Source organism: bacterium, assembly GCA_030704665.1.
Lineage (GTDB): Bacteria > Patescibacteriota > Microgenomatia > Woykebacterales > RBG-16-39-9b > JAUYID01.
Map to the genome: position 1 here is coordinate 1 of JAUYID010000009.1, position 111,390 is coordinate 111,390.

The following is a 111,390-nucleotide window of genomic DNA, read 5'->3' on the forward strand; positions in this document are numbered from 1 at the left end:
AAGAAAGATTATTAAGCCAAGTACGGCGTAGACAATCAAAGAGGCGTTTAGAACTGAAGAGGCAAGATCCCAGGCTTCATCATTTTTTTCCTTAGTCAGGTAAGTAGTGAAAATTGGAATAAATGAAACCGAAAGAGCCCCAGCGATCAGAACGTTGGCAAGCAAGTCTGGTGCAACCAAGGCAACGTTAAAAGCGTCAACTGAAACCCCGGCTCCAAAATAACGAGCTAGAAACCAGTTGCGAGCTAGTCCCAAAATTCGACTAGCCAGCATCAAAACCATCATGATCCCTGCTGCAGAGAGTATTGTAGTTTGGCGTCTGAATAGTAGGGAGGTTCCGTTTCGTAATATACTTTTGACCATTTGATCTTAGGGTAGTAACAAGTATATCAGGCTCACTTGCTAGTCTCAATAGCTCTCACACTTGCATCAACCTCTTCCAATCTGCTATAGTGCCTTTTTTGAAAAATGCCATTAATCAAGGGTGCGATAAAAAAACTACGTCAAGATCAAGCCAGGACCGAAAAAAATCGGGCCTCTCGTGCTGGTCTGCGCACCACTTTGAAGCGGACTGAGGCCAACCTGACTTCAGAAGCTCTTTCTGAGGCTTTTTCAGTTTTGGACAAGGCTGTAAAACGAGGTTTGATAAAAAAGGGCAAAGCCGATCGTGTCAAGTCACGCCTCAGCAAAAAGGTGAAACCAACAGCTACAAAAGCCAAAACTGTTAAACCGTCGAGTAAAAAATCCCCATCTAAAACAAAATAATCAGGAACCTCGTTGCCAGCTAGTTTTCTCTTCTGTTATACTCTAACTGATGGCTAAAGCTGCCCAAAAACCTCAAGAGTTAAATATCAATTTGTTACAAAAAGAAGAAGTAGGTGGTGTCACTGGCGATTTGATCAAGTGGGTTCTTACTATTGGTCGCTATCTAATCATCGTCACTGAAATCATCGCCCTTGCCACCTTCCTCTTTGGTATCAAACTTGCTGCTGACAAAAATGATTTAAAAGGTAAGGTGGCGGCAGCTAAAATCGATGTTGATACCAAAGCAAAATGTAACGAAGCCGACCCAACTGCTTTTTGTGAAGACAATTTTTTGGCTCTTCAAGACAGAATTAACCAAGTAGGTTCGGGCAAAAATACCCAAATTCAAACTAGCGCAGTAGTCAAAGAGTTTCTCAGCTTGCTTCCCAACGAACTAAATTTAACTACTCTTTCCCTAGAAAGTGGGAAGATTTCTTTCAACGGCTATTTTCCTGACTCTGTCACCCTACAAACTTTGATCATCTCCCTGGGAAGTTCAAAAAGTATAACTGATTTGGACATTCAGGAATTAAACAGCCCTTCCAGCAAAAACACGAATTTTACTTTTAAGGCTGAAGCTGTCATAGATACGCAGCAGTTCACAGCAATTAATACACGAGACTAATTTTATGCGCTTAACTGATCAAGTTTACGAAAAATACAATAGCTACAGCCAAAATCAGAAGCACTATCTGAACCTAGCTTTGACTTTGGGATTGTTGATTCTTCTCATCGCCCTGATTTACCCTGCTATCAACCACATTCTGCAGCTACGACGGGAGTTAAAGGACGGTCGAGAGGTTCTCACCAAACTTCAAGAAAAATCAGTCCAACTTGATCAGGCCAAGGTTGAATACGACAGTGTCCAGGACAAACTCGCGGTACTAGATGAGGCTTTACCGAAGGAAAGTGGTTTAAAGAATTATCTAAAACGACCTTTGGAGCTTTTGGCGAATAAATATAGTCTGACAATCTCAGGCTTGCAGTTTAATGAAGTTCCTTTGTCCAAACCCCAATTCACTGAAACCCTGACTATCAAAAAGCTTCCTTACTCACTTGTAGTAGCGGGGAATTTCGCCGATTTCTCCAAATTCCTTTCTGATATCGAGCACTTCATTCGTACTACTCAAGTTGGTTCGGTCAGCATTGTTTCCACCAAAGGTGGTCATGTTACTGCTACCCTAAGAGCGCAAACGACCTTTCTTGGCTCGATGACTAGTCTTGAAATACCGCAAACTGGCCAAAGCGCAGGAGGTAACAAATGATATCGAAAAATCTCACCAATATTCTCGGTCTTACTCTGATCACTTTGTTGGTTTGGGTTGGTTTTCAAGTTTTTCAGATCTTTACCACAAGCAGTATTCCGCCGGCAACCCAAAAACAACTTCAGCCACTAAACCCGAATTTGGATACAGCTTTGCTTGAAGAATTGAACGACCCAGAAAAAACTTTGAAATAATTTAGTTAAAAAAGGAAAAACCTGCCCAATGTTGATTCAAGGTCGAATCGAAAAATCGACAACTACTGGCCTTCCCCAGATACAAAAAAGGACGGTAGAAAAATTTCTCTTTCTGACTTCGGTTGGACTAGTTGGTTTCCTTTTGGTGATAGTTCTTCTTCAACTGTTCGGCTCTATAACTGGCTTTGGAGCGACCACTCGGCCCCATAGTTTGGTTGTCCAAAGTGTGACTGATGTCTCTTTCACCGTAACTTGGCAAACCAAGACTAAAAGTAGTGGTTATGTTTTGTACGGCGATCGTCCTGATCAGCTCACGAAAAAGGCTTTTGACAATCAAGCTAGCGGAAACATGTCTACTTTTCTTGCCAACGACCATAGAGTAACGCTAACCAATTTAGATCCAAATACCTATTACTATTACCAAATTGTCTCGGATGGGAAAGATGTAGATAGTGTTGATAGCTCTCTTCTCAAACCAGTAAAAACTGCTCTTGAGTCTTATCTGACCAACCCTAGCTTGGGAGGAAATCCTCCCTAAATTTGGGTCTTGGCAAGTGCCAAGCTGATAGAAAACTTTGGCTCAAGTCCTGATTTGATCGCCAAATCTGCCTCGAGCAAACTACGAAAAGCCCTTTTTATCCCCTTTTCACTCCAAAGTTTGGCTTGATCTGTTATTTTTTGCTGAACAAAAGAAGAGTGGCTGACTTTCTTGGCTTCCCCACTTAAAGCCAAACTGATTTGTTTCAGTTGACGTGAAAGTAAGCTCAGGATTACCTCCGGAGGGTTTTTCTCTGACAAGGCCAGCTCGAGATACTCCTGGGAAAGCTTTGCTTGTCGCAGACCGAAAGCATCGGTTAATTTAAAGACACCAACACTTTTGATCGGGAAGAAGCTTGTTTTTCCCGCCCAAGAAGTATTAGTCAGCGTGGAAGAGGACCAAAAAACAATTTCCTGTTGCAGAGATTTAAAACCTTCAACAAAATGTTTTTCCTCAAACCAATCGACAATCAAAAAATTTCCAAAAAGATTTTCTTGCTCCAAGGTTTCTAAGAATTTATGCTTGGGGATACTTCTTGCATCCAAAACCACCACCTGCGGATTTTGCTCTCGCAAACGAAGAAGAAAGGTTCGTGAAGAAACTACATCAGGTCCATGGATGAGGCGGATCATTGCTTTTGTTTTTTCCCTGCCTCAGTTGTAGCTTTAGCTTCTTCTTGGAAGATATTTTTGACTGCTTGCTGAATATTTGTCCAACTTCCACCTTTCGGTATTACAACATAGGCTCCCCCGTACTGGGAAGACGGTGGGTGGATCATGTAATTTGTCGTATCAAGCACTAAATTCTTTATGGTGGCAGCATTAATTTCTCGACTGTATTTGTAAAGTTTTGGTAGGGCAGCGAGATCAACATCAGTTGAAACCGTCTCTCCAAAGGCAGAAAAGAGTTTGTTTATTTTTAAGGGGTCAAAAATTGTAAAGAGTGACAAAGCTTTGTCTCGGGCGGCCAAAATCACTTTTTGTTGTCTCTTGGCACGGGCAAAGTCACTTCCTTCGCCATTCGTTCCTTTACGGCTGCGGACAAATTCCAATGCTCGACTCCCACTCATATGTTGTAAACCAGCGTTGAAATGAATGTGCTTGTAGCCACTGGCAGTTTTGGTCGAATCTGGGTAGCTCCAATCATCAAAAGCTTTGTCCACTTTTACATCTACTCCACCCAAACTATCAATTCCTTTTTTAAAGCCGGCAAAATCAATTCTGGTCACATAATGAATTGGAATTCCCAGGCTTTGGCTGATAACAGTTTTCGCCATTGCCGCACCCCCACCCGGATAGCCAAGACTTTCCCCATACGAATAGGAGGCGTTAATTTTTGTATACGCTGAGCCGTGACCCTCCCAAGAAGGAAGTTGGACCCAAGTATCCCGGGGAATTGAAATCATCGCCACCTTTTTGGTGTTTTGGTCAAGGGAAATTATCAGCATAGTATCGGAGAGAAAACCGTTGCGTTTAACTTCTCCGTTACCAAGATTGTAAGAGTAAGGAACGTTGTCTCTTTTATCAATTCCTAAAAGTAAGAAGTTTGTTCGGCCGTTGTCAGATTTTAATGTTCCCTCTGGATTTTTTACCAAAGAAAGGGCTGCTGAAGGGTTTTTGAGGATTTCCCGAAGCAAAGCTGCCGCCGGAAAATACAAAACATAGCCAGCGTAAAGAACAATGGTTGTCAAAAACACCAGGGCTGACCATTTAACAATTTTTTTGGTTCTAGATCTCTCTTTCTTTTTCTGGGAGAGAACACCCAAATCTACGTATTGCATAATTGCCGTGGAAAAAAACGAAGCCTGCCAGGCCTCTAAGTTTTCATTTTACCACAGATTACCTAGACGCGGTACTGACCAGGGCCGCAAAACCATCTACCGAGAGAGAGGCTTGGCCGACAAGAAAACCGTTGATTTGTCCTTGTTCAAGAAAACCCGTAATATTTTCAGAGTTGACACTTCCTCCGTACAGGACAACCACGTCCTGGCCGATTTTTTCTTTGATAGTCTTTACTTCCTCGTTAGCTCTCTCTGGCTCCTGAGGATGGTAATCTTTCCCCCCACTGATCGCTCCCGGTGGTTCATGAACAAAAATAATCTTTTCAACTGACTTTGCGATTGCTTCTGAAGATAGATAAGTTTCTAGTTGCCTTTGATCGCTAACACAAAGAATCGGAGTGATTCCATTGCTCAAGAGCTTTTCTACCTTTTGGGCCACCGTTTGAGCATTTTCTCCAAAAAACTTCCATCTTTCCGAGTGCCCTACAATACAGTGGCTCGCTATACCCTGCAGCATTTGAGCAGTTACCTCACCAGTGTAAGCTCCATTGTCATAGCGGGAAACGTTTTGTGCCCCCACTTTGAAATTGTACTCATCGGTCAATTCAAATAAAGTGTAGAGATAGGGAAAAGGAACACACAGGATGGCGGCAGAAGAAGAATTGGCTATTTCCTGACCAAACTTCTGCGCAAAATCAACCGCTTCCTTGACAGTTTTATTTGCCTTCCAATTCGCAACAAACAAAGGTTTCATAGTTTAATCGTAGTAACCAATTGCTTCCAGTCCAGCTAGCTTCTTTCCAGCCAGAAAATCAAGCATGGCGCCCCCACCCATTGAAACATAGGCAATTTTTGAAAGCAAGCCAATCTTGCTCAAAGCAGCGGCCGTATCCCCACCACCGACAACACTGTAACAACCTGAAGCAACTACTGCTTGGGCAATTGCCTTCGTTCCGTTGAGATAGCGCTCGTCTTCATATTTGCCCATGGTTCCATTCCAAACTACAGTAGCTGCTTTGGCGATTTCGTCTTGAAAAGATTGAATTGAAACTGGCCCAATGTCGGCACCATCAACATCGTCACTGGCAACAATGACGTTGGAAATTTTTTCTTTAAACTCAAACATAAGTTTACCAGCTACCAAAACTTTGTCTGCAATCTTACTCATGTTGGTAATTGCCGGCAGTTTTGTTTCCAGCTTTGCTCCTGCCAAAATTGCTACTAATGGTCGTTTCGGGTTTCTCATGACCGAAGCGAGTTCATGAACTTCTTCTTCTAAGGCTATTCCAATAAAGGGTGGTAAAAATTTAGGTAAAAAAAGCATGGTTGCACCGGCGTGGTGAGAAGTTGCAAAGCAATCATTAACGTAACACTCACCCAAAAGAGCAACTTGTTTTGCAAAATTTTCTTCCCTAGCTTCTTCTTCAGGCCAAAAACGAATGTTTTCCAAACACGCTAGATCAGAAGTTGGTTTTTGAACTTCTGAAAGTAATTCGATTGGTTTGCCCACGAGCTGGGAAAGACTTGCAACTACCGGTTTTAAGGAAAAATTTGGGTCTCGACCCTCCGGGCGCCCGAGATGGCCGAGAAGAATGACTTTTGCTTTTTGCTCGAGAAGAAATTTAATGGTTTTGCTCGAAGAGAGCAAACGAGCCTTCTCGACAACTTGCCCATTCTCGAGAGGAACATCAAGATCAGTCCAAACTATGACTGTCTTGTCGATTAGATCGGCGTCGCGGACAGAATGCATACTTTCATATTAGCAGTAAAAAGGGGCTTAGGCGAGATGAGCTTCAATTTTTGTTTTTAGGATGTCCTTGCTGGTTGCTCCAACAAACCTCTCAACCTCCTGACCATCTTTAAGAACAATGTAGGTGGGAATACTCATGACACCGTACTTCATTGAAGCTTCGCTTTCGGAATCGACGTCGATTTTAGTAATTTTTACCTTGTCCCCAAGCTCTTTTTCCAAGGCTTCTAGTGTCGGTTCCATCACCTTACAAGGCCCACACCAATCAGCATAAAAATCTAAAAATTCAACTTCCACAAAAACCTCCTCTTTGTTGATGAGAGTGTCGGAAATAATTCTTCTATCTTAAGAATACCACTTTTGTAAAATAGAAAAAATGACACTCTTATCTTTTTTGACTGTAGCCAACAACCTGAAATCCTTGTTAAGATATTCGGGTGAAATCTCTTGAAGGTCTCAATCCAACTCAAAAACAGGCGGTTACCTACGAGGGCTCGGCGGCTTTAGTGCTTTCCGGACCTGGCAGCGGCAAAACTCGTGTTATCACCCACCGCATTGCTTATTTGATCAATGAACTTGGCGTTTCCCCCGATGAGATACTGGCGGTAACTTTTACCAACAAAGCCGCCAATGAAATGAAGGAGAGGCTCAAAAAACTGGTTGCTAACTCTCCAACCTGGATGGGTACTTTTCACAGTTTATCAAGTCGTATTCTTCGGAAAGACGGTTTTGCAATCGGAATCAACCCCAATTTTGTTATTTATGATGAAGGTGATAGTTTGGATTTGATCAAGGATTGCATGAAAGAACTGAATATTAACCCCAAAAATTTTTCGCCGGGTTCAATCAAAGCTAGCATTGAGAGTGCCAAAAACGAGCTGATTGGCCCAAACGAATACAAAACTTTAGCACGAGGTTATTTTCAAGAGGTAGTGGAGAAAGTTTATTCCGCTTACCAAAAAGCTTTAAAGAAAAGCCAGGCTTTGGATTTTAATGATTTGCTCATGCAAGTGGTCGTTCTTTTCGAAAAAGATCAGACGACTTTAGAAAAATATCAAAAACGTTTTAAATATGTTCTAGTAGATGAATACCAAGATACGAACCGGGCTCAATATCTTTTTTCCAAAATGATTGCGGCTGCCTCGCGCTCTCTTTTTGTAGTTGGCGATGCTTCTCAGGCGATTTACGGCTGGCGCGGAGCTGACTACCGCAATATTCTTAACTTTGAAAAGGATTTCCCAGAGTCAAAAGTTTTTAACCTTGAGCAGAACTACCGTTCCACCAAAAGAATTCTTGACGCCGCCAAAGCTGTCATCGGTCAAAACCGTTCCCACCCAATTCTTGATCTTTGGACTGAAAATGATGAAGGCATACCTTTGGTGACCTATGAAGCGAAGAATGAGATTGAAGAGGCTGCCTTTGTGACAAGAACAATTAACAAGTTGTTGGCTAGCAATCAAGGCTTTAATTTAAACAGTTTTGCTGTTCTCTACCGAACCAATGCTCAAAGCCGGGTCCTAGAGGAAGCTTTTTTGGCGGATGGGACACCTTACCTTTTGATCGGCGGGACACGTTTTTACGAGCGGAGGGAAATCAAAGACGTTCTCGCCTATCTAAAATTGGTTTACAACCCTGCTGATACGGTTAGTTTTAAAAGAGCGGTCAACACCCCACCCCGAGGTATTGGCCCTGCTAGTCTGGGGGATCCAAAAAATCCTAAACTAAACAAATTTCACGATTTGCTTGAGGAAATCAGAAACAAAGCCAAAAACCTAGAAACTATTGATCTTGTTGATTTGGTTCTTGCCCAAAGCGCCTATTTATCTTACCTTGATGATGGAACTCTGGAAGGTGTTTCTAGAATCGAAAACGTCAAAGAACTGCGTAGTGTGGCTACCCAATTTCCCGTTCTCGAAGATTTTCTAGAAAATGTTGCCTTGGTCGAGCAAGAATATTTTCCTGACAAGAAAAACCCCGGCACTAAAGATAATGCCGTGACTTTGATGACCTTGCACTCAGCTAAAGGGCTCGAGTTTCCGGTTGTTTTCATGGTTGGTATGGAGGAAGGTATTTTTCCTCACTCCCGAGCCATGGAAGAGCACTCCGAGCTTGAAGAGGAGAGGCGCCTCTGCTACGTCGGTATTACTCGAGCCCAAAAGCAGCTCTATTTAACTTTCACTCAATCACGGCTCTATTTTGGGGCTCGAACTGCGGGAATAGTCTCCCGCTTCATTCTCGATATTCCCAGCGAACTCGTTATTCCGATCCGGGTTTAGAGGATCTAACACCCCTGTCAACTTTACATATGAGCAACTTTCCTGAGAAAATTTAGAATAATGTCTACCGTGAAAGCCCTGGCAGGAGCTGGTCGGTCCTTTTTTGCAGTCCTAAAAAACTTCTTTCTTCTTTTCTTTGCCCGCTTGTCCTATAAACTAATCGGAGTTTTTCTTTTTATTTTTTTGTCCCTCCTTGTTTTTGCCGAGGGTATTTTCCTAGAAAAAACGTCAGTTGAAGCGGCGAGTTTTGGTTTGCGGCTCAGCCCAATTGAAGAAAGGTTCTCCGTGGTCAGCAAAGAACTTGGCTTTGAAGAAAAGGAAGTTCCAGACAACAAACTAGCAGTTGGGGAAAGGAAGGTGGTTCAGAGCGGCAAAAAAGGTCTTCTCAAGACTAAAACTCGTTTGCTGCTTTTTGCCGGTAAGGCTTTTACCAAAGATGTAGTGGAAACAAAAATCATTCCCCCAACTGACCGAGTTGTTGCCTTCGGGACGAAAAAAATTTACCAACAAGGTAGGGTTGACGATCAGAATTTACACTATTGGGCCAAACTAACTATGTTTTCCACCTCTTACGACAGTAATTGCCCTGGCTGCAACGAGAGCACGGCCTTGGGTCTGAAAACTGGCTTTGGGGTCGTCGCGGTGGATCCAAAAGTGATTCCTCTTGGTACCAAGGTCTTCATCCCCAACTACGGCTTTGCTGTTGCTGGCGATACCGGTGGCTCGATCAAGGGCAACAAAATTGACCTCGGTTTTGACGATGTCAAAAAAGGCTGGTGGTCAGCTCGCTACACTGATGTTTATTTACTAACTGAGCCTTAGAATTCCCCTTTTCTCCAAAGCAGTTTAGAATAAAAAGTGATGGACATTCACCAAAGTAGTCTTTGGGCCAAGTACATGGAGGCGCTGGGTTGGCAAACAGTCGATCTCAAACCGGGCTATGCTTACATCAGAAAACTTCCTCTCCTCGGCTCGATAGTAAAAATTCCCAAGGCCAGTTCAGAAATAGATTTGGTTCTAGTTAACGAGGTTTCGGAAAAGAACAAAGCAATTTTTACCAAAATCGAACCGGTTGGTGAAGTTGGTGATCAAAAGCTTTCGAACTCTTTAGTTAAAGCTGGTTTTGAAGCTGACAACTGGAGCCTGCAACCAACCAAAACTTTGGTTGTGGATTTAAAGGCCCCCGAAGAAGAAATCCTTACTCGTATGGAAAAGGATACACGCTACAGTATCCGTAGTGCTGAAAAGAAAGGGGTAAGGGTAGAGAAAGCAGACGACTTTGAAACCTTCTGGTCACTACACTCCCAAACGGCGAAGCGAGGTAAATTCTGGACGATTCGAGCCGACGTCGAAAAGCTCTGGAAAGTTTTTTCTGAGGCAAAACAAGGGCTGATATTAGTTGCTAGTTTTAATGAGCAACCACTCGCAACCTCAATGGTTCTTTTTCAAAATAAAAAAGCTTACTACTATCATGCCGGTTCCAGTACGCAGCGTAGAGACCTTTTTGCCCCTTATTTGGTAGTTTGGGAAAGTATCAAAGAGGCTAAGAAAAAAGGTTGTACGAGCTTGGACTTGATGGGAATAGTTGACCCAAGAATAAAAGCAACCCGGTCTTGGGCTGGTTTTTCTCATTTCAAAAAAGGCTTTGGAGGCGAAGAAAAAACTTATCTAGGCTCTTACGCCAAATTCTACAACCCAATCTTCAAACTCATTTTTAAGTTAAACAAATTTTTCTAAAAGAAATGAAAAACGCCAGGGCATTTGTGGTGCTCTGGCGTTTTCGGTAGTGTCGGTTCGACGCGGGTGTGCTTTAGGCGACCGCTGCGGCCTCTACACAGTGATTCGCACAGCGCGAGGTCTGCTCGTCGATGGGGCCGCCGTGGTTGCCGGGGTCGACGATGACGCACTGGCGTACCTTCTTCGAGAGCACAGGGCTGGTCCGGGACCTGGGTGGTGTCTGGCGCCGGTCGCGGTGCGACTGGCAGATCACCTTGTCGGGGTTCTCGGGATCCTGGAACATCTGACCCTTGTGGTCATACTTGTCCTTGATCCAGCAGTCATTCAGGTTGGCCTCCACGTTGATCCTCCTGTGAATTTCCCTTTGGGTAAAGGGAATCCTACCGATTTTTGGCCTTGAAAGCCAAAGATCTGGTTTCTCATCAAGGTGTTAGCCCTTTTTTGAGACGAAAAACCAGATCTCTGACTGCCAAAATATTTACTTTTTCCTAACAATCACAAATTTGGCCCTTAAGAACCGGGGGAGTTTTGTATTCACCACCTTTCCTTTAAGTTCTGCCCCGTAATTGCTTACGGGCCAAGTTTGTGATTACTAGTGCGAGAGGGGAGGAACGGTGTAGACGCTTGCGTCCCATTCGTCCTCCCCTGCGCGCCGGCTCGCTATTCAGTTGTCGCTTCTGAGTGTCACGTCCAGGTCATGGTCGTAACTGCTCCTTTCGTGAACTGAGACTTCGTGACCTTGCGGTCGCGTCGTCGCCGGTCGGTTGGGTCTAGTCGTTGGTGTCGTACTCCCTGTCGCCGCTGCCTTCAGTGGCGAAGAGGACACCACGGAGAACCCGGGAGGAAGGCACGGACCTGACGTTTTCCGTCGGCCCCATGAACTTCCACTGTGTGCGAACGATGCCATCCGCACCACGCTCCGCTTTCATCTGCTGCATCATTTGGCGGGTTTAACCTCCTGAACTAAGATCCTAACCGCGTTTGTCTCAAATTGCTCTGGGGCAAACGCCATAAAATCTAGTCCTATAGTTCTATATTTTCAAAGAACAAAAAGATCTCGCTCTTCTTCCCTGTATTCAACTTTTCTTGAATTATGTGTCTGTTTTCGCAAAGCTCAACATCCACGTAATTACTTTGTAATTATAGCACAAGACAGACCTATAGTCAAGTTGTGGGCTTTTGTTTTGTTTTGGTTACTTAGCAAGTGAAAAAGGACAAATGGCGTTGTACGGACAATAAAAACAAGCTGGCTTTTGTCCAAAGTATTTGGGGTTAGCAGGAAAGTCATCTTTTTGTAAATTGGCACGAATTTCTTTAGCAACTTCAACTACCCTTTTCTCTGTTTGCTCGATGTCTTCCTCTTTCGGTGAGTAACCACCGACTAGTCCAGTTTCCAAATCGTAGATACCGACAAAATCTGGGACTTTTTTGTAATTTTTATAGTAGCCCAAAGTGTAAACCCTCAGCTGAATGCTTTCCTTGGCGTCTTTTTCCAGTTGCTCCTCACTACGATTTTCAGTGGATTTAAAATCGATGATTTTTACCTTGCCGTCTTTCTCGTCAACACGGTCGAAGCGGCCAGAGACCAAAACTTGTGTCTCCCCGTTTGTTAAGTTAAAACGGAACTCTTTCTCGACGAAACTTGGGGTGTCTTTTGTAGTCTTCTCTCGGGAGTAAAAACTAGTCAGTACGCGGCGGGCTTGCAAAAGACGTTTTTCCTCGTGCTCGGCAGTTAGAAAGCCCTCCGTCACCCAAGTGTTTTCTAAAACCTGCAAGCAAGAATCTAACTCAAGAAGTTTCCCGTTCATCTTCGAGCGGTAAAACTCCGCCACGGCGGCGTGGAGCGCAAAACCATAAACAATGGCGTGGTGGCGGAGTATCGGTAGACGCAGCACATGAGCGTAGCGGTATTTGTAGGCGCAAGTTTCATAGTCATCAATTGACCCCTGCGAAAGACGAATGATTTTGTTCTCCGCTGAGGGTAGTTTGTAGTTTTTCGGTTCGGAAAAAGCAAACTGCTCAATCTTTTCTTTTGGGTTTAGTTTCACAGCAACCGAGCCAGCACCAGGCAAGTCTAAGGCTTCAAGAATAAAGGGTGAAATTTTCTTGGCCCTGACTCCTCCAGTATCTTTCGACCAGGTGTAGTAGAGAAATCTTTTGGCGCGAGTGCTGCCAACATAAAAGAGCCGTCTTTCTTCTTGCAGGTGAAAATCTCCAGAAGGTAAAAGTTCCTTAATTAGCTCTTCTGGAATTGGAATGGCTTCTTTTCTTTCCCGGCTGGGAAAGCGGTCGGCAACCAAACCAACCATAAAAACCGCCTCAAACTCCAAACCTTTAGCCGAGTGCACCGTCATGACGTTGACTGCATCTTGATCGGGATCAAAGTCAGCAGTAGCCGGATCATCCCCGGCCAGGCGCATTGCTTCGAGATAGTCCACGAAAACCCGGACTGATTCGTTTTGGGCCAGATCGATAAACTCAGCGATTTTGTCAAAAAACCTCGCAATATTCTGAATCTTTATTTCAGCTTCAACCCCACCTTCTCTTTCGAGACGCGTCAGGTAAGCAGTTTTCTGTAAATAAATATAGAGGACGCGGCCGACGTTTTCTTTTTGGGAAAGCTCGGCTGCCTCAGAGAGGTCTTTAATAAGTTTTTTGATGATTTCCCTTCCCTCAGCACTTATCTCAAGACCTTCCTCAGAATTGGCAACTACTATCTCGAAGACACTGCGCAGCGTTTTGTTTTTTCTCCTGGCCGTGTCCATACAGGCAATCGCATCCGGAACTGGAAGTTGATAAAGCTCACTGCTGACCAAATTGTAAAGGTTAATACTGTCATCAAAGTTGGATATTGCTGTTAAAAACGAGATTAGCAGACGAATTTCTGGCTGGGTGTAAAGTCCAGAAGAACCAACGAATTTGTGAGGGATTGCTTTTAAATTTAGGGCTCTCAAGAAAGAGTCTGCCTGGGAGTTAGCACGGACTAATATCGCAATGTCTTTGTAGTGAATTTTTTCCTTTTTAACCAGTTTTTGAATTTCTTTCACTACCTCTTCTGTTTCTTCAGTCAGAGTCGTACCACAAATTTCCTTCGGGCCTTCTCCTTTCTTCTCGGCAACCGTTAAAAGTTTCTTGTCAATTTTGTTTTGCACTTCAAGCCGATCGGGATCGTTGTTTTTTATCAGCCGGTAGGAGGTGTCAAGAATTTCTTGGCTAGAACGGTAGTTCTTGGTTAAAACCACTTGCTCTGCTTTTGCAAAATCCTCTTTAAACTTCATGATATTGGAAATTGCCGCTCCCCGAAATTTGTAAATACTCTGATCGTCATCACCAACAACACAAAGATTTTTGTGGGAGTTTGCTAGAAGCTTAACTAACTCGTTTTGTGAGTAGTTGGTGTCCTGATACTCATCAACAAGAATATATTTAAACTTTTCTTGATACTTTTGGAGAATTCTCGGCTTGGCTCTAAAAAGGTTGAGAGTCAGGCTGACTTGGTCACCGAAATCAAGCTTTCCCGCTTCCTTTTTAAACTGTTCGTACTTTTGATAAACTCGGACAAGCTCTTCCTGTCTTTTTATTTCTTGCAACCAGTCATCTTTTTCAAACTCCTCTGGTTGTTTCTTTTTCTTCAATTTCTCTACATAGACAGCAAAATCCTCAGCGCCGATGTCCTCATCTTTGCAACGACTGACGAATGTGAGAATTGCCTCAATAAATTTCGTCGGATTCGAGAGTGGTCGGTAATAATCAAGATCAAAAGCGAAAAGATTCTGCTGGAAAAAAAGAACCTGTTGGGCTCGACTCAACACTTGGAAGTCGGGGGGTAAACCAAGATCCAAAGCATTTTCTCGCAAAACCCGGTCGCCGAAGGCGTGAAAAGTGCTGATCCAAGTATCCACATATCCATAAGGAACCAAGAGGTCGACTCTTTCTTCCATTTCGGAAGCAGCTTTTTCAGTAAAGGTAAGGGCGATAATTTCTGAAGGTTTAGCTAGTTTTTTTTCGATCAGGTAGGCGATGCGGCGGGTAATAACTGTGGTCTTGCCAGTACCAGCTCCGGCGATGATAAGCAGTGGGCCTTCTGTTGTTTCAACTGCTTGCTTCTGTTCTTTGTTTAATCCTTCGAGAATTGAGCTCATCGCTCAACCATTTTAGCACAGGACTACTCGTCTGTTGTTTTGGTCAAAGGGTAAGTTTAGTTAGCTTAAAAGCTTCAGGGTAGCGTGGTAGCTTTCTTTAATCACTTTTTCAGTTTTTTCGGGAGTGAAATCATAAGGGGAGAGCTCAAAACCACTCCTTGGTTCGATGGGGATGATTTTTATTCTTGGGTAGAGTGCTTTTATTAATTCAACTTCATAACGCGTCGTCTGGTACTGGGCAATATCGCGACTGTCAATAATATTTTCCAAAAAGTTTTTTGGTTCTCTTTTTGTTTCGCCGGCATAGCCTGCGTTAACGGCATAAATTGTTCCGCACGTCTTTCGGGCCAGCTCGAAGAGAGGTAAATTGTCGGAAACTCCTCCGTCAATATAAACTTTTTCTCCTATTCTAACTGGCTGAAAAATTCCCGGCGTGGCTGAGGAGGCAAGCAAGGCAGGAATGATCGGTCCTTGCCGAAACCAACTGTCGCTGCCAGTTTCAATGTTGGTAGCCCCGAGAGCTAAAGGAACCTTCAACTCAGAAAAATCTTTAAACGGTAGCCTTTCTTCCAAAAATTTCTTGATTTTACCAGAGTCCCCTAAACTTTTTGTCCCAAAGCCGTGGGCCAAGAGCCTCGATAGCACCTGCCAAGGTGAAAGTCCAATGAAAGCGCGGTTGATAAAGGAAAAAATTACTTTTAAATCAGTAAAAGAGTTGTTCGTGAATGGGTCAAAAGCGTGGAAGGCAGCCACAAAAGCTCCGGCAGAAACCCCCACGACGTGGGTTGGAGTTATTTTCTTTTCCAGAAAGGCGCGTAACACTCCAATGTGGACTACCCCACGGTTGCCTCCACCAGAATAAGAAATCCCGACAATTTCTTCTCTGCAAAGGTTTTGATCAAGCTCGTGGATCTGCTTCACCTTTTAATGGTAGAACTTTTTGCCAGTGGTTGGCAAACCGAAAATTAAACCTCAGTAACTTCTTCGGCCTGGTCAAGGGGTAATGGTTCAGTTTCAAAGACGGCTTTTTTATCAGCAACTTTACCCGGCAAACCTTGCGCGTTTTCGATTTTGGAATTCAGGGTCAGGAAACGGGAGTTCACCAAATCAGCAGTGTTTTTCGTATCATTAACGTGCTTGGTGAGAACTCGCAGTACATCCCCAAATTTTTCTGAATCCCCTTTGATTGAACGTAAAGAGGCAAGTATGGTCCGCGCCCGCTCTTCAATCTTTTTGCCCTCAAAACTCATCAGAATCGCGCGCATGTACGCATAAAACGTTGAGGGGGAAACTGGCAAAACTCTTTTGGTGTGGGCATACTCGGAAAGCTCCGGCATATTGGCCATGATTTCATAGTAAATTGGCTCGCTCGGTACGTACATCAGAGCGTAATCAATCGTTCCTTCCTCAGGCAAGATATATTTTTTGGCAATATCGTCAATGTGTTTTTTTACATCCCGAGCGAAGTCTTTTTGAAACCCAGTTTTTTCTGCTTCAGTGTCGGCTCCCATCATCGCTTTGAAATTTTCCATCGGAAACTTTGAATCAATGGGGATGACACCGGAATCGGTTTTTATGGCAGCGTCAACAATATCACCAGATCGAAACCGATACTGCAGATGAAAACTCTCTTTCGGCAGAAACTGTCCGAGTAGTTCGCGGAGAACTTGCTCCCCAATATTTCCCCGCAACTTCGGGCTGCGGAGAAAATCCTGCAAATCTTTCATGGAGCGACCAATTTCGCTCATCTGACCGACTTCTTTGCCGACCATACCGATGATTTTGGCGGCGTTGTCGAGCCGCTCATTGATTGCTTTGTTGGTTGAGGTCAATTGCGACTGAAGGGTGTCAGTATTTTTGTCCAAAGAACTGCGCATTTCTTTGAGCCACTCCATGAGGACCTTGGTACTTTCGTCATCGCTATCTTTACCTTTGAGTTCTTCGAGTTTTTTGAAGAAAAAGAAAAAGCCTGCAACAATGACTCCACCAACAATAAGAATGAGGGTCTGGGTGTCCAAGTTCATAATTAGGGCTATGTTAGCAGAACCACTTTACGTTGTAAAATAGTTTCATGGGAGTTTTTCTTTTCGCTTTGCTGGTTGTCTTTTTGCTAGGCCTGTCAGCCTTGTGGTTTATTGGCAATAACCTTCCCCCCCTGGACTCTTCTGGCAATTTACTGACCGCGAATCTGGTCTATTTTTTCCTAGCCCTTTTCGCTAGCCTTGCTGCAGGCTTGAGCTTGGTGCTATACTGCCTTAGCTTCGTTTTGGAGAGAAAAAAGGCTGAGACCCTGACGCGTTCTGAAAGAGCAAAATTCTTGATCAGAAAAGCACTACGTCGGGGTTTGGAACTAGCAGCCACTGGTTGCTTACTTTTCCTTCTGAAACTGTTGGGAATCTTTAACCCTGTGAACGCTGTGCTGATAGTTTTAATAATCAGCTTGATTGAAGTTTACTTTGTTAGCAACAAGAGTTGAAACAAATGACCAAAATAAAGAATTTTTTTCTGACAACTACCATCTATTATATCAACGACGTACCTCATATCGGGCACGCTTATACAACTATTGCTGCTGATATTCTGGCCCGCTTCCATCGGCTTTTGGGTGAAAAAACCTTTTTTCTTACTGGTTTAGATGAGAACTCGCAAAAGACAGTTCTTGCTGCGGAAAAATCCGGCCAAGACTTGAGAACCTACACTGATGATTTGGCGAAAATCTGGGAAACAACTTGGAAAAAGCTTGGAATAACCAATGACGATTTCATCCGCACCACACAGGTACGACACAAAAAGGTTGTCACTGATTTTTTTCAGAAAGTACTCGATAATGGGGACGTTTACAAGAGTAAGTATGAGGGTCTTTATTGCGTTGGTCACGAAGCTTTTTTGAAAGAAAGTGATTTGGACGAAAACGGTTTTTGTCCGGATCACAAAACCAAGCCAGAACAAATCGCTGAAGAAAACTATTTTTTCCGTCTTTCCAAGTATCAAGAACAACTTTTGAAGTTTTATAAAGAAAATCCTGATTTTGTTTTACCCCACCAGCGTTTTAACGAAGTAGTGAAATTTGTTGAATCTGGTCTGCAGGATATTTCGGTCACCCGAGCAAGTCAAAAATGGGGTATTCCGGCGCCAAACGACCCGAAACAGGTGATTTACGTTTGGTTTGACGCACTCATCAACTACCTTTCCGCTGAACCCCCCCTCTGGCCAGCTGATCTTCATCTTATAGGTAAAGACATCACTCGTTTTCACGCGGTTATTTGGCCGGCGATGCTACTCTCGGCTGGCTACCCACTGCCCAAGCAAATTTTTGCCCACGGTTTTTTTACTGTTGACGGAACGAAAATAAGTAAGTCTCTGGGCAACGCCATCGACCCGGTCAAAATCTCGCAGGACTATGGCAACGACAGCCTCCGCTACTTTCTTTTTCATGAGTTTCCCTTTGGTAACGATGGTGATTTTTCTTTTGATCGTCTGAAAGAAGTTTACAATTCTGATCTTGCCAACGGCTTGGGAAATCTGGTTTCCCGAGTTGCGCGCTTGGCAGAAAATCTGTCTTTGCCCGGAGTAGAGTTTCCTGAAAAACCACTTCTCGACTCAGCTTTCCGAATTCACCTAGAAAATTTAGAGTTTTTGGAAGCTTTGGAATATGTTTGGGGGAAAATTCGCAAAACTGACAAAGAGATTGAGAAAAGCAAGCCCTGGGAATTAGCTAAAGAAAACCCGGAGAAAGCAAAAGCCGCGGTAGAAAATTTAATTCGGCAAATTGTCGAAATTGACGAGCTTCTACTTTGTTTTCTTCCCGAAACAGCCGAAAAAATCAAAGACCAATTCTCCCAGGACAAAATAAAATCTTCCGCGCCGCTTTTTCCAAGGAGAGGCTAATGAAGCTGGTCGATACCCACGCTCACTTTCAATTCGAAGCTTACAAAGAAGATCGCGATCAAGTGATCAAAGAGAACCTGAAAGAACTTTCAGCCATCATGACCGTTGGTGCCAGTTTAGAGTCTTCGAAAAATGGGGTTAGTCTCGTCCAAAACTACGACGGCCTCTTCGCCGCGGTTGGAGTTCATCCCCACCACGTTGATCAATTTAGCCCTGAGACAATGAAAGAGTTGGAGCAGTTAATCATTCAACCCAAAGTCGTTGCGGTTGGGGAAATTGGCTTGGACAAGCATCTCTATCAGGGCTATCCGGAACCAAATATTAAAGACCAAATCAAAATCTTGGAACCCCAAATTAACCTGGCTTTAAAAAGCAAAAGACCAATTCTTTTTCATTGTCGCGACGCCTACGACGAACTTTTCGATTTGCTAAAAACTCTACCTCAGCCTTTGCTTGGACTGATGCATTGCTTCATGGGTGATGTCAGCTTTGCTAAAAAATTTCTTGACCTCGGCTTGTTTATCTCCTTCAGTGGCAACCTTACTTACAAAGGTAATGACTACATTCGGCAGGCGGCCAAATTTGTTCCTCTGGATCGGCTCTTGCTTGAAACTGATTCTCCCTACTTGACCCCACACCCTTTTCGTGGCCAGCGTAATGAACCTAAATATGTTAAAATAATAGCGGAAACTGTTTCTCTCCTCAAAAGCCTGAGCCTAGAGACAGTCGCACAGGCAACTACCACCAACGCAAAAAAATTACTATCCATTTGAGGAGATGTTCAACTCACGTTTCTCAATCCGTTTATTAGAAATTTCTTCCGGCCTAATTTCCTGGGCACTTTTAACTAGCCCTTTCTGGGCTTCTTTTCTTATTCCGGAAGTAGTTGCCTATTTTATCATTCTTTTTGATTTCTACTTTTTCTATAAGGCCTCATCGCTAAGTTTCAACTCGGTTCGTAGTTACCTAAAAATTAAGCGAACTGGCTTTACAAATTGGGTGGAAAAAATGGATCAAGAAAACCTTGATTATTCAAAAATTCGCCATCTAGTTTTCATCCCAACCTACAAGGAGCCAAAAGAGATTCTAGAAAGAACGCTGACCTTTCTAGCTGCTCAGGAGTTTCCCGCCAAGCAGCTTGATGTTGTCTTGGCAATGGAAGATAGAGACAATTCTGCACCCGAAAAGGTGGAGGCCTTGAAGAAAGCTTTTTCGACTCACTTCGGCAACTTCTGGGTAACTAGCCATACTCTTTCTCCTGGGGAAGTCATCGGAAAATCCTCAAACTTGGCTTTTTCGGCTCAGAGAGTGAGAAGTCTGATCGAGGAGGCAGGATACGACAAAAACTTTTTGACCGTCACCTCCTGTGATGCCGATGTTGCCTTTCACCCCAAGTATTTTTCCAATCTTACTTATCAGTTTTTAACTGACGCAGAACGGCATTTTCATTTTTGGCAAGCGGCTTTGGTTTTCTACAACAATATTTGGCGAGTTCCAATTTTTGTGCGTGTCGTGCACACGATTTACTCGATCAGTGGAATTGCCGAATTGATGCGGCCAAAATCAAATTTTAACTATTCCAGCTATTCTTTAAGTTGGAAACTTCTGGAGGAAACTGGTTTTTGGGACGTTGATGTTGTTGCTGAAGACTGGCATTTATTTTTCAAAGCTTTCTTTTCGCACCAGGGAAAGGTGGAGCTTGAATCAATCTTTTTGCCTCTCTATGCCGATGCTGTTGAAGGTCAAAACTACTGGCAATCAGCGGTTGCCCAATACACACAAAACCGTCGTTGGGCTTGGGGAGTAACTGATATCGCCTACGCAGTCAGACAATTTTGGTCCAAGCGGCGTGAGATACCAGTCGGAAATTTCGTCTTTCGCTTCGTTGCGGCCCTACAACAACACTTACTTTGGCCAGTTACCTGGTGGATTCTTACTTTAGGTGCTACCATTCCTCCGCTGATCAATGAGCAGTTTGCCCACACTGCCTTGGGTTTTTACCTCCCGAAAGTTTCTGGTTTGATTCTGACTACAACGACAGTCTTCATAATCTCGGTAATAATCATTGATTGGCAACTTCGCCCACCCAAACCAGCTGATTATAAAAACCGTTTCCTCCTCTTCAACTTACTCCAATACCTGCTTCTTCCGATCACCGGTTTCTTTTTTGGCTCTCTGCCTGGAATGGATGCTCACACGCGCTTGATTTTCGGCAAAAGAATTGAGTACAAAGCAACTGAGAAATTCGTTGAAAAAAATTAGTGTATAATTTATCTCGAGGCTGCCTATGACTAATTTTTTGGCAAAGCTAGCTAACTTCACTACTAAAAATAGGTTTATCCTTGTTCTTCTTGTTATCACTTTTTTTGTTCGCCTCCCCTCTCTTTTCGAGCCTTTCTGGTACGGAGATGAGGCAATCTACGCTGTGATCGGGCAAAAGATTTTGCGGGGAGGTCTGCTCTATGTCGACATTTTTGACCACAAAACCCCTGGAATCTACTACCTGACTGCTCTCAGTCTGAAGGTTTTTGGCCAAACTATTTGGTCCTTACGGTTTGTGTTGATGGGCTTTTCCCTTGCTAGTTTGGTTGTTTTTTTTCAAGTTGGTAAAAAGCTTTTTGACGAACGGGTAGCAAAACTAGCCAGTATCATTCTTGCAGCTTTGATAGCCACCCCTTTGATTGAGGGTAATATTTTCAACAGTGAAATTTTGATGATTCTGCCTTTGTCTCTAGGGGTACTTCTTGGATTAAACAAAAGATATTTCTGGTCTGGTTTCTTTTTCTCCCTTGGCTTTTTACTTAAATTCCCAGCTGTCTTTGACTTCGGGGCCTTTTTTGTTTTTCTGGCTTTGGCAACAACTAGAAAAACCTTCTTGGAAAACCTAAAATCTCTCTTCTTATTAACTTTAGGTTACAGTCTGCCGATTGTTTTGACAGTTGTTTACTTCGCCCTCCAAAACGCCCTTGGCGACTACCTTTTTTCAGCCCTTCTCTTTAACTTTTCTTATACCAACTACGGCAATCAGCTAGTTTTGGCCGGACGAACAATCCCCAATGGCCTAATCATGCTGAAAGGGCTACCTCTTCTATCTTTAGTCATTTATTTCCTCTGGAAACTTTATCAGCCTTTGGTCAAAGGTAAGGAAACTAAGAACCCAGTCTCCAGTCTTGAGTTTGTCATCATTTGGCTTGGTTTTGCCTTTTACGGGGCGGTTTTCGGGGGAAGAGCTTATCCTCATTATTTAATTCAAGCAACACCAGCTTTTGCTCTTTTACTTGGCGCTGGGCTTGGAATGGCTGCATTTAAAAAAATAACCTTCATGATCGCGGCCCTGGTCGTCAGCTTGGCACTTCTACTTGGTTTCCGTTCCTGGACAACAACCACTTACTACAGTACCTTTTTCAGGTTTGTCACCAACCAAATCACTGAAGAAACGTATATGAACAGCTTTGACAAAAAAACAGCGCGCAACTACTCAATTGCCAGTTTTCTCGACGGTTGTGTTGTTTTCAGCGGCGAGAAATGTCTCAAAACGCGTACTAGTCAGACCGACAGCATTTATATTTGGGGGAACTCTCCGGTCATTTACTTCCTTTCTCAAAGAGACCCAAGCGCAAAATACATTACTGCTTTTCACGTCACTGGCAACAACGTTTTCAAAAAAGAGGTTCTTTCTTCAATCAGGGAGCGACTGCCAGTTTACATCCTACGAGAAAGCTCGGCTCCTGACTTCCCTGAGTTGGACAATATTTTAACTAAACAGTATAATTTCTTCGCCCAAACTGATGACATCAAAATTTATCAACGCTTTGGAGGCCTTGAGGCCGACTAGCATCACTGCTCTTTCAATTAATTTTCTAATCACCCTGCTTAGCTATTGGCTTCTGTTTTATAAATACAGTAGCTTAGCACCGGCTGTACCTCTCTGGTTTTCCCGAGAATGGGGGGAGGCTCGACTCGCCAACCCGTCTTGGCTTTGGGTACTACCTTTCAGTAGTTTGGGGATACTTTTGCTAAACAATATTTTCGCCAGCCTGATCAGAAAACCCCGCGTCGTCGTCGCGATGTTGGTCTGGTTTTCTACTTTCTTCTCTCTCTTGGTTTTTTATACCCTGTACCGTCTTTTGGTACTAACTAGCTAAAATGTTTTTAATCAGTCTTTTTCTTTTTTCGGCGCTAATTACTTTTTCGGTCACCCCACTGGTGATCAAACTGGCACGGCAGCACGGGTTTCTTGATTATCCCAACCGCCCGCACCCAGCTATTATTCACACCAAACCTTTGCCGAGGGGGGGAGGACTAGCAGTTCTGGTCGGTTTGATAGGTTGTCTGACTCTCATCAGTTTTGTACAACCAAGCTTTGATAAGCGTCTCTTAGCTATCTTTATTGCTAGTTTCTTGATTGTCCTGGTTGGTCTAGCTGACGATAAATACGATTTGAATCCTTACTTACGACTCTTGGCGAACTTCTTTACGGTTCTGATTGTGGTCGGCTTTGGAATTGGGATAACAAGCTTTCACAACCCTCTCGGGGGAAACATCAACTTAGATATTTGGAGAATCTCCTTTAGCATTCCTGAGTTTCTTCCCTTTGCCGGACTGCACTCGATTCTGGTTCTGGCCGATATCTTTGCCCTGATTTGGATCGTCTGGATCATGAATGCAATCAATTGGTCCAGTGGGGTCGATGGCCAACTTTCGGGCATTGCTTTCATCAGCCTGTCTTTCATTGGTTTTGTCGCCCTGCGCAATTTACAAACTGATCCCAATCAACTCATTGTCGCGAGTCTAGCCTTCGGAGCTGCCGGGGCTTTTCTTGGCTTTTTGCCTTGGAGCTTTTACCCGCAAAGAATTATGCCTGGGTACGGTGGTTCAGCCCTGGCTGGGTTTTTGATTGCTACCCTCGCGATCCTCTCTGGGGCGAAGCTCGCCACTGCCTTCTTAGTACTGGCTGTGCCTTTGGTTGACAGTCTCTGGGCAATAGTACGCCGGCTCTACCAGCACCGCTCCCCAGTTTGGGGAGATCGGCAACACCTCCACCACCAACTCTTAAAAAGAGGTTGGAGCATCCCAAAAATCGCCTTTCTCTACTACGCTCTGACTGCCTTTTTTGGTTTGGCTTCTCTGAGTTTGGACAGTCGTGGTAAGCTTTTTGCAATTGCGATGGTAGTTGTTGTTCTTCTCTCTTTTATCATTAGCGTGGGTTATTTAGGAAGAAAAGTTAGGAATGAAACAACTTAGCAGTTTACTTATTTCCTTACGGCCAGCCCAGTGGGTGAAAAATCTAGCGGTTTTTGTCGCTATTTTTTTTGGTGGCAATCTCTTTAACGAATCCAAACTCATTGCCGCTCTTTTCTCCTTTGTCGCTTTTTGTTTGATTGCCTCGAGCACTTATCTCATCAATGATTTGGTTGATGCCAAGGTAGACAAAATCCATTACGCGAAGAAAAACCGTCCCATTGCCGCGGGCAAACTGAGCATACAAACTGCTTTTACCGCTGCGGCTACTCTGGCTCTGCTGGCTCTTTTTCTCGGTTCCTTTGTCTCCAAGGGAGTTTTGGTAGCAATCGGTCTCTATTTGCTAACCCAAATTGCCTACAATTTTTACTTAAAGAGAGTTTTACTCTTAGAACTTCTAGTTATTGCTTTTGGTTTTATGCTCCGAGTTTTCGCTGGCTCTTTTGCAACTCAAACCTCTCTTTCCTCCTGGTTGATTCTGACGGTGATGATGATTTCTCTGTTTTTGGCAATCGGCAAAAGACGTTCGGAAGTGACTCTACTGGGAGAAACAGCTGCCCAACACCGTCCCACTCTTTCAGGTTATCCCTTGACTCTATTGGATGGTTTGGTTTTTCTCAGTGCCACAGCAAGTTTACTTACCTACAGCCTCTTTACCTTTAATACTAGCCGGCCAACTGTTACTAACTTTTTGGCACAATATCTACCCCAAACCCTAGTCAATGCCAAATGGTTGATGGTGACTATACCGATAGTTGTTTATGGGATTTTCCGCTATCTCTATTTAATTTTTGAGAAAAAGGAAGGCGATTCACCTGAAAAAATATTACTTAACGACAAAGCCATCTTGTTCACTTTACTTCTTTGGCTAGCAATCTCCGGACTGGTCATCTACCTTCTACCTGCGGCCTAAAACTTTCAACTTCCCTGGCCAAATCATCAAAAAGCAAGTAAACGAAACTGATCGCGGTTCCAATCTCAAGGGAAAGGATAAAAAGAGAAATGTTGCCGCTGAGAAAATTTAAACACCCCTCAATGGAAAGATAAATCAGCAAAACAAGCCAAACTACCGCTTGGTGGTAAAGTTCATGGCTATCAATGAAAAGCCCGTCCAAATTCTTGACTGTCAGTCTTTTGGCTTTGTTGGGATGGAGGTGGGTCAGGTGAAACTCATGAGCTCGAAACAAAGCCCAACCGAAGCAAACTCCAAGAACTAGAAAAGTCAGCAGACTAGAAGCAGTAGTAGCAAAAGCTAAGGCCCCTGGGTCTGTAAAACGCAGGAATGGGGTTGCGAGAGAAAACTCCTGAAAGCTAAATTCCCAGCCAGAAGGAAGAAAGAGGCTCGTCAAAAGTAAACCAGCCCACTTTGAACCAAAAACTAGGACAACTGGGAGGAAGGCTTCGTCAATTAATTTTGTGGCCGAAACTTTAGGCATTAATCTAATTAAATACTTTTTGCTTTTCCTGCGCAAGTTCTAGCACAGGTATGGTAAGATTTTAATTAAAGACCATGAAGAAATATTTAACTGCCGCTGCCACTGCCATTACTCTAGTTGTTGCCTTGTTCCTTCTCTCACGTTTAGTCTTACCCCTATTTACTCCAAAAAACGGTTTTTTACAGGTTTCTACTTCTTTACCCGCAAAAATTTCCCTTGACAACAAGAACCTGGGGGAAAGCCCCTTCCGCGGCGAGAATCTGAAAACCGGCACACACCGTTTGCAACTTGAAGCGAAATTTTCAACCGCCAGTTCGAAAGTTGTTGGTGGTAGAAAGGTAAGCTGGACGGGAAATATCAGTCTCTATAGCAATGTTTTATCAGTCGTGAACTTTGACTTTGGCCCGACCGCGGCTTTCAATGCCTCAGAAATTCTCACCTTGCGTAAGGGCTCCACCTCAATCTCAGTTGTCAGCCAACCGGAAAACACCGAAGTTAGTTTGGATGGTTCAAGTCTAGGAGCAACTCCGCTCGTCAAAAGCATAAAATCAGGGGTACATCGACTCAAACTCAGCAAGGAAAACTACTTGGAGCGCCAAATCGATATCAACGTAGCCGACGGTTTCCAAACTGTCATTCAGGTTGATCTCGCCCTAAACCCGTTACCAAAAGCTATCTCCAAACTCTCAACCAAGGAAAGTACCACTTTTTACGACCTGTCTACCCTGGAGTCGTCTCTCTTCGAAAAACCTGATCAGTGGGCAGAGGCAGCCTGGTTTTTTCAAGAAAAGACTAATTCTCTAGAAACAAAGTTCGACGCCTTCATCGATCGGGCTGGGACGGTTTATTACTATGATCAGGCCAGTTTCAAGGCTAGTTTAAAAGCGAAAAAGAGTCTGAACGTAGGTTACTTGGGAAATAAGGCGGACAAGGTTTTGTCCAGTCAAGCCAAAGCTAACTGGGAAAAACTCTTTCCGACAACGAAGGTTGCTCAAATTCAGGTTCTTAGCACACCAACCGGAATTCTGAACGTGCGTTCTGGGCCCAGCCAAAGCGAGCGGATTCTGACAAAAATTAAACCTGGAGAAAAATACCCCTTACTTGGTGAGCAAGAGGGCTGGTACAAAATTAAAGTCGGCTCAATTACTGGTTGGGTCTCGGCCCAATACGCTAAAAAACTTTGAGAAATTTTTTAAACTCCTCCAAGGCTTGGCGGCGGTGGGAAACTTGGTTTTTTGCTTCTGGACCCATTTCAGCGTAAGTCAGCTCCCCTCCCTCTGGAATAAAAACTGGATCCCAACCCCAGCCACCAGGTTTTTCTTCTTTGGCTAGCCTACCTGCCACTTTACCCAAAAAGGTGTGAATTTTTTGCCCATCATGAAAAGCAAAGACAGCTTGAGCGCTGGCAGCTCGATTCTCCACTCCTTCCATCATTTGAAGAAGCAGCTGGTTGCCACCAGCGGCCAAAACGTGTTTGACCAAAGGACCGGGGAAGCCTTTCCACTGATCTAGAAAAAGCCCAGCGTCTTCAACAATGAGGGGTTTTCCTGTCTGCTCAAAGGCTAATTTTGCTTTTTTCTGCGCAATTTCAACTAAATCTAAACTTTGAACTTCGTCAATTTCTAGGCTTACACTCTCAACCGGAATTCCCAAAATCATCGCTACTTCTTTAGCTTTGTTGGGATTCCCAGTAACAAAAAAAAGTTTGTTCAACATTTATTGTAATTTACCAGCTTTCAAAAACTTGTGCTAGGGACTAGCATCGGATATAATCTGAGCCTAAGTTCCAAGGCGAGGTAGCCAAGTGGTAAGGCAAAGGTCTGCAAAACCTTTATACGCCGGTTCGAATCCGGTCCTCGCCTCCAAAGTAAGGGTTCGTTTTCCCGAAGGGAAACAATGTTTTAACATTCTTCCCGCTCGCGCCTCCATGTCCGGTTCGTTCCCGCGAAGTTTTAACGAAGCGGGACTGGATGCTTTAGCATCCGCCTCCGGTCCTCGCCTCCAAAAACTTGACTTAAGCAAGCTTTTTTGCTAGAATTAGTTTGTAATTCTCTCAACGCCGAGAGAATTTTTCTTTTTTGGCCCCGATTATCGGGGTTTTATGTTGGGAACTATTGTTCGTACTTCTCTGGTCAGTGCCAGAGAAAGACAACTTCATAGTCTGCCCCGACTCAATTCTCACCCTTACGTCCTCTCTACCACTGGCTATGAGACTTTAGCGGTGGTCGTGGACGCAGCAGCGGTGATCCTCCTTCTTTCAAGGCTGGGCCGCGCTGTGGGAAAAATTGCCAGCCAAGCGCTTCCGGCCATCCTTCTCACGGTTTTTACTGTTCTAGGCATGATCTTTCTTAAAACTGACTCGCCAGTCAGTCCAAGTATTGCTGCTCAAAGCAAAGACCTTCCGAAAATTGAACAGTTTGTTAGCGCAGTCGCCACCAACAATTTCCAAAAGCCTCTTGCCGGCTTGGTTTCGCAACACTATTGGTGGGGCCACCCGGGAACTGATATCCGTGCTCCTTATAGTACAAAAATTCGTCCAATCGAATCAGGGACAGTCATCGAAACCTCTTTTGAGGCCGGGGGCTATGGTTTCCAAATTCTTGTCCGACATAAAGATGGCTTTGTTTCCCGTTATGCCCATTTGTCCAAAATCCTTGTCAAAGTTGGGGACAAAATAACAAAATTTAAGGTAATCGGTACTGTCGGTACTTCCGGAGACGCTACCGGACCACACCTTCATTTGGAACTCACACGCAAAGGAGAGACTCTTGACGCTGAGAAATACCTGCCTAACTACCAATTTAGCCCCTAAACGAACAAGGCGAACTTTTCGTGTGCACGAAAAAGTCCGCCCCGATCAACTCTCCCACAACCTCAGCTGGTGACCTTCTGGGTAGATGGTTTCCAACTGTTTCTCAATTGTTTCTCCTTCCCCCAACTTTCCAATGATCTGGCGAGGTAGGTCCTCACCATAAATCTGTCTCGGCAAGGAAAGCAGCCCGGCTGCTCTGGCGACATCGCCTTTGGTCAAAGCAGTGTGAAGCGCTCCTCGCAGCCGACGTCTTGTCCGCTTCGGCAATCTCAACTCACCGTCGCGAATACTCACCCCCAAAACCTGGAGATTGGTATGGCCACTGATCTCCATAAGCTTGGTTTTGCGCTCGTTCAACTCGAAGGGAGTCTTCTCGTTGACGATTCGGCAGAGGGTGCGAACTTCAAGCTCAGTAATGGGACCATCTGCCGAGATCGCAATATTGTCCGCATAGCGGGTGTAGATCGCTCCCATCTTGTCAGCAAAGATCGCCAGACGCCGGTCCAGGTCACGGCAAACGAAATTGAAGAGAACCGGCGAGCTTGGTGCTCCCTGGGGCAAACGTGGCTCTAGTCCCAAACCTGGCACTAGAGTGGTGCAAAGGCGAGTGATCGCCAAAGCAAGCCACTTACCGATCTTGACTGCTCCAACCTCCTGCTCCAAGAGCTCTTCGAGCAACCACTTTCTGGTTACACTGCTGAAAGCGTCTTTGAGATCCAAGCTGAGCAGGTAGCGTGAGTGTCGGTGAGCCTCCACTGCGGTCAGCATTTTTCGATCCCGTACAAAACCGTGACACGCCCTGTGCACCGGCAGACCGGAGAGCAGGTTGCGTAGCATTCGTCGCTGCAGCCAGCGCAGCCGGGGGTCGGGAATCATCAGGATCCGAAAGTCCCCTGACCTCTTCCTGATCAGTCGCATGTCGTAGGACTCATCAATTCCACTTTCAACAATTGCCTGCAGTTGAGCCGGCCAAACGTGAAAGAGCAGGGCGAGGTAGCGGTAGGGGTTAAAGGACCGCCGAATCCGAAAAGGATCCAGCTGTGTCCATTCCCGCCAATTTCCAACCCCGTAAGAATCGTAAACGTCATCCTCAAGTTCGCCGAAACGAAACTCTTCTCCCGCCTCTTCCCAGGCAATATCAAGCATGATCGTCTCCTTATTGGGTCAGGGGAGGTTCAGTAAGAGCTTCACTAAACCTCCCCTTCTTCCGGCAGCTGGGTTATCTCTGCTTCTGGGCTCCGTACTCGGCGAGCCGGGCCCCCACTAATCACCTCTCACCAGGCAGCTACTGCCGGTGCGGGTCAGCCCTGAGATCAGGAGTCAAACCCTTTAAATTAACCCAGCTATGACCTATATACCAGTTTCCCGGCAAAAGAAAAAGGGCCCGAAAGCCCTTTTCTCTTTATCTTTAATCTGTTGATCTTAGTTTAGTAGCCCATTCCCTCCATACCACCGGGCATACCAGCCGGCGCTGGGCTTGGGTTTTTCTCAGGTAGATCAGTAACCAGAGCTTCGGTAGTGAGAATCATCATTGCTACGCTGGCCGCGTTCTGGACCGCGCTGCGGGTAACTTTGACTGGGTCAATAACTCCTGCTTTGACAAGGTCCTCAAATTCCCCAGTCAGGGCGTTGAAGCCGATATTACCGCCAGCTTTCTCGACCTCACGGACCACCCAGCCAGCGTCAACCCCAGCGTTTTCTGCTAGTTTTCTGATTGGGCGGTGGAGAGCTTCGTGCAGAATATTGATTCCAACAGCTTCATCACCTTCAAGGTTGTGCTTGTGAAGAACTTCGGCGGCTCGCAAAAGGGCGACTTCCCCTCCCACGACAAAACCCTCCTCGATTGCTGCTTTTGTGGCTTGGACCGCGTCATTGACTCGTTCTTTCTTTTCTTTCATTTCAACTTCGGTAGCCGCTCCAACATTGATGACTGCCACTCCTCCAGAAAGTTTGGCAAGACGTTCTTGCAATTTCTCGCGGTCAAATTCACTGGTGGTTTTCTCGATTTGGGCTCGGATTTGGCCGATACGAGCCTCAATTTTTGCCTTTGCTCCTTTGCCACCAACGATGACGGTGTTGTCCTTGTCTGAAGTGATGCGGTCAGCCTTGCCAAGCATGTCCGGGGTCACTGAGTCGAATTTGATTCCCGTGTCTTCAGAAACGAGAGTTCCACCAGTGAGGACGGCAATATCTTCAAGCATTTCTTTTCTTCGGTCACCGAAACCCGGAGCCTTAACGGCGAGAATGTTCATCGTGCCACGAATCTTGTTGACAACGAGAGTGGCCAAAGCCTCCCCTTCGACATCATCAGCGACGATGACCAAATCTTTGGTGATCTGCACCAGCTTTTCAAGCAAAGGGAGAAGGTCAGCAATAGCACTAACTTTCTTGTCGGTAATGAGAACGTGTGGGTTTTCAATCGAAGAAGTCATTTTGGCGGTGTCGGTAACAAAGTAAGCTGAGACGTAACCGCGGTCAAATTCCATCCCTTCGCGATGTTCCCAGTTGGTCTCGATTCCGCGGGATTCTTCGACCGTGACGACACCGTCTGGACCAACTTTGTCGAGCGCTTCAGCAATTAGTTTTCCGATCGTTTCGTCAGCTGCAGAAATAGTCGCTATTTGCTCATAATCTTCTTTACCGGTAACCTTCTTGGAGGTTTTTTTGAGATGATCGACGACCGCCTCAACTCCTTTTTCCAAACCGCGACGGAGAATCATTGGATTGGCACCCGCGGTAATGTTTTTCAGGCCTTCGTCGACAATCGACTGAGCCAGCAACGTGGCAGTAGTCGTACCGTCACCGGCAACATCGTTGGTTTTGGAAGCGGCTTCTTTGATGAGCTGGGCGCCCATATTTTCAAATGGGTCTTCAAGCTCAATTTCTTTGGCCACTGTCACTCCATCGTGGACGACGTTGGGAGCGCCCCATTTTTTGTCCAAGGCGACATTGCGACCCTTGGGGCCCAAAGTGGTTGCCACTGCATCTGCTAGTTTATTGACTCCAGCTAAAAGTTTTTTGCGGGCATCTTCTGCGTAAATAAGTTGTTTTGCCATAATTACCTCCTTAAGATCTATTATTAGCCTAGTATGGCCATAACATCATCGAATTTAACTAGTTTGTAATCTTCACCTTCAAATTTGATTTCGTCTCCGCCCCATTTTTTGTAAAGCACCGTGTCGCCAACTGAAAATTCAGCTTTTTCTTCGTGGTTGGGGTGTTTCTTGTTCGGACCAACGGCAACCACTTTTCCTTGGGCCGGCTTTTCTTGGGCGGTATCGGGAAGAAGAATTCCCGAAGGGGTTTTAGTCTCCGCTTCCAAAGGTTTGATCAAGGCATAGCCTGCCAAAGGCTTGATATTGAGACTTTTGCTCATTTTTTTATTTACCTCCTAATTTAACTAACGAGTAATTGTTGACTTAGAAAATGAAGGAAATCAAGGAGCAGGAAATTGGTAACTCCCTCAAGACCCGTCACTTTCTTTATCACTCGGGCAATTGTGCTGCTAAATTTTAGGGAAGTTGGCTTGGTTTGTCAAGCGCTAGATCAAGTTAATTCGACTGGGGAACTCCGGGCGGGGCTAAAGCAGACGAAAGGCCGAATTTTTCAAGGGTCGGTTCAATTTCTTTGGCAATCGTAATGATACTTCCCAACTGGTCGTCTGAGGTGGCACTCAGATCAAGCCATTTCCGAAAGCTTTCGACAATCTTTCCATTGAGAAGATCCTCGCCTGTATCCGAATTCAAATACCAAGTTTTGGCAAAAGGTGCTTGTTTTACGTAAGGGGCTAAAAGAGGGTCGCCGGTCAGCTCGGCAGCCATCGCCACCCGAGGGTAAGCTCGACCAAGACCACGAATTTTTGTTTCAAGAATAAAGATTTTTTTTAGTGCACTCTCTTCAGAAAGAAACTTAGCGAATTTCCAAGCCTCAAGCTGATTCTCACCCGCGGCGTTGACGGCGTTGGCCCAATAACTTCCCCAGCTGACCGGATCAGACTCAACTACTTGGGGGACCGGGGCAACACCAAAACTAAGTTTGACACCTTTATCTTTGGCAATTTCGGAAATTTCGGCTAGTTTGTAGGCTGGAAAAAAGGCCATGGCGACCTTACCCTGCGCAAAAGCTTCAAGCGAAGGTGGTAAGATCGCTTCCCAAACCTTGTATTTGGAAGCAAAGTTTAAATAAACCAGAAGAGCGTCTGCTCCTAAATTCCTACCATCGAGGGAGGAGTTGGAAGCAAGGAAGTTCTTTTTATCTTTGATGAAGCTAACTTTATTCTGCAAAAGCAACTGTCCAACAATCTCAGAGAAATAGTCAACATTTTTACTACTTCCCAGAGCGACTCCGGCGGTTTTGATTTTGCCGCGATCATCGTAATTGGTAATGACAGAGGCCATGTTAACCAGGGAATCAAGGTCTTTTGGAGGAGAGTCAAAACCTTTGGCTTTGAGTAAAGTTTTGTTGTAAACCAAGGCCAGACCATCAATTTCCAAAGGGATTCCTCGATAAGAACCGTTTGACTTTAAACTTTCTTTGACGAGAGGGTAAAAGGTTTTTTCAAACTCAGAGCTCGAATAAATTTCATCAGGAAGACTGGCCAGGTGACTGCCTAGCACAGGCAGCCAACCGCTGTGGGACCAAAAGAGATCTGGCCCATTCTTTTCGCCCAGGGCTTTGTTTAGGAAAGAAAAATAGCTGCTTGCATTTTTCTGCTCGTATTCGATGATGATGTTGGGGTTTTTCTTTTGGTACTCTTCCTTGAGAGGGTTAATCGCTTCCGGATCCCAAAGACCGAGATAGTGAAGAACGACCGGTCCGGGAGCCTTTTTTCGGGAGAAAAACAGGACTAAGACAATACTGAGAACCAGAAAAAGAACAAGTCCAACAATGATGAAAGGCAGAAAGCGCTTCATTCCGCAATTTTTTCTTTAAGATATTTTTTAACTTCGTCACCGAAATCAGGATGCTCAAGGCCAATATCGATCAGGGCCTTTAAATAACCAAACTTATCCCCAGTGTCGTAATAAACACCGTTTTTGATCTCAATTGTATAAACATCCTGAATTTTCAACAAATGGTTCAGCGCGTCCACGTAAACCAACTCTTGACCTTCTTCCACCTCGACTGCTTCGATAGCGTCGAAAATTTCCGGGGTGAAAAGAAATCCAGAGACAATTGCTAAATCAGAAGGGACTTTGTCTTGCCCAGGTTTTTCGATGACCCTGTCTACTTTAACCACTCCATCAGCAATTTCTTTGCCTGCGGCAAAACCGTATTTTTTTGTGTCCTCTGGTTTGCTAGTTTTGTAACCTGAAAGTATCGATGAACCATACTTTTCGTAAGCTGCAACCAGCTGTTGGGAACGAGTTGGGTTTGACTTGATAAAATCATCCCCCCAAAGGACGAGAAAAGGTTCGTTGCCAACAATGTGGCGAGCATTGAGTATTGGAGTAGCGTTGCCGAGGTGGCCCTTTTGACGGATGTAGATAAAGTTGGCGAGGTTGGCGATTTCGCGAATCTCAGCTAGTTCTTTTTCTTTACCCGAAGCTTCCAATCTTTTTTCAAGTTCGAAGGGGTAGTCAAAGTGATCCTCAATACTTTTTTTGTGCCAACCAGTGACGATGATCACATCCTCAATACCAGCTGAAACTGCGTCCTCAACCACGTATTGGATGATTGGCTTGTCGATCAGGGGGAGCATTTCCTTCGGCATCGCCTTGGTAGCGGGGAGAAAACGGGTTCCGAAACCGGCTGCCGGAATAATACACTTACGAATCTTTTTCATTGTTTTGAACCTAAGTGAATTAATGGTATCATAGGTATGAGAAGAGAGGCAAATTAATCTCCAGAGAAAGGTGGTGAATAAAAATTTATGTTAAAGAAAAATCCCAACCAACGTGTTGGTGTTTTCGTTGATGTCCAAAATATGTACTACTCGGCCAAAAACCTTTATGAAGGTCAGCGGGTCAATTTCAGCCAGATTTTGGAAAAGGCCACCGCTGGTCGACAAATGATTCGTGCTTTTGCTTACGTCATTAAAGCTTCAATGCCTGAGGAGCAGACCTTTTTTGATGCTCTCGAAAAGGCCGGTTTTGAAGTCAAAAGTAAAGATGTTCAAATTTTCCCGGGTGGGGTAAAAAAAGGTGATTGGGACGTCGGAATTGCGATCGATATGATTCGCCTCGCCCCAAGACTAGATGTTCTAGTTTTGGTCTCTGGTGATGGGGACTACATTAACCTAGTCGAATATCTCCAAAACCAAGGCTACCGAGTCGAGTCGATGAGTTTTGGCAAATCTACTTCTGGGAAACTGATCGAGCAAATCGATGAGTTCACGGATATGGATGAAAATTATCAACAGTATCTTTTCCCGATGAAAAGCTCAAAAGTCAGACGCAGTTTCCGACCCAAGTCTGATCCTGGCTCAACTCCGATCTTGCCCGAACTTTAGGTCTCTAAAAACGAGAAAGCCACCCTAGGTCAAGTCAACCTGTGAAAGGTCTTCCTGATCTGGGTGGCCCTCTCTCCAATCAGATGTAATTCGGTTTTGTCGACATTACAGGCCGGTCTTTCCCAAGTTAGGTCTGATCAGCCTTGTCGGCGCCGGGACGGTCGCTTAGAGCTTCTTCAGGGTGAGGTCACTTCGCATGAAGTTGTCCTTTCCATGCGCTACTCGCTCTACCTGAGCGGATCCGGCAGTGGAGAAACACTCCACTTACTAGTCACTCTCGTTTCCAAGCCAACGTCTCGAAGTTAAAGCGTCCTTTGATCGGTTACGATGAGCCGGCGGCCCTCGACACCGTAGCGGACGCAGACTCACCCGGTGTTCTCGCCCTTCGCGAGGCGCGACGACGACGCGCAGATTTCGTCAAACAACGTCACCAGAGCGAGGGCCGGGCCGTTCTTGTTGTGGAACATCTTCACTTCCTTTCTGTTCCACTCGTGTCGGCACACCGTGTGTCGATCACACCTTTCTTCCCAGAAAAGTGCCGCGATTATAGCGCAGTCGATCTAGGTCTTGGTTAGACCTCCATGACGTTTGTCATGGGCCGACACCTGTTTCGCTCGTCAGTACACTACGTAGGAGCGGACCAGGATAAATGAAGCCCAGGTTTTAGTCGACATGCCTCGGCTCTACGAAAGGGTTGGTAGTGGGGTTCGTCACGTGTCCGGTTTGAGCATATGCTCAGAGTCCTTTCTACTGGAGACGTTGCCACGACCCTACTACGCTGCCTAATGGTGCTGTTCTTTATCGTCGTATGACGCCGACTTGAGGTGAACATCCTCACAATTTTCCCAGAAGCCATAGCACATGGTCTTATACGGGTAAGAGTCGGTTGAACACAGCACGCTCGAACAGCGGAGTATTCTCTCTTTAATCGCCGTTATTATAGTTAAGACTTGCTTGCTTGTCAAGTTTCTCCCCACTGGTACAATCAAACTATGAAAATTTTGGGGATTGAAACTTCTTGTGATGAAACTGCTCTGGCAGTGGTTGAAGACGGACAAAGAATTTTAAGTAATGTCATTTCTTCTTCTTTACCCTTGCACACCGAGACTGGGGGAATCATTCCCGAGAGAGCTGCACGCGAACAAACAAAAGCGATCATCCCTACCTTGCAAGCAGCTTTGGACGAAGCGAGTCTAAAACTTGAACAGCTCGATGCGGTCGCGGTCACAGCCGGTCCCGGCCTGATTGGCTCTTTATTAGTTGGGGTGGAAACTGCCAAAACTCTTGCTTATTTATCCAGTCTACCTCTAGTTCCCATTAACCACTTGATCGGACACGTCTACGCCAACTGGCTCGAAAGAGAGGTTGAACCAACTTTTCCCAATCTGGCTTTAATAGTTTCTGGGGGACACACCGAAATTTTTTTGATGTACGGACACGGAAAATTTGAACGCCTCGGGGGAACCCGTGATGACGCCGCTGGTGAGGCTTTTGACAAAGGGGCCCGCCTACTTGGTCTTCCGTATCCGGGCGGACCTTCAATTCAGAAAAAGGCGGACTTAACCAAAACAGCTCTTTATAAACTCCCCCGACCAATGCTTGGTAGCCTTGATTTTGATTTTTCTTTTTCTGGGCTAAAAACTGCTTTAGCAACTTTGATCGAAAAAGAAAACATCCGCGCTAAAGATATTCCCGCCCTTGCAGCCAGTTTCCAAGAAGCGATTGTTGATACCTTGGTAACCAAAACCTTGAAAGCTACCGAAAAGTACAGGGTAAAAACAATTCTTCTTTCTGGTGGAGTTGCGGCCAACCAAAGGTTGCGGAACAAGTTCCAAGAAAGTTTCGATGGGGAAATAATTGTTTCTCGACCTGACTTGTCCGTCGACAACGGGGCGATGATTGCCGCCGCCGCTTTTTACAATTTTAAGAAAACGGGTTGGGACACAGTACAAACCGATCCTGGCTTACTGCTTTAACTTTCCTTCAACCTGCTCCTTGAGCAGTTCATAGTTTTGGCCACTTGAATCAAAAACTAGGGCTTGTTCTTCTGGCAAAGGCATTTGAGTCGAGGAAACTTCATACTGAAAAAGGTCTTTATCGAGAATAAAGCCTTTCTTCTCCCCTCTGGAAACTGCAAAGTTGGCTTTGCTGACTCTCTCAAAAGCGAGCTCTTCCTCAACTTGAAGGTTGATGAGAAGGAATTTACCACCCGAGCCGGCGACCAAATCCCGAATCACCTCTCTGTCGGTTCTATTTTTAACATTCGAGTCATAAACACAACTGTAACCTTGCTGAACAAGTTTCTCAATTGTTTTGCTTGCCAGCTCGAGAGACTCTTTTTGGGAATGCTCAAGCAGAGTCGATTTAGTGGTAAAAAGAAAGTGGGCCATTTGCTCATCGCTAATTAAAGCTAAGGGGAAGTCCTCACTCAACTTTGTTGCTAAGGTGCTTTTTCCTGAGCCCGGAATTCCGACAAAAAGGATTGCGACCGAAGGAGAAATTTTCTTATCTGGCAGTTTTAAAAGCCGAATGTTGTCAGCGGCTAGTTTGTCGATATTTCCCAAAACGCTCATTCAGTTAAATTGTACCACTTCAGCAGCACTCGCTAACAAAGGTCTTCTAGCTTGAGCTTGAACAAAGCTCACGCTATAATAAGCCGAATGGAAAAGGTTTACGAACACCAAGAAGTGGAAAAGCGTTGGTACGACTTCTGGGAAAAGAAAGGTTACTTTCAACCCAGAGAAAGCAAAAAACACTTTTCAATAATCTTGCCCCCACCCAATGCCAACGGCAGACTGCACATTGGGCATGCCATGTATGTCATTGAAGATATTATGGTTCGTTACCACCGTCTGCTCGGCGACTCAACTCTTTGGCTGCCCGGAGCTGATCACGCCGGGATTCTGACTCAAGTGGTTTACGAGCGCGAACTAGAAAAGAGCGGTAAAACGCGCCAGGATTTGGGTCGAGAGGAATTCTTCAAACAAACTTACGCTTTTTCTCAGGAAAACAAAAAGCAGATGTATGAACAACTGCGGGCCATGGGTTTCTCTCTGGACTGGTCACGTGAAAAATTCACCTTGGATCCTGAAATAACCAAAGTTGTCTACCAAACTTTCAAAGCTCTCTACGATGACGGCCTGATTTACCGCGGGACGCGGATGATCAACTGGTGTCCGCGCTGTGCCACGGTTCTTTCGGATCTCGAAGTGGTTCACCAAGAAAAAGAAAGTAACCTTTGGTTTATCCGCTATCCAATTAAGAATTCCAAAGAATTTGTCACTGTTGCTACCACTCGACCCGAAACGATGCTCGGCGACACTGCGGTGGCGGTACATCCGCAGGACAAGCGCTATAAAGATTTAGTCGGGAAAACGGCCATTTTACCACTCATGAACCGAGAAATCCTGATCATCGCTGATTCCTATGTCAACTCAGAGTTTGGGACCGGTGCTGTCAAGATCACCCCAGCGCACGACCCCAATGACTACGAAATTGGCCAAAAACACAACTTAAGTCAGATCCAAGTCGTTGGCTTGGATGACAAAATGACTGATTTATCGGGTAGTTATACTGGTCTTGATAAATATGCAGCCCGCAAACAAGTCGTTGCTGATTTGGAAAAACTCAGTTTAATTGAAAAAACCGATCGCCTAAAAAACAACGTCGGGGTTTGTGAGCGCTGTGCTACCGTGGTGGAACCACAAGTTTCGCTGCAATGGTTTGTCGCCGTCAACAAAACCGGTAAAAGCGGGAAGAATCTGGCCAAGGACGCTCTAGCAGCTGTTAAATCTAAAAAAATTAAGATCATTCCAGCTCGTTTTGAAAAAATTTATTACAACTGGATGGAAAACATTCATGATTGGTGTATTAGCCGGCAACTGTGGTGGGGCCACCAAATTCCGGTTTGGTATTGTGGTGAGCCGAATCAAAAAAGAATGGGCTTTGCCGAAAGCATTGTTTCTCAGGTTTTAGAAAGTAAAACCAAAACTTACCGTCTACGTGATCACAGTTTTCAAGTCGGTGACAAGGTAGTTTTCGAAAATAGTGGTACGAAGAGAGTCTTTGGTCACGGAAGGATTAACGAAGTAACAAGAACAACAGTCGGTGAGCTGCCTTTAGCCGACAAAGCTCATGGCGCCGTTTACCAGAACGTCGACGAGCTTATCGCCGCTTTCAAAAAACACAACCCAGACAAAGAAGTAACTTCCGAAACAGCCGCCTTTATTTATGGTTATGAATTCATCCCAGCAGAAAAACTGGCCAAAATTTGTGGTGAATTAATTGTTTCGTCTGAAAAACCAAAGCAATGTCCTGTTTGTGGCAACGAAAAGTTGACCCAGGATCCTGATACCCTGGACACCTGGTTTTCCTCAGGCCAGTGGCCGTTTACGACTCTTGGCTATGGACAAAAAGATGACTCTGACTTTAAAAATTTCTATCCAACCAGTGTCATGGAGACTGGCTATGACATTTTGTTCTTCTGGGTGGCGCGGATGATCATGCTTGGTTTGTACGTGACTGAAGATGTTCCTTTTCAGACAGTTTACCTACACGGCCTGGTTCGGGATGAAAGGGGCCAAAAGATGAGTAAAAGCAAGAATAACGCCATTGATCCGCTGACCGTAGCTGAACAGTACGGTGCTGACGCAGTGAGAATGGCCTTAGTTTTTGGAACTGGTCCTGGAAACGATGCCAACCTGGGTGAAGCTAAAATCAAAGGCATGCGCAACTTTACCAACAAACTCTGGAATATTGCCCGCTATATCATTGATATGGCCCCGGAAAAGACTGCTGAGCGTGTTGAAGAAACTGAAGATGACAAATGGATTCTAGCCGAGCTAGACAAAACTAAAACTAGTGTTACCAAGGCTCTTGATGACTATAGGTTTTCTCAGGCGGCGGAAGAGCTCTACGACTTCGTTTGGCGCCGACTGGCCGATAGGTATATTGAAAGTACTAAGTCTCGTCGTAGTGAAGCACAGGCGGTCCTAGAGAAGGTTCTTGAGGACTCACTTCGCCTCCTCCACCCCTTCATGCCTTTCATAACTGAGGAGATATGGCAACGCTTGCCCAACAAAAAAGGCACCTCGATAATGGTGTCCGAATGGCCAGTCTAATGTCATTCTCAGTTTGACTGAGAATCTAGATTCTCGATTTCTCGAGAATGACCCCTACTTTAGGCATGAAAAAACGGCCGGCCTGCGAAATGCACATCGTGCCTCGCAGTTGTGGATTTAACCACAGCCGACCGTCTTCGCTCTTCTCCAATTTCCGATCAGGACACCGACGCTGGTTCACCAGTCTCGATAGCGCCAGGTTCTACCAGACCGTCTCCCTCGAGGCGATGAACCACCAAGCCAAAGACGATAACCCGATCCAGCTCCATAGCAGCCAGACGCGCCGCCTCCGCGACTCTAATAGTCGGCTCGAGACCTAAACCCAGAAGTAACCTATCCGCAACTTCAACGAGCAGATCGACACTCCCAGTCCCAGACCAGGGGTAACCCTTGAAGATCGCCACTGCTTCCTTGAGCTCACTACGAACAATGGCAGGGTGGTTCTGGAAGAACATCATCCGGAAGGTCAGCTCAACCAGAAACTGGTTGATCACTGTGGCCCTGCGCAGCATCAGACTCAGCTTGTCGAACTGCTGCTCGTCGAGCTGGCCAGCGAGATGGGCGTTGATCAGGGTTGGCCCCACCCACTCTGGAAGGAGCTTACCGCTGATCACTCGGTAAACCAGGTCTTGCATCTGCCGAAAGTTGTCTGTAATCACAGTACGTTCTCCTTCTAGCTTTCCTCAAGTCTCCAGCTTCCACCAGGCTTGTCGTCTGAGTGCGACTAATAGTCGAGTGGGTTGCACTCGTAGCAGTCGCGCTCGTCGCCAGTGTGGATTTTCCCCGCAGCGATGTGAAATGCGTCTCGGTCATCGTCCTCGACCGGATACATCTCATCGAACACATCGTCGTCGCTGACGCCGTGCTCGATCGACTGAAGCTCAGCGATAATCGCTCTCCTGACGGACGGTGGTGTATCGGAGGCCGTCAGCCTGGCAGTGTTGTAGTCCCCTTCTTCAGGAACCCTACCACCAGTAATCTGATCCAGCCGCTCCCAGTAAGTTGCCAAAACGTTTCCCCTCTCACTCTCATGCGAGACTCTGGCTTTCCGCCAGGCTACTCGGTGTAGGTGACGATTGCAGTCAGGAAGATTGCTCGCCCGCCGCTTTGGAGCCACTGAACAGAGGCCCCCGGATGCTCAGCAACGAAGTTGTTCACTTCGTCCTGCAGCGTCTTCAAACGCTCTTCGTACTGACCCGCGTAACCATAGGTCGGACGACTAAACACTTGGAACATTTCCACCTTTCCCTTCTGGCTGTCGGTCTGAGTGACCATTCTTTCCTCCGCGTGTCTCTGGCTTCACGCCAGGCTAATCGGCAAAGATTCGGTCCGCTCGCACCAGGAATAGCACAAGGGCTGCGAAGCCCAGTGCATAGGTACCAGCGGCGAGCGTGACGATCCGATCCTTGTTGCCTATCGTGTCTGAAGGCCAGCCCAGAAGGCCAAAGACGGCGTTCACCACAAGGGCCAGTCCGGCTACGACGACTATGAGCATGACTGTAGACACGTACTTCTGCAAGAAGTTGCTGGTGATTACCATTGCCTGGCCTCTCGTCCTCTGACCTTGCGATCAAGCTACTGCTTGCCGTTGCCGCGTCGCCTTCGGTCCTGAGTTACAAGTCGCTCGAGGCGTGCTTGCACCTTGGGCGTGGCGTTCCTGCGTATCTGCGCATCCGAACGCGCCGCCGGTTTCTTGGACCGAGAAAACACAAGTCTCATAGGTTTGCCGAAATCCTTTTGATTTCAAAGAGCTGGGTGGATACAAGAGCGCAAAGCTTGTGCTCCTGCTTAAGCAAACCAACCTTGCGGCTGACTTTCTTAAGAAAATCAAAAAAGGCACCTGGTAACTGGTATCGATCTGTCCAAGACTTCAGGGCGGTTTTCGCAATGACAGTTCTACTTAAACATTCAATTCCAGTTACTAGATGCCTTATCTAAGTAACTACTATTCAGTTTTTAATAAAAGGATTATAACAAAGTGTAAAAGAAAAGTCAACTACTATGGGTCGTAGTTACTCTTTGGGGGTTTCTTCAGTACTCTCAGTGGCTTTCTCTTCTCCACCTTCGGCTGCTTCACCTTCTTCACCTTCACCTTTTTCGGCAATAGCCTCAACCGCTTCTGGGGAGACCACTTCCTCTTCAACTTCTTCTTTCATTTCCGCGGTTTGGACGGAAACAATCACTTCTTCAGGATCGTTTTGAATAGCGACTTTTTCTTTGTCGGCTTTCAAATCCTTGACGTGAATTGCTTGTCCCACCTCTTCAAGTTTATCCACCGAAACTTCAAAATTGTGGGGAATGTCAGCTGGCAAACACTCAACTTCAACTTCGTTCAGGGTTTGTAGAATCAAACCGACACCGGATTTTTCCGCTGGTGACTCACCTGCCAAAACAACTGGAACGTTGGTGACAATTTTTTCCTTGAGGTTCACTTCGTGGAAGTCAATGTGAATAACCGAGTCACTCTTGGGATCACGCTGAACACGGTGAACCAGTACTGGGTGTGTCTTTGAACCAACCGCAAGTTCGACTAGGCCGGTTTCCCCGACCTGACGGAAAGTTTTCTGAAATTCCTTTTTATCAACCTGAAGAGCCTCAGACTTAATTTCTTTACCAAAGAGGTTGGCTGGAATAATTCCGCTAGCACGCAGCCTCTTTACTTTTTTACCCAGATCGGTTCTTTCTTGAACGGTTAGTTTTATTTTATCCATAGAAGAGTACTTATTATCAACTATAAAAGGAGATCTTGCTAGAAGCAATTATATCCGGCTTGTCAATTGGTTGGTTTTAGTTAACTGAATCTGAGCCAAGGGAAACTCCTAGGTCAGTTTGGGCTTGGCGCGAGAAGCGCAGCGAGCGGTCCAGTCCGCGAATCGCGCTGGTTTTGAGTTTTTTTAACTCTTCTTTGATGTCCAGAACATCATCAGCGGTAATCGTTGAGTGCGGCAAATTTATTCGTGGGTTTTTAGCCTCCTGCTTCCTTTCGACCCCGTTGTGGCGAACCGCAGCCGCCAGCATCTGCTCCCGCTGACAATTGGGACAAACATAATGGGCAATCAGTGAATTTTTGTTTTCTGAGATGATCTCCAAAGACTTTGGGTCAAACGGAGCAGAACAAGTACAAACCCATTCCTTACCAAACTGTTCCTCAAATTGTTTAACTAAACTTTTTTTCATTGCTAGCTTCAATTTAAGTATAGCACGGGCCTCAAGGAGCTGTCGAGGCAGAGGCCTCGATACTCTCTAAACTTGTTTTTAGTGCTTCAGACACAGAGCTAGCAAGAGCTGCAATTTTCTGATTGAGACTTTTTAATTTAACTGCCTCAACCCCAAGACTGGGAGCCAGTTTGGAAGTTTTAACTTGATCCAAATTTGCCTCGGACAAATCCAAGTTCTGCTGGACCTCAACTAGAACTTGGCTTGTTTCACTGAGCTTTTCTCGGCCTTTTTCTACTTCTCCACTCTTGGTCAGCTCGTCAGCATCGATAATATTTTTTACTGCTTGAGCGGTCAATTCAACCGCCGTGGCAGAATTTTCAGTCGCCAAAAGATACTGCTCGTTGGCTCGATAAGTAGTTGCCTGACCGCTAATTTGGAAAAGCCAACGAATATTGGTCAAGTTTTGGTCCGCCGCGCGAGTTTTCTCCTGAACTGTCTTGATCAGGTCAATCGTCGTGGTAGTCTTGTCCTGATCCAAATTCTCACTTGCTTTAAGGAGATTTTTGCTCGCTTCCCGACTGTTCCAAACAAAGCTAATGAAGGGAACAGCGGTCGTCAAAAGGACTAGTGCTAGCGAAGAGGAGAAAATCAGTAAGCGCAAATGAGACCGGTTTTTTCCCTTCTCTTCCTTTTTGTAGATTTTTTCAGCTGGGCTCGTTGGCGCAAGAGCCAAATCGACCATCTTGGCTGGTACACCACGGAAGGCTTGGAAAGTACTACTCAAACCTTCGGCTAAATTGACACGCGGGTGCCACTTCAGTTTTTCTTTACTCCCCTCAAGATCGATTGGAGCCGGTGGCAGTTCAACACTGCTTGAAGCTTTGCTATGCTCAATTTCTAAATCCCCTGCTACCAAGCGCAAAGTCTCGGCCAAACCTAAGGCGGTTGTTTTTTCCGGATCGATGAGGTTAAAAATCTCCCCTTTAAAGTCTCCGGTAGCAATTTTGATCAAACCAAAAACCACGTCAGAAACGAAAGTTGGGTTTAAAGTGGTCAGCCCATCTCCCACGATGAGCAGCTTCTCACCCTCTTTGGCCGAAGCAATCAAGCTGGTCAGCTCCCCTTCTCCTTCCAAATTCATCCGTGGACCATAAACATCAAGGACACGAGCGATAGATGCTTCCAAAGAATAGTTTTTATAAAATTCGACCGTCAGAGCTTCGGCAAAGCGCTTGGCTTCGTGTTGGCTCATAATTGCTTCTTGCTTGCCCTCGCCAAAATAAATTTTTAGTGAACTAGAAGAAAAACTGCCTTGGTAAATATCGGCCGAGGAAACCAAGATAAACTTAGCTTTGTATTTTTTGGCTGTTTCCAGGAGATTGCGGGTGCCACTGGAGTTAACGAGCAGAGTTTCCAGAGAAAACTTTTGGTTTTGGCTTTGAGCTTCAAGGGAAGCCAAGTGGAAAATGACGTCCAAACCCTCTACCCCTTCGAGAAAATCCAAGGGGTGGGTGATATCAGCTTCGATGAAATGGAAGTTCGGGTTGACCAGAAGGTCCTTGATGGTTTCTTTACTTCCCGTACTGAGATTGTCAGCGCAAAAAACTCGCCAGTTTTGATTTAACAAAGCTTCGCAGAGATGCGAGCCAATGAAACCGGCTCCCCCTGCCACCAGAGCAGTTTGAGTGTTTTCTTTTGAGAATTCTGGTTTTTCTTTTTTGGGTTCGGCAGTCATTTTTTTGTTGCTAACTTCAGGCCATTTTAGTGAAAAACTTTTTTCTGCGCAACAACTATTATTCTATCTCTTTAGAGAAGTCTTGTCTTGAGTCCAAGGTGAGGTTTACTGCCCGATCAGCCTGGTAGTTTTTCTCTCTCGGTACGTGAGTATACGAAACCTGTGTAAATTTTCCTTCCAGTTCTCGTATTTGCTCGACCAAAGGACCTAGATTGGGGGCCTTGATTTTGAAGAGCCCATTCAACTGCTGAACCACTAGATTCGAATCTAAAAAGAACTCAACCTGAGCTCTTCCTGGTTCAGCAAAGTTAAGGGCCTGTTTCAAACCCAAAATCACACCTTGATATTCGGCGTAATTGTTGGTATTAATCCCTAAATATTTACCGCACAATAACCGCAGTTTTTCCGCAGGAATTTCCAAAAAAACTCCGGCTGCAGCTGGGCCCGGGTTACCCCGTGCACCCCCGTCGGAAAATATCGTTATCCTTTTGGGACTGACAACCATTTAATTCTTGGTGGTAATGACAATATGGCGCTCTGCGCCTTCGTCCTGGGAAACTGCTTCCAAATCAGAGTCTTCTGAAAAGAGAAGGTGGACAAAGCGTCTTTGTGAAGCTGGCATTGGTGGTAAACTGGCGGGTTGGCCAGTTTCTTTTACTTTAGTAGTGGCCTGCTCTACCAAACTACGCAGAGCTTCCTCTCTTTCGCCCTTCCAACCCCCAACGTCAAGGTCCACATGCAGCCACTCTTCGGGCGCTAGTTTTTTATTGACCACTAAACTAAGGAGCAGCTGTAGTGATTCCAGCGTTTCACCGTGAAAGCCAATGAGAATTCCTAAATTTTCCCCGAGAATTTTTACAACAACCCGATCGCTTTGCTTCTCTACCTCCAAATCGGCTTGGATACCGAGGTTACCAACAAATTCAGAGGCGATGTCTTTTATTTTTTGTTCCAAACTATCCATGACTTTAGGCCTCCCCATCCGGCAATATAGTATTGCTGGAATATACCAAAAACCGTACTGACAAGCCAGTAGAGAAAGATTCCCGCTGGTAAAACGTTGGCCCACAAAAGTAAGAAGGCGGGGAAAAGATAGACGAGCTGACCCTGACTCGCCTGCAAGGCTTCAGCAAAATCCTTTTTTTCTGCCTTTTCTTCCTTAGAGTCTTCTTTGTGGGTTTTGACTGGCTCGGGCAAAGTCATTTTTGCTTGCAGCAAAGTTGCCACCGCGGTCAGAGCTACCAACAAGCCGGGCAATTTAAAGGGAACGCCTTGCACGGTCCAAGTATCAAAGCGGGCTAAATCAAAATAGAGAAAGTGGGTTTCGACCCCAGCTTTGAGGATATGTTGCAAACTTGTAAAAAGCAGAAAGGCGATGGCAATTTGAACTAAAGGAGCCAGACAACCAGTAGCGGGGTTGAGCCCGGCCTCACGGTAGAGTTTAGTTTGCTCTTCCATGTGTTTAGCTTTGTTGTGACCATGTTTTTTCTTAATCTCATCAAGTTTGGGCTTAAGATCCCGCATTTTTTGGGTATAGCTCAAACTACTTTTCAAAAAAGGGTGGAAAACAGCTCTCGAAACAATACCAATGAAAATGATCGTCAAGCCGAGGTTGTTAAAAAGAATTTTGTTTATTGCTAGTAGTAAATCTACAAAAAGATTAATCATTTGACTGGGTCAAAACCCCCTTTCGAAAATGGGTTACAAGAAAGAATTCTTTTTGAACCCAAAAAAGTTCCTCTTATGATACCATACTTATCAATTGCTTCATAAGTATACTGGGAGCAACTTGGGTAATAGCGGCAAACTTTCTTTCCCCCCATCAAAACTTTCAGCATTCCAGTATCAAAGGAGAGATATTTTTGGTAAAACCTGATGCAAACTAGTGCGAATTTCCTCATAACTAGACTCAATAATAGTCGGATAGCCAATAAAAATAAAGTCAAAACCAGAAGGAAGGTCTCCAATTTTTTCCTGGACCGCCTCGGTCAGTCTCCTCTTGGCGAGATTCCTTTTGCTCGCCTTACCCAGCTTGCCGGTCAACAAAAAACCAAATCGAGAGGCGGCCAATTTGTTCTTTTTGACGAGAATTTTGAACAGCTTGGTCGAAAACTCCCGATCAGAATAGCGGTAACGCCATTTGGCCTGCGCTAAATTTAGTCTTTGTTCTGAAGGCAACATTTTAGAGGGAAAGCTTTTTTCTCTTTGAGGAGCGACGTGCCTTGATGATGGCTCGACCAGTGCGCGTGGCCATGCGGGCCAAAAAGCCGTGCTTGCGAGCTCTTTTTACTTTTTTGGGTTGATAAGTTCTTTTTGGCATTTCGGGGCTTAGTATACTGAGAGAAAGAATTAGTGTCAACTTTGCTTAAATTTTCTGAGACAAAAATTATATAGAAAGCAATAGTTTTATTGTCTTGCCAACCTTTGTTTCCGGCGCCTATGATAGTAGAACTTTTGAGGGCTTCCCTTTCTTAGGGTGAATTTCAAAATTTAAATCTAGCCTCTGCCTAAAGGAACTAATGGATCAACACCGTGTTTGGGAATCAGTTCTCGCCGAACTGAGGATAAATCTTTCTAGTGCCAACTATCAAACTTGGTTCAGGGGGAAGACGCAAATTCTTGCCATCAATGAGCGCCTAGTAGAAATTGGCTGCCAAAGCTCTTTCGTTCGGGACTGGCTTGAACAGAGATATTACGAGCAAATCAAGGTTTCCCTGGAAAGATTACTCGAGAAAAACGTCAATTTAGTTTTCAGTGTCAGCCCTCTGACTGATGTGGTGGCAGTCAAAGGCAAAGCAAAACTTTCTGATTCTGAACCGCCTCTTTTTACCTCGAACAAAAACTTGGACAAAGAAGAGCAGGAACGGGTAGCTCAGGCTGGGCTCAACCCCAATTATACTTTTGCAAACTTCGTCGTGGGCGGCAGCAACCAGCTTGCCTATGCAGTGGCGGAGGCGATCAGCAAAAAACCAGGGTCGGAATACAACCCTTATTTTATCTACGGCGGGGTCGGGGTCGGCAAGACCCACTTGATGCAGGCAATCGGTGGTGCAGTTTTGGCAACCAAGCCTGGCCTTAGAGTTTTTTACTGCACAGCAGAACGATTCACCAACGAGTTGATTGAGTCGATTCAAATGCGGAAAACCGCCGCTTTCCGAAATCGTTATCGCAGTATTGACCTTTTGATGATTGATGATGTCCAGTTCATCGCGGGAAGAGAAAGCACTCAGGAAGAGTTTTTCCACACCTTTAACGCGCTCTATTCAAACGGCAAGCAAGTCGTTCTGACTTCTGACCGACCTCCCGCGGAAATAAAAAAGCTTGAAGAGCGGCTGCGCAGCCGCTTTGAAGGGGGAATGATTTCTGACATCCAAAGCCCTGATGTTGACTTGAAAGAAGCGATTCTGCTCTCCAAGTGCCGCCTCCAAAACCAGGAGATTCCCGCAGAAGTCCTCCACTTTCTGGCGTTGGCCAGCGCGGGTAGTGTTCGGGATCTTGAGGGTTGTTTGGTCCGGCTAATTACCCGCTCAAAAATGAGCGGGGAAGCTTACAGTCTCGAACTAGCGAAAAAAATTGTTGGCGACAAGATTGTTGAGCGCCGCCCCAACTCGGCGCGGAAGGTAGTCGAGCTGGTAGCTAGCTTCTTCGACGTCAAACAAGGGGATCTCAAAGGCTCAAGCCGGCAAGCACGTTTTGTTTTACCGCGACAGATTGCCATGTATCTTCTGCGCAAGGATCTAGGGTTGCCTTTAGAAAAGGTTGCTGAAATCCTAGGGAAAAAAGACCACACGACCGTAATTCACGGTGTGGACAAAGTAGAAAAGAATGTGGTTAACTCAGAGATGTTAGCTTCTTGGCTGCGCCAGCTCCGCGAACAACTCTCTGACGGCTAAGAGACTTTTGTACTGTTTCTGTCCACAAAACTGTTCACAAAAAGCGTCTTTGTTTTGCACACCAATCCGGCTAAGGCTAGCAAGCGTCTGGTAGCACGCCTGCTTGCTGGGTTTTTTCAACAAAACCACACTAACTAATATAACTACTAATTAAGTTGTTTAATAATTATTAATAGTAGATGAAAACCACCATTTTAAAAGAAGATTTGGCAAAAGCGCTCAACTTGGTTTCTCGAATTGTTTCTCCCAGACCAAGCTTGCCAGTGTTAAATAACGTTTTGCTCTCAGTAACCAAAGAGGGTGTTACTTTATCAGCCACCAACCTAGAAACCTCAATAAAAGTTAAAGCTCCGGCCAAAACAAGTTTGGAGGGATCAACCACAGTTCCGGCCAAGGTCTTCGGAGAGTTTATCAATAGTCTAAAGGAAGAAAAGCTGGACCTGGTTTTGGAAAAGGAGAACCTTGAGGTAGTCGGTGAAGCCACCAAAGCACAACTGGCGACAATTAATCCTTTGGAGTTTCCCGCCTTGCCGGAAATAAGGAAAGAAGAAACCGAAGTGTTGGAAAGCGCCGAGTTGGTTGAGGCAATTAACCAGGTGGTTTTTGCTGCCTCTGTTGATGAAGCCAGACCGATCCTGACTGGTGTTTTGCTCCGAGAAGAAAAGGGAGGCTTACTTTTTGTTGCCACCGATGGCTATCGGTTAGCAAAAAAGGAAACGAAAATTAAAACTAACTTAAAGGAGATGGTCGTACCGGCTAAGTCTTTACTAGAAGTTGCCAAGCTCATTACCGAGATGGGTGAGGAGGAAATCAGGTTGGGGCTTTTGGGAGAGAAAAACCAAGTGGTCTTTGTGGGCAACAACTTCGAGCTCTCTACCCGAGTTTTGGATGGGGCTTTTCCCAACTTCGAGCAAATTGTTCCCAAAAAGCTTATTCTGGAAACAAAGCTGGACCGGGAGGGCCTCAGCGAGGCGGTCCGCCAAACAGCGGTTCTAGCCAAGGATTTAGGTAGTGTAGTCCAGATCGAAGCAAAACCGGGTAAGGAAATAGTCTTGAGCGCCAAGACCGCACAGCTTGGTCAAGCTACTACCAGACTGAGCGGCGAGGTCAGCGGGGAGGCAGTAAGCGTGGCCTTAAACTCAAGGTTTTTGTTGGAGGGTCTGTCCAACTTTAAAGCAAAGGAGATAAGCTTTGACCTTAGTGGAGCAACTAGCCCGGCGCTGCTTTCCGACAAAAAAGACCCAAGCTTTATCTACATTGTCATGCCGGTTCGGGTCCAAGGTTAATGTTGGCCAGTCTTGAAATAACCAACTTCCGTAATCTCAAAAACTCTAAACTGGAGTTTGCCAAAACCTTAAACATTTTTTATGGGGACAACGCTCAGGGAAAAACCAATCTCCTCGAGGCGATTTTCCTAATTAGCACGGGTAAGTCCTTCAAATCCGAAGTTGATCGGGAACTGATCGCCTGGGGACAAACCTCAGCCCGAGTCGTTGCTCAAGCACCACCTCTAGAGATAGAACTAACGATAAATGAGACAAACAAAAGACTGCTCGTCAACCGCCAGAGCCGGCGTCTGATTGAGCTAGTGGGCGAGTTTTTAGTGGTTTTGTTTGCTCCCGAGGATTTAAGTCTGGTCTACGGCGCCCCAAGTCAGAGAAGAGCTTGGATCAACAGCCTGATCTCTCGTGTCGATCGCAAGTACCTCTTTAATTTAGGTAAGTTTAACCAGGTAATCAAAAACCGCAATCGGGTCCTTCTCTCGCTAAACCAAGGAGGCAGCCCGGATCTAGGAGTTTGGGATGAACAGTTTATCAAACTCTCAGTCGATCTTTGGGTCAGCCGGCAAGAATATCTCGCTAAGGTGAACAGCTTTTTAAAACAAATTGCCCCGAAGCTCGGAGTCAGCAAAATTACCGTTGAGTACCATCCGCAACTTGCAGTCAAAGACGCAAAATCGTTAAAGGCAGTTTTGACCAAAGAGCTCGAAAAACGAAGAAGAGAGGAGGTAGCCCGCGCGCAGACTGTTTTGGGTCCCCACCGCGACGACTTTAAACTCATTTTTGAACAAATTGAGAGCGAGAAGGTTTTGACCAAGGATGTTTCTGTCTTTGGTTCCCGCGGTGAGCAGAGAACCGGAGTGCTCAGCCTGAAACTAGCAGAAATTGAGCTGATTGAAATGATCAAAGGTAAAAGACCGACGTTACTTTTGGATGACGTTTTAAGTGAATTTGACAAAAAACACCGAGAAATGATTCAAGGGTTGCTTTATCGCCAGCAAAGTTTTATTACCACTACCGCGACCGACCTGCTCGATAAAAAACTTTTGAGCAAGGCAAAACTCTTTCAGCTTAAAACTGGGCAAGTTGAGGCTGGCTAACGCTCCAGGGGGTGGTAGGGCACCTTTTGTTTGGTGTTGAGGCTGACCTGGGTGGTCGTCTCTGATTTGAGTTCGACCGGAGCTGGTTTGGCCTCTTCCGGTTTTGGTTCTCGGGCCGGTGGCGCCTCAACTTCCTTTGGAGCCAAGGGTGTTTCTTGCCTCTCCTCCGCTTTGACTGGGAGCGCTGGTCCCGTTTCTCTAGCCAGTTTGGGGGCGGGGGGTATCTCCCCGCGTTCCAGTTTTTCCAGCAGGGCTGGGTCCTCTCGTCCCAGACGACGCAGTTTTTCTAGCTCCTTTGGGTTGGAGGTGATCAGAACGTGCTCGTGTTCGGCAGCCTGGACGCGGATAGCGACATGGTTTGCGCCAGCAAAGAAAAGACCCTCCCCGATATCAGCGCTGAGAAGCAGATTCTTCTCCCCCTCGGAAAGGTAGAAAACGGCCGAGACTTCGTTTATCGAAGCCGGTGACTGTTTGAGAAGAATTTGGATTGAGGAGTTGGTTACGATCGCCTTACCGTAATCAGTGTTGAGGAAATCTTCCACGTCTTGGGTGATGGTTGTCAAACCAAGGAAATACTTACGGGCTCTTTTAGCAATCGAGTACATGAAAGAAGCAGAATCAGGATGTTTCATCAGGTACCAAGCTTCATCAACGACGAGAATTCTGCGCTTGCGGTCCTTTTTGATCCGAGTCCAAATGTAGTCAAGAATGATAAACATGGCAATCGGCCGCAGTTCGTCCTCCAGATCCCGTATCGAGAAGACCGTGAAAGTGTTTTTAATATCAACTGTGCTTTGTTGATCAAAAATTCCAGAAAGAGAACCTTTGATGAATTTTTCGAGCCTTTCCGCCATGGATTTGGCTTCGGGTTCGGCCATGTTTTGCAGAACCGAGTAAAGGTCTTCCATGACCGGAGATTCACTTGTTTGGGTGGTTGGATCTGGAGTGATTCCTTTCTGTTTGTAAGTAAGAATCAAGGCCCGGTCAAGGACAGCGTCTTCGGTTGAAGTGAGTTTCCCCAGAATGACCCGAAAAAGGGAATGCAGGGAAAGAATCTTAAGCCCTAGTTCGTTTTCGCCTTCCTCGTAAACTCCGGAGAGGTCGAAGGGGTTAATTTTAGCCTCAGTTTCTGTAGCAAACTTGATGTACTCCCCACCAATGGCTTTACAGAGCTCGCCATACTCTTCTTCTGGGTCGATAACGATGACTTCAGTGCCAAACATTAAACTGCGCAGAGTTTCCAGCTTGACCATGTAGCTTTTCCCCGCCCCAGACTTGGCAAAAACGACGCTATTAGCGTTTTCCAAAGTGAAACGATCAAAAATAATTAAAGAGCCGTTGTGCTCATTGATACCGTACATGATTCCTTCGTTGGCAGTTAGCTCTGAAGAAGTAAAGGGAAAGGTTGTTGCCAAGCTCGTGGTGTCCATGTTGCGGGTAACAAAAAGCTTGTCACTAAAAGTGGGTAAGGTAGCCCGAAAGCCATCTTCTTGTTGAAGAGTAGCGTGTTTGGTGACCACCAGCAAAGAGCCTAGGGTCGACTCGACCTGCTTGGTGATGGAGTTGAGCTCCTCCAGAGATTCAGCTGGGATGGTGATATAAAAAGACATTTGAAAAAAGCGTTCAATACCCGCCGCTAGTTGCTCCTGCAGAGATTGGGCGTCTTCCAAGGCAACACGAACAGCCGGATCAACCACCCGACCAGCTTCCAGGTCACTTTGAACAGTTGCCTCCATCTCGGCAATTTTGTGGCGCAGGTCGTCAAGGATCCCCTTTGATTCTACGGGGTAGCAGTAAAAACAAAGGTCCAGGGTGTGGTCAAAGTTAATAATTGGGGCAAGCCAATTAGCCCCGACAAAACGAGGGTAGCCGGAAACAAAGAGAGTTCGAAAGTAAAGATCCCCTAGTTTAAGGTTGTCAAAATCAACTTCAAGCGCCGGTGGAGCGATAATATCTTTAACATCGACCATCCCCGCTCCCAAAGTCTTAGAAATTTTGTTCCTCGTTTTCGCAAGCTCTATTTCCTGAGGAGAAGGAGTTTTTTTCTTCGGGAGGAGAGAAAATTTCATTGCTGCTCCCCCCCTTTTGCTTGGTTGATGACCGGTTCGAGAGCGGGTTGAACAATGGGGGTGGTGTATTCTTGGGTTGAAAGAGCTGCTTTTTGTTCTCGAGCCACTTCTGGGTTGTAAAGATCGTAGAAAAGCTCGACCAGCTCTTCCGTCGCGAGCTGTTTGCCTTTGATCCCAATACGGTTGAGTTGTTTGACGAGATGAGCGATTTTTGGGGCTAAGTTTATCTTAGCTTTTTCGAGAGTACTCCACTTGTTCCCCACCACAGTTTTTTTTGGGAAAAGAGCTGGTGGTTTGATTTGCGATAAATCTCCTGAGAAATAGGGGACTACTACATAAAAACGCTTGTCGAGAACTTGATTGCGAGAAACCAGATCGCGGACAAACCGAGAGTAAAGGTCAATCTGTCCCGCCAAACGCTCATTTTTGGTTTCTGCTTTGGCTCCATCCAAGAGTTTGAGGTAGTTGGAAATATCCATCCTTTTGGACCGCACAATGATCTGAATTGGAAAGGTCAGTGAGTTCAAAAGAGCTGCATAAGCAAAGATCATTGCGTCTTGCTCGGATTCGCTTAAAAGGTCAAAATTGACCGCGTTGGTCTGAAGGATAGCCGCTGCTCCTCCGTTTTTCAAAATGATCAGATCATCGCGAATGTCTTCGACATCGAGGTGTTCTTGAGTTGTCGGAAGTCTTTTTGCTTTGGACATTTTAAATTGCCTTGATTTCAATTGGCTTCATGATTTCCCCGCCTAATTGAACTTGGGTAATGTCGAATTCCAAACTATCTTTTTCAAGCTCAATATTGTAAGTCCCGTTGGGTAGAGGAGTGGAGATCACAAATTGACCAATTTTGTTGGATTTTAGAGCCCGAACCGGCTCCCCCTTCTCATCTTTGATAATCATGACTGCTCCAGAAACGAGTAAACCCCCCTTGTCGCGAACAATCCCATTGACGACATTGGGGAAGGAAACTTTGGGCGGAATCATTTTTCCAAAAGCCGGCTGGGCAGCTACAACATTCCTCCCCCGCGCTTTCTTGGCCCTTTCCTTCTCGGCGAGAGCCTTTACTTCCTCTGCAATTTTGGCTTTCTGAACTACCAATTCTTTTTGTCTTTCGGTCGCCGCTTCCCCTTCGTTTCTGGCCTTTAGCTCACTTTCCCGAATTTTTTTGTCGATCTGCTCGTTGAGAAGGTGAACTTCGGCCGCAATTCTCTGTTTTTCACCTTGATATTGAAGCCCCTCGTATTGAACCATGATATCTGCTTGGTGCTCCAAATTTTTTAAAGTATCAGACAACTTGTCCCGCTCCCCTTCGGAGAGCTGCTCTCGGCCCAGTTTGGCAAGTTTGCCTTCTGCCACAATGGTATCTTTTTGAATTTCTTGGCGATCGGCGCGGTGGGCCAAAACTTTCGGATCGACCGGAGTTTTAACGGGTTCGGCAATTTGGGCCGCCTGTTTTTCTGAAATTATTACCGGGTTGTTGATGACAAGAGGTGGCTGGGTGGGGCCCATTTTACTCATATCGAGGTTCTTGGATGTTTCTTCCAGGTTGCCCGGGAGTTTGATTACTTCTTGACCAGTCTTTTCTTCAGAAGCCTCGAGTTTAACTTCTTTTGGCTCGGTTTGTTTTTCTTCAACCACTTTAGGAGGGCTTGGAGGTACTAGTTGCGGGTTTTCCCCGCTTGGTTTTTCGACAGCCTCAGTTTCTAGGGCCGTTTTGGTAGGTTGTGGGCTTTCGGGGGCTTTAACGGCGGGTTCTTTGACCGCCTCAACACTTGTACTAGCTAGCGCGCTTACTGGGTTCTGTTCAGCTACTTCGGGAAGTAATTCTTTTTGAGCCGGGATATTTATTGGGGTATAAGAAGCCTTGGTCAGCTCAGAGGGTTTTTTTGAAAGCTCAATCAGTTTCTCGGCCAAAGGCGGTAGTTTGGCTAGGGACTCAAGTGGCGAGCCCTTGGTTTCGGTCGAGGGCCCGAGCGGACGCACTTCAGAGACCACAACCTCCTTGGGCTCAAATTTAATTTTTTGACTTGGAGGGGTCGGCTCTGCCTTGAGAGTTGGCGGCAGGCTAATTTGTTTGTTAGGTTGGGGCAACTCGCGCCCTTCTTCTTTGGGGGGTGCTGCTGGGAGAGGGTTTGGTGTCTTGGTTTCGGGTTGAGCGGAAGCGCCCAGCCCCGCAGTTGGGTTTTTGGTCTCCTCGAGCCGTGGTTCAGGCGTTTTTGTTGCCGGCAAGCTACCAACAACTGGCTTGGGAGCTGGCTGGTTGACGGCGACGGTCTTGGCGGAAACAGGAAGAGCCTGAGAAGCTGCTTGAGCCACGGCCTGTTTTTGGTTTCGTTGACTCAAAAGACTGCGGGCAGCCTGGGTAGTTTTGGTTAGCTCGGAAAGCAGTTTGCTGCGGTCAGCCAAAGGGGAAATCTGACTTTTGAAGCTTGGGGCCGGGACGCCCAAGTAGATAGGAGCTGTTTGCGGCTCGAGTAGGGGCCTGGCAGCGGCCTGAACTTGGGAACCAATTCCAGCCTGCAAGCTCTCCGGAAACTCAAAGACACGCTCACCGCGAACGGGCAAAATTGCTTGGCCATTAAGAGCAACAGGACGAAGGTAACGAGGTTGGCTATTGTTGACACCTCTGACATAGACTAGCTTCCGACCCATCTTGACGGTGGCGACGGGGTTGAAGCCAACTTCGGAGGCAATTTTTGGTTTATCCTCTTTAGTCTCACTGATAGTCCGCGCCTTTTCGGTCGGTGAAAAACGATGCAGGGTGGGGATGTGAACAAAGGTACGCAGCTTTGCCGCAGCTTTGGTCAGAACCTCATTGCTCATTTAGAAGCCTCCAAATCATCTGCGCCAAGAGGGGGTAAAACTTGTCCTGGTGGGGAAGATTTAATTTCTGAGGTCATCTGGGCGACTTGTTGGCTGAGCTGCCCTAGTCTTTTTTCCTCTTCCACATCAAGAGCCGATTTGGCTCCGAGGTGGTGGTGAGAAACCAAATACTGGTTAAGTTTGGCCCTGTCGGAGTGGGCAATTGGCTTTGGTCCTTGCTGATGTTGGAGATAGATGGAAAACTCAGGAGCTAAGAAGCCGAGCTCAACTGGCTCTTTGCGCCAAACTCGCTGGGTTGGAGTATAGACGGAGCGGACAAAAGCAACAAGCCAACGATCGAAAGGAATGTCGTTTATCGGCAAAAAAGCAAGCGCCAAGCCCAGAGGACCGATTAGAAAGATGAGTAAAAAGCGAACTATTATATACAGAGGTATGAGATAAATAACAAAGCAGAGAATACCCGCAGCCGCCAAATAACCAAACTGACGAATGGTCAGAAAACCAACTAATTTAAATTCAAACCCAGTTATGTTCTGCGGGACAGGATGAGACTGCATACTTTTTTGTTTAAAACTCGGGAAGCGAGTTTTTCCTTGCTTTGTCACTTCTTTCGGCGAAAAAATCTCGATAAATCAGGCCAAAAGAGACATTAAGTAAGTTAATTGCTTCTCTCTTCTTTTGATCGCAAGCATAATTATGCTGTTCTTTAGCCTCAAAAGCAAGTGCTTCAAAGTAGTTCTAACTAGCTATAAAGATAACCCTGATTCGGGCCTTTTCCGCAGCAAAATTAGCGAAGAAAGTCTTTAGGCCTTCGAGGTCCCAAGCTCGAAGAGCGCAAGCTTTTCTTGATTTAGCTCTCAAGAAAAGCTTATAGTCTTGACTTTTAGCTTCAGTCGAGTTATAATAGCTCAAACTAAAAACCGGCTAAGGTAGACCCCGGAAAAATAGTCTGACAGAAATGAAAAAGACATTTAAGCTTCAGAAACAGAAAGCTAGAGCCAATCCCCAGCAATGGGGTCTTTCGGCATAAGGCTGAAAGAACGGGCTCTGGCAATCAGCAATGATCACCAGAGCCCGTTTTTTGTTGAGTAGCCCTTTTACAATTAAAGAGTTAGAAAATTGTTCACCTCAAAGTGCGCGAGAGCCTTGGGGGAAAGATGGAAGCTGAGCTTAGAAAATGGCCTCTAGTAGCGAAAAAAGAGCTAAACTAGTTGTAATAGGCAGCCTAGAGCTTGCTTTTATCTTCCCCCCAATGCGCTGTTGCTTTTATGCACTCGCTTGGGGATCAACTTCACTTACACGTCTGGCTTTCAGGCTAGTACGTTTTGATCCACAACAACGAGTTGCATAGCAACAAGAGCAGCACTGGGAGGTGCAAAATGACAGACGGTATCGATGACGCAACTCCTGATGAGGGACTAACACCTCAGGAAGAAGCGATTCTCCGTGGAAAGGAAGCTGCTTGGCTGACTGACTACGGCTATCTAGCTGGCGAGGGGACCCCCTACGCCAACGACAATCAGCATCTGCTTCACCTCGGGTGGAGGGACAGCAGTAATAACTACGATCGAGTCATGAGTATGGAAATGATTCAGCGTCGGTACCACTCGAAGCTGGTCTTTTTCGCAGTAACTCGAGAAGCCAAGTTCTCAGTACAGCAGCAGTTTCGTACTACTGAAGGGGGAATCCAACGCCCCTTGTATGTCTCGTCCGAGTGGTATGTCTGGGAGTACAAGAAAACTGACGGACCCACACATGACGAAAAGGGTTGGCCTCTCAAAAGAGAAAGCAGACGGGTTCCAGCACAGGCAACGGATCAAGGGGCTTTTAGGGAGCCTAGTACTACTTTGGACATTCAGAAGGCCGATAGGGACCGTGATGGCACTCCGATAGTCGCCACCGGTTCTGTATTCATGGGGTGGAAGTACAACTTCCAGCCTGTGGGCGACGCCGACATTCGGGCCGAAGACAGCAAGGTCTACGCACGAGTTCAGAGGATCTGGAACAATACCGGCAAGCTACCGAGTGTACTTCAGACGGGTGAGGAGAAGACGATTAAGAACGACCTTCTCCAGCTTCTGAAGGACCTTAAAGAATTGACCGGTGAGGACTGGAGTACCAAGGGCAATCCCAACGAGGCCAATCGCCGTGTCATTATGGAGCGGCGCTGGATACTCGGCCGGAACCACCCCGAGACTTACCAACAGCATCTTCGGGTGCTGGGTGGCAAGATCCCAGAGGAGTACTTCTTCGCTGAGTACAACGAGCTCCGCCGGCAGAAGGCCCGCAATATGGACCGCCCGCTGGAAGAGCAGGATCGTGTTCGCGATCCCTACTCGGCCAGCCTGAAACACCTGCTCGACAAGCGGGTCGACGGACGGATCGTTTACGCGGGAACTCCAGAGTATGATGAGGCTCGCGGTAGACTGATTCCCGAGATCAGGATCACTCTGCTCAATGACCACGGCCTCTCAACCTTGGCCGAGTACAATATCACGCAGAAGTACCTGATCAACGGCTACACTTTCGAAAGAACCTGGGAGTGGCAGCAGAACATGCGGGCGAAGGCTCTTCAACGAGCTAGCCTCAGGGTTAAGCTGCCGAAGAGTCACCCACTCCACTTGTCCCCGAACGCAGTGGGGGATTTTGTGGACGATTATCCTGAAGGTCGAACCTTCTGGATAACTCCATCCTGCAGCGACGCTTTTGTACGTTCCTTGGCAAATCAGATTCGCACCGATTACCGGGAAGAGCTTCCGGAAGGTGTCGAATTCACTCGGGACGAAGGCGGTCGTGAAGTGATGCGTCGGCTCCCGTCATTGCGAAACCAAGGCGGGGAAGAGGAGAAGCAGTTCTCCGATGAGTTGAACGCAGATATCCTCACCGCCACGTCAATAACGACCCTGGCGGATAAGAAGTGCCGTAACGTCAACGCCTTCGCGCATATTGTGAAGAGCTGTCGTATCACTCGGGACGGTCAAGCTGACTTTACCGAGGCGAAAGAGGTACGTCTCACGATCGAGGAGGATCGTGATAAGCAGAGGCGTAATGAAGATCAAGTACAAACTCGAACTCTAACCATGGCTTATGATGCTGGTCAGCTCGACCAGAATCGCCCTGGCCAGGCACGAGATCGAGGAATTGGTGGTCCGCGCAGCGCAGAGCCGTGGATTGCTGATCCAAAGTTCCGCCTCAATTGGTGTCTCTTGTACAAGCAGAGGCGAGACCCGAGAACAGGCAAGATTCTGCGCAACGATCTAGGCAACCCTCTTTGGGAGCCACGCTACAGCTCAGAGGATGGGGCTCGTGCCTCGGTAATGATACAGAGAGCACTTGCGAACCCAGCCACAGATGTTGTGGTACCGACTCAAGAAGAGGCCGTCAAGAAGGCCTGGAAGAAGCGCTGCGACGAGAACCTCTTCGTGGCCCAGTTCGTTCAGGATCCCTACTACGACCGGCGGCCCGCGGACACGGCCATCGCTACCAACCTGATCGGTCGCAAGACCAGTATCACGGGTGGGGTGAAGCTAAATATTACGGGGGCCACCAAGGCTGCCAACGGCAAGGGCTACACCTTCGACGATCTTCTCAAGGATCTGCCGGGGCTACGTAACTACTTGCCGAACGACTACGATCAGAACGGAGCCTTCGATGGCAAGCTCGATGAGGAATTTTACATCCTTCAACTCGAGCTCATGTTCTACATCGACCCTCGCTATGTTGCCAAGATTCACAAGGGTTCGTGGAGTTGGTATCTCTTCCACGAGCAGAACATGCGTGTCACACGCATCAGCGAGGACCTGCGTGCCACCCGAGCCAATTTCCTGCGTCAGCAGGACGTTGCCTGGGGGATGTGGGCTGGACAATCGCCGAAGGGGATGGTGCTACACTGTGACGAGACGCTTAGCACCGACATCCACAACGGGATTTTCAACCCGTTGCCGGACTTGCAGAAGGCTGCCAACGGCTACCCCGGCATTCACATGCCGAACGTAATCATGGTGGCTCCAGATGGGCAGAAGTGGAACCTTCAGGACCGGCCCAGGAAAGACTTCGAAGATGCTTACACACCGCTCAACTGGAGAGCTCACGAGCATATCGGCAGAGGAGAGGCAGACGACACCTTCATTGGTTACGCGACTGCTTTCTCGACCAGTACCTTCACCGGACTAGCTCACTCTGGCCTGGGGCGGCGTCTGGGTGATACAGAGGCGGAAACCTATCTCGTTCGTGCTCAGGGTAGGCAGTCTTGGGTGAATGGAGTAGTTCCGGCTCTCAAGTCCCACGCTGAGGCAGTCTCAGCCTTTGGGACCGGTGACCTGAACGAGAATGATTGGATGAGGTCTGCTCTTGATAGCGGTAAGGTGACTGGCGAGTGGTTTAAGTCCACAGGACAGTTGTTCTGGAAGGGCGAGAAGGTTCAGGAGGTCAAGATCCTCCACACTGCCGAATACATCAAGGACCACTCCTACCCAGACAATCCTCGCGATGCTCACGAGCTGGCGAAGATGATCTGGGAACGCCGTATTGACGGGAAAGGTTACCGCTATGGTTGGGAAGAGGTTGAGGCGGAAGCAATACGGATTCTCTTTGGTGGTCAGCGACCGGCTCAGTTGAACCCGCATGGCCGCTGGAGGCTGAACGCGATCTACTGGGCTTACCGAACTACCCGCCATTTCCGTGCGGTCTCACTGACCAGCGAGGAGGAGAGGAGTCACGAACGGCCGGTAATCCATTTAGCAGCGGCTTAGGTTAGAAGGGAAGAGTATGTAAGGAGAGAGAAGGGTCCTCGGACAAAAGCACACTACAAGTGCGTCCGGGGGCCTTTTTCTTTGGCTAAATTAGGTGTTTTCGTTGTCAGGCGGAGTGTTATTAGGTGGGTTTTGGCGAAGAGTACGACCAATACTTCTTAGGTGTTCTGCAGCTTCACGAGCAGCAGCGTTCAGATCATGAATTCCCTCCACGTCGCCCATATTGACAGGGGGTCTAGAAGTATCACCTTGACCTCCACCTGCAGCGGCGCCCGCTCCCTGAGCCCCCTGTTCACGGTCAGCTGCCGGAACTGCCGCACCTGCGTTTGCCTCTGATCTAGATTTCCAGCGTTTAGTTGGGTCTTGGAAGACTGTGTTGCCGACACTAGTTACAAGATTATCCAATTTCCCCGCTCCGGGGATGCCTATTCCAGCTTTATTAGCACCCAGCCGCCCTGCAGTAAAAGGTATCTTGAAATTGCTGATTCTTTCAGTAATAGGTTTAATTGAGTTTATCGGACTTGTCCTTGGGTTGGTAAGGTTAGTGTAAGCACTCACTGGAGCAAAGATCAGAGGGCCGGCGGAGAGACCACCGCGAGTAGTGTCTTTGACACCAAAGAGATCTTGAAGAGCATTGGGGACTTTGGTAGCAAAGAAAAGAATCCCGATCCCAATCAAATAGGGTAGATTTAAAATATTGGAACCAATTGGAGGCGGAACCTTGATGGGATCATTGCCCGGACCTATTTGTACCCACCAAGAGGAAAACCACATGAAACTGAGAGCTAGGTGCATGAGGAGCACAACTGCCGGAAAGGCTAGGGCGGCCGCCGCCATACGTTTGAACCAATTACTGATGATGCTTTCATAGCCGGGGAGAGCTCCGGCCAGGAAAAAGAAAGGGCTGAAGATGATGAGGAGAAGCATGCTGGCATAAGTAGTCAGCAGTTTCCAAAAAAGCCAGACCGCGACTGCAAAAGCTGAGAGGCGGATCAGTATATCAATCAGGGGGATGACGATAGTCAGCAGAATAGAGGCTGAGATGCCAATAGCGGCAACTCCACCTAAAACTGGTATATGACCGCCAATGGCGTTGTAATCAATGAAACTGTTAGTACTAAAAAGAGTAAAGACCGGAATCCAGATCAGTTCACCACCGGCTTTGGTCGAAAGGACATTGAAGACCCCGTTGAGGACACCATTGGAGTAATAGTCACGGACTATATTGACGGAAAGAAAAATAAAATCAAGAAAGAGCCCGGAGATTGCAAAGCTAAAGACAATCAGAAAAAGAGCAAGGACGACTCGGGGTAGCGAGTTGAGAACAGAAACCACGTTTTTGTCTGGCAGGCGACGGCGGAAGATGATCATGACGCTGATAGCGAGCATGACTAGAACCATGAAGATGAGAGCCAGTTGGCGCGCCTTGGCCCAAGTATCTTTGACGATAGCGGTATCAATTGAGTCCGGACCGACGCCGCCTTGGGCATTGGCCGAGCCGATTCCCAGAAGATTATCTTTGAGCGCGTCAGCCACATAAGAGCCCGGGCTTTGGTAAGGAATAGCTTTGTAGACTCCACCAATGGCTATATCAGCCACCATGAAAACGTTGTATTCATCTGGGGAGTTCAGAAAAGCATTGTTGTTACAGAAAGGCAGGTCGATTAGGGGAATTGTGCAAACAGATTTGCCCATAATTTTTAATGCCACGGCAATCCCACCCTGAACTGCTAGGTAAAATAGATCAACTATGTTTCCCTTCAGCCAACCGAAAATAGTTCCCGGCAAATCAGTTACTCCGTTGTAGGCATCTTGAACTGCTCCGCAGGCCTTACCAATTCCTGGAGCCTTACAGGGATTGAGAATTCCTGGAAGTTCCGCTCTTTGGTCGCTGGGAGCTAGGGCGGTTGAGCTGTCCGTCAGCGAAGAAGAGGAATTCGTCTCGTCATTCGTATTTTGGTAGGAAGGAAGCGCTTGATTTGAGGTTTTCGTCTGAGTGGATAAGTTTAGTTGAGTAGGATCTGCTTCGACTGCAAGAGCAGGGACAGCAGAAACCAGACTAAAAAATACCAAGAGATAGCCAAAGAGAAGTTTTTGCAGTAAACCTTTTTTGAACATAGGCAGTGACTAAAGTATAAAACACTTTTGCTCTTGTTTGCAACCAAGGCCTTGGTTGTAAATCAGGGAAAAGAGCCCTAAAATGGAAGAAGGTAAGATACTGCCATGAGCCATTTTTTTGACGACCCAGAAGAACAAGCCCAAAATGAGCAAAGAGAACAGCTTGGTGAAGAAGCCCTTGATCGCGGTGTTGAAAAAGCCGCCAAAGGCCTAGAAAAAAAAGCCGCTGCCGGTCGTGCTACTACTGCTGCTGGTAAGGCCGGGGTTGAGGCAGGTGAAGCTGCCGGAGAGCGGGGAGCCCTCACCGCCGGCGGAAAAGCAGGTGCTGAGGCAGTCGGTAGGACTGGTGCGGCGGTGGCCGAAACAGCCGCAATTGAGGCAGCCGAAGAAGGAGTTGCCGCGGCGGCTACTCCTGAAACCTTTGGTATAAGTGAAGCAATCATGCTCGCCTATCTGGCAGCGAAAAAACTGCCGGTGCTTGGAAGTCTGATCAAAGGCGGAGAAAGAGCGCTTGCTAAGATCCTTGAGGTAGTAGTTTGGCCAATTGCGGGTTTTTGTATTACTTGCTGCGGAGCCTGCCTTGTTTGTTGTCTAGCTCCGGCTGCACTTGTGGCGGCTGTAATAGCTTTGCTTGTTTTCGGAGTGATGAATTTGTATGACGCTGTCCGTCCTTCGGCATCTGAAGCAGGGGGTGGTACCTATACCCCCCCGACGATAAGTGTCTCCAAAACCGCGAGTCCGGTTTTCATTGTGAAATGTGCTTCTGGCACGGCCGCTGATGTCGAGTACCGGATTACGGTTCAAAACAACTCAGATTCTGATCAGACGGTTTCCATTACAGACTCTTTTGATGATGAGCCGAGTTTGGGAACAGTGAGAACCTTTAGCGGAGTCGATATCGCCCAAGGAGAGACTTGGGTTTCCCCGGTTATTAAGGTGAGGATGCCGAGTACTTGTGATGAAAGAGTTGTTGTTAACACCGTCCGAGTCAATGGGGGTGGTAGCCTAGCCAGCACGGTAGCTTTTGTTACCATTGGAAACCCCGTCAATGCTCCACCTCAAGGCTGTCCAATCGTAGGAACAATTTTTACTCCTTTGGGAATAAATATTCCCGGCTACACTTACTTCGGCGGAACCCACTACGGTATGGATATTTCTGACACTGCCGGTACTGCTCTTGGTTCACCGGTGCATAGTACTTTGACCGGCAGTGCAGTTGCTTCAGTTGGGAGGGCGGGAAATCAAATTGTCACCGTGACCAGCCCGGACGGGGTCTGGCAAGTGAAGTTTTTGCATCTCGCCGTTGGAACTACGGTCAGTGGTCCAGTAGTGGTAGGCCAGGTGATCGGAACTGAAGATAACACCGGGGTTTCGGGCGGAACTCATGTTCACTACGAAATTTACAAAAATGGTGCTATCCAAAACCCTTTCAACTACACTCCTTCGACCAACGCTTTGGGTTACATTCCAGATATCGACCCGGGCACGGGCTTGCCAGACTACGCCGGTGTCAGCGACCCTGGTACTTGGGGAACTTGTAACGCTCTACCACCGGGGTCGTAATGAATTGTTGAAGAGTTTTTGAAGGAGTACTATTAAAGTTAGCAAACTATGAATTTGGATAAATTGCGACAACTTATTTTGGAAAACCAAAAGCGAGTCTTGTTACTTTTGGTTGTGGTTGGCTCGATCATTATTACCTTCAGTCTGATCAATTGGTGGTTTACACGAATTAACACTGTTTTTGGAAAACTCGAGCGACCGAAGCTGGTTAGTACGATCGAGGGCCAACCAATTTGGAACTTAAGTCAGATAAAAATACCCAACTACAGTCGAGCAGAAGTCTTTCAAGTGGAAAAAAGGGCCGTCAGTGAAGCTGAGAGCAAAGCTTTGGCTAGTCGGCTCGGTTTTGGTGATAAACCAAAAGAGGTAAAAACTCCAGGCGGTTCGCTTTGGCACTATCAGTCCTTTAATAAGATTCTTGATATCGTTGCCTCGGCGGGCACAATCTCCTTTAAGGACGCGAATAAAATAAAAGCCATTTTTGCTAAAAACCTCAATAAGAGAATAAACCTTGTCCAAGCAACTGAAAAAGCTAAAAACTTTCTTAATAGTTTGGGTTTGTTTTACGCTGATAAACCAGTTAGTTTGGAGGTAAGTAATGTCCTCTACTTTAATCCCCCAAAGGGAACTCTCGACATTAGTCACTACGGTACCACCGCGGACGACGCAACTGTAGTTTCGATCAGCTTTCAGAAAAAAGTTGCTGGTCTCCCAATCAGATTGCAAGGCGGAAGTGATGAAGTTTCGGTGACGGTCACCCGCAATGACGAGGTCTCGGGCTTTTTCTTGAACAATCTGAAAGTGAAAAGCCTTTCGGCTCGCTATCCTTTGAAAAAGGACGGGGAAGTAAGAAAGCAGCTTTTGGCCGGTAAAGGTACTTTGGTCGGCTATGTCAACCAAAGTCAGGATGGTGGCGGTTTTGTTGAAGCCAACCCAACCTCAGTCTTTATCCAGACAGGGCAGTTAGCTTATTATAACGATTTGGAAACGGGCTACTTGCAGCCGGTCTTTGAATTTTCCGCGCAGGCAGTTAAAAATAACCGTTTTTACGAGGCTCTAGTCGATTTACCTGCAGTTGATTCCAAGTATTTTAAATAATCTTTGAAGCTCTGAAATTTAGGTTTTACGCTGGGCAATTGATCCCACCTAAACCAGGGACACAGAAAGTGCCGATCTTGCCGATGCCGGTAAACTGGGCGATAAAACCGATGATCAAGTAACTAGCAATGATAAAGACCAGTCCAGCCACCGCCCAAAAAAGGGTCAGACGAGCTTGGGAAAGGGCCTTAGGGTCCCCCTGGGCGGTCATGTAGCGGAAACCCCCAATGATGAGGTAAATTAGGACTACGAAACCTGCAAGAATGGCAATCGCGTTGAGGACATTGCCAAAAAGAACGGTGAGCTGGTCAATATGGACATAGCCGTCCTTAGCGGTAACTTGAGCCGCGAAAGCGGGCTTGCCAAGTAAAAGGAAGGCGGGGAGAGCCGAAACTGTGGACAGGATCTTAGCCATGAATATATCTTCCCACAATAAAATAAAGCCGTCAAACTTGGTTTATTTTTTGAAAACGCAGGTTTGGCTAAAAGAAAAATACTTGCTTCTTGGACTTTTTTTCTTTGATTTTGGTTTGAGACTCTTTCGCCTTTGGGAACCAGCCCAAGCCTATTTCGATGAGCAAGCCTATTATTTACCCGCCGCCCGTGGGTATCTTGAAGGCAACCCAAGTCTTAATTTGGAGCACCCTCCTCTAGCTAAGTTGCTCCTTGCTTTTTCAATAAAACTTTTTGGGGACAATTTTTTTGGCTGGAGGTTTTTTGGGGTTTTGCTGGCTAGTTTGAGTGTGGTGGTTCTTTACTTATTGACTAAAGAAATAACTAGGAGTAGGAAAGTTGCCTTTTTGGCTAGTAGTCTTCTTATTTTCGATTTTGGCTGGTTTGCTCTTTCGCGAGTCGGAACAATCGATATTTACTTAGCAAGTTTTTCTTTTTTGGGAGCTTACTTTGTCTTTAGGCTCTGGAGAGAAGGAAGAGTACACCACCTCGCTTTCGCTGGTCTAAGTTTGGGGGCAGCTTTTGCGTCCAAATGGAGTTCCGTACTGATTATTTTTTGGCTGATACTCTTTTTGCTTGTCTTCTGGAAAAAGAGTCTGCAGATAAAAATGCTGTCTTTGTTTGCAATCTTAGGACTGATTGGAGCGGTCTACTTGGCTAGTTACCTTCCTTTAATAGTTAAACACGGTTGGGAGGGTTTTGTAGAAACCCACTTTTGGATGGTGCAGTACCATAACAATTTTGTTCCCAGTAAAACGGCTGAAGCACTTTCGGGGCTCAAAGGTAAATTTTACCCCTTTCCGGCTTGGAGCTGGCTGCTTGATCCGGTCTTCCCTTTCTTTGGGGAAGTTAGGGATGGTACGGTCCGGACGATCCTTTTCTTTTTTAACCCTTTGGTTTTGTGGGGGGGTTTTGCTTCCTTAACTTACTTAATTTGGGAACAGCGCCACAAAATTGATCCAGAAAAAATCTTCGTCATTGGCGCAGTCTTTTTCCTCTGGGCTCCTTGGTTAGCTAGTCCGCGCTACTCTCTTCATTACTATCTTTTGCCCGCCCTTCCCTTTCTCTGTTTTTGCTTTGCTTTGGGGATCAAAAAAGTTTGGCAGAGAAGTACTAGCCTAGCCTACAGTCTGGTTGCGGTCAGCCTACTTCTCTTTGTTGTCTATTACCCGCTCATTTCAGCACTAAAGGTACCTTATTTTTACTCACGAATAGTTTCGGGAATTGTGGAATTTAAGAACGTACCGGGTAAATAGGAAACCTTTTTAGGTGGTACAAGGAGCAGTGCCAACCCCAGCAGTTCTGGTGGCTCCGGGAAAGACAAAGCTAAAGATGTTGATTCCGAGTACGCTAGCCAAAATCAAGGTAATAGCGAAAGCGGCCACCACAATCAGAAGACCAACAACGGCCGAAGTGATTCGGTCTCGAGCTGCTTGAGCAGCAGCTTTGTCTCCACCAGCGGTGATCCACTGAATACCGCCAATGACGATAAAGACAAAGGCGAGAAGTCCGGCAACAAAGAAAAGAAGGAGCAAGACGTTGGAAATGATTTTACCCAAATTGTAGAAAGGAATTTGGGTTGAATCAAAAGAAATACAAGCGGCATAGGCACTGCGAGCAAAAGCTAAAGGAGCTAAAAGTGCCGGTGCAGCGTAGAGCAGTTTTTTCATTAATTTAAGATTAATGCTAAGGGTCATTTCTTGTCAAGTAGTTAGTTGCTTGCTTCTCAAGGAGCAGGTGGGGGTTCGACACTGGAGAAGTTAAAGCCAAAGATATTTAGTCCCAGAACCGCTCCCACGATCAGGGTAATCGCGAAGGCTGCAACTACAATTATCAGACCAATGATTGAGTTGGTGATTCTCGTTCGGGCAGCGGCAACGTTTTTTGGATCCCCACCGGCCGAAATCCACTGGATTCCACCGATGAGCAAATTGGCAAAAAAAGCTAGACCGGCGACAAAATAGGCCAGAAAAAGCAGGACCCGAAGGATTTGGCCCAAATTGGTAAAACCGCTTAAATTGACGACGTTGAATTGAAAAAGCATGTTAAATAACAGCAATACCCGGAATTCTAAAAATTGTGGCGATTAGTTGCAGTATTAAAACCGCCGCCACAACAATGACGATACCGATCACCGCCCGGGTGATGGTCTTTTGACCCTCGGCGGCGGCTTTTTCATCTCCACCCGCGGTCAGAAAACGAAAACCTCCAACCAGTAACATGGCAAAGAAAACCAACCCAGAAGCTCCTAGTGCAAGTGAATAGAGGCTCTTAATAAACGTATCTGGATTTAAGTTTAATCCCAGAAGACCGACGTTAATTTTCCCGATATAGTCTGGCATGATTAAAAAGGTAGTCGTGTTCCGGTGTAGTTGGCGAGCCGGAAGACTATTTGAATTATGATGAAAGCCGCTAAAATTATCAACAGCCCAATCCCCGCGTTGGTAATCGTTTGTCTTGCTTCTCCAAGCGCTTTGTCGTCCCCGCGAGAAGTCATAAAGCGGATCCCGCCCCAGATGAGTAGAAAGAAAAAGACGACTCCGGCCGCCCCGAGAGCAAAATTGATTATAAAAGTGAGAAGGTTGCCGAGACTATCAAAAATTCGGGCCGGGGCGAAGGCAGTTCTTAAATCAATTCCTTGAGCGTTGACCGGGGAAGCAAAGGGTGTCATGGCACGACGCTCCCAGTGAAGATATTGTAATGAAGAACTTCTTGAATGATAAAACCGATGACGCCGACGGAGAGAATTATAAGTAAACCAATTATCGCTCCGGTGATGGTGGAACGGGCAGCGCCAACTGCCTTGGGATCTCCCTGGGCGGTCATGTATTTAAAGCCACCCCAAATCAAAAGCAGAGTAGCCACCATACCGGCCAAAACAATTACCGTTGGCAGAAGGAGGGTGAGAATGTTGCCCAAATTTAAGCCTGAGCCAAACTTCGTCTCCAGAGGATCAGTGATATCGTTGAGTGTAGGAAAATCGCCGGCAAGGGTTGAGCTCGCACTGAGAAAATAAGCAGCGAAAATTGGAAGGCTAAAGAAAAGTTTTTTCTTCATTGTCTTAGCCCAAAGGTAAACCAAGGACGGTGATACCGATTAGACGCAGCAGGAAAACCGCAAAGATGGCAAAGAGTAAGCCGGTGATCGCGGCGGTGATGACACCCCGGGTTTCCTGGAGAGCTTTGGGGTCTCCTTGACTGGAGACTAGGCGTATTCCTCCGTAGAGGAGGACAAGGAAAGAAATTCCCCCAACCAAACCTAAAAAGAGGGAAAGCATGCCCTGGACAAAGCCTTTGACGGTCGGGCAAGAAGTAAAGCCCAGAGAAACTTTATCACAGTCACCGGTTGGGCTGCCGAAAGCAGCGTCAAGGGTTTGAGGTACTGGTGGTACGTCGAGTTCTTTTTGGTCGGAAACTAAAGATATCGTCAAAGCGGTTTGACAGCTGATCGAATCCTTTAGAGAACCTCCTGGAGAGGCCGGATTGTCCATAGAAGGGTTTTCCAGAGTGACGGTGTGTTCCCCATAGTGGACGGCGGCAAAACCCTTAAATTTTACTGCTAGGTAACGTCCAGCTAAAGTAGCACTGCCCTTATAGGTCAAAATGACTCCATTGTCCAAAGTTTCCTGTCCGGTTAGGTCAGTTTTGATGCGTAAACTCATTTTCCGTGGGGTGCCTTGGAAGTGGTCGTAAAAATCCCAGTAAATATTGGGCGGGTAAACTTCATCATCTTGGGGAGTGAGTCTTGTATCGACGTAATATGTGAAATTGACAGTAGCAGACGTATCGTCATCGCTGGGGAAGGGTACGTAGTAAAGAGCTGATTTGTCGATTTTTAGCGATGGGGCGTTGGGAGTGACACTCCAACTACAAATGTCAGTTGCTGCCTGGACTGGAGATGGTTCCACCAAGAAAAAGAAATTGGCCAGGAAAACAAAGCTTAAAAGAAAGGCAAGAAAAAATTTCTTAGGCATTAAACCTATTTTAGGCCAAAAGGGACAAGAAAGTCAAAAGTTCCTGACCGCCGAGCGTGACAATTTGATTTCTGAAGCAAATTCAGCTATGATGGATTCTCTTGCATGAAAAAGACTTTGGGTCTTTTGGCTCTTCTCCTCATCAGTACTCTTTTTATCAAAACTGTCTCTGCAGATCAGCTTGACGATGTCCAAAACCAAATCAAGAAAAAAAACTCCGAGTATACCTCGGCCCAAAGAGCGCTAGCTCAGATTCAAAAGGACCTCGCCTCAATCGGTGGAGCCCTGCAGGGAACTCAAAGTCAGCTCGACAGTGCCAATACGCAGATCGACTCCGCTAAGGACGAGCTAAAGAAAATCGAAAAGACGATTCTTTCCAAACAGAAAAGCCTGGATTATTTGACCAAAGTGCGCAACCAACAGATTCGCTCGATTTATACTCATCCACAGTTAAGCGGTTTGGAGTTAATTTTTTCTTCAGGGAATCTTTCCCGTCTGCCGGAAATTGGGGTTTATCAAAGTAAGGTGGTCGGAGATTCTCAGGGAATGATCAAACTGGTCAACCGTGAGCTAGCTGACTTTAAAAAAACGCAAACAGAAATCGTCAAGGCCAAAACCGATCTAGAATCTTTAGCTAGTCAGATCAGCTCTAAGCTAGCTGCTTTGGAGGGAAGCTACTATTCGACTGCAAGTGTGCAGAACAGTTTGAACAACCAAGTCAAACAAATTCGCCGGACTCTAACTAACCTCAACAAGCAACAAAAGGAACTTATCGCTGCCAAATACGGCATCACCTCCTCCCCAATTGGCAGTGTGCCGCCGACGGGAGACCCGAATTCGCAAAAAAACTTTAACCCTCCTTTCAGACCTGCCTTTGCCATCTTCTCCTTTGGTGCTTATACCCACCGCAACGGGATGAGCCAATATGGGGCTCTCGGTCGAGCCAGCAAAGGGCAAAGTGCGCAGCAAATCTTGAAAGCATACTATCCGGGCACGACTCTTAATAAGAGCTATCCTGTGCCCGCAACCATTAAAGTCAATGGTACGAATGAATATGGGCAGACTTTTAACAATGTCACCTACACTTTCGACGAATACTTGATGCGCCTCTATGAAGTTCCTTCTTATTGGAACGATTTGTACGCTGGTAAAGGAAAACAGGTTTTGCGGGCTCAGGCGGTTGCGGCACGGAGTTATGCGATCCGTTACGGATCTCCGATCTGCCCTTCACAAAGTTGCCAGGTTGTAAAAAAAGAAAAAAACTCGGCCGCCTGGCAACAAGCGGTCAAGGACACCAAAAACTGGGTTCTGACCGGAGGTAGTGGTAGTTTTCAGTATTCGTCAACTTCAGGGGGTTATTTAAACACCTCGGGTTGGGATACGACTTGCCACGGCTTTAGCTGTTGGCTTTCCGGGGGAGCCTACGAAGCAATCGGCGGCTCGCCTTGGTTTTACAAAGGTTGGTACAAAGATCTCAACGGGGCTCGTTGTGGACGCAGCCACCCCTGGCTGACCAAGGCAGAGTTTACGGATCTACTAAATTCCTGGGTTGTCTACACCAAAGGTAGTGGGTCAGACCAAGCCCGGGTGATTTCGATTGACTACAAGTCTTGTTGGGGAGGAACGGCCAGTCCCTATTCTTTGAGCCAAATGAAGACGCGAGCTGGTCAACTCGGGGGAAGTTACACTAGTGTATCTACAGCTTCGGTTACTTACAGTGGTTCGGGCTTTACCAGCAAAGCGAAGTTTGTCACCAACCGCGGTTATTTAGAGATTGACGGACAGGTGTTTTCTGACATTCTAAATTTACGTTTGCCGGGAAAGCTAGCGGTCAAAACACCTCTTTACAATATTGAATCGAGATTTTAAACCGAATCGAACTTTACCTACCAAGTCACGGTTGTTAAAATAAGGTAACTTAAATAAAAGTAAAATATGTCTGAGACCGATTTGTCTTCCTGCCGTTTTGAGACGCAAGGGCCAGATGAGAAAATTGAACTGCTGTTGCGGGCTCACGAAATCACCAATTTAGGTTGGATTGTTAGTGTGGTCGTGCTCGCCTTTTTTGGGCTGGGTTTTTTTCTTTTTAGTTTGACGCTTGATTCCCCCTTCTCAACTTTGCAGTCGGCCCTTCTTTTGGTTGTTTGGCTACTTTTGCTGATCGGTTTTGCCTTGCAACGCTATCTCTATTGGTTTTTTAATGTTTACCTGGTCACCAACAAAAAAATAGTTGATGTTGATTTTCTCAACCTTTTTTACAAACAGATTTCTGAAACTCCACTGGAAAACATTCAGGACAGTACCTATCGAGCGGCTGGTTTTTTCCAAAACCACTTTGATTACGGTGATTTGATGATCCAAACCGCTGGTGAGACGGAAAATTTTGAATTTTTGAATATTCCTGATCCAGATGGAGTCCAAGAAAAAATCATGGATTTATCAGCGCAAGCCAAAAAAGTTTTGGGAAGGAACCCCCTTTAGCTATGGAATTCGATCTCTTAAGCACTCTTCCCTTGACCGGGACGCAGCTTAGTCTAGTTTTTAAGACAGTTTTGATCGTCTTTTTGTTGGTCTATCTTCTAATTTCTTTTTTGGTTTCAAGACAGATTCAAGTCATGAACAAGGTTTTAACTACCGCCGATCACGGTAAGATTACTGCCTACGGAAACCTTAATTTGCTCCTCGCTCTAGCCGTTTTAATACTAGTAATCATTTTTTTCTAAATGGGAAAAGCACTCAACGTCGAATTTAAACTCAGTAAGGGTAAAAAAAGCGAGAACACTTTTTTTACATCAAGTGTCAATGAAGACTTGGAGGGCGTTGGCGCGGGACAAAAAGGAACTTTGGCGATTTTGCTCTCGATCAGCGGCGAAGGAGATTTCGAGGAAAGGGCTAGAAGTTTGGTCAAAAAATTTGAAGATGAATACCTCAAACCGAGAGAGGGGACCGTTCTCACCTGCCTTGAAGCAGCCTTAAGAAGTATGCAGGAAGAGACGAAAGATGAAAATTTCCTCTTGGAAATCACTACAGCAGTAGTTTGGGGCCTGGTGCTTTATGTCGGTAAACTTGGGGAAACCCAGATCTTTCTTTCTCGGGACAAAGTGAGCAAACCAATAAAATTTAAATTTGTGGCAAGCGGAATGCTTAATGACGCTGATACGCTTGCCTTGGTCAACAGCGCTTTTGCAAAAGCAGTTTCCGAAGAAGAGCTTTCTTTGATTTTAGGTCGGGACAGTCTTGAGGAAGTAAAGCTGAAACTGGATCAAACTCAAGAATCTTCTCCTGGCAGCGCCTGTCTTCTTCTGCGTATGAAGCTTGAAGAAGTTGGGGTTGAGGAAGTACCAATTACTTTTCTGGATTCAGATAAAAAAACTTTCAGCACTAGCCTCGCCGTCAAAGAAAAACTTGACTTAGTTGTCAGGTTTTCCACAGTAGTTTTTGGAAAAGTTAAGGCCACTGCTTCCCCAATCTGGGAGAGAATTAAACCTTTTTTTGCTCAAGTGGCAAGGAAATTGTATGAGCCTTGGCGAAGAAAGCAACCCGGCGAAATTTTTAATGAGAAGGCACGTCAGAAATTGCGGCTTCTTGAAGTTGGGACTGTCTTGGCGTTGATTTTAATTTTCAGTTTAGGTCTGTCCTTTTTAAGATCGAGAAATCAGGAAAAAACTGAACAGTTTCAGGCCTTGGTTAACCAGGTAAAGGAAAAAATCACCCAGGCCAAGGAAAGTCTGGTTGTTGATCCCAGTTTGGGGCAAATTCAAATTTCACAAGGAAGAGACTTGCTCTCCCAAGCTGAAAAACTTTCTTCAACTGCGGAAACCGAGAGCCTGGAGAAGCAGCTAAATAGCCTTGAAAAGGAGAGCCAGCGGGTCTATTCGCCAAGCGCCCTTAAAGAGGTGACAGACCTTTCTAGTCTTGGCTTTACTAGCAGTCAAATTGTGCTCGCGGACGACTTTTTGATTGCTCTAGACACTGGAAAGAGTTTGCTAGCTAAGTTTAAGCTAAGTACCTCAAAAAGATTTTCTGTTGCTACTGCTGGCAGAAAGTTTAAAAACTTAGCTTCTCTCGATGGGGATCTTTATCTTTTGACCGCGGGGCAGGTTTTTGACTACAACCCAAGTGACAATTCTAGCAATCAAGTGTTGAGGGGGGAAAGTTTTGGCTCAGAAATAGTTGATGGTGCAATCTATTCTTCAAACCTCTACCTTCTTGACAAAGAAAAGAAGCAGGTCTGGAAATATTTGAAATTTGGCGCCGGGCTGACTTCAGCTCGGAGTTACTTCACCTCCACCCCACCGGACTTGACCAAGGCAACAGGTTTGGCGATTGATGGCAGTGTTTGGATCGGGACCTCAGAGGGATCGGTCTACAAGTTTTTGACTGGAAAAAGGCAGGACTTTGAACTTTTTGGTGCCCCGGAAGACCTTTCAATCAGCAAAATTGTTACTAACGAGAAAACCAAGAATTTGTATCTCCTTGATGCTAGCAAGGGAAGAGTAGTAATATTCGACAAAGCTGGGGATTATTTAGCTAGTTATGAGTCTGAGAAAATTAAAGATGCAGCCAGTCTGGTTGTTTCGGAAAAACAAAAAACTATCTACTTTAGCCGGCAAGCAAAAATTTTCAGCTTCAGAATCAAATGAAAACTATTTTTAATAAAAAAGCGAGTTTCGAGTATTTCCTCAAAGAAAAACTCGAAACTGGAATAGTTCTGACCGGAGCTGAAATTAAATCAGTGCGGGAAGGAGCCGGGTCTTTGGCTGATAGCTTTGTTCGTATTGTCAAAGATGAAGTTACTCTTTTCAATGCCTTTATTTCTCCCTACAAATACGCTTTCGATCCATCTTACGATCCCAAGAGAGAGCGTAAATTGCTTTTAAAAAGAAAGGAAATTGATTTTTTAATCGGAAAGCTAACTTCGTCAAACTTGACAATTGTGCCTACAAAGTTGTATATTACACACAATCTTGTCAAACTTGAAATAGCTTTGGCTCTGCCAAAAAAGAAGTTTGACAAAAGAGATAGCCTCAAGCGTAAGGCCGTGGATCGGCAAACTGAGAGTTTGCTTCGAGCCGAAAAGCGAAAGGCCAATTCGGACAGCAAGTAGTTAATTCATCTTCTTAAGTACTCTTTGGGGATGTTCATTTTCGACGGTAAAGCACATTAACAAGGTTGCAAGCCGGCCAAGCCTATCTAAGCCGCAAAACTGGAAAGGCAAATTCATAAATGCCAACAAGGCGTTTACACCTTCTTACGCTTACGCGTAATGCTTAAGGTTGTCCTTTAAACTCTCTCTTGGTGGGGTTTATCTGGGCATCATTCAGCCAAGATGATCTTTTCCGGGTCGGTGACCTTGAAATTATCCATCCGCCGACTGGCGGACCAACAACCTCACTCTATTCTGATCTTGTCAGTTGGTAGGAATAGAGGAAGTCAAGGACTGACTAAGCTTGTAGAAGCCTGTTGATCTCTTTGCACGGACCTGGGTGCGAAGCCCAGCATCTCCACCATGTCACGAACCCACCGCAAGGTGGGTTCTGGCGTTTTCTGAAAAAAAACTTGCATTCCGGGAAAAAGGAGATTAATTTTATTTGTGTTGAAGAGCCTAATTAACCTAATCTTTCCAAAAGCGTGTTTGAGTTGCGGCCAGCTAGGTCAATATTTGTGTGGGGGCTGCGAAAAGAAAGTCGAAATTTACAAAACCGCCTTCTGTCCAGTCTGTGGCAAAGCTTCAATCGGGGGTTTTACTCATCCGAAGTGCCACAGCAATTACTGTTTGTCCGGAGTGATCTGCCTTTTTGAGTACAAGGGCCCTCTACAAAAGATTCTTCATCAAATTAAATATCGATTTAGTAGTCGGGTGGTTGAGGTTTTCGATAGTCCGGTCGGGAAAATAAACTTACCAGCAAATTTAAAGGCATTTGAGCTTTTCCCCTTGCCACTAAATCGGAAAAGAGAAAACTGGCGGGGCTTTAACCAAGCTGAATTGTTGGGTAACCTGGTCGCTAAAAGGTTTGGTCTGGTTGTTTCGAGGCTTTTACTGGAAAGAAAACTTTTTGAAAAAAGCCAAGTGAAACTGACTCTTGAGCAAAGAAAAAAGAATTTGCAAGGAGCTTTTCTAGTTGTCGACCCAAAGAAAGTCGCGGGAAAAAAGATACTTTTGTTTGATGATGTTTGGACAACTGGAGCGACTTTGACGGAAGCGGGAAGAACTCTGAAAAAAGCAGGAGCAGAGCAGGTTTGGGCTTTGTGCTTGGCAAGCTCACACCGAGTTTGAATCTGGCAGGCCATTCTGCTAAAATGCCTCAGCAACTGGAGGGTTGCCCGAGTGGTTTAAGGGGACGGTTTGCTAAACCGTTGGTGCGAAAGCGCCACACAGGTTCGAATCCTGTACCCTCCGCCATGTACCATGCGCTCCGCTTAGGTACATGGCGACGCCAATACGGAACAAATAACTGAACACAAACAGGCAAAAGTCCTTGCTACCAAAAATAGACTCACGATCGAGTTGATTTTTTATGAAGCGTATCGTAATCATTATGATGCGCTTCGACGAGAAGATTATTTCAAGTCTACTAAAGGTAAAAGAGCTTTGAGACTACTTTTAGTTGAGTACTTAAGATCAAAAGTTGTATAGTGGAGAGGTGGCCGAGTGGATTATGGCGACGGTCTTGAAAACCGTTGTCGGTGCAAGCCGACCGGGGGTTCGAATCCCTCCCTCTCCGCCAAGTACGAAATCAAAGATTTCTACTTGGCTAGAGACGTAGTTTTGCTAGAAAAACAAAACGTACGTCTCGCCAATTATTTTTATATATGGCTGCCAGCTCTAAAGAAGCAAAAATCAAAGAACTGAAGAAAAATCTCTCCGAGCTTCAGGAAAAACTTGAAGAGCTCGAGGAACGGCCAAGAAAAGTTCAGATCAAAGAACTCCACTCCTGGGTTTCACCTAGTCGGATCTACAAAAAAAAGTCGGCTCGTTGGTTTCTCAATCTCGTCTTATTAATTTCAATAATTCTTGTCATCCTACTCTTTTTGAAGGAGTTTATCCTCATGGCAGTAGTACTTTCGTTCGCCTTTTTGACTTACGTCATCAGCGCAGTTGCTCCGGAAAATGTGGAACACAAAATTACCACTCAAGGAATTACGAGTGGGGATCAAAGTTTTCTTTGGGAAGAGCTTTATGACTTCTGGTTTACTAGTAAAGGGGGTTTCCGAATTTTGGTTTTAGATACGCTCTTGCGCTACCCCCGCCAAGTTTTTATTCTGATTCCACAAGAGGAAGAAGAGAAAATAAAAAGCAAAATAGTTGGTTATTTACCCTTTCGCGAAGTACCAGGGGCGACTTGGATGGATCGCTGGGGAGATAAACTTTCGCACCAGTTTCACCATCTTGTCGGCTCTTAAACTTAATTTCCTTCCCTTCATAAGCTATAATCAGAAGCAACTAAATTTACTAGTCCCCATAGCTCAGTTGGATAGAGCGTCAGTTTGCGGAACTGAAGGTCGGGTGTTCGAGTCACCCTGGGGACGCCATTTAAAATAACCTTGGAGGGGTGGCTGAGTGGTTGAAAGCGTCGGTTTCGAAAACCGATGTCCCGGTTTCCGGGACCGGAGGTTCGAATCCTCCTCCCTCCGCCATGTACCATGCGCCCGCTTAGGTACATAGCGACGCCAAGTCCCCGTAGTTCAATGGATAGAACGTCAGTTTCCGGAACTGAAGGTTGAAGGTTCGAGTCCTTTCGGGGACGCCAGTTTCTAAAAACGAGAGAAGGCCTCGAGCATGAAGCGCGAAGCCTTCGAGTCGATCATTCCCCCCTTACTTTATTCGGACCGCTTGGACCACCCGTCGTTGGTCGTAGGTCTTGATCTCATCTTGGTAAGTTCCAGCACAGGTTATCAGAGTCATAGCTTCAAACCATGACGACCGACCGACTACAGAGGCTACATTCAAGGAGTCCAGGGGGTAGGTTTCGTTGGTGAGAACCAGGTAAGTTTCTTGGACACCATCGCGCCAGAGAGTGATCTCATCCCACTTTACCAGCTCGGCCAGTCTCTCGAAGATCGCAGTTGAACCACCATACTCAAGGTGACCGGCTAAAACCACTTGGGTTTGCGCAAAGCCTGAGCTGTAAATCACGATCTCATCAGCTTCTTGAGGGGAGGGCATGATCAGGGCGGGTGGAGTTTCGGTGGCTTCGGCAGTCTCGACGATCAGATCTCGAGGAGTGGTTTGACTTGAAACCCCAAGCTTGGAAATTTCCAAGTAAATCCCAGAAGGTGGGGTCGGAGTTGGGCTTGGTGTCGAGGTTGGGGTCTGTGTTTCTGTTGAAGTCGGGATCGCAGTTGGTGTCAAGGTCGGGGTTGGGATCGGAGTCATGGTTGAGCTTGGTACCGCTGTCAGGCTCGGTGTGGCGGTAGTGCTAGCGGTTGGCAGGGTTTCAATTGGAACATCTTGAGAAGAACTCAATCGAGTCACTTCCCAGGGTGAAAGAAAGTTGAGGATAATAACCAGGACTGCTGCTGCCAGTATGAGGGGAGTTAAAGTGCGGTACTCGGACAAAGTAAGCCTCCTTGCGGGTTGCCTTTTTCCGGATCTCAAGTTCCTGGGAGCGTAGCAAAGTTTAGCAATTCAAAACAGAGGTTTGTTTGGAGTTACAAAGTGATATAATCACCTCTCGATTCTTGTGTTCAGCCGAAATATAATTTTCCTCTCTATGTTTAAATTTGAAGAAAGCGCGGGTGGGATAGTCTACAAAAAAGAAAATTCGCAAATCTATATTTTAGTGACTCAACACTCAGCCCATCACGGTTGGGTTTTTCCCAAGGGTTTGCTTGACAAAGGTGAAGACAAAGCAACCACCGCCTTGCGAGAGGTAAGGGAAGAGGGTGGGGTCGTTGCCAAGATAGTTGAAGAACTAGCCCCGGTTGAGTACTTCTATAAATTTCAGGGTGAAACGATCAAGAAAAAGGTTACTTATTTCCTGATGGAATACGTGAGTGGTAAGATCGAAGATCACGACTGGGAAATGGAGGCGGCGGAATGGTTGCCCTTAGAAAAAGTTGACGAGCGTTTGACCTACAAGACGGATAAACAAGTTTTCCAAAAAGCTCAAGAATTTCTCACAGAAAAAGGTTAAAACAAAGGGGTATTCGAGGCTCGCACTACACGGGAAGGACTTTCTCGTGTTTTCTGCAGTGCGAGCCTCGAGGTTCAAGACCTACGTGTCCTTGGTTGCGAAGGCTGCGTTACTTCGCCACGCGGCGAGCGACGACACCACCAGCAATCAGAACTAGGCTACTGAGTACCAGGGCGATAAGCGTCCACAGCGGGAAGCCGGCACCGTCCTGACCCAGGTAGCCACCATTACCGGCGAAAGCAGTGCTCGAGTTGGAGAACGCCGCCGCCAGTACGATGCCGACTGCTATGGTTGCGAGTCCGATGGTTTTCAGCGAGTGTCGAAAGACCGCACCTCCGATCGTTTCGACGTCTGTTTTCGCGCCGACGCAGCGCTGGTAGATTGAGGCTATCACGATGACCGCGATCAGAAATAGACCGATCTGGACCGGAGTCGGCAGGTTAGCAACGTTGTTGCCTATTCCTAACCAGCTGCCCGTCTCAGTAGCGGTGATCGTTGCTACCTCGCCAAAGTTCACCAATGCCGGTGCGACGATCGTTCTCTCTACGTCCGCCGACATTTCCGCCACGATCGAAGTCGCGGGAGAGACCAGTACCAGGTCCGGTCCGCGAATCGTGGCCTCGTCGCTCGAGAAGCGGCTCGCCAGGCCCCACGCGCCGACCGCGAGGATGAGGGCGAGAGCTCCGAGAGCGATGAAGCGCAACATCCCGTGACTGGGCAAAGCCCGTCCCGTTGTGTTGAGCATACACACCCCTCTCTTCTTGCAACTCCCAATCCTTGGGATCCCAAATGAAGAAAGACCCCCTGGGTCTCGTCTTGTTTTTTCGGTGCTTTTGGTCGAGTACCTTAGTCGCCCTCGGCCGAGTTGACGACGCGATGAGTAGGAAGTTAGCCGCTCAAGGGCCAGTCGACCGCAAGCTTTCACCTCCTTTGTTCCTCCTCAACAATAGTCCCAACGATAATCCTTTTATACCCTCGTTTGCTTGTTTTGTCAATTAAGTTTGAGGTTGTTATATAGATCGCTGCGCGCTCTGAATTACTGCGTGATATAATGCCCCCGACTTCTTGGAGAGGTCGCATAGTGGACTAGTGCACACGCTTGGAAAGCGTGCGTGCCCGCAAGGGTACCGAGGGTTCGAATCCCTCCCTCTCCGCCAATTCCAATAAGAGGGATCGCCAAAAGCGCCATCCCTCCCCTTCCGCCAGTTTATTTTATTGGAGTTAAGAAGCCTTCGTAATTTTGTAGGATAAACTTTACATCTTCTGTAAATTTGTTTGGGTTGTTTGCTAGTTCTTCTTTTAATTCTTCTAAGCTAAAAACTTCGATACCTGAACTTTCACCGTCGGAGAATTTGATCGAACCGTCATAGTAACCAATATAGAATTTGGTCATAAAAGGTTGAACGAAAGTTTGGTTGTTTTCAATTCGTGTGGATTGATAGTTACTTTTGTAATCAACTTCGCGAAACAAACCAACCACCTTTAAGTCAGTTACTCTTACCGCATGATCAAATTCGGGGGGGGTTAAAACAGCAGCCGGAAAGCCGAGTTCCTCAGCACATTCTTTAATGACAGCTATTTCCCAAGTTTGCCTGGCAGCAACATGACCGCCCACTGTTTTGTCATAGAGTCCGGGGTTTTGTGCTTTGATTTTGCTGCGTTTTTGTAAATAAATTCTTCCGTCGGAGTTCATCAACACCAGGCGGATCGACTTTACTTGCTTGGAGATAGAGCCTTTGTTTTTATACTCTTCTTTAATTTCTTGATAAAAAGCTTCTCGATCCATTGATTCAAGAAGATTACCTTGACGGTCAAAAATTTCTAAAGTTTCGTTCATAAAAAGATTTTATCATGTAGAGAGCTTGCGCTGTTATTAGCAATCCTCTAGTATTAGCCTGAAAATGGAAAACCAAGTAGAAGAAGTAAACTCTTGCAGGGACTATTTCCAATTTTATGGATAATCAAATTGAGGAAGTTAAATCAAAAATTGATATCGTTGCTCTGATTTCTGAATCTGTGAGCCTGAAAAAGGCAGGGCGCAACTACAAAGGACTCTGTCCTTTCCACGGTGAGAAAACCCCCTCTTTCATGGTCAGCCCCGAGCGGCAAATTTTCAAATGTTTTGGTTGTGGTGAGGGAGGGGACAGCCTCGCCTTTGTGGAAAAAAATGAGAAGGTTGGGTTTCCCGAGGCTCTAAAAATCCTTGCCAACCGTGCCGGTGTCACTCTTAAGCAAGTGGCTCCTGATCCAGCTGAGAAACTGAAGGAGGAGATTTTCAAAATTAATTCCCTGGCCGCCGAGCTCTATCAATTTTTGCTCACCAAACACAAAAGAGGGCAGAGAGCTCTTGACTATCTCAAAGCGCGCGGAATAAACGAGAAATCGATTAAAGATTTTGGTCTTGGTTACGCTCCTGAGGTAGACAGTTTCGCTTCTGACTACTTCATCAAAAAAGGTTTTAACCCCCGTGATTTGGTTAGCTCGGGGATGATCCTGCCTTCACAGCGGGGCAAAGGTTGGTATGACCGCTTTCGGGCTCGTATCACTTTTCCGATCCGAGATAGCCGCGGGCGAGTGGTGGGTTTTTCGGCGCGGGCGCTCGGAGCCAGTGAACCAAAATACCTGAATTCACCTGATACTCTTGTTTTTAACAAAAGCCAAGCTCTTTTTGGAATCGACCTGGCCCGGGGGCAAATTAGCAAAGAAAAACGCGCCATCTTGGTGGAAGGCAATCTTGATGTAGTTTCTTCTCACCAAATTGGAGTGACCAATGTCGTCGCGCCTCTGGGAACTGCTCTGACCGAGCCCCAACTAGCCACCCTTAAGCGCTTTGCTCCAACTATTATTCTCAGTTTTGATACAGACTCAGCCGGAGTTGCTGCCGCCAAAAGGGGCATTGATCTTGCCGAAAATCAGGGTTTGGAAGTAAAAGTTGCTGACCTGGGGGATGCCAAAGATCCGGATGAATTGATAAAAAAAGACCCCCAGGCCTGGAGAGATTCAATTGAAAAGGCGACTCCAGTTTACGATTTTTTGATTGCCGCGGCGGTTAAACGTTGGTCAGGGGGAGGTGCGGAAGGAAAGAGAAAAGCGATCAACGAGGTCTTGCCCTATCTGAAAAGCCTGACCGACCCGATTTTGAAAGAGCACTATTTGGATCTGGTTTCAGCTCGAGTCGGTACTTCACTCGAAACTTTGCAGAAGTTACTTCTCGGCCAGAACAAAGAAGTGGTCAGGCCCAGTACGGAGATTAAAACTTTAGAAACAACTGAAGCGGGAGTGGAGGAATATTTACTCGCCTTGATTTTGGCTCAAGAAGAAGTTCGGCTCGATATTGATGAAGCTCTTTTCCAGAAATTGGAAAACAGAGACTTGTTTGTTCTGATAAAAAAGACCTTTGAAAGAGAAGGAAAACTGAAGGTGAAGTCTTTTCTGAACAAAGTCCCTGAGGCTTTGGTAAGAAGTTTTGATGAAATCCTTTTGCAGGATGTAGACGAGGGTATGTTGGACAATCCTGATAAACTAAAAAAAGAGATCGAGCTTACCTACAATCGAATTCGTAAAGCTAGGTTTAAAAGAAAACTTGAATTTTTGACCCTGCAGATCAAACAAGCTGAGGCAGCTAAAGACACTGGGAAAGCCAAAGAACTCACCAAGCAGTTTAGTGAGCTTTCAACTCAGCTCTCAGCCCTTGACCAAGTCACTTAGTCTATGATAGATACATAAAGACGCAAAATGGCAAAAACCGATTCCCCGATTCAAGAAATTATCAGCAAAGGACGTGAGCAAGGATTCGTCACTCAGGACGAAATTCTGGCCGCCTTTCCTGAAGCAGAAAGCAACGTTGAAGCTCTTGACGAGCTTTACACTCGCTTGGCGGAAGAGGGAGTGGATGTTTTCGAGGTTGGTGAAGACTCGGAAAGTAAACCAAGTGAGCTAGAAAAAGAGCTTGAAGTTCTGACCACCATTTCCGACGGACAAATCACCGACCCGGTGCGGATGTATTTGAAAGAAATTGGTCGTATCCCTCTGCTGACAGCAGCCGAGGAAAGTGATCTGGCCCAAAGAGTGGAAAAGGGGGAGAAAAAAGCTAAAGAAAGACTGATTAATTCCAACCTAAGACTAGTGGTTTCCATTGCTAAAAAATACGTTGGTCGAGGGCTGACCTTGCTCGACCTTATTGAGGAAGGAAATATCGGTTTGATGCGGGCAGTTGAGAAATTCGACTGGCGCAAAGGTTTTAAATTTTCTACTTACGCAACCTGGTGGATCAGACAGGCGATCACTCGCGCGATTGCCGATCAGGCGCGAACGATTCGTATCCCCGTCCACATGGTGGAAACGATCAACCGCTTCATCCGTACTTCCCGCAAACTGATGCAAGAACTCGGCCGAGAGCCAACGCCGGAGGAAGTCGCCAAAGAAATGGGTATTGAGCCTGAAAAAGTCCGTGAGATCATCAAAGTTTCTCAAGAACCAACTAGTCTTGAAGCTCCGGTTGGAGAAGAAAAAGATTCGACTCTGGGCGATTTCATTCCAGATGAAGAAATCCGACCCGAAGACCAAGCTAGTGCCGAGCTTCTCAAAGCCCACCTCGCCGAAGTGCTTGACACTCTCAACGACCGCGAAAAGAAAGTTTTGAAGCTGCGCTTTGGACTTGAAGATGGCCGGCAAAGAACACTAGAAGAAGTCGGCAAAGAATTTGGTGTCACTCGGGAACGTATCCGCCAGATCGAAGCTAAAGCTTTGCGCAAACTGCGTCACCCTACGCGCTCCAAGAAACTCAAGGATTATCTCGAATAAGTTAGTTGCCACTGCCGGGTGAGAGACCCTTCAAATCTTCAGTATGACAATCGAACTTGTCTACTACTACCGAATTTTAGTAGAATGCAATTCTATATCGACCAAGCCGTTGCTTCTGAGAAGCTTAAAAATTTATTATTGCGGTCGATATTTCTCAAACCTTAAGAATTGTAGTTTTAAAGGTTGCTTTTAAAAATGGGATCTAGATTTCTTTCCAACACTCACGGAGCAGTTTCTTATGAGGCGATGATTGAAAAAATCGCTGCTTACATTCGTCAGGATACCAATTACACTTACCAATTGATTGTGGGAACTGATTCCGAAGCTAAAGGTAAAGAAGCAGACTTTGTTTCTGCAGTTGTCGTCCACCGGCTCGGTAAAGGTGGGATTTACTTTTGGCAAAAAGAAAACATAAAAAACATTTACCATATCGCTGACCGAATTGGCCGTGAGACTCAGTACTCCCTCGAACTAGCTTGGAAACTGCGGGAGACTTTTCGTCACAATGGACTAGCCGGAATTGAACCAGAGGTTCATCTTGACGTCGGTGAAAATGGTCTGACCCGGGATATGATCAAATGGGTGACGGGTATGGTCCTTGGTAGTGGTTTTAAATTTAAGATCAAGCCGGACAGCTATGGTGCAAGCAAAGTCGCCGATCGCTACACTTAAAAATATGATGGAAAACTCTCCAGAAATTGGTCCGCACTCGCAAATAGACTCAACTTTAGAAAAGATACGCAGCAACACTTCGGATGAAGAACGCGGTGGGGTAATTCTTTTTGAACAAGAAAAAACACCAGCAGAAAAAAGGGCCAATGAAATTTACGATAGTTTGAGTCTTACTTTGGGGGAAATTGCTGAAGAAGCTGCTGCCCAAAGTAAAAAAGGTCAGCACGGACGAGAAGCAGAAATTGTTTTGAATGAAATTCTTGAAGTGACAAACGTAACTAACGCTTTTTCCAAAGGAGAGGTTGAGTTTGAAAGAAACACTAGTCATGAAGCTGAGGCCACAGCTAGAGGAGACAAAATATATTCCTACAGGTCTAATGGAGCGCTGATTGGGTTGAAAGAGTATGACGTTGATCTGATGATTCGACCGGCGGCCTTTGAAAGAATCGCCGAAGTAGGAAGAAATGTTCAATTTGAAGATGACCGCGAGCAAAGATTGGCTTTGCGGATTCATCCCCGCCAGGCGATGGGCTCGGATATTCTCGTTCGTATCGATCCAGAGGATGAAATTCAATTTGATATTCAAGCTGATTGGGTTGATCTGCTAGATTTTTCTGCAGCCGGACAAAAAGCCGGACACCATTTCTCTAGTGGGCTGAAGTACGCAGATTCTCGCGCTAGCTTTCGTGAAGTTCTTGAAACAATTAATACGAAAGTAAAGGTTCGGGGAGCGGAAAGTTTGCGCACAGCCGCCTAGGGTTGAAATAGAGCCTGGTTTGTGTATAATATCCCAGCATCATTCCTCCTGCCCGCAGACGCTAAAGCGTCAGCTTTTGCAGGCGGGCGGTAGCGTAGTAACATTAAGTTGTGACAAGGTTCTTCTACACTTACGTTTTAAGAAGTCTGAAGGATGGTGATTTGTACGTTGGCTGGACCGACGATTTAAAGTTAAGGTTGGAGAAGCACAACAAAGGCTTGGTAAGGACAACTAAAAGCAGAAGGCCTTTTGAACTAGTATACTTCGAAGCCGGCTTGTCAAAGCAAAAAGCTGTAAGCAGAGAAAAGAGTTTAAAAACTGGTTTCGGAAGGAAGTTTTTAAAGGTTAGAATTTAATTCATTCCTCGGTAGCTCAATGGTAGAGCGGCTCCCTGTTAAGGAGATGGTTGTAGGTTCGAATCCTACCCGAGGAGCCAGATAGGATTTGGGGTCACAGAGACTCCATTTTCGTTTGTTGTAGCAGCTTCTTTTTCAGGTTCGAACATTTCACCAATGTCAGGACTCTTTTTTATGGCTTCCTCAATCAGTCTGTAAGGTTTTTTCACCTCTAGCGAGATAAGTTTATCTTTTAGTATTGGGTTCGAACCAAGACCAGCCAAAATAATCCTTTTCTTTTCCAAACTGCCGTTTTCTAACCAGTAGGGTGCGTTTCTTGCAAAGTCGAAGTCTTTCTCTGCTTTTGTCATCCAATTCTCGACACTTTGATTTGTCTCTTTAAGTTTTTGTTCTAGTGACTTTTTATCTTTAAGTAGGGAAGTTTTTCGTTCCAAATACTCACTATCGGAAATAAGTTCCCCAGCCACGTTCTTAGGTGAAATCTTGAGTTTGAGTAGGTTATCAAGTTCGGTGAGAACGTCCTTGTGAGCCTCTTTGAGCGAGGCAGAGACGCTATTTCTTGTGTTCACTTCTACATCAGTCTCTTTGTTCAATTCTTCAATCGCCCAGTCTTGGAAAGCCTGTGAAATTTGTATTCGCTTTAGCTTGTCACTAAGTTGTTCTTCAAGTTTACTTACTTCAACACTTCTTTGAGTGCAGTTAGGATTTTTCCTTTTTGTGCAGTGGTAGTAAATGTAGTGCAAGATTTTAGGATTTACCATAGCCTCGATTAGAATTTTACACTTTGGGCAGTCTGTCTTTCCGTTAGCAACGAATTTGAGTTTGCAAGATGGGCAAATAATTTGCCACTTTTCCTCAGCAGTTATAACAGCGTTACATTCCCCGCAATTCATGAGACCTGTATAAGCAAATTCGTGGGTTTTAGCTCTTGGTCGTCCTTTCCTTCCCAAAAGCATCTGTACCCTTTCAAATTCTTCTTTAGTTATCATCTTCTCGTGCTTGCCGTCATACCAAACACCACTTCCTTTGGGGAACTCATAGCTACCATAATAGAAAGTATCTCGAAAAACTTCGTAAATTCTGCTTTTGGCCATGGGGTTCCCACCAATTCTTTTATGTTTGGGAGTTCTGTATCCCCATTCGTTATTTAGTTTGTCTAATATCTGGGGTGGTGTATAAGCACCAGTCAGCATTAATTCCCAAGCTTTTTTAATCAAAGGGAACCTTGTCGGGTCACTTTGGACAGTCTTATTACCCTTTTCTGCATATTTATCGTTCATGTAACCTGGTTTGGCACCAGTGGGAAGTTGACCCATCCCTGCCTTAGTTCTAAGACCGCGTTTTACATCAACACTTAATTTAGAGGAAGAGTATTGAGAATGAGATAAGGCACTTTGAAGCATCATTATTCCCTCAGGAGAGTTATCGAAATAGTAAGAACCGAACTTTAGGTCTTTAATTACTCCAGTTCTAACTAGGTAAGTGATGGTTGCCGCGTCAATCTCGTTGCGTGATAGTCTGTCTGGGTGCCATGCGATAATTCCATCCGCTTGTCCAGATTTGATAAGTTCAATCATCTCTGCAAACTTGGGGCGGTTGTCTGGGATGAAGGCACTTTTTGACTCTTCAAGGTCAATGGTGGTAGGGTGCAAATCAGGAAACTTCCTTTCAAGCTCAAGTCTTTGAGATTCGTTTGAAAGAGCCTGCCTTTCGTCTTGTTCTGATGATTTTCTTCTATACTCGATATATTGCATAACTTAAATGGCCACCCTGGTTGAACTCAGATTCCTTGCGGTTTCTGTCCAAGATGGCCATTAAAAAACCACAAGATTCCTGAGTTCATTGTAATTATCTCATATACAAATGCAAAAATAAACATCATATAGGCTTAGTGAATGTTTCAACAGCTTCTTCTAATCTATCGTCCTCTTTCCAACCATTTTCTGCCAAAATTGAATCTGCTAATTTCATATCTTCTATTGTAAAGCTGCTTGACTTACCACCTTCCTCCCACATTTTTTGATATTCTTCATCACTTCTTAAAGAACTAGAAGCCTTAGAAGAACTAAAAGCAGAAACCTCTTTTTGAGGCAATTCCTGTTTTACTAGCGAAACAAATTGTTCTGTAGGTGAAACTATCTGTTTCACTGGTGAAATGTTTTGTTGCACTACTGAAAGATTGATTTCATACTCACTTCTTCCAGTTCTAGTAATAAGACCCTTTTGCAAAAGCGTCTTTAAGTTGTTATTAACCTTAGTAGCAGACCATTCAGATTTTGGCAATAGTGCAGCTAAACCACGATTAGTTGCTTCCACTTTCCCATAAGTTTCTTGATTACCTTCAAACCAAGCATAAAGAGAGACTAATAATGACCAAAGTCTAAATTCTGGGTCTGTTAGAGATAAGTCTCTGGCCACTAAGTGCCTTTTACGTGATAGTCTTTCAAAACCACTACCATTAAGCCTTTTTAGCAGATCCATGCTTACCCCCATTTGGTATTGGCTCAACAATCTCCCTCATTAAAGCCAAGAAATCAGTAGCCACATCAGCTGCTTCTTGATCAGAAAGTTCTGACCCAAACTCAAGTTTGTAGATATTTTTGAATTTTTCTAAGGCATTTTTACTGATCATTGGCTAAAAACTCTCCAACTAAAAACTCCAGGCTCACGAGAGATAAACCTGGAGATTCTAGCCCTCGTGACTTTTTAGCCACAAAAAAAGTGGCTGGTACATAAATTCATCAAATTCATGTGCCAACCACTGAGGCTGGGCGAGAGATAAGCTCTCGTCTTAACTAACTATAAGTATAACACGTCATTAAATGTTTGAGATGAGTTCCAAAGGTTTAACTCCAAGTGCTTTAGCCAGTTTAACAATTGTTCTGAGAGTTGTATTTCTTCTACCCATCTCAATTTCATTGACTGAAGTCAGATCCATACCAATTTCGAACGCTAGTTTCTCTTGAGATAAACCTTTATTTTCTCTGAGTTCTCGAACTTTGCCCCCAAATTGTGAGAGGAAATTTTCACTCATGATTATTGTATTTATGCCAAATGGTTGGTATAATGTCTTTGGCATTTATGCCAAACTAATATGAGACTTAAAATACTTCTAGTTATTTTAGGTTCTCTGCTTCTTGCCTCTGGAACCTATTTAGGAATAAATAAACTCAAACCACAACAAAAGGAACAAAGTTCTGTCGCTGTTGTTGTGGAGAATAAAGTAGCCACTAAATCTGCTGACCTAGCACAAGAAATGAAGAAAGAAGATCCAAAACAACCAGGAAAAGTAAAGGGATCTAGTACCAAAACAAACCCACCAGCCCCTTACCAGCCCTCGCAGGAACTAGTAGGCTACCTACAACCTTTAACCCAAGGTTTGGAGGTAGAAGCTCAAACTTCTACTGAAAATCCCAACTCTAACGAAACAAAAGACTGCACACCAATAACTCAACCTGGTACTTGGCAAGACGGCGTGGGAGTAACTGTAACCATTGATCCTTGTACAAACATAAAACAGGATCAGCCTTTAATTAACCCTTAGTGTCGGACATAAAATGGAATGGTTTAACAAACTTACAAATCCTCAATTTGAAGCTAAAATAGAAGAACCTTCAGTCGAGCCTAACGAGCCTGAACAGGTAGTGGGCGTTAGAGATTTGAAGGGTGATGAAGGTAATACTAGTAATATGATGATATGGGGTGCTCCTTGGTGGCATTGGCTGGTTGGCTTAATAGTTTTTATACCTTTTCTACTTCTTATAAATCTAGTGGAGCGTTTAAATCTGAATGAGAGCATAAAATTGTTGCTTTTAGTACCTGGGTCTGTGATTGTTTTTGGTATTTATGGTTTTATTACCCACGAGATTATTAAGAAGTTTTCAAAAAAGTAGGTTTATTCCTTTTCCTTTGGGATAATTCGCCAGGCGAATAATCTTTCTTTAGTAAAGAAAACCTCCTACTTTTTTCCTTTGAGATAGTGTGCCAGGCACATAATCTTTCCGTGTTTGCCTGGCGAGAGGTTGATGAGGTTTAACCTGCAAAAGACTTTGCAGGTTGCTTTGTATTCTTTTAAAAGCTTTAGCCTTATCAATGTCCTTTCAGAACCAAATTGGCTTAAATTTAGAAGCTTGCAATGTTTTTTGCAAGCTCTGCTGGCATGAAACAGTTTAAGATAATTTTAAAAAAATTTACGTACAGGGGAGGGAGTAGAGGTCTCGATCCTAAAAGTTGTAATTAGCCTTAACTTTTCGTCAAAATGTTGACTTTTGTTAGTCTTTGTAAATTAATGTAAAGCTCAATCCAAACCAATTTCCTTGAACTTCTTATTTAAAATGTCGCTGATGTGCTTTTTTTGAAGCAGTTGCCAGGCAACCTGTCTTGGGTTTTTAGTAGCGTAGCCTGATCTTCTAACAGACTGAGCACCGCTCCCCAAACTCTCAAAATAAAATTTAACAAACAAACGTTCTTTTATAGTCAAAATAAAACTCCTTTATTCATTTAACTAGCAATTAAAGTCTCGCTCTTTAGCTTCTATCATGCTAAAATTCAACCTACTCATGGCATCAACTTTAGAGGATAAAAGTAAAGAAGAGCTAATAGGTATTATAAAACATCTAAAAAAGCGAAAGAAGTTTGGTTTGGTCTGGGAAGAAAAGCCAGAGGATGTTGTTGAGCAGTGCAAAAAAGAGCTACCAGTCCTTGAAGAAGTTAAAGACAAAACTATCGCTGAGGATTCAAACGGCCCTACAAATCTCCTTATTGAAGGTGATAATTACCATTCTTTATCAGTACTAAACTATACTCACGCTGGGAAAATAGATGTGATTTATATAGACCCGCCTTACAATACAGGTGCACGTGATTGGAAATACAACAACCACTTCGTAGATTCCAATGATACCTACAGACATAGTAAGTGGGTTGCTATGATGCATAAGCGTCTAATACTTGCAAAAAACTTACTTAAACAAGATGGGGTTTTAATTGTCACCATTGATGACAATGAATTTAGTTCCCTCGGCCTTCTTTTAGATGAGATATTTCCCAATAAAGTTAGGACGACAGTTGTTATCAAATATAATCCAGCTGGTACTGCAAGAAGCGGGTTTTCCAGATGTCACGAGTATGCCATATACCTACTAAACCCAGGCCAAGAAATCAACAAAAAACCTGCCCCTCCCGATATTAGAAGTAGAAATTTACGCCGAAATGGTAATAACTCCGACAGATCAGACAGTCCTACTATGTTTTACCCAATATATGTAGATAAGACCACACTTAAAGTCATTGGAGTTGGAGAAGCTCCAGGTAATGATTTTCATCCCGAAAAACAGACATTTGAGCACAACGATCGTTATGAAGTTTGGCCACTAGATGAAAATAACAAGGAAAAAAACTGGTATTACAGTAGGAAAAGAGTGGAGGACAAAGGTAGTGAAGAATTAGTTGGTCGAGTTGTAAAGGAGAAAGTCCATCTTTATTTTTCTACTAGTAATAACTCTGAACAAAAATACCAAACAGTTTGGACGGGAAGCGAATATGACGCTGGGGCTTATGGAAGCAGCTTGGTTAAAGAAATAATTGATACAAAATTTCCTTTTCCCAAATCCCTATATGCCGTACGAGATTGCATAAAATCAGTAATTAAGTCTAAAGAAGCTATAGTTTTAGATTTTTTTGCAGGGTCGGGAACAACAGGACACGCGACTATGCTTCTTAATAAGGAAGATGGCGGTAACCGCCAGTTTATTTTATGCACTAATAATGAAAACGGGATAGCCGAGGAGATCACATATCCAAGAATAAAGAACACAATTTCAGGTTATTCTAACATAGAAGGTATTCCCGCTAATTTACGTTATTTCAAAACCTCTTTTGTATCCAAATCTAAAGTTTCTGACGACACTCGTAGAGAATTAGTTAAGCGTAGTTCTGAAATGATTTGTGTGAGAGAAAATACATTTGAGGAGACTGTAGATACATCAAGTTTCAAGATCTACAAAGATTCCGAACATTTAACGGGCATTCTCTTTGATTTAAACTCTATAGATGACTTCAAAAAAACTGTAAGAGAGCAAAAGTTACCTGCTAATATATACGTGTTTTCACTTACTAACGATACGTATGACGAGGATTTTGAAGATTTAGGAATTGATCACAATCTCTGCCCGATACCAGAAAGCATACTTGAAGTTTATAGAAAAGTATTTAGGAGAAAATAATGACACTAAAAAGCTACCAAAAAACTGCCGTGGATAAACTACTAAAGATAAGTAATAAGCTCCTGAAAAAAGATGGCCAAAGAGTTTGCGTCTTAAAAGCACCAACAGGTTCAGGTAAGACTATTATGATCGCTGACTTTTTGAAACAGCTTGCCGCTGAACAGCTGCCCAATTCGTATGCCTTTATTTGGGTGAGTGGTAACAACCTACACAAACAAAGTAGAGATAAGCTCGAAAGATACCTTAATCCAAGCCGCTACACCTTCTCTTACCTCGAAGAGATTCAGAACAGTGAGATAAAAGAAAACGAGATTGTCTTTGTTAACTGGCATAGCTTGACCAAACAAGATAGAACTACAGGTGAATACACCAACGTTTTTATGAGGGACAATGAAACCGATCAAAATCTTCGAACCTTTGTTAAAAACACTAAGGAAAATGGGTTACAAATTATACTGATAGTTGATGAAAGTCACTATCATTACTGGTCACTAAAATCTCAGCAGCTTGTCCAAGAGGTTATTGGCCCTAAATTGACACTAGAGGTTTCTGCTACACCAAAACTAGAACCTTCCAGAGATGAGATTGATCATGATGAAGCGGGGTATGTCTCCGTTCGTTTTGATGACGTAATCGCAGAAGGAATGATTAAAAGCGAAGTGATAATCAACAAAGAGATCGGTAAATACTCGGAATTTTCTAACGCTGCTGATGAAGCGATCCTTTCAGCTGCTTTGGAAGAGCGTCAGGAATTGGCTAAGCTGTACGAAGAAAGAAAGTCTGACATCAATCCTCTGATGTTAATTCAACTTCCGAGTGAAAGTGAATCAACAAGCAGCCTTGATAAAACTAAGCTTGAGTTTGTGGAAAGTTTTCTCAAAGAAAAGCACAATATTACAGTTGAAAATGGTTTGCTTGGAATTTGGTTGTCTGAGAGAAAAGATCATGTAGATAATATCTCTGATCCAGATAGTAGCGTACAAGTTTTGATCTTTAAGCAAGCGATTGCATTAGGATGGGATTGCCCAAGAGCACAAGTACTTGTTATGTTCAGAGAAATAAAGAGTGTTACCTTTGAAATACAGACTGTTGGGCGAATACTTAGAACACCAGAGGCGAAGCACTACGAGGAGGATCAACTAAATAAGGCTTACGTTTACACAAATCTTGAAAAACTACATATTGCCCAAGACAAAGAAAGTCAGTCGTTTTTCCAGGTTTACCCTGCACATAGAACAGCAAAATATTCGAAAATCGAATTACCCTCTACATATCTAAGTCGTATTGACTATGGTGATCTTACTCTGAGTTTTAGAAAACTATTTCTCGAAGAGGCTAATAAGTATTTTGGCGTTTCAGAAAACGACATGCCTAGTGGAGCGAAGAAAAAGGCTGATGTAAAACTCGATCTTCTTCCTAGCGAATTAAAACAACCAGTTATCTCTGATACAGTTATTCAAGATATTGATGATCCTGAAAGTATTCTTGGGCCTATTGTTAACTTCCCTGTTCCTGAGGATGATTTGAAATACAAGTTTGAATACTTTGCTAAAGCCCGTTCTGTTCCTTATGCTCCTGTTCGCTCTCACACAAAAATTCAACAAGCGATTTATGATTGGTTTGACGATTACTTAGGTTACAAAGATTCAAGCAGAATTGAAATCCAGCGTATTGTAGTATGTTCTGAAAATAACCAAAAGATTTTCAAGGAAATAATTGAGACTGCAAAGGATCGCTTCAAGGAAGTTAATAAAAAGGAGAAACAAGCTAAACAGCCTGAAAAAGCAGTTGTTTGGGACGTTCCAGCCCTTCAGTACTTCAATGAGCTTTATGAGGCCATAGAAACCTCTAACTACTCTCAAGAACCATGTTACGTACAGAAAGGCCGATCAGCTCCTGAAAAAGAATTTGAAGATGAAATTAAAAAAAGTAAGACGATTGATTGGTGGTATAAAAACGGCACCAACAAGGAAAGCTTTTTCGCCTTACCTTATCAGCATCCAATCAAGGACACTAAACAAAGTTTCTACCCAGACTTTATCATTCACTTCAAAGATGGTTCTACAGGAATTTATGACACAAAGAGTGAAGCTACAGCGGAAAGTACTGAAACAGCAGCAAAATCAGACGCTTTGTATGCTTATCTAAAAGAACTCAATTCAAAGGGGTTTAAAGTCAAAGGAGGGATCGTTAATGTGAAACCCTCTGGAATGTTTATTTACGAGGCTAAGAAGTATAGTACTGATCCTAATTCCCCTGGTTGGCATAGAGCGGAAATCTAAGACACTACCGAAACCTGCTATAGAAACTCTTTGGTTAAAAAGCTTAGTCTTTTAGATCAAATTTAGAATAAAGCCAGCTAAAAATCTCTTCCACCTTTGTCCGAGTACTTTTAGACAAAGTTATTTTACTCGAATCGGTCTCAACATCCTCAAGAAAAACCCTTGAAACAAGCTCTTTCTTGCCTTTTACCAACTCTGAGTTGGATTTACTAACTTTAGTTGGGTAGCTTTCCTTTAGAATAAATTTATAAAAATCCTTGGGATCAAAAATATCTTCAATTCCCATACAATCCTTTATTTTCTTGATACTTTCTCCAGCAACGGTATCGTTGTCCTCGAAAAACTCCTTTTTAAGCTGATTGTAAGCTTTTCTACCCGAGTCTCTATCATCGTCAAAAACAGCTTTAAAAGGATAACCCCAGCCTAATAAAACACTCGCTACATTGGCAATATTATTAACTCCGCAAGCGGGAATGAAGCAAAGTTTGTCGTCTTTGTCTAAAAGCTTCTGAAAAGCTGAAAGATAATAATGGTCGCTTATACCTTCAACCAGAACGTTAAGTCTAAGATTCGGATCTAACAAAGAGTGAGAGGCACTGAGTCCCATCGCTGTCACAATAGGCGAGAGGGCATCCATTCCACCTTTATGCTTTCTCCCACTAAATTGGGCGACAGTTTCAACCTTTGTACAAAAATCTTTTTCATTAGTTACCAAGCGTATTCTAGCAAACTCCTTGCCAACTACCCCGATAAGATTTGGGTTGTGTGTCGTGTAGATAATTTGTGCACCTTTGGAAGCTATTTCGTTCAAAACTTTCTTAACATCTTTTTGGGCCCTTTCATGCAAACCTTGACCAGGCTCATCAATAAGTATCACCAGATTTTTTATTGAGGATTCCTCGACCCCTAAAGCTCTTAACCTTAAATTAAACGCACTAAACCATTGAAAACCCTGGCTTTTTTGCTCCATATAAAGAGGGTCGCCATCATTTCGGTCAATTAAGAACTGAATTTTTGGTGATGTTTCGTGCGGAAGTATTTTTACCTTAAAGTTGTAACGTCCATTTTCCTCAAGCTGTTGCGACCAATAAGTGTTTAGATCATCACTAGCTTCTTTTTCCAACCTACTTTCTTCTCTGTTGACTGCTCTTGCATCCTTTCCAGCTATATCGGAGAAATTTGCTTTAAAAACTGCTTGAAAGTCCATTACAGCCTGGTGATTGCTAATATCAGCGACAGGTACTTCTCCAGGAAGAAGATCCCTAAAGGAATCATAAAAGACGAATTTTCTCATTTCAATTACCAAATCTTTTAAAAGACCTTCCAAGGTAGTTATACTCGCTTTGTTTGCTACCTCTTGCCCTTCAGTCTCTGGTGCTGGATTATCATCAACTACGAAAAAACTAGCTAATTGCTCAGAATCCTTACTTTCAAATTCAATGTCACCCACGTTTCTTCTAACAAATGTTATTTTTGGATTCTTGGTCAGAAATGATCTTAACTTCTGATTCTCTGTTTCGTTGAAAATATTTTCTATATCCCAATCTTCCAGCAGAAAGGTGCAAGTTACTTCTGGATCCTGCCCTTGCCTTCTTAAAAGACGTTCAAAGTCTGGTTGCGGGCCGTTTCGAAAAAAGTCCAGGGATTCTATAATTGCACTTTTACCAGCCTCGTTTTGTCCTGCCAGAATAGTGATGTTATCTTTCTCAGGTAGCTCGCAGAATCCAGTATCAACTATAGATTTAAAATTTTTAATTTGAAATGCTGCTAATCTCATTTATTGCTTTCATTTTGGCAAACAAAAAACTGCCACTTGGGACAGTTCTTGATCAAGTATAGTCTAAGCCACAGTAGGTTTCAAGCTAGGGATCGGTCACCAATTCGACATCCAATAGCTTTTGCCACTTTTCTCCAAACCTTGTTTCAAGGCTATTTTTAAGGCTGTGGAGAACATCAGCTGCTCCATACAAATGTATGGTTACTTCTTCGCCAGTTAACATCAGACCCGCTTTGTCTGTTAGAGCAACCTTACGAAGGACTAGTAGGTTGGGGTCGGTGCTGCTTTTGAATTTTGGCATTCCGTCCGACCACCACGTACCACTAGGGTTTGACGAAATCTTTATTATTCCTTGTTCTACGGCTTCTTTTAAAGTAGTCGACATACAATTCTTTTATCACGTGAACGTTTAGTAGTCAACCAAGCGTACTGTGGTAAATAAATGACCTACCTGTTTTAGAAAAATTATTGTCGCACTGGTGAGGCAGTTTCCCAGCTCGAATTTTTATCAAAAGAGGGTGTATGGAGGGTCAATCTTAAAAAGGTTTGGAGAGAGTCCTGCCTTGTTTAAGAATAGATGTAATAGTTTCTAACATCGTCTATCAAGGAGAGCCATAAAAAAGCTTCTGATCGCAAGGACGGAAGTTTATTTCTTTCTTCTAGTTTGATTCGATCCTCGAATCCTTGTTTTTGCAAAGCAAAAAATGGGCGCTAAGCGATCATATAGAACGAGTGGTCGCAGGAAACTTTAGTTTCCTACCCCCGGAGCCATTACCTCAAGCTGTCTTCAGCGCAGGATCCTAACAAAGTGGATCCTATAGTATTTGACTTTTCAAGCTAACTCTGCTATACTTTCAGCTAATAAATCTCATTATTTTTCCCTCAATTCTTGTCGCTAAATCTGCTTTCAAACTGTTTGAATGTAGACAGAGCGGTAAGAGTTTACACCGACCTTGAGTCGGAGGGAGGCGAGAAATGACGTCCGTATTATCCTGGTTGTTTGGTAGCAAAACCAAGCAAGCACCGGCGGTTCAGCCACAGAGGCCAGAAAACCCTCTGCTGAACCGACTCCGCGGTATCACCCCAGGGGTACAGGAGGTGCAGAAGTCGCAGCAGTCCGAGGTGGGCAAACAGCGATTCCTCACGGAGTTAGACGAAGTCAAGGAGATCGTGGAGGGCCTCGAAGGCAAGATGATCGAAGCCGCCAACGAAGGGCGAGACTATATCGACGTCTACAGGTCTAATTCACGAAGCCCAGAGGGTCTGCGAGGTTTGTCTCGTGCCGTCTTCGACTACTTGGAACGAGAGGGCTTTAATCCGATCATCTGGGAGACGTATGACACACTCGGATCTTACAACCTAATTGCAGTTAGATGGTGATCACAAAAAGACCACCCGAATTAGTGCCCGTTAGAAGCACTCTGGTCGCTGCATACCTGTTCCCTAAGAAGAACAAAATGCAGCAAGTCCTTAAGATAATCATAAACTGGTTAATTTAAGACAACAAACTAGCTGAAAGGTTAGTTTTTTGTTGGTAAAAAGTTCCAACATTCTTCATAAACACATTTATTTTCAGTATATTTGAAAACGTGCTAAAAGAACCTACTGAAGTAACTCAAAAAGCACAAAAGACAGATAGAAAAGAATTAGAACAACGCCTTCCGCTCGTGTGATTCCTTGCTTAGATTTGGAAAATAGGTAAAAGAGCACTAATCCCAAAGCTATGAACAAAAAAGTCATTAAGTAGCCGTCTTTGGTCAGAACTTCCCCGTTGTGAAGCAAGGTAAAAACTCCAAAGAGTAAGGTATTGGCTGCTGCCGAACCAACATAATCGCCAAAAACAATATCTTTTTTACCTAAAATCACTCCTTTTACCGCTAGACTAAGCTCAGGTAAATTAGTTCCGATTGAAAGGAAAATTAAACTGATCACGAAAGGTGAGATATTAAAGAAGTTAGAGAAGTAAAGAGTCTTGTCCAAGATTATATTACTGGCAAAGAAGACAATCACAATCCCACCAATCAGTTTGGCAATGTCGGTTAGGAGAGTCGTGTTTGGTTTTAAGTTATCAACCATGTCCTCAAAGTTCTCGATCACGCCTTTTCTTCTTTCGACCAAAATGATTAAAAATAGGTAGAGTAGAATCAAAATAACTCCTTCAAGATTGGATACCCGAGCGTCGCTGACAAAGAGTGCCGGAGCTGCAATGACCGCGAGGGCTATCACTAAATTCCTGCCTTCAAACTGGTGAGTTAGTCTAATCCCGTTATTCAAGACAGCTAGCAGAGGTATTACCAGTAAAAAGATAACCACGACACCACCAAGCAGGTTCCCGACAAAAATATCAGGCTTTCCCTCTAGGACTGCCCCTAAACCGACTGAAAATTCTGGTATTGAAGTAAGCAAACCTAAAACAAGAAAAGAAAAGGCGAAAGGAGATAGTTTTACTCGTTTAGAGTATTTATCAACCGCTGAAATTATTAAACCAGCACCAAACCAAATTAGACCGAAGGAAGCTAGATAAATGAAAAGGTTTAGGAACGCCATCAACTAGAGTTTATCGTTTTGTTCTTTGTTCCACAAACCAGTAAACCACCAAACCTAAACGAGGGAGGTAAGACTGCCCTGTTGTTGTTAAAAAGTTCCAACCCTTCGATGAACTCAGGACAGGCATACTCGACCAGGGCGAGATGTTGATCCCCTTTTTAGCGGTCGCCAGGCGAGGCGTGTCTTTTATATTGACCGGGATGGTAAAATTACCAAGATGAAAAATAGAAATCTATGGTTAGTTGTTGCCGCAGGAGTAGTTTTGGTTGGCTTGTTCTACTACCTACAACCAAAATCTGAAAACAAAAGTCAAAACCCCAGCAACCAAAGTGAAGAACAAAAGACATCCCCAAAAACTTTTGAGTGGACGATACAAGGAAAGAAACTGCTATCAGGGCAAGAAACTCTGAAGGTGACCGAAGGTGAGGAAGTCAGTCTCAAAGTAAGCGCAGACGAAGCCGACGAGCTCCACCTCCACGGCTATGATGTTGCAGTGGACCTAGAGCCGGGCGAGACAGTAGAACTAAAAGTAAAAGCAGACAAAACTGGTAGGTTTGTAATTGAGCTTGAGGAAGCCAAAGTTGACCTTGGGGCTTTGGAAGTAAGTCCTAAATGAAACTCTCTTTGAGTCTAGCGGTCTTCCTCGCCTTTCTTTTTCTCCCCTCACCTGTCTTGGCCCACGGCTTTGGTCAAAAATTCAGCCTTCCCCTTCCCTTTTGGATGTATTTATTTGCTTCTGGTGTGGTCGTGGTTGTCTCTTTTGTTCTTCTCTCCTTTTTTGCTTCGACCAAAAAAGATATCAAACCTGTCAAGACCTGGGCCGCCCTGCCCGGTTGGTTCATCAGCTTGCTTCGTTACCTGTTTCTAGCCCTATTTCTGCTGCTTCTCGCAACCGGACTTTTTGGTAACCAACTCCCGGGGGACAATTTTAGCGTCATTTTTTTCTGGATTCTTTGGACAGTGGGTCTTTTCTATCTTTTTTCTTTTCTGGGAAATTTGTGGCAGTATATGAATCCTTGGCAGAGCTTGTTTTTGGGGTTCAAAAAACTCTTTCCGGACTACCAACCGCCCCTAAAACTAGCCTCCAAAGTTGCTTTGTGGCCAGCGGTCTTATTTTTTGTTGCTTACATCTGGATCCAAAATGTCTTGATAGTTTTCAACCCGGCGGACATGGCCCTGCTTCTTGGCGCTTACTCTCTGCTTACCCTCTCGGCTGCCTATCTTTTTGGGGAGGAGTGGTTTGCGAAAGGGGAATTTTTCACGGTTCTTTATCAGACCGTTTCCACTTTCTCTCCATTTAAATACCAGAGTAAAAAGACTGAGGTCTACACACCGGCAATTCGTCTGACCAACGAACTTACTAGAAACTTTAGTTTGGTAGTTTTTATATTGTTTATGCTGGCGGGGGTTACTTTTGACGGAGTCAAAGAAACTCCTACCTATTTTGGAATAAGGGACTATTTAGCTTCAAACTTCAATTTTCACGTAGCTTCAAGGCTGTTCCACACTATTGCCCTGCTCCTCCTTTTTGTTGGATTTTTTACAGCCTACTATTTTTTTAACTTTCTAGTCAGCCGTCTCACCAAGCTAGATTTGAAAAAAACCGGACTTTATTTTGTGACTTCCCTGGTCCCGATTGCGGTTGGCTATGAGCTAGCCCACTTTTCTTCGCTCCTATTGATTCAGGGCCAAGACATAATCAGAGTGGTAGGAGATCCTTTTGCGTTTGGTTGGAACAGTCTTGGAACAGAGGGCTTTCGACCAATACTTTTTGTGAATGCGAAATTCTTCTGGTATTTTCAGATAGTTAGTATTATTGCCGGACACATCGCCGGTGTCTACGTAGCTCACAAAATTGCCCTTTCTTACCTTGGTAAAAGACAAGCCTTTATAAGCCAGTTTCCAATGCTTTTCTTGATGATTCTCTTCACCATTTTCAGCCTCTGGGTGATCTCTCAGCCACTAGTAGTGCAATAGCGAGCCATAAAAACTGGGTAAATGACCACACAATTAGGTAATTTTCGCCTGCTATAGTATAATGTCATGAATGAAAGGAGGTACACCTAGGTTTAATTAAAAAATCTATCAAAAAATTATGAACGGAACAATTAAAACAAAAACTGATAAGGGCTATGGATTTATTGCCCGTGACGGAGAAGAAAAAGATCTTTTCTTTCACTCAAATGATTTGAGTGGGGTTAGTTTTGACGAGCTTCAACCCGGAGCTGCGGTCAGCTTCGATGTCGTCGACGGTGATAAAGGTCCAAGCGCGAAAAACGTAAAACCTGCCTAAATCAGCTACTAAGTTTTACTTAGAACAAAGAGCTAGCCGAAAGGCTAGTTTTTTGTTTGGTTAGGGTTAAAACTAAAGCGTGCTATTTTTGTTAGAATAAAACAATGGGTCTGGTAGACAAAATAGTTTACGCTGATGACGATACCGAAAAAGTAAGCCTACTGTTGCGCCTCCGTCTTCCCTGGCTGCTTGTGGGTCTGGTCGGCGGAACAGCTGCCTCCTTTCTCGTTTCCCGTTTTGAACCAATCTTGACCCAAAATATTTCCCTCGCCTTCTTTCTGCCCTTGATAGTTTATATGAGCGATGCAGTCGGGACGCAGACGGAGAACATTTTCGTGCGCAATTTGGGTAAAGGGGAAGCAAGATTCTTTACTTATCTGATCAAAGAATTTTTTATTGGCGTCGGTTTGGGCTTGATCTTTGCAGTTTTGATCGGACTGGTGACGCACTTTTGGATTGGTTCGATGGAAATAACCACGACAGTGTCACTGGCTATGTTTCTCACTGTCTCTGTCGCGCCCATTATCGCCTTGATCGTTCCGGAGTTGATCACCAAAGAACACCGTGACCCAGCTTTGGGATCAGGGCCGTTTACTACTATTGTTCAAAACATTGTCAGTATCATCATTTATTTTCTCGTTGCTTCTTGGGTTTTTTTCTCTTAGCTAAAGAGGATAAGTCAGCAAAGCTTGCAGAGCGGGAAAATTGGTCGAGTACTCACTACTAGTGACCGTAGCAAATTCCACCACGATCGTGATATTGCCCCGATTTTGGTTCCATTGCTCCATAGTTCCGGTGATAGCGTAGCCAAAAGTCTCAACCCCACCACTACCAGTCCCATAACCAGTCTTGCTCGAGTACCAGTTGCGGAAGGAAGAAGAAATGCCATCTCCGACCACCACGGAAGCAGCGGAGTGATAGGAAATTGTCCGTACCGGGTCTTCAGAGAGAATTAAATCACGTAGGGCTCTGCTTTCCGGCTCGGAAAAAGGAGCCGAGCCACCACCGTGCGGGTAGGACTTGTCTTTCCAATAAGTTTGAGCTTGCCAGTCGGCATTCCAGTTGCGGTTTAAATCCACACCCCGAGCGTTAAAACGACTGTTGGCAGAGACCCCATCGGGATTAGCAAAGGGAACGACAATAAAAGTCCGGTCAGAGGGGATCTGGTTTTGATGGTAACGCAAATAGTTGGTCCAGAGTGAGAGCATCGTACCTGTGTTGTCCTCGGTTCCATGCATACTACCGATAAGCAATATTTTTTTGCTTCCGAAGCCAAAGAAAGTTGCGTTGATGGCTCTACCTTGGACTGAATAGCCGATGGTTTTTGTTCTTTCACCAGTGGTGGTGAAGCTAGAAGAAAAGCTTTGAGTGCTGTTCTCTCCACCGACACTTTTAATTCCCTTGGTGATGACAACCTTGTAACTACTGAAAAGTTTCAAATTAGTACTGGGATGGAAGGAGAGGGTGTTTTTGTACCAGGAGAAAGAACCACTTGTCGCCGGACTCAGCGAGAAATGGTTCTGGGCTGACGAATGATCAACCTCTTGATCAAAAGTAACTGAAATCGAAGAGCCACGGCTGACACCTGACCCCGTTGGCGAAAAACCGATTGCTTTGGCTGGACCGGCGGTATGAAATTTAAAATTAAAATCAGAATCCAAATAAGCCCCGTCGTCGGCTTTGAGATCCTCATTTAAAGTTATCGAGTAATTTGTGTTAGTTTTGAGATTTGCTTGCGGGTTGAAAACTACGGTTTTGGAATTTTTTAGACTGAACTGACCTGAGGTTGGGGGAGAGATTTTCCAAAGCCTTTCAAAATCTTTAAGAGCTAGGGACTTGTTAAATGCAAAACTAAGATTGCTTTGTTTGGGTACTATTTTAGAGTTGTTTTTTGGATCAGTCGAAGTAATTTCTAAGGAAGGTAAAGTCGTGAAATCCTGAAAAGAAATTAGCTCCAAGCTACCAGGGCTCGTTTTGAGGAAAAGGCTTGTATGATAGGTGGTTCCTTGTTGGAGTTTAGTTTTGGGAGAAACGACCAGAGTCTTGCCCACCCAAGCTTTCTCAAAGTCAAACTCAGGTTTGGTCAGAAGAATAAAGTCTCCCTTGGTGATTTTTTTGTCCATTGAAAAGCGGAGGACAGCTTTGCTAGAAACCTCTTTAGAATTTTTTCCTGGGTAGGCACTCTCCACTTTTGGTAAAGAGCCCGTTCGGAAGCTTTGAGAAAAGTTTCTTTTTAGGCCCAACCAACGGATTTTCAGAGAGACGCTGTAGAGAGTGTTGGCCTTGAGTAAATTGTCCGGAACAATGACCAGTTGTTTTTGGATCGGATTCAAACCGTGCAGCCATTTGCTTTTGAAGAGAGTTTTCGGGGTGATCTCAATCTCGAAATTTTCTTCATCAATAGAGCCGAGGAAAGAAAAGGTAATTTTCCCATCAATTGCTTTGTCGGCTTTCTCAGCTGAGGCCAGAACTTGGGGAGGAATCAAGTAAAACAACTCAAAGATTAGTAAAAAACCGAGAGTGGAAAAGCTTAAAAAAGAAAAAACCAGGAAGCGCTGTTTTTTGCTGGCAACGTAAACAAGCAATTTTTGGTACATGGGGCGGTAAATGAATTTTACCCCGCAGCTACAAACTCTGTCTAGTTTGGAGTATACTTTTTTGACACCATGCAGCTGAAGCGTTTTGCTGACAACCCAATCCTTTCCCCAAGCAAAAAATGGTGGGAGTTCAAGGCCGTTTTCAATCCAGGGGTGGCCCTCTATAATGACAAAATTACCTTGCTTTACCGGGCAATCGGGGGAGATGGTTTGTCGCGTTTTGGTTTAGCAACTAGCCAGGACGGCATTAGTTTCGAAAGGGCCGCTGAGCCAGTTTTTGAGGGTGGTATCGACAGCCCTTACGAAAGATTGGGGGTGGAAGATCCAAGGATAGTTAAAATCGAGAACACCTACTACATTACTTACAACGCTGCCTCAGTTTATCCAGCTTCTGAATTCAAAAAAGTAAGTCTTGCCCCTTCTCTTTACCATCCAGCTCCTTGGCGATTTCGACCAAGTTTAATTACCACCAAAGACTTTCGAGATTTTGAGCATCAGGGGATCCTGCTTTCTGAAGACAGCAAGGACGCAACTCTTTTTCCAGAAAAAATTGCGGGTAAATTCGCCCTTTTACATCGGGTTTATCCTAATATCTACCTTTCTTTTTCAGAGGATCTGAAAAATTGGAGTGAGAAGAAAGTTTTGCTTACTCCACACAAAGCCTCTTGGGACAGCGAAAGAGTTGGCGCTGGTTCTCAACCGATCAAAACAGAGAAGGGTTGGGTCATTTTTTATCATGGTGTTTCAGAAAAACACCAGTATCGGATGGGTTTACTTGTTCTTGATCTTGCCGATCCGGGCAAGATAATCTTTCGTTCTTCAGAACCAATTCTTCTTCCAGAAGAGAGCTACGAAAGATCTGGTTTGACAGCCGAGGTAGTTTTTACTTGTGGGGCCCTTGAAGTTGGGGAGGAGTTTTTTGTTTACTACGGGGCAGCGGACAAATGTATTGGTTTAGCAACCATAACGAAAAAGCAGCTCCTCAGCTTTTAATTTAGCGTGATTGAGTTAAAACCCACTTTTTGTTAATCTTTCTCCGAGATGAGTTTTTTCCAGCGCTTTCAACGCCAATTTTATCTTGCTTTTTCACTATTCTTGCTAGTTTTAGTTGCAACGAGTCTTTTTGCCACTTACCAAAGCTTCCTGCAGAGTTCAGAAAGGCAGCTTTTGCTTCAAGGGGGAAGCAAAGTAGTTCCTTTGGGTGTAGAGGAACAACTGATCCGCAACGCTACTTTCAGTGCAGTTGCCAAAGTGAATGAAAAAGTTGTGACCGGAAAGGCCCTAGCCGCCTCAGCTGCAGTGACTAGTTTTGTGACGCAAAAGGGAAATGAGCTGCTCGTTTTGGTCAACAAAAGTATTAGTTTGCCGAGTACCTATGTTCCTGGGGATTTAGTTTTGTTAAACCCAAGTCTACAAACTAGTGGCAAAGCCCGACTGCGGAACCAGGCCGCAAAGCAGCTGGCTAAAATGTTTGCCGCAGCGAAAACAGCCGAGCACAGTCTAGTGGTTACCTCAGCTTTTCGCAGTTACTCTGAGCAAGTCTCGACTTTCAACTATTGGGTCGCCTACGCTGGTTTGGAGGCGGCCAAATCTTTTTCGGCCCGGGCCGGACACTCGCAGCATCAATTGGGAACCGCAGCTGATATCTCTGCAGCTAGTGTTGGTTATAAACTGACTCAAAGTTTCGGTTCAACGACTGAGGGGAAGTGGCTCGCCAAAAACGCCTATCTTTTTGGTTTCGTTTTGAGTTACCCAAAGGGTAAGGAGAAGATTACCGGTTATTCCTACGAGCCTTGGCACTTCCGCTATATTGGGCTCAGTAGCGCAAAAAAAATGCGTGATTTGGGGCTTGACCTGGAGACTTTTCTGAAAAGCTATGGAGTTTGGTAGGAGGAAGCAAGTTTATCGCGTTAGAAAAATCTGCTAAACTGATTTGGTTAAGGATGAATTTATATCGATCAAAAGGGTTGTTTCTGTGAAACTTAAGTTGACTGGTTTGAAATAATGAAAATATCGATCAAGAAGTTGTCTTTGAAAGACTATGAATTTTTATTACGATCGAAGACGCTTGCGGCGCAGAGCGCGAGGCGATCTATACTTCCATTTTCGCTAAAGCTCAAATGAAAATTAAAATAGACAGAAATCTCTGTATCGGTGCTGGTTCTTGTAGCGTTATCGCACCCAATACCTTTGAACTTGATGACGAACTCAAGGCAGTCGTCAAAAACCCAGAGGGAGATCCTCGCGATACGATCATTGACGCAGCCAAATCCTGTCCTGTACTTGCTATTCTTCTGGAAGAAGACGATGGGACTCAGATTTACCCATAATTCTTTTGCGACCTTTTTGAAAAGGTAGCGCCAAAACTTTCGCTAAACTTCGCTAGCTGTTAAACTATGCAAAAAAGCTCGGGAATCCTCGGAAATTCTCTTCGGTCAGTTTCCATTCCCTCTTCGCTTTTTAGCAAGTTTAAAGACGCTAGCTACGTAATAGCGATTAATATGAAAAAACTAGAAAAATACACTTCCATGCGCGATCCAGGGAAAACCCCGGAACCTTTTACTAGCAAAGATATTGATCCAGAAAAGCTAGTTTACGTGGTTCAGAAACATTCAGCTACAGCTCTCCACTACGATTTTCGCCTGGAAATGGGTGGTGTCATGCCTTCCTGGGCGATTCCCAAAGGTCCTAGTCTCGACAACAGTGTGAAAAGATTAGCCATGCAAACTGAAGACCACCCCCTGGATTACCGACACTTTGAAGGGGTAATTCCGGCTGGTGAGTATGGTGCTGGACCAGTCATTATTTGGGACGAGGGTTGGTACTTACCTGAGACTGAAATTTCGCCTGGGATCAGGAAAGAAATTCGGGATAAAAAAGAAGGGGAGAAAGCCATGCTTGCAGGACTGGAAAAAGGAGAAATAAAATTTTTTCTTTATGGAAAAAAACTAAAGGGCAGTTTTACCTTGGTCAAAACTAAGGGCTTCCCACCGGGCAAAGCAGGGAAAAATGCTTGGCTTTTGATCAAGCACAAAGATCACTTTGTGGTTGAAGGCTATGATGCAGCTGAGTTTAAAGAATCAGCTCTTTCCGGAAAAACTCTTGAGGAAATAAAAGAGAAGGGTTAATTTAAGACCCCTCATCCTGAACTTATTTCAGCTCCGAAGACAGAGTCGTAATCGTCTTGTACTGATCCTGCTTTTGTGTTAAGTTTCCTTCTCACATGCTTGAGATCAAAGATTTACACGTTTCAACTCAAAAGAAAGAAATTCTGCGCGGAATTAGCCTAAAAATAAAACCAGGCGAAATCCACGCCCTGATGGGGCCAAACGGTTCGGGAAAATCCTCTCTTTCTATGGCTCTGATGGGGCATCCTCAATATCAAATTACCAAAGGTGAGGTTATTCTCGATGGACAAGACATAAGCGCTCTGAGCGTTGACAAAAGAGCCAAAGCAGGCTTGTTTCTAGCCATGCAATATCCAGTTGCGGTCGCCGGGGTTTCGATCAACAATTTCATGCGTTCAGCCTACAAAAATCTCAAAGATCCGGGGGTTAAAGCTCTTGAGATTCAAAATAAAGTCAAAAACGAACTGAACCAGCTTAAACTAGACGAGAAGTTTATCAGCCGAGCCGTGAACGAAGGCTTTTCCGGAGGAGAGAAGAAGAAGTTGGAAACTCTGCAACTAACAATTCTGGAACCAAAATATGCAATTCTTGATGAGACGGATTCAGGACTTGATGTAGACGCTCTCAAGATTGTTTCCAAAGGAGTGATGAAGGCAAAAGAAAAAGACCAAAAACTAGGGATCCTATTAATTACTCATTATCAAAGAATATTACGGTACATTCAGCCAGATTTTGTTCACATTTTAGTGGATGGAAAGATCGTCAAAAGTGGGGATAAAGACCTAGCATTAGAAATAGAAGAGAAAGGTTATCAGGAGGTGTCATCCTGAGCGACTAGCGAAGGATCTCTGAGATTCTTCACTTCGTTCAGAATGACAGAACTAAAATGCCAAAAGTAGTCGCCGAAGTTGCCGTCAATGAAAGTTACCGAGAAAAGTACGGTTTCTCGAAGCCCGAGAATTATTTTTTCAAGAGTAGAAAAGGTTTGGATGAACAAATTGTCCAGGAGATTTCCCACCATAAATCTGAGCCTGAATGGATGCTCAAATTTAGACTAAGAGCCCACGAAATTTTTAAACAAAAAAAGCAACCTCTGTGGGGTGCTGACCTTTCTACCATTAACTACGATGATATTTACTACTACATTCGCCCAACTGAAAAGAAGAGTTTAACCTGGGAAGGTTTGCCCAAGGAGATTAAAGAGACTTATGATGCGATTGGCATTCCTGAGGCGGAAAAGAAATATCTCGCCGGGGTTGGGGCTCAGTACGAGAGTGAGGTCATTTACCACTCAATCAAAAAAGAATGGGAGAAAAAGGGAGTCATCTTTGAATCAACTGATACTGCTCTCCAAAAATACCCCGAGCTTTTTCAAGAGTACTTTGGCCGGGCGATTCCAGCGGCGGACAACAAACTTGCAGCCTTAAACAGCGCGGTCTGGTCAGGAGGAAGCTTTATTTACGTACCTAAGAATGTAAAGATCGATATCCCCTTGCAGGCCTATTTCCGCATTAACGCCGCCAACATGGGCCAGTTTGAGCGCACGCTGATCATTGTTGACGAGGGAGCGCAAGTTCACTACGTCGAAGGCTGCACTGCTCCGGTCTATTCAACTGATTCTCTGCACGCGGCGGTCGTTGAAATTTTTGTCAAAAAAGGCGCTCGTTGTCGCTACACCACGATTCAGAATTGGAGTAACAATGTTTACAATCTAGTGACTAAAAGAGCCATGGTGGAGGAAGATGCGACCATGGAGTGGGTGGATGGCAACCTAGGTTCGAAGATTACGATGAAGTACCCCTCAGTCTACTTACGCGGTCGGGGGGCAAGAGGAGAGGTGCTTTCTATCGCTTTTGCCGGAGCCGGTCAGCACCAAGACGCGGGTGGTAAAGCCTATCACCTCGCCCCGGATACAAGCAGCTCAATTGTCTCGAAATCAATTTCTAAAGATGGTGGTCGAACCAGTTATCGCGGCATGCTGAAAGTGATTAAGGGTGCTGAACGTGTCAAAGCCAATGTCCGTTGTGATGCACTTATATTAGATGAATTAAGTAGGTCTGATACTTACCCGACGATGCAGATTGATGAGGAAGATGTTTCCATCGCTCATGAAGCCACAGTTTCAAAAATCGGTGAAGATCAACTTTTTTATTTAATGTCACGTGGTTTAAACGAAAACGATGCGACCAGCATGATCGTCAACGGCTTCATCGAACCAATCGTCAAAGAACTCCCACTCGAATATGCGCTTGAGTTAAATAGACTAATACAATTAGAGATGGTGGGAGCTGTAGGATAATTGACAGATCGGATTTTTTTGTTGCACAATATATTTATGAAGAGATTAAAGATCTATCTTTTGTTTTTAGTGATTGCTTTGGTGATAACGTTCCTGACTAGTTTTTACAAGTATCAATTACCGGCTACAAGCGTCTTCAGTGGAAGTAATGGCAGCAACATCGACATTTTAGTAGCTGGATTTCCACTACATTTCCTTTCTTACACGAAAGAGATTTTTCTAGGGAATTTGGTAATCGACATTTTCTTTTGGTTTTCGCTTGTAACCATGGCTGCAAAGGCCTGGGATCTATCCAAAGAGAAATAAATCACTCAAACTTCTTCCCAAGAATTCAAAAGTAAAGTAGAATAGCCTTCATGAATGCGATTAATCTAATTCTGCAAGAAGGCCAGGAAAAAGTTTTACCTTTGGTTTTTATGACGGGTTCTGAAGAAATTGAAGTGAACGCGCAGCTCGTTGGTCGGGGAGCGAGACTGGATGTGATTGGTGCCTTTTTTCTCACCAATTCTGACGAAGTTAAAGCTACGATCAACATTACCCATGCTGCGCCCGACACCTATTCCAACACGTTAATTAAATCCGTTCTAAACGAAAAGGCGCAGGGCGGTTTCTATGGTTTGGTGAAGATAAAACGCGGAGCAAAAAATACCGATACCTATTTTCGTGAGGACGCCTTACTACTTTCCAAAAACGCGAAAGCGGAAGCAATTCCTTCTCTAGAGATTGATGAGAACGAGGTCAAGGCGGGCCACGCCTCGACCGTCGGTCCAGTTGACCCAGAAAGTATTTTTTACCTACAGAGCCGGGGGATCCCGGCGGATCAGGCCAAGAGACTGCTCGTCCAAGGCTATCTCGGCGCAGTTGCGGACAAACTACCTGAGAAAGAAAAAGCCCAACTTTTCACTTTTCTCGAAAAAGAGTTTAGAATTAGTTAAAGCTTGTCATCCTGAGGCAAAGCCGAAGGATCTCCTTTGCTAAACCTGGGAGAAGCAGATTCTTCGCTGATCGCTCAGAATGACATTAGGGGAATTAAATGTCTGAATTTCAAAAAGTCGCAAAACTAGATGATGTGCACGATGGTCAAATTACCTTGGCCAAGATCGGCAAGGAACAGATAGCCCTTTATCGTTTGGGCAACGAAGTCTTGGCGACGACCAATATTTGCACCCACGAATACTGTGAGCTTGATCAAAACCACAATATTGAAGGTGAAGAGGTAGAGTGCACTTGTCACGGCAGTAAGTTCAAAATTCGCACCGGGGAAAACACTTCACCACCCGCTGCCGAGCCATTACCTATTTTTAAAACTAAAGTTGAGAACGGGGAGGTCTTTGTTGAAATATGAGTAAGATTGTCGGTTTTGCAGGGTCGTTAAGAGAAAAGTCCTACAATAAAATTTTTGAAACTTCAGACCACTGTCTTCAGGTTCAAAAATCTTGCGCTTTAGCTATAGATCCCTATAGACTAAAGCTTAAAATGGCTTAGTTATGAAAATAATCGGATTTGCCGGGAGTCTACGCTCCGCTTCTTACAATAAAATGGCACTTAAACTTGTTCTGGAAAAGGCGGAAGAAGACGGAGCTGAGACCGAGTTTATTGATCTGAAGCCGCTTAACATTCCTCTTTATGATGGTGATTTGGAAAAGGAAATTCAACTTCCTGACGGAATCAAATTGCTGCGAGAGAAAATCGAAGCTGCGGACGGGTTGATTATCGCAACTCCGGAGTACAATCACTCTCTTCCTGGTGTGCTTAAGAATACCCTTGATTGGATCTCCCGAACAAAATATTTTCCTGATATTTTAACTGGAAAAAAGGTCGCCCTCTTTGGGGCTTCCGATGGGAACTTTGCCACCGTGAGAGCGCAAATTGCCTTTTTTCCAATTGCCAATACCCTTGGCCTCAACTTGATGCCCTCAAAAACTTATGTGGGCAACGTTGAAGAAGTTTTTGATGAAAACGGAAAGTGTCTTGATGCAAAAGTGGAAGAAAGACTCGCCAAATTCGCGCAAAACTTCGTCAAATTTATCCAAAATTAATCAAGCAAAGGTCTCATAGTCATTGACTTTTGAGGCTAAGTTTGCTATAATGTTTCACATTAATTCTCCAAGCAGGCAAAGGCCCTGATTTCCTTACTTTTCCACACCTGAAGTTAATTAGATTGAATTCAGCTGTGGGGAAACAAGGAAGTCGAGTGCAACCTCAAGGAGGAGATCTTGAAGACCATCGTTATCGCCGCGCTCGCTTTGTTCGCGTTTCTTGGGTTTCTGGGCTACTCGTGGCTCCAGGGTTCCAAGGTCGAAAAGAGCGTGCCCGCAGAGGTGGCTGTCCAGCGCTTCTACGAGCACCAGGCGAAGTACCGTGCCAGACAGGAAGGGCCGGAGGCCTATCTAGACTATGGAGCGCGGCTAGCCTCAGCTTTGAAGGACGGCCAGCTCGCTAGCCTCAGCCAGACGGACAAAGACAAGCTTGACGCTGAGCTCTGGAAGATGCTCAACGATCTGGCCAGCGACACACTCAGCGAGACCCAGTGGTTGGTGTACCGCAGTGTACAAGACAACCTGCAAAGTTACTATGACACCCATCCTCGGGGGTCGGCCTCATCGAGATAACAGTGAAAGTGATGGTTGAGCGCTTCGTGGACCCACCCCAGCCACGAAGCGCCACACCTCTAAAACTTGTGAAAGTCTCTTTCAGAGAGTAGAATAGCCACGCGTGAAAGCTCAAGTCCAAGTTACAGCAAAAAAAGACCTCTTTAAATACCGGAAAGATTTTCCAATTCTAGGCCGTAAAGTACATGGTAAAGACCTGATTTATTTCGACAACGCTGCGACCAGTCAAAAACCCCAAGCCGTTATTGATGCGGTTTCCAACTACTACAAAACCAGCAACGCCAATGTTCACCGCGGTGTGCACAAACTTTCTGAAGAAGCGACTGAAGCTTATGAGCAGGCTAGAAAGAAGGTAGCTGACTTTATCAAGGGAGGAGATTCTTCCCAAATCGTTTTCACCCGCAACGCGACCGAAGCAATTAATCTGGTAGCTTACGCTTGGGGGAGAGACAAT

The 111,390-nt window shown here is 45.1% G+C and carries 116 protein-coding genes, 8 tRNA genes and 1 other RNA gene (1 of these 125 only partly in view); 71 read left to right on the forward strand and 54 right to left on the reverse strand.

All coding sequences use genetic code 11. The features are described 5' to 3' along the window. Nucleotides 1–363 (reverse strand): lipid II flippase MurJ (locus tag Q8P13_00165; protein ID MDP2670873.1); only part of this gene is annotated, 363 nt, incomplete at its 3' end. Nucleotides 364–468: 105 nt separating this feature from the next. Here Q8P13_00165 and rpsT point away from each other — a divergent pair. From rpsT to Q8P13_00190, 5 genes are read left to right on the forward strand one after another with little or no spacing between them, the layout of a single operon-like run. Then, nucleotides 469–765, forward strand: a complete 297-nt coding sequence (rpsT, locus tag Q8P13_00170) for a 30S ribosomal protein S20 (protein MDP2670874.1) — start codon at nucleotides 469–471, stop codon at nucleotides 763–765. A 49-nt stretch (nucleotides 766–814) separates the two neighbouring features. Beyond that, entirely contained in the window at nucleotides 815–1,429 is a 615-nt protein-coding gene (locus Q8P13_00175; GenBank protein MDP2670875.1) for a hypothetical protein, read from the forward strand. A gap of 4 nt (nucleotides 1,430–1,433) precedes the next feature. Next, on the forward strand, nucleotides 1,434–2,069 hold the full coding sequence (gene pilO, locus Q8P13_00180; protein MDP2670876.1) for a type 4a pilus biogenesis protein PilO: 636 nt from the start codon (nucleotides 1,434–1,436) through the stop codon (nucleotides 2,067–2,069). Next, complete coding sequence (locus Q8P13_00185; GenBank protein MDP2670877.1) at nucleotides 2,066–2,263, forward strand: hypothetical protein; 198 nt, start codon at nucleotides 2,066–2,068, stop codon at nucleotides 2,261–2,263. The genes pilO and Q8P13_00185 overlap by 4 nt, the downstream gene beginning before the upstream one ends. Nucleotides 2,264–2,291: 28 nt before the next feature. Next, entirely contained in the window at nucleotides 2,292–2,801 is a 510-nt protein-coding gene (locus Q8P13_00190; GenBank protein ID MDP2670878.1) for a fibronectin type III domain-containing protein, read from the forward strand. On the opposite strand, the gene Q8P13_00195 is transcribed toward Q8P13_00190, so the two are convergent. From Q8P13_00195 to trxA, 5 genes are read right to left on the reverse strand one after another with little or no spacing between them, the layout of a single operon-like run. After that, nucleotides 2,798–3,433, reverse strand: coding sequence for a hypothetical protein (locus Q8P13_00195; GenBank protein MDP2670879.1), 636 nt, complete (start codon nucleotides 3,431–3,433; stop codon nucleotides 2,798–2,800). The two genes, Q8P13_00190 and Q8P13_00195, sit on opposite strands and share 4 nt — an antisense overlap. Then, nucleotides 3,430–4,581: an LCP family protein gene (locus Q8P13_00200; protein MDP2670880.1), complete on the reverse strand. Its 1,152-nt coding sequence runs from the start codon at nucleotides 4,579–4,581 to the stop codon at nucleotides 3,430–3,432. Before Q8P13_00200 ends, Q8P13_00195 begins: the two co-directional genes overlap by 4 nt. A 58-nt stretch (nucleotides 4,582–4,639) precedes the next feature. Next, nucleotides 4,640–5,335 carry a triose-phosphate isomerase family protein gene (locus tag Q8P13_00205; GenBank protein MDP2670881.1) on the reverse strand — a complete coding sequence of 232 codons (696 nt, stop codon included), beginning with the start codon at nucleotides 5,333–5,335 and terminating at the stop codon, nucleotides 4,640–4,642. 3 nt (nucleotides 5,336–5,338) lie between these two features. Continuing rightward, nucleotides 5,339–6,331, reverse strand: a complete 993-nt coding sequence (gene pgk, locus Q8P13_00210; protein MDP2670882.1) for a phosphoglycerate kinase — start codon at nucleotides 6,329–6,331, stop codon at nucleotides 5,339–5,341. 27 nt (nucleotides 6,332–6,358) lie between these two features. Continuing rightward, on the reverse strand, nucleotides 6,359–6,628 hold the full coding sequence (trxA, locus tag Q8P13_00215; protein MDP2670883.1) for a thioredoxin: 270 nt from the start codon (nucleotides 6,626–6,628) through the stop codon (nucleotides 6,359–6,361). A gap of 140 nt (nucleotides 6,629–6,768) precedes the next feature. Between trxA and Q8P13_00220 the strand changes: the two genes are divergently transcribed. Genes Q8P13_00220 through Q8P13_00230 form a run of 3 tightly spaced genes read left to right on the forward strand, consistent with a single transcriptional unit; the run spans nucleotide 6,769 to nucleotide 10,344 of the window. Then, nucleotides 6,769–8,607 (forward strand): UvrD-helicase domain-containing protein, encoded by a 1,839-nt coding sequence (locus Q8P13_00220; protein MDP2670884.1) that lies wholly within the window; start codon nucleotides 6,769–6,771, stop codon nucleotides 8,605–8,607. A 60-nt stretch (nucleotides 8,608–8,667) separates the two neighbouring features. After that, nucleotides 8,668–9,429, forward strand: a complete 762-nt coding sequence (locus Q8P13_00225; GenBank protein ID MDP2670885.1) for a 3D domain-containing protein — start codon at nucleotides 8,668–8,670, stop codon at nucleotides 9,427–9,429. Nucleotides 9,430–9,468: 39 nt separating this feature from the next. Next, nucleotides 9,469–10,344 carry a peptidoglycan bridge formation glycyltransferase FemA/FemB family protein gene (locus Q8P13_00230; GenBank protein ID MDP2670886.1) on the forward strand — a complete coding sequence of 292 codons (876 nt, stop codon included), beginning with the start codon at nucleotides 9,469–9,471 and terminating at the stop codon, nucleotides 10,342–10,344. 73 nt (nucleotides 10,345–10,417) lie between these two features. Here Q8P13_00230 and Q8P13_00235 read toward each other — a convergent pair whose 3' ends face one another. The 4 genes from Q8P13_00235 to Q8P13_00250 all read right to left on the reverse strand — a co-directional run bounded on the left by Q8P13_00235 (nucleotide 10,418) and on the right by Q8P13_00250 (nucleotide 16,510). Next, on the reverse strand, nucleotides 10,418–10,684 hold the full coding sequence (locus Q8P13_00235) for a hypothetical protein (protein ID MDP2670887.1): 267 nt from the start codon (nucleotides 10,682–10,684) through the stop codon (nucleotides 10,418–10,420). An 853-nt stretch (nucleotides 10,685–11,537) separates the two neighbouring features. Further along, entirely contained in the window at nucleotides 11,538–14,486 is a 2,949-nt protein-coding gene (locus Q8P13_00240) for an ATP-dependent DNA helicase (protein ID MDP2670888.1), read from the reverse strand. 60 nt (nucleotides 14,487–14,546) lie between these two features. Next, entirely contained in the window at nucleotides 14,547–15,407 is an 861-nt protein-coding gene (locus Q8P13_00245) for a patatin-like phospholipase family protein (GenBank protein MDP2670889.1), read from the reverse strand. Nucleotides 15,408–15,451: 44 nt separating this feature from the next. Then, the gene (locus Q8P13_00250; protein ID MDP2670890.1) at nucleotides 15,452–16,510 is read right to left on the reverse strand and encodes a DNA recombination protein RmuC; all 1,059 of its coding nucleotides are present in this window, start codon (nucleotides 16,508–16,510) and stop codon (nucleotides 15,452–15,454) included. 47 nt (nucleotides 16,511–16,557) lie between these two features. On the opposite strand from Q8P13_00250, the gene Q8P13_00255 reads away from it, so the two are divergent. The 8 genes from Q8P13_00255 to Q8P13_00290 are packed head-to-tail and all read left to right on the forward strand — an operon-like array spanning nucleotide 16,558 to nucleotide 24,528. After that, nucleotides 16,558–16,962, forward strand: a complete 405-nt coding sequence (locus Q8P13_00255) for a hypothetical protein (GenBank protein MDP2670891.1) — start codon at nucleotides 16,558–16,560, stop codon at nucleotides 16,960–16,962. Nucleotides 16,963–16,967: 5 nt separating this feature from the next. After that, on the forward strand, nucleotides 16,968–18,374 hold the full coding sequence (locus Q8P13_00260; GenBank protein MDP2670892.1) for a class I tRNA ligase family protein: 1,407 nt from the start codon (nucleotides 16,968–16,970) through the stop codon (nucleotides 18,372–18,374). After that, nucleotides 18,374–19,147 (forward strand): TatD family hydrolase, encoded by a 774-nt coding sequence (locus Q8P13_00265; protein MDP2670893.1) that lies wholly within the window; start codon nucleotides 18,374–18,376, stop codon nucleotides 19,145–19,147. Before Q8P13_00260 ends, Q8P13_00265 begins: the two co-directional genes overlap by 1 nt. Before the next feature lie 4 nt (nucleotides 19,148–19,151). Next, a complete protein-coding gene (locus Q8P13_00270; protein ID MDP2670894.1) occupies nucleotides 19,152–20,636 on the forward strand; it encodes a glycosyltransferase family 2 protein in 1,485 nt (494 codons plus the stop codon). Nucleotides 20,637–20,661: 25 nt separating this feature from the next. Further along, complete coding sequence (locus Q8P13_00275; GenBank protein ID MDP2670895.1) at nucleotides 20,662–22,209, forward strand: glycosyltransferase family 39 protein; 1,548 nt, start codon at nucleotides 20,662–20,664, stop codon at nucleotides 22,207–22,209. Beyond that, nucleotides 22,163–22,519, forward strand: a complete 357-nt coding sequence (locus tag Q8P13_00280; GenBank protein MDP2670896.1) for a hypothetical protein — start codon at nucleotides 22,163–22,165, stop codon at nucleotides 22,517–22,519. Before Q8P13_00275 ends, Q8P13_00280 begins: the two co-directional genes overlap by 47 nt. A 1-nt stretch (nucleotide 22,520) precedes the next feature. Next, nucleotides 22,521–23,618, forward strand: coding sequence for an MraY family glycosyltransferase (locus Q8P13_00285; protein ID MDP2670897.1), 1,098 nt, complete (start codon nucleotides 22,521–22,523; stop codon nucleotides 23,616–23,618). Then, a complete protein-coding gene (locus Q8P13_00290) occupies nucleotides 23,605–24,528 on the forward strand; it encodes a decaprenyl-phosphate phosphoribosyltransferase (GenBank protein MDP2670898.1) in 924 nt (307 codons plus the stop codon). Before Q8P13_00285 ends, Q8P13_00290 begins: the two co-directional genes overlap by 14 nt. On the opposite strand, the gene Q8P13_00295 is transcribed toward Q8P13_00290, so the two are convergent. Next, nucleotides 24,503–25,051, reverse strand: coding sequence for a hypothetical protein (locus Q8P13_00295; GenBank protein MDP2670899.1), 549 nt, complete (start codon nucleotides 25,049–25,051; stop codon nucleotides 24,503–24,505). The genes Q8P13_00290 and Q8P13_00295 overlap by 26 nt on opposite strands. Nucleotides 25,052–25,125: 74 nt before the next feature. On the opposite strand from Q8P13_00295, the gene Q8P13_00300 reads away from it, so the two are divergent. Continuing rightward, nucleotides 25,126–26,235: a PEGA domain-containing protein gene (locus Q8P13_00300; GenBank protein MDP2670900.1), complete on the forward strand. Its 1,110-nt coding sequence runs from the start codon at nucleotides 25,126–25,128 to the stop codon at nucleotides 26,233–26,235. Here the strand turns inward: Q8P13_00300 and rdgB are convergent. Beyond that, nucleotides 26,222–26,767 carry an RdgB/HAM1 family non-canonical purine NTP pyrophosphatase gene (gene rdgB, locus Q8P13_00305; GenBank protein MDP2670901.1) on the reverse strand — a complete coding sequence of 182 codons (546 nt, stop codon included), beginning with the start codon at nucleotides 26,765–26,767 and terminating at the stop codon, nucleotides 26,222–26,224. The two genes, Q8P13_00300 and rdgB, sit on opposite strands and share 14 nt — an antisense overlap. A gap of 74 nt (nucleotides 26,768–26,841) precedes the next feature. On the opposite strand from rdgB, the gene Q8P13_00310 reads away from it, so the two are divergent. Together Q8P13_00310 and Q8P13_00315 are read left to right on the forward strand one after the other, a co-directional pair. Then, nucleotides 26,842–26,916, forward strand: a tRNA-Cys gene (locus Q8P13_00310). Nucleotides 26,917–27,152: 236 nt separating this feature from the next. Further along, nucleotides 27,153–27,863: a M23 family metallopeptidase gene (locus Q8P13_00315; protein MDP2670902.1), complete on the forward strand. Its 711-nt coding sequence runs from the start codon at nucleotides 27,153–27,155 to the stop codon at nucleotides 27,861–27,863. 45 nt (nucleotides 27,864–27,908) lie between these two features. Here Q8P13_00315 and Q8P13_00320 read toward each other — a convergent pair whose 3' ends face one another. The 5 genes from Q8P13_00320 to Q8P13_00340 form a co-directional block, all read right to left on the reverse strand. Continuing rightward, on the reverse strand, nucleotides 27,909–29,009 hold the full coding sequence (locus Q8P13_00320) for a reverse transcriptase family protein (GenBank protein ID MDP2670903.1): 1,101 nt from the start codon (nucleotides 29,007–29,009) through the stop codon (nucleotides 27,909–27,911). 281 nt (nucleotides 29,010–29,290) lie between these two features. Continuing rightward, nucleotides 29,291–30,919, reverse strand: coding sequence for a chaperonin GroEL (groL, locus tag Q8P13_00325; GenBank protein MDP2670904.1), 1,629 nt, complete (start codon nucleotides 30,917–30,919; stop codon nucleotides 29,291–29,293). A 23-nt stretch (nucleotides 30,920–30,942) separates the two neighbouring features. Then, nucleotides 30,943–31,239, reverse strand: a complete 297-nt coding sequence (locus Q8P13_00330) for a co-chaperone GroES (GenBank protein ID MDP2670905.1) — start codon at nucleotides 31,237–31,239, stop codon at nucleotides 30,943–30,945. Between the two features lie 175 nt (nucleotides 31,240–31,414). After that, complete coding sequence (locus tag Q8P13_00335; protein MDP2670906.1) at nucleotides 31,415–32,776, reverse strand: extracellular solute-binding protein; 1,362 nt, start codon at nucleotides 32,774–32,776, stop codon at nucleotides 31,415–31,417. Further along, a complete protein-coding gene (locus Q8P13_00340; protein ID MDP2670907.1) occupies nucleotides 32,773–33,648 on the reverse strand; it encodes a UTP--glucose-1-phosphate uridylyltransferase in 876 nt (291 codons plus the stop codon). The genes Q8P13_00335 and Q8P13_00340 overlap by 4 nt, the downstream gene beginning before the upstream one ends. Before the next feature lie 87 nt (nucleotides 33,649–33,735). Here Q8P13_00340 and Q8P13_00345 point away from each other — a divergent pair, with 87 nt between their 5' ends. Together Q8P13_00345 and tsaD are read left to right on the forward strand one after the other, a co-directional pair. Beyond that, nucleotides 33,736–34,314, forward strand: coding sequence for an NYN domain-containing protein (locus tag Q8P13_00345; protein MDP2670908.1), 579 nt, complete (start codon nucleotides 33,736–33,738; stop codon nucleotides 34,312–34,314). 992 nt (nucleotides 34,315–35,306) lie between these two features. Further along, nucleotides 35,307–36,290, forward strand: a complete 984-nt coding sequence (tsaD, locus tag Q8P13_00350; GenBank protein MDP2670909.1) for a tRNA (adenosine(37)-N6)-threonylcarbamoyltransferase complex transferase subunit TsaD — start codon at nucleotides 35,307–35,309, stop codon at nucleotides 36,288–36,290. Here tsaD and Q8P13_00355 read toward each other — a convergent pair. Next, the gene (locus Q8P13_00355; GenBank protein MDP2670910.1) at nucleotides 36,279–36,887 is read right to left on the reverse strand and encodes an AAA family ATPase; all 609 of its coding nucleotides are present in this window, start codon (nucleotides 36,885–36,887) and stop codon (nucleotides 36,279–36,281) included. The genes tsaD and Q8P13_00355 overlap by 12 nt on opposite strands. Before the next feature lie 87 nt (nucleotides 36,888–36,974). On the opposite strand from Q8P13_00355, the gene Q8P13_00360 reads away from it, so the two are divergent. Then, nucleotides 36,975–39,434, forward strand: coding sequence for a class I tRNA ligase family protein (locus tag Q8P13_00360; protein MDP2670911.1), 2,460 nt, complete (start codon nucleotides 36,975–36,977; stop codon nucleotides 39,432–39,434). A 158-nt stretch (nucleotides 39,435–39,592) separates the two neighbouring features. On the opposite strand, the gene Q8P13_00365 is transcribed toward Q8P13_00360, so the two are convergent. From Q8P13_00365 to rpmH, 13 genes are all read right to left on the reverse strand, one after another. Then, nucleotides 39,593–40,093, reverse strand: a complete 501-nt coding sequence (locus Q8P13_00365; GenBank protein MDP2670912.1) for a hypothetical protein — start codon at nucleotides 40,091–40,093, stop codon at nucleotides 39,593–39,595. A 65-nt stretch (nucleotides 40,094–40,158) separates the two neighbouring features. Next, the gene (locus tag Q8P13_00370; GenBank protein MDP2670913.1) at nucleotides 40,159–40,443 is read right to left on the reverse strand and encodes a hypothetical protein; all 285 of its coding nucleotides are present in this window, start codon (nucleotides 40,441–40,443) and stop codon (nucleotides 40,159–40,161) included. A 47-nt stretch (nucleotides 40,444–40,490) separates the two neighbouring features. Further along, nucleotides 40,491–40,709 (reverse strand): hypothetical protein, encoded by a 219-nt coding sequence (locus Q8P13_00375; protein MDP2670914.1) that lies wholly within the window; start codon nucleotides 40,707–40,709, stop codon nucleotides 40,491–40,493. A 34-nt stretch (nucleotides 40,710–40,743) separates the two neighbouring features. Next, nucleotides 40,744–40,974 carry a hypothetical protein gene (locus tag Q8P13_00380; protein ID MDP2670915.1) on the reverse strand — a complete coding sequence of 77 codons (231 nt, stop codon included), beginning with the start codon at nucleotides 40,972–40,974 and terminating at the stop codon, nucleotides 40,744–40,746. A gap of 472 nt (nucleotides 40,975–41,446) precedes the next feature. Continuing rightward, the gene (locus Q8P13_00385) at nucleotides 41,447–42,145 is read right to left on the reverse strand and encodes a 50S ribosomal protein L25 (protein ID MDP2670916.1); all 699 of its coding nucleotides are present in this window, start codon (nucleotides 42,143–42,145) and stop codon (nucleotides 41,447–41,449) included. Nucleotides 42,146–42,221: 76 nt separating this feature from the next. After that, on the reverse strand, nucleotides 42,222–42,611 hold the full coding sequence (locus tag Q8P13_00390; GenBank protein ID MDP2670917.1) for a hypothetical protein: 390 nt from the start codon (nucleotides 42,609–42,611) through the stop codon (nucleotides 42,222–42,224). Nucleotides 42,612–42,642: 31 nt separating this feature from the next. Continuing rightward, a complete protein-coding gene (locus Q8P13_00395; GenBank protein ID MDP2670918.1) occupies nucleotides 42,643–44,328 on the reverse strand; it encodes an NAD-dependent epimerase/dehydratase family protein in 1,686 nt (561 codons plus the stop codon). Between the two features lie 58 nt (nucleotides 44,329–44,386). Beyond that, a complete protein-coding gene (locus tag Q8P13_00400) occupies nucleotides 44,387–44,833 on the reverse strand; it encodes a ribonuclease HI family protein (protein ID MDP2670919.1) in 447 nt (148 codons plus the stop codon). Next, nucleotides 44,834–45,292 (reverse strand): R3H domain-containing nucleic acid-binding protein, encoded by a 459-nt coding sequence (locus tag Q8P13_00405; GenBank protein ID MDP2670920.1) that lies wholly within the window; start codon nucleotides 45,290–45,292, stop codon nucleotides 44,834–44,836. Beyond that, a complete protein-coding gene (locus Q8P13_00410; protein ID MDP2670921.1) occupies nucleotides 45,268–45,996 on the reverse strand; it encodes a YidC/Oxa1 family membrane protein insertase in 729 nt (242 codons plus the stop codon). Before Q8P13_00410 ends, Q8P13_00405 begins: the two co-directional genes overlap by 25 nt. Beyond that, the gene (gene yidD, locus Q8P13_00415; GenBank protein MDP2670922.1) at nucleotides 45,993–46,229 is read right to left on the reverse strand and encodes a membrane protein insertion efficiency factor YidD; all 237 of its coding nucleotides are present in this window, start codon (nucleotides 46,227–46,229) and stop codon (nucleotides 45,993–45,995) included. Before yidD ends, Q8P13_00410 begins: the two co-directional genes overlap by 4 nt. Beyond that, nucleotides 46,174–46,509: a ribonuclease P protein component gene (gene rnpA / locus Q8P13_00420; protein MDP2670923.1), complete on the reverse strand. Its 336-nt coding sequence runs from the start codon at nucleotides 46,507–46,509 to the stop codon at nucleotides 46,174–46,176. The genes yidD and rnpA overlap by 56 nt, the downstream gene beginning before the upstream one ends. A gap of 1 nt (nucleotide 46,510) precedes the next feature. Next, a complete protein-coding gene (gene rpmH, locus Q8P13_00425) occupies nucleotides 46,511–46,648 on the reverse strand; it encodes a 50S ribosomal protein L34 (protein MDP2670924.1) in 138 nt (45 codons plus the stop codon). A gap of 199 nt (nucleotides 46,649–46,847) precedes the next feature. Between rpmH and dnaA the strand changes: the two genes are divergently transcribed. From dnaA to recF, 3 genes are all read left to right on the forward strand, one after another. Then, nucleotides 46,848–48,221, forward strand: a complete 1,374-nt coding sequence (dnaA, locus tag Q8P13_00430) for a chromosomal replication initiator protein DnaA (GenBank protein MDP2670925.1) — start codon at nucleotides 46,848–46,850, stop codon at nucleotides 48,219–48,221. Between the two features lie 179 nt (nucleotides 48,222–48,400). After that, nucleotides 48,401–49,507, forward strand: a complete 1,107-nt coding sequence (gene dnaN / locus Q8P13_00435; GenBank protein ID MDP2670926.1) for a DNA polymerase III subunit beta — start codon at nucleotides 48,401–48,403, stop codon at nucleotides 49,505–49,507. Continuing rightward, nucleotides 49,507–50,601: a DNA replication/repair protein RecF gene (gene recF / locus Q8P13_00440; GenBank protein ID MDP2670927.1), complete on the forward strand. Its 1,095-nt coding sequence runs from the start codon at nucleotides 49,507–49,509 to the stop codon at nucleotides 50,599–50,601. The genes dnaN and recF overlap by 1 nt, the downstream gene beginning before the upstream one ends. Here the strand turns inward: recF and Q8P13_00445 are convergent. The 4 genes from Q8P13_00445 to Q8P13_00460 are packed head-to-tail and all read right to left on the reverse strand — an operon-like array spanning nucleotide 50,598 to nucleotide 56,053. Next, nucleotides 50,598–52,670, reverse strand: a complete 2,073-nt coding sequence (locus Q8P13_00445; protein MDP2670928.1) for an ATP-binding protein — start codon at nucleotides 52,668–52,670, stop codon at nucleotides 50,598–50,600. The two genes, recF and Q8P13_00445, sit on opposite strands and share 4 nt — an antisense overlap. After that, nucleotides 52,667–53,377, reverse strand: coding sequence for a hypothetical protein (locus Q8P13_00450; protein ID MDP2670929.1), 711 nt, complete (start codon nucleotides 53,375–53,377; stop codon nucleotides 52,667–52,669). The genes Q8P13_00445 and Q8P13_00450 overlap by 4 nt, the downstream gene beginning before the upstream one ends. 1 nt (nucleotide 53,378) lies before the next feature. Continuing rightward, the gene (locus Q8P13_00455) at nucleotides 53,379–55,496 is read right to left on the reverse strand and encodes a hypothetical protein (protein MDP2670930.1); all 2,118 of its coding nucleotides are present in this window, start codon (nucleotides 55,494–55,496) and stop codon (nucleotides 53,379–53,381) included. Beyond that, a complete protein-coding gene (locus Q8P13_00460; protein MDP2670931.1) occupies nucleotides 55,493–56,053 on the reverse strand; it encodes a PrgI family protein in 561 nt (186 codons plus the stop codon). The genes Q8P13_00455 and Q8P13_00460 overlap by 4 nt, the downstream gene beginning before the upstream one ends. Before the next feature lie 822 nt (nucleotides 56,054–56,875). Between Q8P13_00460 and Q8P13_00465 the strand changes: the two genes are divergently transcribed. Next, nucleotides 56,876–60,247 carry a hypothetical protein gene (locus Q8P13_00465; protein MDP2670932.1) on the forward strand — a complete coding sequence of 1,124 codons (3,372 nt, stop codon included), beginning with the start codon at nucleotides 56,876–56,878 and terminating at the stop codon, nucleotides 60,245–60,247. Between the two features lie 90 nt (nucleotides 60,248–60,337). Here Q8P13_00465 and Q8P13_00470 read toward each other — a convergent pair whose 3' ends face one another. Next, nucleotides 60,338–62,365: a hypothetical protein gene (locus Q8P13_00470; protein MDP2670933.1), complete on the reverse strand. Its 2,028-nt coding sequence runs from the start codon at nucleotides 62,363–62,365 to the stop codon at nucleotides 60,338–60,340. A gap of 105 nt (nucleotides 62,366–62,470) precedes the next feature. Here Q8P13_00470 and Q8P13_00475 point away from each other — a divergent pair, with 105 nt between their 5' ends. Both Q8P13_00475 and Q8P13_00480 read left to right on the forward strand, forming a co-directional pair. After that, on the forward strand, nucleotides 62,471–63,928 hold the full coding sequence (locus Q8P13_00475) for a M23 family metallopeptidase (protein ID MDP2670934.1): 1,458 nt from the start codon (nucleotides 62,471–62,473) through the stop codon (nucleotides 63,926–63,928). 48 nt (nucleotides 63,929–63,976) lie between these two features. After that, on the forward strand, nucleotides 63,977–65,026 hold the full coding sequence (locus tag Q8P13_00480) for a hypothetical protein (GenBank protein MDP2670935.1): 1,050 nt from the start codon (nucleotides 63,977–63,979) through the stop codon (nucleotides 65,024–65,026). A 25-nt stretch (nucleotides 65,027–65,051) separates the two neighbouring features. On the opposite strand, the gene Q8P13_00485 is transcribed toward Q8P13_00480, so the two are convergent. Next, nucleotides 65,052–65,441, reverse strand: a complete 390-nt coding sequence (locus Q8P13_00485; GenBank protein ID MDP2670936.1) for a hypothetical protein — start codon at nucleotides 65,439–65,441, stop codon at nucleotides 65,052–65,054. Between the two features lie 37 nt (nucleotides 65,442–65,478). On the opposite strand from Q8P13_00485, the gene Q8P13_00490 reads away from it, so the two are divergent. Further along, complete coding sequence (locus Q8P13_00490) at nucleotides 65,479–66,735, forward strand: glycosyltransferase family 39 protein (protein ID MDP2670937.1); 1,257 nt, start codon at nucleotides 65,479–65,481, stop codon at nucleotides 66,733–66,735. 9 nt (nucleotides 66,736–66,744) lie between these two features. Here the strand turns inward: Q8P13_00490 and Q8P13_00495 are convergent, their stop codons facing one another. From Q8P13_00495 to Q8P13_00520, 6 genes are read right to left on the reverse strand one after another with little or no spacing between them, the layout of a single operon-like run. Continuing rightward, nucleotides 66,745–67,149 (reverse strand): hypothetical protein, encoded by a 405-nt coding sequence (locus Q8P13_00495; protein MDP2670938.1) that lies wholly within the window; start codon nucleotides 67,147–67,149, stop codon nucleotides 66,745–66,747. A gap of 56 nt (nucleotides 67,150–67,205) precedes the next feature. Then, on the reverse strand, nucleotides 67,206–67,538 hold the full coding sequence (locus tag Q8P13_00500) for a hypothetical protein (protein ID MDP2670939.1): 333 nt from the start codon (nucleotides 67,536–67,538) through the stop codon (nucleotides 67,206–67,208). Next, complete coding sequence (locus tag Q8P13_00505; GenBank protein MDP2670940.1) at nucleotides 67,525–67,821, reverse strand: hypothetical protein; 297 nt, start codon at nucleotides 67,819–67,821, stop codon at nucleotides 67,525–67,527. The genes Q8P13_00500 and Q8P13_00505 overlap by 14 nt, the downstream gene beginning before the upstream one ends. Nucleotides 67,822–67,823: 2 nt before the next feature. After that, nucleotides 67,824–68,150, reverse strand: a complete 327-nt coding sequence (locus Q8P13_00510) for a hypothetical protein (protein ID MDP2670941.1) — start codon at nucleotides 68,148–68,150, stop codon at nucleotides 67,824–67,826. Then, on the reverse strand, nucleotides 68,147–68,536 hold the full coding sequence (locus Q8P13_00515) for a hypothetical protein (protein ID MDP2670942.1): 390 nt from the start codon (nucleotides 68,534–68,536) through the stop codon (nucleotides 68,147–68,149). The genes Q8P13_00510 and Q8P13_00515 overlap by 4 nt, the downstream gene beginning before the upstream one ends. Nucleotides 68,537–68,540: 4 nt before the next feature. After that, the gene (locus Q8P13_00520) at nucleotides 68,541–69,452 is read right to left on the reverse strand and encodes a hypothetical protein (protein ID MDP2670943.1); all 912 of its coding nucleotides are present in this window, start codon (nucleotides 69,450–69,452) and stop codon (nucleotides 68,541–68,543) included. A 105-nt stretch (nucleotides 69,453–69,557) separates the two neighbouring features. Here Q8P13_00520 and Q8P13_00525 point away from each other — a divergent pair, with 105 nt between their 5' ends. The 13 genes from Q8P13_00525 (at nucleotide 69,558) to Q8P13_00585 (ending at nucleotide 77,203) form a co-directional block, all read left to right on the forward strand. Then, entirely contained in the window at nucleotides 69,558–71,321 is a 1,764-nt protein-coding gene (locus Q8P13_00525; GenBank protein MDP2670944.1) for a SpoIID/LytB domain-containing protein, read from the forward strand. Between the two features lie 66 nt (nucleotides 71,322–71,387). Next, nucleotides 71,388–71,933, forward strand: a complete 546-nt coding sequence (locus Q8P13_00530) for a PH domain-containing protein (protein MDP2670945.1) — start codon at nucleotides 71,388–71,390, stop codon at nucleotides 71,931–71,933. Between the two features lie 2 nt (nucleotides 71,934–71,935). Beyond that, on the forward strand, nucleotides 71,936–72,175 hold the full coding sequence (locus Q8P13_00535; GenBank protein ID MDP2670946.1) for a hypothetical protein: 240 nt from the start codon (nucleotides 71,936–71,938) through the stop codon (nucleotides 72,173–72,175). Then, entirely contained in the window at nucleotides 72,176–74,095 is a 1,920-nt protein-coding gene (locus tag Q8P13_00540; protein ID MDP2670947.1) for a hypothetical protein, read from the forward strand. Continuing rightward, the gene (gene smpB, locus Q8P13_00545; GenBank protein MDP2670948.1) at nucleotides 74,092–74,559 is read left to right on the forward strand and encodes an SsrA-binding protein SmpB; all 468 of its coding nucleotides are present in this window, start codon (nucleotides 74,092–74,094) and stop codon (nucleotides 74,557–74,559) included. The genes Q8P13_00540 and smpB overlap by 4 nt, the downstream gene beginning before the upstream one ends. 26 nt (nucleotides 74,560–74,585) lie before the next feature. Then, nucleotides 74,586–74,962: a transfer-messenger RNA gene (ssrA, locus tag Q8P13_00550) on the forward strand. A gap of 350 nt (nucleotides 74,963–75,312) precedes the next feature. Next, nucleotides 75,313–75,729 (forward strand): phosphoribosyltransferase family protein, encoded by a 417-nt coding sequence (locus tag Q8P13_00555; GenBank protein ID MDP2670949.1) that lies wholly within the window; start codon nucleotides 75,313–75,315, stop codon nucleotides 75,727–75,729. Nucleotides 75,730–75,766: 37 nt separating this feature from the next. After that, nucleotides 75,767–75,855, forward strand: a tRNA-Ser gene (locus Q8P13_00560). 235 nt (nucleotides 75,856–76,090) lie between these two features. After that, nucleotides 76,091–76,180, forward strand: a tRNA-Ser gene (locus Q8P13_00565). 85 nt (nucleotides 76,181–76,265) lie between these two features. Continuing rightward, a complete protein-coding gene (locus Q8P13_00570; protein MDP2670950.1) occupies nucleotides 76,266–76,856 on the forward strand; it encodes a hypothetical protein in 591 nt (196 codons plus the stop codon). Between the two features lie 52 nt (nucleotides 76,857–76,908). Then, nucleotides 76,909–76,985: transfer RNA gene (locus Q8P13_00575), tRNA-Arg, on the forward strand. Between the two features lie 14 nt (nucleotides 76,986–76,999). Further along, nucleotides 77,000–77,090 (forward strand) — tRNA-Ser (locus tag Q8P13_00580). A 37-nt stretch (nucleotides 77,091–77,127) separates the two neighbouring features. Then, nucleotides 77,128–77,203 (forward strand) — tRNA-Arg (locus Q8P13_00585). A 65-nt stretch (nucleotides 77,204–77,268) separates the two neighbouring features. On the opposite strand, the gene Q8P13_00590 is transcribed toward Q8P13_00585, so the two are convergent. Then, nucleotides 77,269–78,012 carry a class F sortase gene (locus Q8P13_00590; protein MDP2670951.1) on the reverse strand — a complete coding sequence of 248 codons (744 nt, stop codon included), beginning with the start codon at nucleotides 78,010–78,012 and terminating at the stop codon, nucleotides 77,269–77,271. 154 nt (nucleotides 78,013–78,166) lie between these two features. Between Q8P13_00590 and Q8P13_00595 the strand changes: the two genes are divergently transcribed. Then, nucleotides 78,167–78,589, forward strand: coding sequence for an NUDIX domain-containing protein (locus tag Q8P13_00595; GenBank protein MDP2670952.1), 423 nt, complete (start codon nucleotides 78,167–78,169; stop codon nucleotides 78,587–78,589). Between the two features lie 109 nt (nucleotides 78,590–78,698). Here Q8P13_00595 and Q8P13_00600 read toward each other — a convergent pair whose 3' ends face one another. Next, nucleotides 78,699–79,334, reverse strand: coding sequence for a hypothetical protein (locus Q8P13_00600; protein ID MDP2670953.1), 636 nt, complete (start codon nucleotides 79,332–79,334; stop codon nucleotides 78,699–78,701). Nucleotides 79,335–79,656: 322 nt separating this feature from the next. On the opposite strand from Q8P13_00600, the gene Q8P13_00605 reads away from it, so the two are divergent. Beyond that, nucleotides 79,657–79,746, forward strand: a tRNA-Ser gene (locus tag Q8P13_00605). Between the two features lie 50 nt (nucleotides 79,747–79,796). Here the strand turns inward: Q8P13_00605 and Q8P13_00610 are convergent. Continuing rightward, entirely contained in the window at nucleotides 79,797–80,426 is a 630-nt protein-coding gene (locus Q8P13_00610) for an NUDIX domain-containing protein (GenBank protein MDP2670954.1), read from the reverse strand. Between the two features lie 116 nt (nucleotides 80,427–80,542). Between Q8P13_00610 and dnaG the strand changes: the two genes are divergently transcribed. From dnaG to Q8P13_00640, 6 genes are all read left to right on the forward strand, one after another. After that, nucleotides 80,543–82,297, forward strand: a complete 1,755-nt coding sequence (gene dnaG, locus Q8P13_00615; protein MDP2670955.1) for a DNA primase — start codon at nucleotides 80,543–80,545, stop codon at nucleotides 82,295–82,297. Between the two features lie 27 nt (nucleotides 82,298–82,324). Then, complete coding sequence (rpoD, locus tag Q8P13_00620; GenBank protein ID MDP2670956.1) at nucleotides 82,325–83,392, forward strand: RNA polymerase sigma factor RpoD; 1,068 nt, start codon at nucleotides 82,325–82,327, stop codon at nucleotides 83,390–83,392. 195 nt (nucleotides 83,393–83,587) lie between these two features. Further along, nucleotides 83,588–84,064, forward strand: coding sequence for a ribonuclease H-like YkuK family protein (locus Q8P13_00625; GenBank protein ID MDP2670957.1), 477 nt, complete (start codon nucleotides 83,588–83,590; stop codon nucleotides 84,062–84,064). Nucleotides 84,065–84,068: 4 nt separating this feature from the next. Beyond that, entirely contained in the window at nucleotides 84,069–84,821 is a 753-nt protein-coding gene (locus tag Q8P13_00630) for a hypothetical protein (protein MDP2670958.1), read from the forward strand. Nucleotides 84,822–84,931: 110 nt separating this feature from the next. Continuing rightward, nucleotides 84,932–85,177, forward strand: a complete 246-nt coding sequence (locus tag Q8P13_00635) for a GIY-YIG nuclease family protein (protein MDP2670959.1) — start codon at nucleotides 84,932–84,934, stop codon at nucleotides 85,175–85,177. Between the two features lie 5 nt (nucleotides 85,178–85,182). Beyond that, nucleotides 85,183–85,257: transfer RNA gene (locus tag Q8P13_00640), tRNA-Asn, on the forward strand. Here Q8P13_00640 and Q8P13_00645 read toward each other — a convergent pair. From Q8P13_00645 to Q8P13_00660, 4 genes are all read right to left on the reverse strand, one after another. Next, complete coding sequence (locus tag Q8P13_00645; GenBank protein ID MDP2670960.1) at nucleotides 85,243–86,931, reverse strand: recombinase family protein; 1,689 nt, start codon at nucleotides 86,929–86,931, stop codon at nucleotides 85,243–85,245. The genes Q8P13_00640 and Q8P13_00645 overlap by 15 nt on opposite strands. 124 nt (nucleotides 86,932–87,055) lie before the next feature. Continuing rightward, nucleotides 87,056–87,658, reverse strand: a complete 603-nt coding sequence (locus Q8P13_00650) for a hypothetical protein (protein MDP2670961.1) — start codon at nucleotides 87,656–87,658, stop codon at nucleotides 87,056–87,058. Further along, entirely contained in the window at nucleotides 87,636–87,809 is a 174-nt protein-coding gene (locus Q8P13_00655; protein MDP2670962.1) for a hypothetical protein, read from the reverse strand. Before Q8P13_00655 ends, Q8P13_00650 begins: the two co-directional genes overlap by 23 nt. Nucleotides 87,810–87,995: 186 nt before the next feature. Continuing rightward, nucleotides 87,996–88,211: a helix-turn-helix transcriptional regulator gene (locus tag Q8P13_00660; protein MDP2670963.1), complete on the reverse strand. Its 216-nt coding sequence runs from the start codon at nucleotides 88,209–88,211 to the stop codon at nucleotides 87,996–87,998. 60 nt (nucleotides 88,212–88,271) lie between these two features. Here Q8P13_00660 and Q8P13_00665 point away from each other — a divergent pair, with 60 nt between their 5' ends. The 4 genes from Q8P13_00665 to Q8P13_00680 all read left to right on the forward strand — a co-directional run bounded on the left by Q8P13_00665 (nucleotide 88,272) and on the right by Q8P13_00680 (nucleotide 93,683). Then, nucleotides 88,272–88,721 (forward strand): hypothetical protein, encoded by a 450-nt coding sequence (locus Q8P13_00665; GenBank protein ID MDP2670964.1) that lies wholly within the window; start codon nucleotides 88,272–88,274, stop codon nucleotides 88,719–88,721. A gap of 13 nt (nucleotides 88,722–88,734) precedes the next feature. Continuing rightward, nucleotides 88,735–89,070, forward strand: coding sequence for a hypothetical protein (locus tag Q8P13_00670; protein ID MDP2670965.1), 336 nt, complete (start codon nucleotides 88,735–88,737; stop codon nucleotides 89,068–89,070). A 666-nt stretch (nucleotides 89,071–89,736) separates the two neighbouring features. Next, a complete protein-coding gene (locus Q8P13_00675; GenBank protein ID MDP2670966.1) occupies nucleotides 89,737–91,401 on the forward strand; it encodes a site-specific DNA-methyltransferase in 1,665 nt (554 codons plus the stop codon). Continuing rightward, nucleotides 91,401–93,683 carry a DEAD/DEAH box helicase family protein gene (locus Q8P13_00680; GenBank protein ID MDP2670967.1) on the forward strand — a complete coding sequence of 761 codons (2,283 nt, stop codon included), beginning with the start codon at nucleotides 91,401–91,403 and terminating at the stop codon, nucleotides 93,681–93,683. The genes Q8P13_00675 and Q8P13_00680 overlap by 1 nt, the downstream gene beginning before the upstream one ends. Before the next feature lie 43 nt (nucleotides 93,684–93,726). Here Q8P13_00680 and Q8P13_00685 read toward each other — a convergent pair whose 3' ends face one another. Beyond that, nucleotides 93,727–95,460, reverse strand: a complete 1,734-nt coding sequence (locus Q8P13_00685; GenBank protein MDP2670968.1) for an ATP-binding protein — start codon at nucleotides 95,458–95,460, stop codon at nucleotides 93,727–93,729. An 85-nt stretch (nucleotides 95,461–95,545) separates the two neighbouring features. Beyond that, complete coding sequence (locus Q8P13_00690; GenBank protein ID MDP2670969.1) at nucleotides 95,546–95,845, reverse strand: hypothetical protein; 300 nt, start codon at nucleotides 95,843–95,845, stop codon at nucleotides 95,546–95,548. 590 nt (nucleotides 95,846–96,435) lie between these two features. On the opposite strand from Q8P13_00690, the gene Q8P13_00695 reads away from it, so the two are divergent. Next, nucleotides 96,436–96,840: a hypothetical protein gene (locus Q8P13_00695; GenBank protein MDP2670970.1), complete on the forward strand. Its 405-nt coding sequence runs from the start codon at nucleotides 96,436–96,438 to the stop codon at nucleotides 96,838–96,840. Nucleotides 96,841–97,062: 222 nt separating this feature from the next. On the opposite strand, the gene Q8P13_00700 is transcribed toward Q8P13_00695, so the two are convergent. After that, on the reverse strand, nucleotides 97,063–98,007 hold the full coding sequence (locus tag Q8P13_00700) for a hypothetical protein (GenBank protein MDP2670971.1): 945 nt from the start codon (nucleotides 98,005–98,007) through the stop codon (nucleotides 97,063–97,065). Nucleotides 98,008–98,224: 217 nt separating this feature from the next. Between Q8P13_00700 and Q8P13_00705 the strand changes: the two genes are divergently transcribed. From Q8P13_00705 to Q8P13_00720, 4 genes are all read left to right on the forward strand, one after another. Next, complete coding sequence (locus tag Q8P13_00705; GenBank protein ID MDP2670972.1) at nucleotides 98,225–98,623, forward strand: hypothetical protein; 399 nt, start codon at nucleotides 98,225–98,227, stop codon at nucleotides 98,621–98,623. Continuing rightward, on the forward strand, nucleotides 98,620–99,984 hold the full coding sequence (locus Q8P13_00710) for a hypothetical protein (protein ID MDP2670973.1): 1,365 nt from the start codon (nucleotides 98,620–98,622) through the stop codon (nucleotides 99,982–99,984). Before Q8P13_00705 ends, Q8P13_00710 begins: the two co-directional genes overlap by 4 nt. 115 nt (nucleotides 99,985–100,099) lie before the next feature. Beyond that, complete coding sequence (locus tag Q8P13_00715) at nucleotides 100,100–100,300, forward strand: cold shock domain-containing protein (protein MDP2670974.1); 201 nt, start codon at nucleotides 100,100–100,102, stop codon at nucleotides 100,298–100,300. Nucleotides 100,301–100,404: 104 nt separating this feature from the next. Then, on the forward strand, nucleotides 100,405–100,965 hold the full coding sequence (locus Q8P13_00720) for a magnesium transporter (GenBank protein MDP2670975.1): 561 nt from the start codon (nucleotides 100,405–100,407) through the stop codon (nucleotides 100,963–100,965). Here Q8P13_00720 and Q8P13_00725 read toward each other — a convergent pair whose 3' ends face one another. Beyond that, on the reverse strand, nucleotides 100,966–102,897 hold the full coding sequence (locus Q8P13_00725) for a DUF2817 domain-containing protein (protein MDP2670976.1): 1,932 nt from the start codon (nucleotides 102,895–102,897) through the stop codon (nucleotides 100,966–100,968). A gap of 69 nt (nucleotides 102,898–102,966) precedes the next feature. Between Q8P13_00725 and Q8P13_00730 the strand changes: the two genes are divergently transcribed. The 12 genes from Q8P13_00730 to Q8P13_00785 all read left to right on the forward strand — a co-directional run. Then, nucleotides 102,967–103,890, forward strand: a complete 924-nt coding sequence (locus Q8P13_00730) for a glycosidase (GenBank protein MDP2670977.1) — start codon at nucleotides 102,967–102,969, stop codon at nucleotides 103,888–103,890. A 48-nt stretch (nucleotides 103,891–103,938) separates the two neighbouring features. Next, nucleotides 103,939–104,787: a M15 family metallopeptidase gene (locus Q8P13_00735; protein ID MDP2670978.1), complete on the forward strand. Its 849-nt coding sequence runs from the start codon at nucleotides 103,939–103,941 to the stop codon at nucleotides 104,785–104,787. Nucleotides 104,788–105,017: 230 nt separating this feature from the next. Continuing rightward, a complete protein-coding gene (locus tag Q8P13_00740) occupies nucleotides 105,018–105,227 on the forward strand; it encodes a ferredoxin (GenBank protein ID MDP2670979.1) in 210 nt (69 codons plus the stop codon). A gap of 171 nt (nucleotides 105,228–105,398) precedes the next feature. Then, entirely contained in the window at nucleotides 105,399–106,025 is a 627-nt protein-coding gene (locus Q8P13_00745; protein MDP2670980.1) for a DNA polymerase ligase N-terminal domain-containing protein, read from the forward strand. Nucleotides 106,026–106,120: 95 nt separating this feature from the next. After that, on the forward strand, nucleotides 106,121–106,855 hold the full coding sequence (sufC, locus tag Q8P13_00750; GenBank protein ID MDP2670981.1) for a Fe-S cluster assembly ATPase SufC: 735 nt from the start codon (nucleotides 106,121–106,123) through the stop codon (nucleotides 106,853–106,855). 56 nt (nucleotides 106,856–106,911) lie between these two features. Beyond that, nucleotides 106,912–108,324, forward strand: a complete 1,413-nt coding sequence (gene sufB, locus Q8P13_00755) for a Fe-S cluster assembly protein SufB (GenBank protein ID MDP2670982.1) — start codon at nucleotides 106,912–106,914, stop codon at nucleotides 108,322–108,324. Between the two features lie 36 nt (nucleotides 108,325–108,360). Next, nucleotides 108,361–108,630, forward strand: a complete 270-nt coding sequence (locus Q8P13_00760) for a hypothetical protein (GenBank protein MDP2670983.1) — start codon at nucleotides 108,361–108,363, stop codon at nucleotides 108,628–108,630. A gap of 50 nt (nucleotides 108,631–108,680) precedes the next feature. Then, nucleotides 108,681–109,259, forward strand: coding sequence for a SufD family Fe-S cluster assembly protein (locus Q8P13_00765; GenBank protein ID MDP2670984.1), 579 nt, complete (start codon nucleotides 108,681–108,683; stop codon nucleotides 109,257–109,259). Between the two features lie 98 nt (nucleotides 109,260–109,357). Further along, nucleotides 109,358–109,669, forward strand: coding sequence for a non-heme iron oxygenase ferredoxin subunit (locus Q8P13_00770; protein ID MDP2670985.1), 312 nt, complete (start codon nucleotides 109,358–109,360; stop codon nucleotides 109,667–109,669). 142 nt (nucleotides 109,670–109,811) lie between these two features. Further along, entirely contained in the window at nucleotides 109,812–110,363 is a 552-nt protein-coding gene (locus Q8P13_00775; protein ID MDP2670986.1) for an NADPH-dependent FMN reductase, read from the forward strand. Nucleotides 110,364–110,540: 177 nt separating this feature from the next. Next, nucleotides 110,541–110,936 carry a hypothetical protein gene (locus Q8P13_00780; protein MDP2670987.1) on the forward strand — a complete coding sequence of 132 codons (396 nt, stop codon included), beginning with the start codon at nucleotides 110,541–110,543 and terminating at the stop codon, nucleotides 110,934–110,936. A gap of 103 nt (nucleotides 110,937–111,039) precedes the next feature. Further along, nucleotides 111,040–111,390: the beginning of a cysteine desulfurase gene (locus Q8P13_00785; GenBank protein ID MDP2670988.1), read on the forward strand. The gene runs 978 nt beyond the window's last position; the window shows 351 of its 1,329 coding nt (coding positions 1–351); its start codon is at nucleotides 111,040–111,042; the stop codon falls past the right edge of the window.

Excerpts from the sequence above, each read along its gene's own strand:
- Q8P13_00680 (MDP2670967.1), top strand. The coding sequence starts at position 91,401 with ATGACACTAAAAAGCTACCAAAAAACTGCCGTGGATAAACTACTAAAG.
- Q8P13_00400 (MDP2670919.1), bottom strand. The coding sequence starts at position 44,833 with ATGGTTGTCAGTCCCAAAAGGATAACGATATTTTCCGACGGGGGTGCA.
- Q8P13_00460 (MDP2670931.1), bottom strand. The coding sequence starts at position 56,053 with ATGCAGTCTCATCCTGTCCCGCAGAACATAACTGGGTTTGAATTTAAA.
- Q8P13_00775 (MDP2670986.1), top strand. The coding sequence starts at position 109,812 with ATGAAAATAATCGGATTTGCCGGGAGTCTACGCTCCGCTTCTTACAAT.
- Q8P13_00445 (MDP2670928.1), bottom strand. The coding sequence starts at position 52,670 with ATGAAATTTTCTCTCCTCCCGAAGAAAAAAACTCCTTCTCCTCAGGAA.
- Q8P13_00190 (MDP2670878.1), top strand. The coding sequence starts at position 2,292 with ATGTTGATTCAAGGTCGAATCGAAAAATCGACAACTACTGGCCTTCCC.
- Q8P13_00475 (MDP2670934.1), top strand. The coding sequence starts at position 62,471 with ATGAGCCATTTTTTTGACGACCCAGAAGAACAAGCCCAAAATGAGCAA.
- Q8P13_00705 (MDP2670972.1), top strand. The coding sequence starts at position 98,225 with ATGAAAAATAGAAATCTATGGTTAGTTGTTGCCGCAGGAGTAGTTTTG.
- Q8P13_00195 (MDP2670879.1), bottom strand. The coding sequence starts at position 3,433 with ATGATCCGCCTCATCCATGGACCTGATGTAGTTTCTTCACGAACCTTT.
- Q8P13_00485 (MDP2670936.1), bottom strand. The coding sequence starts at position 65,441 with ATGGCTAAGATCCTGTCCACAGTTTCGGCTCTCCCCGCCTTCCTTTTA.
- Q8P13_00200 (MDP2670880.1), bottom strand. The coding sequence starts at position 4,581 with ATGCAATACGTAGATTTGGGTGTTCTCTCCCAGAAAAAGAAAGAGAGA.
- Q8P13_00300 (MDP2670900.1), top strand. The coding sequence starts at position 25,126 with ATGAAGAAATATTTAACTGCCGCTGCCACTGCCATTACTCTAGTTGTT.
- smpB (MDP2670948.1), top strand. The coding sequence starts at position 74,092 with ATGAAAACTATTTTTAATAAAAAAGCGAGTTTCGAGTATTTCCTCAAA.
- Q8P13_00595 (MDP2670952.1), top strand. The coding sequence starts at position 78,167 with ATGTTTAAATTTGAAGAAAGCGCGGGTGGGATAGTCTACAAAAAAGAA.
- Q8P13_00525 (MDP2670944.1), top strand. The coding sequence starts at position 69,558 with ATGAAAAAGACTTTGGGTCTTTTGGCTCTTCTCCTCATCAGTACTCTT.
- Q8P13_00375 (MDP2670914.1), bottom strand. The coding sequence starts at position 40,709 with ATGGTCACTCAGACCGACAGCCAGAAGGGAAAGGTGGAAATGTTCCAA.
- Q8P13_00745 (MDP2670980.1), top strand. The coding sequence starts at position 105,399 with ATGAAAAAACTAGAAAAATACACTTCCATGCGCGATCCAGGGAAAACC.
- dnaG (MDP2670955.1), top strand. The coding sequence starts at position 80,543 with ATGGATAATCAAATTGAGGAAGTTAAATCAAAAATTGATATCGTTGCT.
- Q8P13_00315 (MDP2670902.1), top strand. The coding sequence starts at position 27,153 with ATGTTGGGAACTATTGTTCGTACTTCTCTGGTCAGTGCCAGAGAAAGA.
- Q8P13_00410 (MDP2670921.1), bottom strand. The coding sequence starts at position 45,996 with ATGATTAATCTTTTTGTAGATTTACTACTAGCAATAAACAAAATTCTT.
- Q8P13_00255 (MDP2670891.1), top strand. The coding sequence starts at position 16,558 with ATGGGAGTTTTTCTTTTCGCTTTGCTGGTTGTCTTTTTGCTAGGCCTG.
- Q8P13_00330 (MDP2670905.1), bottom strand. The coding sequence starts at position 31,239 with ATGAGCAAAAGTCTCAATATCAAGCCTTTGGCAGGCTATGCCTTGATC.
- Q8P13_00515 (MDP2670942.1), bottom strand. The coding sequence starts at position 68,536 with ATGAAGAAAAAACTTTTCTTTAGCCTTCCAATTTTCGCTGCTTATTTT.
- Q8P13_00645 (MDP2670960.1), bottom strand. The coding sequence starts at position 86,931 with ATGCAATATATCGAGTATAGAAGAAAATCATCAGAACAAGACGAAAGG.
- Q8P13_00205 (MDP2670881.1), bottom strand. The coding sequence starts at position 5,335 with ATGAAACCTTTGTTTGTTGCGAATTGGAAGGCAAATAAAACTGTCAAG.
- Q8P13_00690 (MDP2670969.1), bottom strand. The coding sequence starts at position 95,845 with ATGTCGACTACTTTAAAAGAAGCCGTAGAACAAGGAATAATAAAGATT.
- Q8P13_00695 (MDP2670970.1), top strand. The coding sequence starts at position 96,436 with ATGACGTCCGTATTATCCTGGTTGTTTGGTAGCAAAACCAAGCAAGCA.
- Q8P13_00395 (MDP2670918.1), bottom strand. The coding sequence starts at position 44,328 with ATGACTGCCGAACCCAAAAAAGAAAAACCAGAATTCTCAAAAGAAAAC.
- Q8P13_00295 (MDP2670899.1), bottom strand. The coding sequence starts at position 25,051 with ATGCCTAAAGTTTCGGCCACAAAATTAATTGACGAAGCCTTCCTCCCA.
- Q8P13_00340 (MDP2670907.1), bottom strand. The coding sequence starts at position 33,648 with ATGAAAAAGATTCGTAAGTGTATTATTCCGGCAGCCGGTTTCGGAACC.
- Q8P13_00455 (MDP2670930.1), bottom strand. The coding sequence starts at position 55,496 with ATGAGCAATGAGGTTCTGACCAAAGCTGCGGCAAAGCTGCGTACCTTT.
- Q8P13_00360 (MDP2670911.1), top strand. The coding sequence starts at position 36,975 with ATGGAAAAGGTTTACGAACACCAAGAAGTGGAAAAGCGTTGGTACGAC.
- Q8P13_00270 (MDP2670894.1), top strand. The coding sequence starts at position 19,152 with ATGTTCAACTCACGTTTCTCAATCCGTTTATTAGAAATTTCTTCCGGC.
- pilO (MDP2670876.1), top strand. The coding sequence starts at position 1,434 with ATGCGCTTAACTGATCAAGTTTACGAAAAATACAATAGCTACAGCCAA.
- dnaA (MDP2670925.1), top strand. The coding sequence starts at position 46,848 with ATGGATCAACACCGTGTTTGGGAATCAGTTCTCGCCGAACTGAGGATA.
- Q8P13_00725 (MDP2670976.1), bottom strand. The coding sequence starts at position 102,897 with ATGTACCAAAAATTGCTTGTTTACGTTGCCAGCAAAAAACAGCGCTTC.
- Q8P13_00230 (MDP2670886.1), top strand. The coding sequence starts at position 9,469 with ATGGACATTCACCAAAGTAGTCTTTGGGCCAAGTACATGGAGGCGCTG.
- Q8P13_00465 (MDP2670932.1), top strand. The coding sequence starts at position 56,876 with ATGACAGACGGTATCGATGACGCAACTCCTGATGAGGGACTAACACCT.
- Q8P13_00175 (MDP2670875.1), top strand. The coding sequence starts at position 815 with ATGGCTAAAGCTGCCCAAAAACCTCAAGAGTTAAATATCAATTTGTTA.
- Q8P13_00265 (MDP2670893.1), top strand. The coding sequence starts at position 18,374 with ATGAAGCTGGTCGATACCCACGCTCACTTTCAATTCGAAGCTTACAAA.
- Q8P13_00380 (MDP2670915.1), bottom strand. The coding sequence starts at position 40,974 with ATGGTAATCACCAGCAACTTCTTGCAGAAGTACGTGTCTACAGTCATG.
- Q8P13_00260 (MDP2670892.1), top strand. The coding sequence starts at position 16,968 with ATGACCAAAATAAAGAATTTTTTTCTGACAACTACCATCTATTATATC.
- Q8P13_00670 (MDP2670965.1), top strand. The coding sequence starts at position 88,735 with ATGGAATGGTTTAACAAACTTACAAATCCTCAATTTGAAGCTAAAATA.
- Q8P13_00345 (MDP2670908.1), top strand. The coding sequence starts at position 33,736 with ATGTTAAAGAAAAATCCCAACCAACGTGTTGGTGTTTTCGTTGATGTC.
- Q8P13_00530 (MDP2670945.1), top strand. The coding sequence starts at position 71,388 with ATGTCTGAGACCGATTTGTCTTCCTGCCGTTTTGAGACGCAAGGGCCA.
- Q8P13_00685 (MDP2670968.1), bottom strand. The coding sequence starts at position 95,460 with ATGAGATTAGCAGCATTTCAAATTAAAAATTTTAAATCTATAGTTGAT.
- Q8P13_00480 (MDP2670935.1), top strand. The coding sequence starts at position 63,977 with ATGAATTTGGATAAATTGCGACAACTTATTTTGGAAAACCAAAAGCGA.
- Q8P13_00320 (MDP2670903.1), bottom strand. The coding sequence starts at position 29,009 with ATGCTTGATATTGCCTGGGAAGAGGCGGGAGAAGAGTTTCGTTTCGGC.
- rpsT (MDP2670874.1), top strand. The coding sequence starts at position 469 with ATGCCATTAATCAAGGGTGCGATAAAAAAACTACGTCAAGATCAAGCC.
- Q8P13_00625 (MDP2670957.1), top strand. The coding sequence starts at position 83,588 with ATGGGATCTAGATTTCTTTCCAACACTCACGGAGCAGTTTCTTATGAG.
- Q8P13_00240 (MDP2670888.1), bottom strand. The coding sequence starts at position 14,486 with ATGAGCTCAATTCTCGAAGGATTAAACAAAGAACAGAAGCAAGCAGTT.
- Q8P13_00390 (MDP2670917.1), bottom strand. The coding sequence starts at position 42,611 with ATGAAAAAAAGTTTAGTTAAACAATTTGAGGAACAGTTTGGTAAGGAA.
- Q8P13_00760 (MDP2670983.1), top strand. The coding sequence starts at position 108,361 with ATGAAGAGATTAAAGATCTATCTTTTGTTTTTAGTGATTGCTTTGGTG.
- tsaD (MDP2670909.1), top strand. The coding sequence starts at position 35,307 with ATGAAAATTTTGGGGATTGAAACTTCTTGTGATGAAACTGCTCTGGCA.
- Q8P13_00275 (MDP2670895.1), top strand. The coding sequence starts at position 20,662 with ATGACTAATTTTTTGGCAAAGCTAGCTAACTTCACTACTAAAAATAGG.
- rpoD (MDP2670956.1), top strand. The coding sequence starts at position 82,325 with ATGGCAAAAACCGATTCCCCGATTCAAGAAATTATCAGCAAAGGACGT.
- groL (MDP2670904.1), bottom strand. The coding sequence starts at position 30,919 with ATGGCAAAACAACTTATTTACGCAGAAGATGCCCGCAAAAAACTTTTA.
- dnaN (MDP2670926.1), top strand. The coding sequence starts at position 48,401 with ATGAAAACCACCATTTTAAAAGAAGATTTGGCAAAAGCGCTCAACTTG.
- Q8P13_00765 (MDP2670984.1), top strand. The coding sequence starts at position 108,681 with ATGAATGCGATTAATCTAATTCTGCAAGAAGGCCAGGAAAAAGTTTTA.
- Q8P13_00700 (MDP2670971.1), bottom strand. The coding sequence starts at position 98,007 with ATGGCGTTCCTAAACCTTTTCATTTATCTAGCTTCCTTCGGTCTAATT.
- Q8P13_00675 (MDP2670966.1), top strand. The coding sequence starts at position 89,737 with ATGGCATCAACTTTAGAGGATAAAAGTAAAGAAGAGCTAATAGGTATT.
- Q8P13_00335 (MDP2670906.1), bottom strand. The coding sequence starts at position 32,776 with ATGAAGCGCTTTCTGCCTTTCATCATTGTTGGACTTGTTCTTTTTCTG.
- Q8P13_00610 (MDP2670954.1), bottom strand. The coding sequence starts at position 80,426 with ATGAACGAAACTTTAGAAATTTTTGACCGTCAAGGTAATCTTCTTGAA.
- yidD (MDP2670922.1), bottom strand. The coding sequence starts at position 46,229 with ATGAGGAAATTCGCACTAGTTTGCATCAGGTTTTACCAAAAATATCTC.
- Q8P13_00470 (MDP2670933.1), bottom strand. The coding sequence starts at position 62,365 with ATGTTCAAAAAAGGTTTACTGCAAAAACTTCTCTTTGGCTATCTCTTG.
- Q8P13_00665 (MDP2670964.1), top strand. The coding sequence starts at position 88,272 with ATGAGACTTAAAATACTTCTAGTTATTTTAGGTTCTCTGCTTCTTGCC.
- Q8P13_00535 (MDP2670946.1), top strand. The coding sequence starts at position 71,936 with ATGGAATTCGATCTCTTAAGCACTCTTCCCTTGACCGGGACGCAGCTT.
- Q8P13_00520 (MDP2670943.1), bottom strand. The coding sequence starts at position 69,452 with ATGCCTAAGAAATTTTTTCTTGCCTTTCTTTTAAGCTTTGTTTTCCTG.
- Q8P13_00570 (MDP2670950.1), top strand. The coding sequence starts at position 76,266 with ATGGCTGCCAGCTCTAAAGAAGCAAAAATCAAAGAACTGAAGAAAAAT.
- rnpA (MDP2670923.1), bottom strand. The coding sequence starts at position 46,509 with ATGTTGCCTTCAGAACAAAGACTAAATTTAGCGCAGGCCAAATGGCGT.
- Q8P13_00495 (MDP2670938.1), bottom strand. The coding sequence starts at position 67,149 with ATGAAAAAACTGCTCTACGCTGCACCGGCACTTTTAGCTCCTTTAGCT.
- Q8P13_00510 (MDP2670941.1), bottom strand. The coding sequence starts at position 68,150 with ATGACACCCTTTGCTTCCCCGGTCAACGCTCAAGGAATTGATTTAAGA.
- Q8P13_00385 (MDP2670916.1), bottom strand. The coding sequence starts at position 42,145 with ATGGATAAAATAAAACTAACCGTTCAAGAAAGAACCGATCTGGGTAAA.
- pgk (MDP2670882.1), bottom strand. The coding sequence starts at position 6,331 with ATGCATTCTGTCCGCGACGCCGATCTAATCGACAAGACAGTCATAGTT.
- rpmH (MDP2670924.1), bottom strand. The coding sequence starts at position 46,648 with ATGCCAAAAAGAACTTATCAACCCAAAAAAGTAAAAAGAGCTCGCAAG.
- sufC (MDP2670981.1), top strand. The coding sequence starts at position 106,121 with ATGCTTGAGATCAAAGATTTACACGTTTCAACTCAAAAGAAAGAAATT.
- Q8P13_00225 (MDP2670885.1), top strand. The coding sequence starts at position 8,668 with ATGTCTACCGTGAAAGCCCTGGCAGGAGCTGGTCGGTCCTTTTTTGCA.
- Q8P13_00770 (MDP2670985.1), top strand. The coding sequence starts at position 109,358 with ATGTCTGAATTTCAAAAAGTCGCAAAACTAGATGATGTGCACGATGGT.
- recF (MDP2670927.1), top strand. The coding sequence starts at position 49,507 with ATGTTGGCCAGTCTTGAAATAACCAACTTCCGTAATCTCAAAAACTCT.
- sufB (MDP2670982.1), top strand. The coding sequence starts at position 106,912 with ATGCCAAAAGTAGTCGCCGAAGTTGCCGTCAATGAAAGTTACCGAGAA.
- Q8P13_00600 (MDP2670953.1), bottom strand. The coding sequence starts at position 79,334 with ATGCTCAACACAACGGGACGGGCTTTGCCCAGTCACGGGATGTTGCGC.
- Q8P13_00540 (MDP2670947.1), top strand. The coding sequence starts at position 72,176 with ATGGGAAAAGCACTCAACGTCGAATTTAAACTCAGTAAGGGTAAAAAA.
- Q8P13_00250 (MDP2670890.1), bottom strand. The coding sequence starts at position 16,510 with ATGAACTTGGACACCCAGACCCTCATTCTTATTGTTGGTGGAGTCATT.
- Q8P13_00720 (MDP2670975.1), top strand. The coding sequence starts at position 100,405 with ATGGGTCTGGTAGACAAAATAGTTTACGCTGATGACGATACCGAAAAA.
- Q8P13_00280 (MDP2670896.1), top strand. The coding sequence starts at position 22,163 with ATGACATCAAAATTTATCAACGCTTTGGAGGCCTTGAGGCCGACTAGC.
- Q8P13_00290 (MDP2670898.1), top strand. The coding sequence starts at position 23,605 with ATGAAACAACTTAGCAGTTTACTTATTTCCTTACGGCCAGCCCAGTGG.
- Q8P13_00650 (MDP2670961.1), bottom strand. The coding sequence starts at position 87,658 with ATGGATCTGCTAAAAAGGCTTAATGGTAGTGGTTTTGAAAGACTATCA.
- Q8P13_00730 (MDP2670977.1), top strand. The coding sequence starts at position 102,967 with ATGCAGCTGAAGCGTTTTGCTGACAACCCAATCCTTTCCCCAAGCAAA.
- Q8P13_00355 (MDP2670910.1), bottom strand. The coding sequence starts at position 36,887 with ATGAGCGTTTTGGGAAATATCGACAAACTAGCCGCTGACAACATTCGG.
- Q8P13_00740 (MDP2670979.1), top strand. The coding sequence starts at position 105,018 with ATGAAAATTAAAATAGACAGAAATCTCTGTATCGGTGCTGGTTCTTGT.
- Q8P13_00710 (MDP2670973.1), top strand. The coding sequence starts at position 98,620 with ATGAAACTCTCTTTGAGTCTAGCGGTCTTCCTCGCCTTTCTTTTTCTC.
- Q8P13_00630 (MDP2670958.1), top strand. The coding sequence starts at position 84,069 with ATGATGGAAAACTCTCCAGAAATTGGTCCGCACTCGCAAATAGACTCA.
- Q8P13_00450 (MDP2670929.1), bottom strand. The coding sequence starts at position 53,377 with ATGTCCAAAGCAAAAAGACTTCCGACAACTCAAGAACACCTCGATGTC.
- Q8P13_00660 (MDP2670963.1), bottom strand. The coding sequence starts at position 88,211 with ATGAGTGAAAATTTCCTCTCACAATTTGGGGGCAAAGTTCGAGAACTC.
- Q8P13_00735 (MDP2670978.1), top strand. The coding sequence starts at position 103,939 with ATGAGTTTTTTCCAGCGCTTTCAACGCCAATTTTATCTTGCTTTTTCA.
- Q8P13_00285 (MDP2670897.1), top strand. The coding sequence starts at position 22,521 with ATGTTTTTAATCAGTCTTTTTCTTTTTTCGGCGCTAATTACTTTTTCG.
- Q8P13_00405 (MDP2670920.1), bottom strand. The coding sequence starts at position 45,292 with ATGGATAGTTTGGAACAAAAAATAAAAGACATCGCCTCTGAATTTGTT.
- Q8P13_00185 (MDP2670877.1), top strand. The coding sequence starts at position 2,066 with ATGATATCGAAAAATCTCACCAATATTCTCGGTCTTACTCTGATCACT.
- Q8P13_00655 (MDP2670962.1), bottom strand. The coding sequence starts at position 87,809 with ATGATCAGTAAAAATGCCTTAGAAAAATTCAAAAATATCTACAAACTT.
- rdgB (MDP2670901.1), bottom strand. The coding sequence starts at position 26,767 with ATGTTGAACAAACTTTTTTTTGTTACTGGGAATCCCAACAAAGCTAAA.
- Q8P13_00505 (MDP2670940.1), bottom strand. The coding sequence starts at position 67,821 with ATGCCAGACTATATCGGGAAAATTAACGTCGGTCTTCTGGGATTAAAC.